The organism is Pseudomonas sp. MWU13-2517 (assembly GCF_023242545.1).
Classification (GTDB): domain Bacteria; phylum Pseudomonadota; class Gammaproteobacteria; order Pseudomonadales; family Pseudomonadaceae; genus Aquipseudomonas.
The window spans coordinates 1-114041 of sequence record NZ_JALMFA010000019.1 but is presented as its reverse complement, the minus strand read 5'-3'; the positions used below and the strand labels follow the sequence as shown (position 1 = coordinate 114041).

Here is a 114041-nt window from a genome sequence, read left to right as displayed (position 1 = left end):
ACGTCGAGGATCGCGTCCAGCTGTTCGCCCATGGCCGCCAATACAAATGCCACGCCGCCCGCCTTGGGCTTGAGCAGCCGCGTGAAGGGCGAATCCTGCTGCTTGTGTTTGGCCTCGCTGAAGCGCGTACCTTCCAGGTAGTTGACCACCGTCACCGGCTGGCGCTTGAACAGTTCGCAAGCCTGCCGGGTGATCTTCAAGTCCTGCCCCGCCAATTCAGGGTGCTTGGCCAGGAACGCCTTGGTGTAGCGTTTCATGAACGGGTAATCCAGCGCCCACCAGGCCAGCCCCAGGAAGGGTACCCAGACCAGTTCTTTTTTAAGGAAGAACTTGAAGAACGGCGTGCGTCGGTTCAACGCCTGGATCAGCGCCGGGATATCGACCCAGGATTGATGGTTGCCGATGACCAGGTAGGAGGTGTCACCGCGCAGGTCATCACCGCCGCGAATGTCCCATTGGGTCGGGATGCACAGCGAAAAGATCAGTTTGTCGATCTCGGCCCAGGTTTCGGCAATCCACATCACCGCCCATGAGGCGTAGTCGCGAAAGCGACCGGGGGCCACCAGTTTGAGCAGGGCAAACACCATCAACGGTCCGAACAGCACCAGGGTGTTGAGCAATAACAGCAGTGTGACAAAACAGCCGGTGAGCAGGCGGCGCATAAGCAACTCTTGGAATTGTCTGGGCGGGCCATGATAAGCAAGCTGAGTCTAGAGGCCAAATCGCATCTTGCCGGACGAATGTTTCACAATGTGCCGGGTATGGTTGAGCGAGCTAACTCAGCAGCACTTTTGCGGTCTAGAATCCGCCTACTTCTTTCGAGGAAATCATTCCGTGAAACTGCTCCTTGCCTCGCTCGCCCTGGTCGCCTTGCCTGTCATGGCCGCCGAACCGACCCTCTACGGTCGTTACGAATACATTCAGTTGCCGGAGATCGGCCAAACCTTCAAGGCCAAGATGGACACCGGTGCACTGACCGCGTCGCTGTCGGCGCGCAACATCGAAACCTTCCAGCGTGACGGCGACGACTGGGTACGCTTCCGCCTCGGTGGCAAGGAGGCGAGCGACAAGGTGTTTGAACACAAGGTGTCGCGTATCAGCAAGATCAAAAGTCGCGCCGATGAGGACGAGGACAAGGACGACGCCACAGTGGCCAAGCGCCCGGTCATCGACCTGGAGATGTGCCTGGGCAACGTCAAGCGCACGGTCGAGGTCAACCTCACCGACCGCAGCAGCTTCAATTACCCGCTGTTGATCGGTGCCAAGGCGTTGCGTGAATTCGGCGCAGCGGTAAACCCGGCCCGCCGTTACACTGCCGACAAACCCGACTGCTGATCGAGCCCATGCCGCACATCCTGATTGTCGAAGACGAAGCGGCGATTGCCGATACGCTGATATTCGCCTTGCAAGGCGAGGGCTTCGGCACCACGTGGCTGAGTCTTGGCCAGGAGGCGTTGGCTTATCAACGCCAGACCCCGGCGGACCTGATCATCCTCGACATCGGGCTGCCGGACATCAGTGGCTTTGAAACCTGCAAGCAACTGCGCCGCTTCACGGAAGTGCCGGTGATGTTTCTAAGTGCCCGGGATGGTGAAATCGACCGAGTGGTGGGGCTGGAGATCGGTGCCGACGATTATGTGGTCAAGCCGTTCAGCCCTCGGGAAGTGGCTGCGCGGGTCAAGGCGATTCTCAAACGGGTCGGCCCCAGCGTGGCGCCGACTTCATTCCAGGTGGACCTGGAGCGCATGCAGATTCAGTATCGCGGCCAGCCGCTAAGCCTGACTCGGCACGAGTTTCGCCTCTTGCACAGCCTTCTGGAGCAGCCCGAACGCGTCTTCAGCCGCGAGCAGTTGCTCGATGCAGTGGGTGTAGCCGCCGATGCCGGCTACGAGCGCAATATCGACAGCCATATCAAAAGCCTGCGTAGCAAGCTGCGCGGCATCGCGGCGGATGCTGAACCGATCCAGACCCATCGTGGCCTGGGCTACAGCTACAGTCCGGGCCATAGCTGATGCGCCTGGGGCTGCGGATCTTCCTGGTGTACGCCTTGTTCATCGGACTGACCGGTTATTTCGTGCTCAACACGGTGATGAAGGAAATCCGCCCCGGCGTGCGACAGTCCACCGAAGAGACCCTGGTGGACACCGCCAACCTGCTGGCCGAGATCCTGCGCGATGACGTCAGGAACGGCACTCTCGGCGAGAGCCATTGGCCGCAGTTACTCCAGGCCTACGGCAATCGCCAGCCGGGCGCGACCATCTGGGGGCTGCCGAAGAATCAGGTCAACCACCGCATTTACGTAACCGACGCCAAGGGCATCGTGCTGCTCGACTCCAGCGGCGAAGCGGTGGGCCAGGATTATTCGCAATGGAACGATGTGTACCTGACCTTGCGCGGTGAATACGGCGCCCGCTCCACCCGTAGCACGCCGGACGATCCGACGTCCTCGGTGATGCACGTCGGGGCGCCGATCCGCGACAACGGTCAGATCATCGGCGTGGTCACCGTGGCCAAGCCCAACAGCTCGTTGCAGCCCTATGTCGACCGCACCGAACGGCGCCTGCTGTGGTACGGCGCCGGGTTGGTGGTGCTGGGCCTGTTGCTCGGGGCTGTGTTGTCGTGGTGGCTAAGCGTCGCCCTGCGCCGTTTGACGGCTTACGCAGAGGCCGTCAGCGAGGGGCGGCGTGCCGAGTTGCCGCATTACCGCGGCGGTGAACTCAAGCAGCTGTCCACGGCGGTGGAGCACATGCGCACGCAGTTGGAAGGCAAGGCCTACGTCGAACATTACGTACACACCTTGACCCACGAATTGAAAAGCCCCTTGGCGGCGATACGCGGTGCGGCGGAGTTGCTGCAGGGCGATATGACCCGCGAGCAACAGCAGCGCTTCGTGGGCAATATCGACAGTGAAAGTGCACGCCTGCAGCAACTGATCGAACGGCTGCTGAACCTGGCACAAGTCGAGCAACGCCAGGGTCTGGAAGAACAGGCAAGCATCGCGCTGGCAGCGATTGTCGACGAGGTGCTCAAGGCGCAATGCGCGCGCATCGAAGGCGCGGGTTTGCGTATCGAGCAACTGATTGGCGCAGAAGTGAGGGTGTACGGCGAACCTTTCCTGTTACGCCAGGCCCTGGGCAATCTGCTGGATAACGCTTTGGACTTCACGCCACCCGGTGGCGCCCTGCGATTCAGCGCACAGACACTGCACAACGACGTGCAGGTGAGCCTGTTCAACCAGGCGGCGCCCATTCCCGAGTATGCGCTGCCACGTTTGAGCGAACGCTTTTACTCACTGCCACGCCCGGGCAGCGGGCGCAAAAGCACCGGCCTGGGGCTCAATTTTGTTGAGGAAGTGATGAAGTTGCACGGCGGCGCGTTGCAGATCGGCAATGTGCCGGGCGGTGTGCAGGTGGTGCTGCATCTCCACACAGTCTCCACATTGCCTACATAAATCTCCCACACGCGTAACGCAGTCTCTCCCCATCAAAAACAGGGAGAGCCCCATGAACCGCAGTCTGCTTTTCAAACTTGGCGCGATTGCGCTGCTGATGCTGTTGTTGCTGATTCCGCTGCTGATGATCAACGGCATTATCAGTGACCGCCAGCAGCTGCGCGACGGCGTATTGATGGACATCGCCCGCAGCTCCAGCTACAGCCAGCGCCTCACGGGGCCGGTAATGGTGGTGCCCTACCGCAAGACCGTGCGTGAGTGGAAGCTCAATGAAAAGCTCAATAAGCGCTACGAAGAAACCCGTGAGGAGCGCGGTCGTCTGTATTTCTTGCCGGATCGTTTCGAGCTCGACGGCAAGGTGCAGACCGAACTGCGTGCGCGAGGCATCTATCAGGCGCGGCTGTTCCATGCCGACAACCGTCTCAACGGGCGTTTCGAGCTGCCTGCACAACTGGGCATCACCGAGGATTTTGCCGATTACCGCTTTGAAGCGGCGTTTCTGGCGGTAGGTATCAGCGATATTCGCGGCATCGAAAACGCATTGAAGCTTGAGCTGGGTAACCAGCGCCTGGACTTCGAGCCTGGTTCACAAGTGGACTGGCTGGGGGAGGGCGTCCACGTGACGCTGCCGGCGCTGGACAGCAAAAAACCAAGCGTGGTGGATTTCGCTTTTGACCTGCGCCTGCAAGGTACCGAGCAATTGCAAGTGGTCCCGGTGGGCAAGGTCAGCCAAGTGTCCCTGGCTTCCAACTGGCCGCATCCGAGCTTTATCGGCAATTTCCTGCCGGCCCAGCGGGAGGTCACCGACAAGGGTTTCACCGCCAACTGGCAGACCTCTTTTTTTTCCACCAACCTTGAACAAGCCCTGCAAACCTGCCTGGATGGCCAGGGCTGTAACGACTTCAACAATCGCGGTTTCGGCGTGAACTTCATCGACCCGGTGGACCAGTACCTCAAGAGCGATCGCGCGATCAAATATGCACTGCTGTTTATCGCGCTGACGTTTGCCGGGTTCTTTCTGTTCGAAGTGCTCAAGAGCTTGGCCGTACACCCGGTGCAGTACGCGCTGGTGGGGTTTGCGCTGGCGTTCTTCTACCTGCTGTTGCTGTCGTTGTCCGAGCACATTGGCTTCGCCATGGCTTACCTCATCTCCGCCGGTGCCTGCGTGTCGTTGATCGGCTTCTATGTGTGCCACGTGCTGCGCAGTGTCACCCATGGCCTGGGCTTCTCGGCAGGGTTGGCGGCGTTGTATGGCTTGTTATATGGGCTGTTGAGTGCCGAGGATTACGCGTTGCTGATGGGCTCGCTGTTGCTGTTCGGGCTGTTGGGCACGGTGATGGTGCTGACGCGCAAATTGGACTGGTATGGCGTAGGCAAGCGTAAGCTCGTCGAGCCCTTGCAGTTTGACCTGGAGGCGGTGCAATGATCGGCTTGCGTGAGGATCAGCACATCAAGGCGCAGTTGGTGGCGAGGATCATGGCCTTTCTTCCCCCGCCACCTGAGCCCAGGGTCAAACCGGTGGCTGCGTCTCCAACATTGAAGGCCGCTGGCTGACTTCGGCGTACCAGGCGCCAAGCTGCGGGTTGTCGTGGCGCCATTGCAGGTCAGGGTGACGGAAGTCGAGGTAACCCAGGGCGCAGGCCACACTGATGGCGGCGATGTCGAAGTGGCTGGTCAGTTCGGCGATGGCATGCGCTTCAAGTTCGGCGAGGGTGCGGCGGATCTTGTTGCGCTGTTCGTCGAGCCACTGGTCCCAGTGCTTTTCCGCCGGCCGCATGGCGGTCTCGTAGCGCACCAGCACGGCGGCATCCATGATGCCGTCGGCCATCGAGGCCAGTGTCAGGCGGCGCCACCGGGCGGAACCGTCGCGTGGGATCAGCGGGGTGCCGACGTGCTGGTGGTCGAAGTAGTCGAGGATCACCCGGCTGTCGTGCAGTACCGTGCCATCGGCCAGGCGCAGGGCCGGGATCTTGCCCACCGGGTTATCTTGCACCAACTGCGTATCCGGGTTGACCGGTGTCGGCATGCTGCCTTGCAGCGTGACACGGTCCTGCTGGCCGGTTTCAGCCAACAGCACGCGAACCTTACGAACGAAGGGCGACGCGGGGTTGTGGAACAAAGTCATGCTGGGAGCGGACATGGGCATTCCTCAAGAAAGGGCCGGGATAATCTATCTCACCGCTTGAGCAAGGCCCAAGTGCCAATTGCAGCGGGAATGCCCAACCCGACCCAACTGAGCGAATCCCACAGCCCATTCCCGAGCAGCGCCGCAAACAACCCGGCTGCGCTGAGCAGGCCGATCCCCAGCGGAAGGCCAAACACCTTCCAGAAATTCGACTGACGCGGCTTCATGCCTTACCCGCCTTGCGCCGTACGACCCACAGGTACACCCCGCTGCCCAGCACGATGATCGTCAGCACATCCAGCACTGCCCAGAGGATCTTCATCGGCATGCCGCCGTAATCACCGAAGTGCAGCGGTTGGGACAGGCCCATGGCGTCCATGTACCACGGCCGTTCGGCAATGGCGGTGACGGCCAGGGTGCTGGCGTCGATCAGCACCGGCGTGAGCAGGTGGGACGTCAGGTGTGTGCTGCCTTTCATGAACACCGCGTAATGGTGCTCGCTGGAAAAGCGTGTGCCGGGGAAAGCGATGAAGTCCGGTTCCATGCCGGGCGCGGCCTTGGCGGCAATCGCCAGCAGCTCCGTGGCCGGCGCACGTTGGGTCAACGGCGGGGCGTTTTTGTAAGGTTCGATCATCGCGCTGAGGCTGTCCTGGCGCCAGGCGGCGATGATCAGATCGGCGCAGGCGCTGATCACACCGGTCACGCCCACCACCAGCGCCCAGGTCAGGGTGACCACGCCGATCAGGTTATGCAGGTCCAGCCAGCGCAGGCGGGTGGACTTGTCGTTGCGCACGGTGGCGAACTTCAAGCGGCGCATGAACGGCAGGTACAACACCGTGCCTGAGACAATCGCCAGCACAAACAGCACGCCCATGAATGCCAAGAGCAACTTGCCCGGCAGGCCGGCGAACATGTCCACATGCAGGCGCAGCAGGAACAACGTCAGCCCGCCGTTGGCCGCCGGGGTTTCCACGGCTTCACCGGTGCGGGCGTCGAGCATGAAGGTGTGGGACGAATTGGGCTCGGTGCCGGCGGTGGCGGCCATGATCGCAATCACGCCGTTCTTGTCGTCTTCGTCCCATGCCAGGTATTGCATGGCTTCGCCGGGGCGATGGGCCTGGGCCTTCGCCACCAGTTGCTGCAGATTCAGTTGGGGCGTATCGGCAGGCAGCTGCGCCAGTGTGGGCTCGTTGCCCAGCAGGTGGTCTATCTCATGGTGAAACACCAGCGGCAGGCCGGTGAGGGCGAGCAGCAACAGGAATACCGTGCAGATCAGGCTGGTCCAGGTGTGGATGAAGGACCAGCGGCGGATGGTTTTGCTTTTCATTTTCTAGCCTTCAGACACGCCCAAGCCGCCCCGAAGGACGGCCTGGTGGTTAACTCAGCCGATTACCATTGGTAGGTGGCACTGGCGACGACGCTGCGTTGGTCGCCGAAGTAGCAGTAGGAGGCGTCACAGGTGGAGATGTAGTCCTTGTTGAACAGGTTGGTGGCGTTCAATTTCAGCGAGGCGCCTTTGAGGCTGTTGTCCAGGCGGCCCAAGTCGTAATGCACGGTGCCGTCGAACACGGTGTAGGCGTTGGCCTTGCCCAGCCAGGTATTGGCCTGGTCGCCGTAAGTGTTGCCGGTGTAGCGGGCACCCAAGCCGACGCCGAAACCGTCGAGCACGCCGGTGTGCCAGGTGTAGTCGGTCCACAGGGAGGCTTGCTGGTTTGGCATCAGTTGCAGGCGGTTGCCTTTGAAGTTGCCCTTCTGTACTTCGGATTTGGCCAAGGTGTACGCGGCGATCACTTTGAGGTTCTCGGTGACGTCAGACACGGCTTCCAGCTCCAGGCCTTTGACTTTCACCTCGCCGGTCTGGTCTGTGACCGATTGGCCACCGGCCCCGGTGCTGGCGACCAGCACGTTTTTCTGGGTCAGGTCGTAGACTGCGGCGCTCAATAAGGTGTTGGAGCCCGGAGGCTGATACTTGATCCCCAGCTCCCATTGCTTACCTTCCGTGGGTTTGTACGACTGCAGTGGGTCGACGCTGGCGTTGCTCGCCGGTTGGAAGGATTCGGCGTATGACAGGTAAGGCACAAAGCCTGAGTCGAACACATAGCTCAGCGCCGCGTTACCGCTGAAGTTTTTGCTGCGGTCGGTATTGGTCGCATCGTTCTTGTTGAAATAGGTGGTGCCTTGGTGCACCCAATCTTCACGCCCGCCGAGGGTCAGGCGCCATTTGTCGAGGGCCATCTGGTCTTGCACGTAAAGGCCTGTCTGGACGGTTTTCTGGTTGTAGTCGTAGTACGCCGTTGAGCGCGCAGGGCGTTCCACCGGTTGGGTGTTGACCGGGTTGAAGATGTTGACGGTCCCGGCGGAGCCATAAATCGACAGATAGGACGTGTCGGTACGTTGATGGTCCAGGCCGAGCAGCAGGGTGTGGGTGACGTCGCCTGTGGCGAAATCGGCCTGGAAGTTGTTGTCGACCGCGAATTGGCCGATGTTCTCGTCAACGTTGGTTGAGGTACGGCCGATATTGCCAGCGGCATCAACCGGGAAATAGCTAAAGGCACCCACGGTCAATTGCTGGAACGCCAATTCCGACTTGGTGTAACGCAGGTTCTGCTTGAACTGCCAGGTATCGTTGAAGCGGTGCTCGAACGCATAGCCCAGCGCGTAGTAAGTGCGGTCGTAGAATTCGTAGTCCGGGTCGCCCAGGTTCTTGTGATGTGACACGTCCCCCAGCGGCGATTTGATCTTGGTGCCTACGATCGGCAGAAACTGGCTGGTGGCGCCGGTATCGTCGCGGGTGAACTGCGAGAGCAAGGTCAGCTTGGTGTCGCTGTCGATGTTCCAGGTCAGGCTTGGCGCAATGTTGTAGCGCTGGTTGTCGATATGGTCGACCTGGGTGCCGGCATCGCGCACCACGCCGCTGAGGCCATAGAGGAACTGGCCTTCATCATCGGTCTTGCCGGTGCTGGCGAAGTTGATCTGGCGGTAGTTGTCGCTGCCGTATTGCACTTGGATGGCGTTGCTCGACTCCGCACTGGGGCGGCGGCTGACCATGTCCAACAGGCCGCCCGGCGGGGTTTGGCCATACACCGATGACGCCGGACCGCGCAGCAGTGCGAGGCGGTCGAGGTTCCAGGTTTCGGCTTTCGGGTTGGCGTAGACGCCACGCGGCAATGGCAGGCCGTCGAGGAATTGGGTGGGTTCGAAACCGCGTACGCGCATCCAGTCATAACGGGTGTCGCTGCCGTAGCTGGCGGACACGATGCCGGGCATGTACTTGACGGCGTCATCCAGGTTCTGGACGTTGCGATCCTGCATCTGCTCGCGGGTAGCCACGGAGATCGAGCGCGGGGCTTCGACCAGTGCGGTATCGGTCTTGGTACCGGCGGCGGTACGCGTCGCCAGATAGCCTGTCACGGGCCCCCATGCACTTTCGGTGTCGCCTTGCGCGATGATGCTGGTCTGCGGCAACGCCACGACGCCTTCCGGAACCGGTACCAACGTAAATGTCCCCGCGCTGCTTTGCTCCAGCTGCAACCCGGTGCCACGCAACGCCTCACGCAACGCGCCCTGTGCATCGAACTGGCCTTTGACCGGCGCCGAGGTCTTGCCCGACGCCAGCGTCGGGTTGAGAGCCAGCGCCAGGCCCGCCTGGCTGGCGATCTGGTTCAGGGTCGTGGCCAACGGCGCGGCCGGCAGGTTGTAGGCGCGAACGCTGGACGTTTGCTCGGCGGCGATCAGCGTGGTGCTGGCCAGCGGGGCGCTGAGGGCGATGGCCATGGCTAACAGGCTGGGGCGCAACAAGGTGTCTAGCGTGCGGGACATAGTTCGGCTCCTGAATGGAAATATTTCTCAATTGCCTAGGTGCCGAGCGAGATTCGAAAAGTGATAGGGCAGGATGAAAATATTTTTGCATCGAGCGCTTTGAGGGGGGCTTCAGCGTTTTATCGGGAGCAAGCCCAGTCACTGCCGAACTTAAGGCTTACTTCTCACCGTCACCCACCACGGTGTGCGCTGCTCAATTCGCACCGGCAACGTGGGCAACAGCGCATTGAGCGCCAGGGTGGTGTCGTGCAGCGGGAAGCTGCCGGTGATGCGCAGGTCGGCCACGTCTTTATCCACACCCAGGTGGCCGGTGCGGTAACGGCTCAACTCGTCGACCACATCGCTCAGGCGGGCGTTTTCCACCACCAGCATGCCGCGGGTCCAGGCGTCGCTGGCAGGGGGGACGGCAAGCAGCGGGCCGAGGCCATCGCTGTGCATCAGCACTTGCTGGCCCTCTTTGAAGATCTGTTCCTGGTGCAGCGCCTCGGGCTGGGCAGCCACGGCAGACTGCAACACGCTCAGGCGCGTAGCGCGGTCTTCGCGCCTGACGATAAACCGCGTGCCCAGTGCGCGCAGGCTGCCGTCGCGGGTTTGCACGTAGAATGGCCGGCCATCGTTGTGCCCCGTCTCGATCAGGATCTCGCCTTCCTGCAACACGATCAGCCGGCGTTTTTCATCGAAACGTACGTCTATGGCACTGTGGGTGTTGAGGTTGATCTGCGTGCCGTCCGCCAATTTCAGCGTGCGCTGCTCGCCGGTGGCGGTACGTTGGTCGGCCAACCAATAGTGGATGGGCACGTAGCGCTCACCGGCCAGCAACGCCAGGCCGCACACCAGCGCGATACTGGCGAGGCCGCTGCCCAGCTTGCGCATGCGCTGGCGAATACCTTCACGCGACTGCAACAACGCCGCCCGCGCCGGGCCCGACGCCACGCTGAAACGCTGGTCGAGCATGCCCAACTGGCGCCAGGCCCGCGCATGTTCTTCATCGCTGGCCAGCCACTTGGCAAATTCCTCCTGCTCCACCGCACTGCCGTCACCGGAATCGAGGGACAGTTGCCAGGCGATCGCCGCATCCAGCACGCGGGCCGAAACCGCTCGGGAACCTGTCACAGCGGCTCGCCATACAGTGCGATGTAGCACTGGCGAATGCCCTGGGCCAAGTACTGGCGCACGCGGGGCACCGACACCCCGAGGCGCCGGGCGATTTCTGCGTGGCCCAGGCCGTCGAGGCGGCTATAGAGGAAGGCGGCGCGGGCCTTGCTCGACAGCTTGCCGAGCAGGCGGTCGATGGCTTTGAGGTCTTCGAGGATCATGTGCTGCTCTTCCGGCGAAGGGTGTTCGCTTTCCGGGATCAGCATCAGTTCGTTGAGATAGGCCTGTTCCAGCGCCGCGCGACGGAAGTAGTCGAACAGCAAACCTTTGGCGATTGCCACCAGAAACGCCCGTGGCTCACGGGGTTCGCGCAACTCGTCACGCCCCAGCAGGCGTATGAACGTGTCCTGGCTGAGGTCTTCGGCGCGGCTCGGGCAGGCCACGTTGCGTCGCAACCACGCCAACAGCCAGCCACGATGGTCGCGATACAACGCGCCAACCAGCTCACTATGTGGGTTTGGGACCGACGACAAGGCATCACCGAATAAACAAGAAGTTTAAACTAACGAGAATTATTCGCGATTGTGTCAGAGACGTCGGGCAGGTGCAATTGGCGTCCGTCGGGCGGTGCTATTAAAACGATGGCGCTTGTTTACGCCGTTTCCATTGGCTCAAGCGTTCTTGCAGCTGCTGCGGTGAGTCGATTTGTTGCTGGCGTGCGCGGCTGAACAGAATAAGCATCAGCTCCGCCGTGGCCAATGCATCGGCGCTGGCGTGATGGCGCTCGCCCACTTGCAGGTGGAAGTGGTTGATCCAGTCATCGAGCCCGGCTTCGCGAATATTTGCGTCGGGGCATAGCAGCGGGGCAATGTCGGCGACGTCGAGAAACGGATGGGCCAGGCGATAGCCCAGGCTGTCCTTGAGCGCCCGGCACAGCATGTGTTGATCGAAGGGGGCGTGGAAAGCCAGCAGGGGGCTGTCGCCGACGAACGCCATAAAGTCCAGCAACGCGTCGACGGGGTCGCTGCCGGCGGCGATCGCGCTAGGCCCCAGGCCGTGGATCAGCACGCTGGGGCTGAGTTTGGTCGCGGTGCGTTGCAGGGTGCGCTCGAACAGCTGCGAGAAGTCCACCGCGCCGTCCTCAATCACCACGGCGCCGATCGACAGTACCTGGTCACGGTTGAGGTTCAGGCCGCTGGTTTCCAGGTCCACCACCACCCAACGCTGGCTGCGCAGGGGGCCGTCGCCCAGTACCACGGCTTTGGGCAGTTGCTCCAGGCGCTGCTGTTGTGCCGCGTCGAGCCCGGGTTTTTTCGGGCGTAGCCAACCGAGCCAGTTCACAGCTGGTACCGCACGGTCAGGCTGCTTTGCAGGCGTTGAGCCTGACGCAGAGATTCACGCAGGATGCGCCGGTCCAGGTGGTTGAGGCTGTCGGGGTCGACGCGGTTGGAGTACGGCAGGTTCTCGCGGGTTTGCAACTGGTGCTGCTGCATGCGGGTTTGCTGGATAAAGTGATACGCCTCTTCATAGGCGGCGCCGTCAAGCGCTTCGATGACGTCCTTGAGCACCAGTTGGCGCAGACGCTCCAGGGTGTTATTGGCGTGAATACCATTGGCCAGGGCCAACAGGCGCGCGCCATCGACAAAGGGGGTCAGGCCTTGCACCTTGAGATCGAGCGTGGCTTTTTCGCCGCCTTTGCGCGTCAGCACAAACTCTCGGAAACGCCCGACTGGCGGACGCTGGCGCAGGGCGTTCTCGGCCAGCATGCGTTGGAACAGCCGGTTATCCGCAACCTGATCCAGAATGCCCTGGCGCAGTTGTTCGCAACCGCGCTCATCGCCCCACACCACCCGCAGGTCGAAATAGATACTCGACCCCAGCAGATTCTCCGGCGTCGCCTCGCGTATGAACGCTGCGAAGCGCCGCGCCCATTCGGCCCGTGACAGGCACAGTTCCGGGTTGCCGGCCATGATATTGCCCTTGCACAGGCTGAAGCCGCACAACGCCAGGCTCTGGTTGATCTGCTGTGCCAAGGGCAACAACCGCGCCCGGATCGATGCGGCTTCGGCGGCGTCCCTGGCCTCGAACAAAATACCGTTGTCCTGGTCGGTGAACAGTGTCTGTTCACGGCGACCTTCGCTGCCGAAACACAACCAACTGAATGGCACGCCCGGGTCGCCTTTTTCGGCAAGCGTCAGTTCGATCACCCGGCACACGGTGTGATCGTTGAGTAAGGTAATGATGTGGGTGATCTGGGTAGAAGAGGCGCCGTGGGCCAGCATGCGCTCGACCAACTGGCCGATCTCGCCGCGAAGCGCCACCAGGTTTTCCACGCGGGGCGCATTGCGGATGGTGCGCGCCAGGTGCACCAGATCGACCCGTTGCAGGGAAAACAGATCTCGCTCGGACACCACGCCACACAGGCGCTGGTCTTTGACCAGGCACACATGGGCGATGTGCCGTTCGGTCATGGCGATGGCGGCGTCAAAGGCGCTGTGGTCCGGGCTCAGGAAGAACGGCGCCTGGGTCATATGGCCTTCTATGGCCCGGTTGAAATCGCTCGTGCCGTCGGCCACCACCTGGCGCAAGTCGCGCAGGGTGAAAATCCCCAGGGGCGCTTTATGTTCATCCACGATCACGATGCTGCCCACTTGCTGCTCGTGCATCAGCGTCACCGCCTCGCGCAGCGGCGTGTACGGAGAGCAGGTGACCGGGTGGCGCATAGCCAACTCACCAAGACGGGTGTTCAGCGAATATTGAGTGCCGAGGGTTTCCACGGCTTTTTGCTGGACTTGTTGATTGACCTGATCCAGCAGGCTGCTGACCCCGCGCAGGGAAAAGTCGCGAAACGGGCTGGAAAGCGCGAACAGCTTGATAAAGGCCGGTTTGTTCAGTTGCAGGCAGAAGGTGTCTTCGGCGGCCTTGTGTTCGGTACGTGTGGCCCGTTCACCGAGCAGGGCGGCGAGGGGGAAGCACTCGCCGGTGGTGATTTCGAAGGTGGTTTCGGTGCTGTCCGGTCGCTCGCCCACGACGCGACCCTGCTTGACGATATAAAAGTGTTCAACCGGGCCGCCTGACGGTTTCAGGATGCTGTCGCCGGGGGCATAGAAGCGCAATTGGCATTGTTCAACCAAAAATGCCAGGTGGGCATTTTCCATCTGGTTGAACGGGGGAAAGCGTTGCAGGAATTGCAGGGTGCCGTGGATGTTCTGCAACACGGCGGTTTTTCCCGCCTGCGTGAAAGCATCAGCTTTACTCATAACAGTGACCGCAGTTTTTTGTCGTTATCGTCCTTCATGGTCAACTCCCGTGCCGCGGGTGCCCATTGGACGTAAGTCTAGGTAGCGGCTAAACGATTCATGACTAGGGAAAAACCTTACAAGCTATCGTGCAAAACCCGTAGAACACCCACTAGGCAAACTTTCCGACGAAGTGCACATTGTTCTCCCCTCAGCAGATGTCTGACGAGTGTGCTGGGAGATGATGAGAACTGCTGAGAGATGTATGACCGACCACGATATTCTGAGCGATGCCGAGCGTGAGGCGCTGAGCGCCGTGATGCTGGAACCTGATTTACCGCCACAACGTGTGCTGATTGTTGACGACGACAAAGACGCGCGTGAGTTGCTGGCGGAAATTCTGGGTCTGAATGGTATTCGCTGCTTGACCGCGGAGAGTGGCGAGGCAGCATGGGATTTGCTCAACACCAACAGCTCCATCGGTTTGTTGATCACCGACTTGCGCATGGCACCTAGCAATGGCCTGGAACTGATCCGTCAGGTACGCGAATCCTCCCGGGCGGCGTTGCCCATCATCATCATGTCGGGGGACGCTGAAGCCCCCGATGTGATCGATGCCATGCATTTGAGCGTGGTGGACTTCCTGCTCAAGCCGATTGATAGCGTGAAGCTGGCGAAGTTGGTGAAGCGGGAGTTGGGGATGGTGCAGTAATACCGGTTATCGGCTTGATGATCCTACTGTCATTTATGACAGTAGGCGTGCCTGCGTAACTGCTGTTTAGTGGTCTGAGGGGCGGTCATGACGGCCACCTCATTAAACCCATGAACAGGAGTTATTTTTATGAGCAAGTCTTATTTTGAAGTGGACGAAGATGCACTTCAGGCGGCTAAAGCCAGGATGGTATCGGGAGACGCCCAGATCTTGGTATTACGTGACAATACCGCGCGTTTCTTTACAACAGGAGAGACGATCGGGTACTTGTCCTGGACCGGTATCCTGGGAGAGTGGCCTGAACGCATACAAACCGATTATGGTCACGATGTGCCCGCAGGCTTGCATACCTTTCCCGTCGCCGGGTTCAGACGTATCACCTACACGGACCCCGATGGGACGCTTTTTTATGAAGCGACAGCAGGGGAAATCCTGTTGGAGGTCGAGCGTCCATTTGGAACAGAATTTACGCACAGGGGCATTCTATTGAACGTGCGCTTGGAGTCCGGGGACAAGAAAGTGGCGCTCAACGGTACGTTCAGATGTACTTCAAATTAACCTTTGCCACACAAAGAAGCCCTGTTCTTTCGAGACAGGGCTTCTTTGGTTTTCACGGGTATTTAAAGCCCGTTTTTAGCCTTGAACTCCCGACGCCGACGGTGCAATACCGGCTCGGTATATCCATTCGGCTGCTTGGTGCCTTCAATCACTAACTCCACCGCTGCCTGGAACGCGATGTTGCTGTCGAAATCCGGCGCCAGTGGGCGGTACAGCGCATCCCCGGCGTTCTGACGGTCCACCACCGGCGCCATGCGCTTGAGGCTTTCCAGCACCTGGGCTTCAGTGACGATGCCATGGCGCAACCAGTTGGCGATGTGCTGGCTGGAGATACGCAGGGTGGCGCGGTCTTCCATCAGGCCCACATCGTTGATGTCCGGCACTTTCGAACAGCCAACACCCTGGTCGATCCAGCGGACCACATAACCCAGGATGCCCTGGGCGTTGTTGTCCAGTTCGTTGCGGATCTCTTCGTCAGACCAGTCGGTGTTGGTCGCCAGAGGAATGGTCAGGATATCGTCCACCGAAGCGCGCTCGCGTTTGGCCAGTTCGGCCTGACGCGCGAACACATCAACTTTGTGGTAGTGCAGGGCGTGCAGTGCTGCCGCGGTAGGCGACGGCACCCAGGCGGTGTTGGCGCCTGCCAGTGGATGGGCGATTTTCTGTTCGAGCATTGCCGCCATCAGGTCGGGCATGGCCCACATGCCTTTACCGATCTGCGCACGACCTTGCAGGCCGGTGCTCAGGCCGATATCGACGTTCCAGTTTTCATAAGCGCCAATCCATTTTTCCGCCTTCATGGCCGCCTTGCGCACCATCGCGCCGGCTTCCATGGAGGTGTGGATTTCATCGCCGGTACGGTCTAGGAAGCCGGTGTTGATGAACACCACGCGCTCGCTGGCCGCCTTGATGCAGGCTTTGAGGTTGACCGTGGTGCGGCGCTCCTCGTCCATGATCCCGACTTTGAGGGTGTTGCGCGGCAGGTTCAGCACCTCTTCGATGCGGCCAAACAGCTCGTTGGTAAACGCGGCTTCTTCCGGGCCGTGCATCTTCGGTTTCACGATGTATACGGAACCGGTGCGGCTGTTCTTGCGACTGCTGTTGCCGTTGAGGCTGTGGATCGCCGCCAGGCTGGTGATCAGCCCGTCGAGGATGCCTTCCGGCACTTCATTGCCGGCTTTGTCGAGAATCGCGTCGATGGTCATCAGGTGGCCGACGTTGCGCACGAACAGCAGCGAACGGCCGTGCAGGGTTACGTCCTGGCCATCTACACCGGTATAAACGCGGTCAGCGTTCATGGTGCGGGTGAAGGTCTTGCCGCCCTTGGCCACTTCTTCGGCCAGGTCGCCTTTCATCAGGCCGAGCCAGTTGCGGTAGATCACCACTTTGTCATCGGCATCGACGGCGGCGACGGAGTCTTCGCAGTCCATGATGGTGGTCAGCGCCGCTTCCATCAGCACGTCTTTGACGCCGGCGGCGTCGGTCTGGCCGACTGGCGTGCTGGCGTCGATCTGGATCTCGAAGTGCAGGCCGTTATGCTTGAGCAGCACGGCAATCGGCTGGGCGCTGTCGCCCTGGAAGCCGATCAGTTGCGAGTCGTCGCGCAGGCCGCTGTTGCTGCCGCCCTTGAGGCTGACGATCAGCTTGCCATCGACGATCTTGTAGCCGGTGGAGTCGACGTGGCTGCCCGCCGAGAGCGGTGCGGCTTCGTCGAGGAAGGCGCGAGCGAAGGCAATTACCTTGTCGCCCCGTACTTTGTTGTAGCCCTGGCCCTTCTCGGCGCCATTGGCTTCGCTGATGGCGTCGGTGCCATACAGCGCGTCATACAGCGAGCCCCAACGCGCATTGGAGGCGTTGAGGGCAAAGCGGGCGTTCATCACCGGCACGACCAGCTGTGGGCCGGCCATGCGCGCGATTTCGTCATCGACGTTTTGGGTCGTGGCCTGGAAATCTGCGGCTTCTGGCAGCAGGTATCCGATGTCTTGCAGGAAGGCTTTGTAAGCCACCGGGTCGTGGGCCTGGCCGGCATGGGTCTGGTGCCAGGTATCGATCCGCGCTTGGAAATCGTCGCGTTTGGCGAGTAGGGCTTTGTTCTTCGGTGCCAGGTCATGGATAACCTTGTCGGCGCCGGCCCAGAACTGGTCGGCAGTGATGCCGGTACCGGGAATGGCTTCGTTGTTCACGAAGTCGAACAGGACTTTGGCGACCTGCAGGCCACCGACTTGAACGTGTTCAGTCATTGCTTGCCTCACTCTGCGGAGCTTATGCGCTTTTTCAGATTTTCATTATGTAGTGCACAGGTTTGCATACTACATGATGACTTGCGGTTGTGAAAATTAGACTAAATACGTCGTTTAGCGACCCACTTTGGTCGTACGGTCACAGCGGAGAATGAGATGTTCTCAAAAAACTATTGGATTGTTCCAGATAAATATAAAAATGGTACACGATTTGTTTTCGAGGGCGCCTGCGTCCACCTTGTAGGTTGAATTCCAGAGGGCTTCGCCATGGACCATCTTGTACTCACAATTATCGCCGCCGACAAACCCGGCGTCGTTGAACGCATCGCGCATAACATCGCCACCCACGGTGGCAGCTGGCAGGAAAGCCGAATGGCGCATATGGCCGGGCAATTCGCCGGCATCCTGCGGGTCAGTGTGCCTGCTGAGAATCGTCAGAACCTGGTGAATGCGCTGGACGACTTATCCACACACGGCATTCGCGTGCTGGTGGGGGAGGGCAGCAGCGGGCAGGCCTCTACATCCAAGTCGATCGTGATGACGTTGGTGGGTAATGATCGCTCGGGCATTGTGCGCGAGATCACGGCGTTGTTGAGTAAGCAGGGCGTGAACCTGGAGAGCCTGAGCACGGATGTACGCCCGGCCCCCATGAGCGGCGACCCATTGTTCACTGCCGAGGCGTTATTGCAGGTGCCGTCGACATTGTCCCTGGACACGTTGCAGGAGTCGTTGGAAACCTTGGCGGATGACTTGATGGTGGAACTGCACAACGAGGAATGATCCACCCACAAGGTTATGCATGGAAATCTTGCATGGGCCTGTGGATAACCTGTAGAGACTCGAGGCCAGGCCGCGCTGGCCGTGCTTCTCCGCTACTTGAGCAAAAAACGAGCAGTTTCAAGGGCTTGTGCACAAATGGCGGGGATCAGCTTGTGGATAACCTTGGGGTGGATGCCTGCAAGCCACGTGCACTGTGGCTTGCAGGGATTTGTACGTTATTTGATCAGCGTTTGCGCACGCTCATCCAGGCATCCAGGCTGTACACCACCAGCCCCGCCCAGATAAAGGCGAAGGCAATCAGGGTGCTGGGTGCCAGGTGTTCGCCGAACAGCAGCACGGCTTCCAGCAGCACCAGTGTGGGTGCCACGTACTGTAAAAAGCCCAGTGCGGTGTAGGGCAAATGCCTTGCGGCAGCGTTGAAACATACCAGCGGGATCAGCGTCACCGGGCCGGCGGCTACCAGCCACCAGGCTTCGGAAGTGCCCCAGAACTCAAGCTGAGCACTGTGGGCCGAAGGGTTGAACAGCAGCCATGCGATGGCGATCGGCACCAGCATCCACGTCTCCACCACCAGCCCGGGCAACGCTTTGACAGGTGCCTGTTTGCGGATCAGCCCGTAGAAGCCAAAGGTCAGCGCCAGCGCCAGCGACACCCACGGCAAACTGCCCACCTGCCATACCTGTTGCGCCACACCCGCCGCCGCCAGCCCGACGGCGACCCATTGCAGGCGGCGCAGGCGCTCGCCGAGGATCAGCATGCCCAACAGTACATTCACCAGCGGGTTGATGTAGTAACCCAGGCTCGCTTCCAGCATGCGTCCGCTGTTCACCGACCACACATAGGTCAGCCAATTGGCTGCAATCAATGAACCACTGAGTGCCAGGATGGCCAGTCGCTTGGGATTGTCACGCAGCTCGCGGAACCAGCCCGGGTGTTTCCACACCATCAACAGCAAGCCGCCGAACAGCGCCGACCACAACACGCGGTGCACGATGATTTCGGCGGCGGGTACGCTGGCGATGGCTTTGAAGTAGAGCGGAAACAGACCCCAGATGACATAGGCGCTCAGGCCCAGGATGTACCCCTTGCGGGGGTTGGCGGCTTGCATTGCAAAATCCTTGCTTAGGCAACTGACAAAGGCGTGATTGTAAGGATATTTGTCAGCTGATGGGATTGGCCTTGCTTCATGTGAGGGGCTTGCCCCTCCCATAAAGTGGTCAGAACAGCTTCAAGGGTTCTTCGTTGAGGGCGGCCAGTTGTTCGCGCAACGCCAGCACCTGATCGCCCCAATACCGTTCGTTGCCAAACCAGGGGAAGCTGCGGGGGAACGCCGGGTCATCCCAGCGTCGCGCGAGCCAGGCGCTGTAATGCATCAGGCGCAGGGCGCGCAGGGGTTCGATCAGGGCCAGTTCCCGTGGGTCGAAGTCGTGGAATTCTTGGTAGCCGTCCATCAGTTCCGACAGCTGGCCCAGGCATTCATGGCGATCACCGGCGAGCATCATCCACAGGTCTTGCACTGCTGGGCCCATGCGACAGTCATCCAGGTCGACGATGTGGAACATCTCATCGCGGCACATCATGTTGCCGGGGTGGCAATCGCCGTGCATGCGGATGTTCGTGTGCGGTGTGGCCTTGTACACCTCTTCCACACGCTTGAGCAGGTCGCGGGCCACGGACTCGTAGGCCGGCAGCAGGCTCTTGGGAATGAAATTGCCTTCAAGCAGGGTGTTGAGGGAGTCCTGGCCGAAGTTCTTCACCCCTAGCGCCTCACGGTGTTCGAACGGACGGGTGGCGCCCACCGCGTGCAAACGGCCGAGCAGTTGCCCAAGGCGATAAAGTTGGTCGAGATTGCCTGGCTCCGGCGCCCGGCCGCCACGACGAGGGAACAGCGTGAAGCGGAAGCCCTGGTGTTCGAACAGGCTTTCGCCGTTGTGGATCAGCGGGGCTACCACCGGCACTTCGCACTCGGCCAGTTCGAAGGTGAAGCGGTGTTCTTCGAGAATCGCTTCGTTGGTCCAGCGCTGTGGTCGGTAGAACTTGGCGATCAGCGGCTCGGAGCCTTCGATACCCACCTGGTAGACGCGGTTTTCGTAGCTGTTGAGTGCCATTACGCGAGCATCGCTGAGGAAACCGATGCTTTCGACGGCGTCAAGAACCAGGTCAGGGGTGAGTGTTTCAAACGGATGGGCCATGCGAACTCCTGCGCGCAGCAGGGCGCCGCGTCCGGCCGGGTATGGTAACGCACCAGGCTTGAGATAGGGGCGCCTGTGCTATCGCTATCGGGAACAAGCCCTTTCCCACAGTTGGAGGGGGCTTGTTCCGATGGCATTTTATCAGGCGCCGATGATGCCGCCGTCATCCCGTCGAATTGCCATCACCGAAGACCTTGGCTTGCCATTCGGCAGGTGTTCCGGCCAGGTCGAACCGCCGGTTTCGCCCGGATGCTGGATGCCCACAAACAGCGTCTTCTGGTCTGGCGAGAAGCTGATCCCCGTCACTTCACACGCTACCGGCCCGACCATGAAACGGCGGATTTCTCCGGTGGCCGGATCGGCACACAGCATCTGGTTATTCCCCATGCCCGCGAAGTCGCCCGCGTTGCTGTAGTCGCCATCGGTCAGGATCCACAGGCGGCCGGCCTTGTCGAAACCGAGGCCGTCAGGGCTGTTGAACATGTTTTGTGGGTTGATGTTGGAGGAGCCGCCTTTTGGCGTACCGGCGTGTACGCCTGGGTTGCCGGCGACCACAAACAGGTCCCAGGTGAATTCACTGGCGCCGTGGTTATCCTTATCGGCTTTCCAGCGCAGGATCTGGCCGTAGACGTTTTTCTCCCGTGGGTTCGGCCCGCCCACCGGCTGGCCGTCTTCACCACGCTTGGCATTGTTGGTGAGCGTGCAATAGACCTGGCCGTCGGTGGGGCTGACCACGATCCACTCCGGGCGGTCCATGCGGGTTGCTTTCACCACACTGGCGGCCAGGCGTGCATGGATCAGTACCTCGGCCTGGCTGGCGAAACCGCTGCCGGCATCAATACCGTTTTTGCCATGGGTCAGCTCGACCCATTGGCCCTTGCCCTTGGGGTGGTCGGCGTTGCCATCGCCCGCGTCGAAGATCGCCACATACAAGGTGCCGTGGTCGAGCAGGTTTTTGTTGGCCTTGGGGTTGTGGTGGTTGATCGGGTCACGGCTGACGAATTTATAAATGAACTCGCCGCGCTCATCGTCGCCCATGTACACCACCGCGCGGCCGTCGCGGGTTTCCGCCAGCGCCGCGTTCTCGTGTTTGAAACGGCCCAGGGCAGTGCGCTTGACGGGAGTGGATTGCGGGTCGAACGGGTCGATTTCCACCACCCAGCCGTGACGGTTGAGCTCATTGGGGTTCTTGGCCATGTCGAAGCGCGGGTTATGCTGATGCCAGTTGATGTCTCTGCTGGCCGCTGTCACGCCATAGCGCTTTTGCCCGGCGTCGAAGTTTTGTTGTGGGTTGCTGCTGCCGAAGCAGTCGGTGAAGTTTTCTTCGCACGTCAGGTAAGTGCCCCACGGTGTCTTGCCGTTGGCGCAGTTCTGGAAGGTGCCGAGGGCTTTTTTACCGGACTTGTCGGCACTGGTTTTCAGCCAGGCATGACCCGCCGCCGGGCCGCTCAGGCGAATGGGCGAGTTGCCGTGGATGCGCCGGTTATAGCGCGAGTCCTGGACGAACTGCCAGGTGTCGCCTTTGCGCTGCACTTCGATGACCGACACGCCTTCGCTGGCCTGGGCCTTGCGCACATCTTCGGCCGATTGCGGCGCGCCGCCATGGGCGTAGAGGTAGCGATAGTTGGTGTACTCGTTGTTGATCGCCATGAGCGCACGGTTGTTGTCGCCGGGAAAGGCGAACAGGCTCATGCCATCATTGTTGTCACCGAACTGTTGCTCCTGGGCTTTGGCTGTACCGTTGCCGGACGGATCGAAAGCCGGGGCGTTCTTGTGCAACGGCTGGCCCCAGCTGATCAGCACCGAAGCGCTGTAGCCCGGCGGCAAGGTGATGGCATCGCTGCTGGCGGCGGCGATGCCGGTAAACCCCAGCAGCGGGCTGGCCGTGGTGGCGTTGACGGCCAGGGCGCTGCGGCTGAGCAGGTTGCCGCCCAGGAACATCGCGGCACCGCAGAGGGCACCGGCACCGATGAAGCGGCGGCGGGTGAGGCCGACCATCTGTTCTAGGTCGGTGGCTTGGTTTTCTTCTAATAGGCTCATTTCAGGCTCCCTCTGCGGTTTTTGCAGACACCTTAAGGAGCCCTCGTGACGAATTTGTTGCAGTTTGAAGGCGCGGGCGAGTTATACCGGCGTGCCGAGCAGTACATTGTTCGGGGCGAATTGCACCTGGATCGGCTGGCGCTCTCCGGCGCCCAACGCTTTGAGCGCGGCAGGCTGCGCCAGGGCGCATAACACAAAGCCGTTAGACAAGGTGATGCGCACTTCGCTGGGGCCGTCATCGGCGTCGAGAATCGTGTCGATAATACCGCTCATACAATTGTGTCCAGGTGTTGCAGCTTGCCCGACAGCGAGCACTTCCAGCCAACCGGCCTTGATCAGCGCGACCACTTCCACACCTACCTCAAGTTCCAGCCGCAGCGTGCTGTCGTGAGTGATTTGCGCGTCGAGACTCAAGCCCCCGGCCAGTTGCAGGCGAATTGAGTCGTTGCGGCCATGCTGTTCAATGGCGATCACCTGGCCATGCAACTGGTTACGTGCACTGGTGCGCAACATCAAGCGCCCCAACAGGTTGAAGTCGCTGGCATCTTCATCGGAGCCGAGCACTTCGGCCTGCAGCACCTGCAAGCGTTGGTAGAGGCGCAATACGCGCTCACCTTCGGCCGTCAACCTGGCACCCCCGCCGCCTTTGCCGCCGACGTTGCGTTCCACCAGCGGCTTTTGCGCCAGGTTGTTCAGTTCATCGATGGCGTCCCAGGCGGCCTTGTAGCTCAAGCCGGCGCTCTTGGCTGCACGGGTGATTGAGCCTTGCTCGGCGATATGCGCCAGCAAGGCAATGCGCTGGGGGCGGCGGACGATGTGTTGGCTGAGCAGGGTGGGTAGGGACATGGGCACACGCTTCGATGGAATGAGCGGACGTTGCCGCCGCGGCGCTTGGGAGTCAAGTTACGTACCCGGTCTCGGCGTTCGGGCCAGGCAATACACGTCGACCTGGCGTGCACCGGCGTCCATCAACAATTGTGCGAGGCTGTCAGCGGTAGCGCCGGTCGTCAGTACGTCGTCCACCAGCGCAAAATGCCGGCCCTGCACCTGGGCGCCAGCGGCCAAGGCAAAGGCGCGAAACAGGTTGCGCTTGCGGGCCTTGGCATCAAGTGCTTGTTGCGCCACGGTTTCATGGGGGCGCAATAACAGGTGTTCGTCACAGGCAAGGTCGAGGGCGTCACTGAGCCAGCGCGCCAGCATCAACGCCTGGTTGAAGCCGCGCTCGCGCAAGCGGTTCCGTGCCAGCGGCACCGGCAGCAGGCAGTCGGGGCGGGTCAGTTCAGCGTTGTCGAAACGATGCTGCAGGTGGTGTCCCAGCAGGCGCGCGAGCATATGACCCAGTGGCCATCGTGATTGATGCTTGAAGCGACTGATCAAGGTGTCGACCGGAAAACCATAGGCCCAGGGCGCAACCACCTGTTTAAACGCGGGCGGATGTTTCTGGCACTGTCCGCAGACCAGGCCCTCCATCGGCAGTGGCAACGCGCACACGTTGCACTGCTCCATCAGCCATGGCAGCTCGATTTCGCAGACGTTGCACACACAATCCCTTGATTCGGTAGCCTCATCGCAGATTAAACAGTTGTGTATGTTTTTTGACCAGATGTAAACCTTGTGTTTGTGGTCCGGTTGACAGTGCATGATTCTTCCTTAAATATGCCGAGCATCCGTGTCGTGCCTGTGGGTATTGCCCTTCCCACAGCGCTTGCCAAAGCATAATCAAGGAATCGCCCATGAGCGCCAGCACCTCTGCCACCCTGCGTCACGATTGGTCTGTAGCCGAAGTCAAAGCACTGTTCGTGCAGCCGTTCAATGACCTGTTGTTCCAGGCGCAGACCGTGCACCGTGCGCATTTCGATGCCAACCGCGTGCAGGTGTCGACCCTGCTGTCGATCAAGACCGGCGCCTGCCCGGAAGATTGCAAATATTGTCCGCAGTCGGGCCACTACAACACTGGCCTGGAAAAAGAAAAACTGATGGAGGTGCAAAAGGTCCTCGAAGAAGCCGCCCGCGCCAAGGCCATCGGTTCGACTCGCTTCTGCATGGGGGCCGCCTGGAAGCACCCGTCGGCCAAAGACATGCCCTACGTGCTGCAGATGGTCAAAGGCGTGAAGGCCATGGGCCTGGAAACCTGCATGACCCTCGGCCGTCTCGACCAGGACCAGACCCAAGCCCTGGCCCAGGCAGGCCTCGACTACTACAACCACAACCTCGATACATCGCCTGAGTTCTACGGCTCGATCATCACCACCCGCACCTATAGCGAACGCCTGCAAACCCTGGCCTATGTGCGTGATTCCGGGATGAAGATCTGCTCGGGCGGAATCCTCGGCATGGGGGAGTCCCTTGATGACCGTGCCAACCTGTTGATCCAACTGGCCAACCTGCCGGAGCATCCGGAGTCGGTGCCGATCAACATGCTGGTAAAAGTGGCCGGTACGCCGCTGGAAAACGCCGAAGACATCGACCCGTTCGACTTCATCCGCATGCTCGCGGTGGCACGCATCCTGATGCCGCAGTCGCATGTACGGCTGTCGGCCGGTCGTGAGGCGATGAACGAGCAGATGCAGGCCCTGGCGTTTTTCGCCGGCGCCAACTCGATCTTCTACGGCGACAAGCTGCTGACCACCGCCAACCCGCAGGCCGACAAGGACATGCAACTGTTCTCGCGCCTGGGCATCCTGCCGGAAGCCCGCGAAGAGCACGCTGATGAAGTGCATCAGGCGGCGATCGAGCAGGCGTTGGTGGAGCAAAAGAGCAGCGAGCAGTTCTATAACGCCGCCGTTTGATTGAAATGCGCTGCTGATGTGGGGAGGGCGGCGCGACGATCATGGGCACGTCGAATCGTCGCGCCGGCCCTCCCACATTTTTGACCGTGTTGAACCTGCCAAGCCGAGGGCTGCATGTCTTTCGATCTCGCTGCGCGCCTCGCGGCTCGCCGTGCCGAACACCTCTACCGTCAACGCCCCCTGCTGGACAGCCCCCAAGGCCCGGACGTGGTGGTCGACGGCCAACCGCTCCTGGCGTTCTGCAATAACGATTACCTGGGCCTGGCCAACCATCCTCAGGTGATCGAAGCCTGGCGCGCCGGAGCGTCCCGTTGGGGCGTGGGCGGCGGCGCTTCGCACTTGGTGGTTGGCCACGCCACACCTCACCATGAACTGGAAGAAGCCCTGGCCGACCTCACCGGTCGCCCGCGCGCCTTGCTCTTCACCACCGGCTACATGGCCAACCTCGGTGCGGTCACGGGGCTGGTGGGACAAGGTGATACGGTATTGGAGGACCGCCTCAACCACGCTTCGCTGCTGGACGCCGGCTTGCTCAGCGGTGCGCGCTTCAACCGTTACCTGCACAACGACGCCGACAGCCTTGCCAAGCGCCTGGAGAAGGCGACCGGCAATACGCTGGTGGTCACCGACGGCGTGTTCAGCATGGACGGTGACCTGGCGGACCTGCCCGCGCTGGCTCGCGCTACCAAGGCCAAAGGTGCCTGGTTGATGGTGGATGACGCCCATGGCTTCGGCCCGTTGGGCGCGCACGGCGGCGGGATTGTCGAGCATTTTGGCCTGAGCCAGGAAGACGTGCCGGTACTGGTCGGCACCCTGGGTAAAGCATTCGGCACGGCCGGGGCATTCGTGGCGGGCAGTGACGCGTTGATCGAAAGCCTGATTCAATTCGCCCGGCCCTATATCTACACCACCAGCCAACCGCCGGCGCTGGCCTGTGCCACCCTGAAAAGCCTCGAGCTGCTGCGCACCGAACACTGGCGGCGCGAGCACCTCAATGCCTTGATCCGCCAGTTCCGCCAGGGCGCCGAGCAGATCGGCCTGGCGTTGATGGACAGCTTCACGCCGATCCAGCCGATCCTGATCGGCGACAGCGCCAAGGCCATGCGCCTGTCCCAGATGTTGCGCGAGCGCGGCTTGATGGTCACCGCGATCCGCCCACCCACTGTGCCGGCCGGCAGTGCGCGTTTACGCGTAACGTTGACGGCGGCTCACAGCGAAGCTCAGGTGCAGCTATTGTTAAATGCGTTGGAAGAGTGTTTCCGCTTGTTAGGCGCCACGGAGCCCGACCATGCGTGACCGACTGATATTGCTGCCCGGTTGGGGCCTCGGCGTGTCACCGCTGGAGCCTTTGGCTGCCGCCTTGCAAGGCCTTGACGAGCACTTGCAGGTGCAGGTCGAGCCGTTGCCGGCACTCGAATCCAGCGACCTCGATGACTGGCTCGACGAACTTGACGCCACGCTGCCGGACAACGCCTGGCTGGGCGGCTGGTCCCTGGGCGGCATGCTGGCGTCCGAGCTGGCGGCGCGGCGCGGTGAGCGCTGCTGCGGTTTGCTGACGTTGGCGAGCAACCCGTGTTTTGTTGCCCATGACGGCTGGCCAAGCGCGATGCCTGCCGAAACCTTCGATGCGTTTCTCGCCGGTTGCCATGCCGACTCCCAAGTCACCCTCAAACGCTTCGGCCTGTTATGTGCCAAGGGCGCCGAAGACCCGCGCGGGTTGTCGCGTCTGTTGCTTGGTGGTGCGCCGCATACGCAGTCCGGCGTGTTGATGCCCGGGCTTGAACTGCTCGCCCAACTCGACACCCGCGCCGCGTTGCAGGCCTATCGTGGGCCGCAGTTACATCTGTTTGCCGGCCTGGATGGGCTGGTGCCGGCCGAGGCTGCCGGCGATCTGCTGGCCCTGCTGCCCGATGTTGAAATCGGCCTGATTGAACAGGCTGGTCACGCGTTTCTTCTGGAAGACCCTCACGGTGTTGCGGGGGCCATCCAGGCTTTTTTGCATGAGTGTGTTGATGACTGATTTGTCCTTGCCTTTACTGCCGGGCGGCTTGCCGGACAAGCGCCAGGTGGCGGCGTCTTTTTCCCGTGCCGCCGCCAGTTACGACAGCGTCGCCGAGTTGCAGCGAGCGGTGGGCAACGCATTGCTGGCTCGCCTGCCGGCGGCCTTTACGCCACAACGCTGGCTGGACATGGGTTGCGGTACCGGTTTTTTCAGCCGTGTGTTGGCTGAGCGGTTGCCCGGCAGCCAGGGCGTGGCGCTGGATATCGCCGAAGGTATGCTCAATCACGCCAGGCCCTTGGGTGGCGCGAGGTATTTCATTGCCGGTGATGCCGAGCGCTTGCCGCTTAAAGCTGAGAGCCTGGAGCTGATCTATTCCAGCCTGGCGGTGCAGTGGTGTGCGAATTTCGATGGGGTGCTCAGCGAAGCCCTTCGCGTGCTGCAACCGGGTGGCGTATTGGCGTTCGCGAGCCTGTGCGTGGGCACATTGCATGAGTTGCGCGAAAGCTGGCGCGCGGCGGATGGTCTGGTGCACGTCAACCGTTTCCGTCCCTTCGAGGCGTATCAACAGCTCTGCGCCGCCAGTGGTCTGCGCGTCGTCAGCCTGGAGCGCCAACCCCATGTGCTGCATTACCCGGATGTGCGCAGTCTGACCCATGAACTCAAGGCGTTGGGCGCGCATAACCTCAATCCGGGTCGCCCGGGAGGGTTGACGGGCCGCGCGCGGATTGCTGCACTGGTGAACGCTTACGAGCAGTTCCGCCAGGCCCAGGGCCTGCCCGCCACGTATCAAGTGGTGTACGCCGTACTGGAGAAACCTTTATGAGCGCCGCTTACTTCATCACGGGTACCGACACGGATGTGGGCAAAACCACGATCGCCGCGGGCTTGTTGCATGCCGCGCGCCTCGCGGGCAAAAGCACCGCCGCCGGAAAGCCGGTGGCCTCGGGTTGCCAGATCACACCCAAGGGGCTGCGCAATAGCGACGCCTTGGCGCTGCTGGCCGAATGCTCGTTGCCTTTGACCTATGCCGAGGTCAACCCGGTGGCATTCGAACCGGCCATTGCGCCCCACCTGGCAGCGCGGGAGGCGGGGGTTGCACTGACGGTGCAGTCTCTGTTGAAACCGATGCAGCACATACTGGCGCAGCAGGCGGACTTCACCTTGATCGAAGGCGCGGGTGGCTGGCGGGTGCCCTTGGCCGATCAGGCCAACCTGTCGGACTTGGCCATGGCGCTGAAGCTGCCGGTGATCCTGGTGGTGGGTGTGCGCCTGGGCTGCATCAGCCATGCTTTACTCACCGCCGAGGCTATCGCCCGGGATGGTTTGTCGCTGGCGGGGTGGGTGGCGAATATCATCGATCCCAAGACCTCCCGTCTGGAAGAAAACCTCGCCACCCTGGCCGAACGCTTGCCGGCACCGTGCCTGGGGCGGGTGCCGAGACTCAAGCAGGCCGGGGCCGATGCGGTCGCCGCGCATCTGGAACTGGACCTGCTTGACTGATTTTGGCTATTGGCAAGGCAATAGGCCATTAGTGTTTTTGACGGGCCTTTTGCCGGAATGTCTGCTTCAATTCAAGCTCACGATTCTCTAAAGGCAGGCTTACGCCATGGAAATCTCTGGAAGCAGCGCGTTTTATTCGGGGCTGAGCACCATTCAGACCGGGCAGAACCGTGTCGACCAGGCCGCCGGCAACATTGCCAGCGCCGCGACGACCCAGCCCTCGGACGCACAGCGTGACCGTTTGCAAGCCAACGATCGTGCCCAGCCGTCCAACTCGGCGAGCAACATGGTCGAAATGGCCCAAGGCAAGTTTCAAGTGGAGCTGGGCGTGAAAGTCGCCAAGGCTTCGGATGCAATGCTCGGCACCTTGATCGATACCTACGCTTAACCCTTCTCGTTAATACCGGCTTCTTTCTGAAGCCGGTTGCGCTTGCGCAATCCTCCAATCTCTTCTGAACTGTTTGTGGCAACCCGCCGCAGGCCTTGCCGTGCATGGCATTGATTTGTGTCATGACAAATGGCGTCTGGACGATGCTTGACAACCCCAGGTCGTAAACGTATGTTTCAAACACCTGTTTGACCGCCACAACACATCCACGCGGTTGTTCATCCCAGATACATCAGCAGAGGTTTATCGCTATGCCTGACTACAAGGCCCCCTTGCGTGATATTCGCTTCGTTCGTGACGAACTGCTCGGTTATGAAGCGCACTATCAGAGCCTGCCGGCTTGCCAGGACGCTACCCCGGACATGGTTGACGCCATTCTCGAAGAAGGCGCCAAGTTCTGTGAGCAAGTACTGGCTCCGTTGAACCGTGTGGGTGACATCGAAGGGTGCACCTGGAGCGAGTCAGGCGTTAAGACCCCTACTGGTTTCAAAGAAGCCTACAAACAGTTCGTCGAAGGCGGCTGGCCGAGCCTGGCCCACGACGTGGAGCACGGTGGCCAAGGCCTGCCGGAATCCCTGGGGCTGGCAGTGAGCGAAATGGTTGGCGCGGCCAACTGGTCGTGGGGCATGTACCCAGGCCTGTCCCACGGTGCGATGAACACCATCTCCGAGCACGGCACGCCTGAGCAGCAACAGGCTTACCTGACCAAGCTGGTGTCCGGCGAGTGGACCGGCACCATGTGCCTGACCGAACCGCACTGCGGCACCGACCTGGGCATGTTGCGTACCAAGGCCGAACCTCAGGCTGACGGCTCCTACAAAGTCTCCGGCACCAAGATCTTCATCTCGGCCGGTGAACACGATATGGCCGACAACATCGTCCACATCGTACTGGCGCGCCTGCCGGATGCACCGGCCGGTACGAAAGGTATTTCGCTGTTTATCGTGCCCAAGTTCCTGCCGAATGCAGACGGCTCGATCGGTGCGCGCAATGCAGTGACCTGCGGTTCCCTCGAACACAAGATGGGCATCCATGGCAACGCCACTTGCGTGATGAACTTCGACGGGGCCACCGGTTTCCTGATCGGCCCGGCGAACAAAGGCCTGAACTGCATGTTCACCTTTATGAACACCGCTCGCCTGGGTACCGCGCTGCAAGGCTTGTCCCATGCTGAAATCGGCTTCCAGGGCGGCCTGAAATATGCGCGTGATCGCCTGCAAATGCGTTCCCTGACTGGCCCGAAAGCGCCGGACAAGGCTGCCGACCCGATCATCGTGCACCCTGACGTGCGCCGCATGCTGCTGACCATGAAAGCCTTCGCCGAAGGCAACCGTGCGATGGTGTACTTCACCGCCAAGCAAGTGGACATCGTCAAATACAGCACCGACGAAGAAGCCAGGAAACAGGCTGACGGCCTGCTTGCGTTCATGACGCCCATCGCCAAAGCCTTCATGACCGAAGTCGGTTTTGAATCGGCCAACCACGGCGTGCAGATCTACGGCGGCCACGGCTTTATCGCCGAATGGGGCATGGAGCAGAACGTTCGCGACAGCCGCATCTCGATGCTGTACGAAGGCACCACTGGCATTCAGGCCCTGGACCTGCTCGGCCGTAAAGTGCTGATGACCCAAGGCGAAGCGCTCAAGGGCTTCACCAAGATCGTGCACAAGTTCTGCCAGGCCAACGAAGGCAACGAAGCGGTCAAAGAGTTCGTCGCACCGCTGGCGGCATTGAACAAAGAGTGGGGCGAGTTGACCATGAAGGTCGGCATGGCCGCGATGAAAGACCGTGAAGAAGTCGGTGCCGCCTCGGTGGACTACCTGATGTACTCCGGTTACGCGTGCCTGGCTTACTTCTGGGCCGACATGGCACGCCTGGCTGCTGAAAAACTGGCCGCCGGCACCACCGAAGAGGCTTTCTACACCGCCAAGCTGCAGACTGCGCGCTTCTACTTCCAGCGCATCCTGCCGCGTACCCGCACTCACGTTGCAACCATGCTGTCGGGCGCCAACAACCTGATGGACATGAAAGAAGAAGACTTCGGCCTGGCTTACTAAGCCCTACCGGGTTCTGTTGAGACCGCCGCTTCGCTGGAAGCGGCGGTTTTTTATTGGGCGATAAAAAACGCAGCGGAGCACTCAGGGATTGTGGTCGGCTGCCGTTACAGTGATGGCAATGTGATACAGCTCACATTGAATGTGCTTAACTGTGCGCAGTGAAGGCACTGTGCCATCTTCTCGGCGGGTCGGAGCTTTACCCTTGTCACGCGTGTCCGCTGTACGTTTCAGCCATTTTCTCCCTTCATTGCTGCTATTGCTGGCCGGGCTCTCGGCTGCGTACGTCAAAGATCTCAACGTCTTCTTCACCTCGCTGTTCAATGTGCTGCCGACCCTGGTGCTGTTACTCGGTGGTTCGTATTGCGCGGTGTATCGGCGCCAGCGTGAACTGTTCCTGATGATCACGGTGTATATCACCTACTTCTTGCTGGACACCCAGACGGACTTCTACCGCGACAATGGCCGCGTGCGCGAAGACGCCGCCGTGGTGTTTCATCTGTGTTGCCTGTTGTTGCCGCTGTTGTTCAGCATCTACGCGTTGTGGCAGGAGAAAACCCACCTGTTCCGTGACTTCGTCGCCCGGTGTGCGGTGCTGTTCGCCGTGGGCAGCGTTGCGTTGGCGCTCGAGCAAAGTTATCCCCAGGCCTTGCTGAACTGGCTGGCGGAGATCCGCTGGCCGGCGCTGCATGGCAGTTGGATGAGCCTGATCCAGCTCTCCTACCCGATGTTCCTGATCGGCTTCGTGACCCTGGCCGCCCAGTACTGGTATCAGCCGCGTCCGTTGCACGCCGCGCAGTTGGTCGGGCTGTTGGGGATGTTCTGGATGCTGCCGCAAACCTTCATCCTGCCGTTTACCCTGAACATCATGTGCAGCCAGGTGATGCTCATGATTGCCGCCGGTGTGGCCCATGAGGCGTACCAGATGGCGTTTCGCGATGAGCTGACCGGCTTGCCCGGGCGTCGCGCGCTCAATGAACGCATGCAGCGACTGGGGCGCAACTATGTGTTGGCGATGAGCGACGTCGATCACTTCAAGCGCTTCAACGACACCCATGGCCACGATGTGGGGGACCAGGTGCTGCGGCTGGTTGCCAGCAAACTGTCCAAGGTCAATGGCGGCGGGCGTGCCTACCGTTATGGCGGCGAGGAGTTTGCCGTGGTGTTTGCCGGCAAGACCCTGGATGAATGCATGCCGCACCTGGAGGAGATCCGCGAAATCATTGCCAACTACGACATCAAACTGCGCAACCCGGACCGTCCCCATGACGATCATCAGGGCCGTCAGCGTCGGGCAGGCAGTGGGGCGTCCAGTGTGTCGGTGACCGTCAGCATTGGCGTGGCCGAGCGCCAGGCCGAGCAGCGCACGCCTGAAGAGGTGCTCAAGTCCGCCGATCAGGCACTGTATGCCGCCAAGGGCGCCGGACGTAACTGCGTGGTCGCGGCCGGGCAGACCCGGCGCGGTGCGGTGCGCATGGAGAGCGCTGCCGGTTGAGTGATGGCGGTGTATTCAGCGGTTCTACAGTGATTGTTTGAGGCGTTGGCCGGCAGTAGGTTGAAACCATCTGCTGCCGGAGACATCGCCATGCCTGACTACAAAGCACCCCTGCGCGACATGCGCTTTCTGATCGACAACGTGTTTGATTTCCACGGCCATTACGCGGCGTTGGGCGCGACGGATGCCACGCCGGACATGGTCAGTGCGATCCTCGAAGAAGGCGCAAAATTCTGCGAAAACGTACTCGCACCGCTCAACCGCAGCGGTGATGAAGAAGGCTGCCATTTCGACAATGGCGTGGTCACCACCCCCAAGGGTTTCAAGGAAGCCTTCGCCCAGTACGTAGAGGGCGGCTGGCACGGCGTGGCGGCAGACCCGGCTTACGGCGGCCAGGGCCTGCCGCAGTCCCTCGGCCTGGTGCTGAGCGAGATGATCGGCTCCAGCAACACGTCCTGGGGCATGTACCCCGGGCTGACCCACGGGGCCATGACGGCGATCCATGCCCATGGCACTGATGAGCAGAAAGCCACTTACCTGAACAAACTCACGGCCGGCGAGTGGACCGGCACCATGTGCCTCACCGAAGCCCATTGCGGCACCGACCTGGGCCTGATCAAGACTCGCGCCGTGCCACAGGCCGATGGCACTTACGCGGTCACCGGCAGCAAGATCTTCATCTCGGCCGGCGAGCACGACATGAGCGCCAACATCATCCACCTGGTACTGGCCAAGCTGCCGGATGCACCGGCGGGCACTAAAGGCATCTCCTTGTTTATCGTGCCCAAGTTCCATGCGGATTCGGGTGAGCGTAACGCGGTGCACTGTGGCTCCATCGAACACAAGATGGGCATCAAGGGCTCGGCTACCTGTGTGCTGAACTTCGACGGGGCCAAGGGCTTTTTGATCGGTGAGCCGAACAAGGGCCTCAACTGCATGTTCACCATGATGAACCACGCGCGGCTGGGTACCGGCATGCAGGGTTTGTGCAACGGTGAAGCGAGTTTCCAGGGCGCAATCAAATACGCCAACGACCGCCTGCAAATGCGCTCGCTGACCGGCGCCAAGGCCCCGGACAAAGCTGCCGACCCGATCATCGTGCACCCCGATGTGCGCCGTATGTTGCTGACCATGAAGGCCTTCAATGAAGGCAACCGCGCACTGACCTACTTCACTGCGCAATTACTCGACACTGCACACCTGAGCAGCGACGCGGGGCAGCGCCAGGAAGCCGAAGACCTGCTGGCGTTCCTCACGCCCATCTGCAAAGCCTTTATGACCGACACCGGGCTTGAGGTGACCAACCACGGCATGCAGATCTTCGGCGGCCACGGTTACATCCGCGAGTGGGGCATGGAGCAACTGGCACGTGATGCGCGGATTGCGCCGATCTATGAAGGCACCAACGGCATTCAGGCCCTCGACCTGCTGGGGCGCAAGGTTTTGGGTAGCCAGGGCAAGTTGCTGCGCGGGTTTACCAGGATTGTGCATAAATTCTGCGGCGCGAATGCCGAGCACCCGCAACTCAAGGCCTATGTGGCGCAACTCAATCAACTGAACGGGGAATGGGGCGAACTGACCACGAAGGTCGGCATGGCTGCAATGAAGAACCCCGATGAAGTTGGCGCGGCGGCCGTGGATTACTTGATGTACAGCGGCTACGTCATTCTGGCCTATCTCTGGTTGCGTATGGCTATTGCCGCGTTGGTGCACGATGACGCCGACTTTGCCAAGGCCAAGCTGACCACCTGCGAGTTCTACTTCAAGCGTCTGCTGCCGCGTACCGCTGCCCACCGCGCAGCGGTGGAGGCGGGCAGCGAATGCCTGATGAGTCTGCCCGCGGAGGCATTTGCGCTGTAGTGACTTAAAAATACCAATCAGTCACAAGTGGACCCTATGTGTCTGAAAAGTTGTTCGGGTACACTCGGGGCTCATAAAACCGATCCTATCGAATCACTTTTCACGTTCTCACGAGGTTTGCCATGGCTGATTACAAAGCGCCGCTACGTGATATGCGCTTCGTCCTCAACGAAGTGTTTGAGGTCGCCAATACGTGGGCCCAATTGCCGGGATTGGCGGACACCGTGGATGCCGAAACCGTTGAGGCCATTCTCGAAGAAGCCGGCAAGGTCACCGCCAAGTCCATCGCGCCGCTCAGCCGTGGTGGCGACGAGCAGGGTTGCCGCTGGGATAACACCGCGGTGTTTACCCCGGACGGCTTTCCACAGGCCTACAAAACCTACGCTGAAGGCGGCTGGGTGGGTGTAGGCGGCGATCCGGTCTTCGGCGGCATGGGCATGCCCAAGGCCGTGTCGGCGCAGGTCGAAGAAATGATCAACTCGTCGAGCCTGGCGTTCGGCCTGTACCCGATGTTGACCTCCGGCGCCTGCGTGTCGATCAACACCCATGCCAGCGAAGAGCTCAAGGCCACTTACCTGCCGAAGATGTATTCCGGTGAGTGGGCAGGCTCCATGTGCCTGACTGAAGCTCATGCCGGTACTGACCTGGGGATGATCCGGACCAAAGCCGAGCCACAGGCGGACGGATCCTACAAGGTCAGCGGAACCAAGATATTCATCACCGGTGGCGAGCACGATCTCACCGACAACATTATCCACCTGGTACTGGCCAAGCTGCCGGACGCACCGGCGGGTCCCAAGGGAATTTCGCTGTTCCTGGTGCCGAAGTTCATGGTGAACACCGACGGCAGCCTGGGCGCACGTAACACCGTGAGCTGTGGCTCCATCGAGCACAAGATGGGCATCCAGGCTTCTGCGACCTGCGTGATGAACTTCGATGAAGCCGTGGGTTATCTGGTCGGTGAGCCAAACCGCGGCTTGGCGGCGATGTTCACCATGATGAACTACGAACGTCTTGGCGTGGGTATCCAGGGCTTGGCGTCCGGCGAGCGCTCTTACCAGAACGCGATTGAATACGCTCGCGATCGCCTGCAAAGCCGTGCACCGACCGGCGCCCAGGCCAAAGACAAAATGGCCGACCCGATCATCGTGCATCCGGATGTGCGTCGCATGCTGCTGACCATGAAGGCCGCGAACGAAGGCGGCCGTGCATTCTCCACCTATGTGGCGACGCAATTGGATATCGCCAAATTCAGCGAAGATGCCGCCGCCCGTGAACGCGCCGATAACCTGGTCGCGCTGTTGACCCCGGTAGCGAAGGCGTTTCTCACCGACCTGGGCCTGGAAACCACCGTACTCGGCCAGCAAGTGTTCGGCGGCCACGGTTACATCCGTGAATGGGGCCAGGAACAATTGGTGCGTGATGTGCGTATCACCCAGATCTACGAAGGCACCAACGGCATTCAGGCCCTGGACTTGATGGGGCGCAAGATCGTTGGCAGCGGTGGCAAGTTCTACACCCTGTTTGCCGATGAAATCCGACAGTTCATCGCCACGGCGAATGCCGACCTGGGCGAGTTCACCCGACCACTCAGCGAAGCGGTGGATAACCTGGATGAATTGACCGCCTGGGTGCTGGACCGCGCCAAGACCAACCCGAATGAGATCGGCGCGGCTTCGGTTGAATATTTGCAAGCTTTTGGTTACATGGCCTACGCCTACATGTGGGCACGCATGGCCAAGGCCGCAATGGGCAAGGAATCTGAAGAGGACTTCTACGCCAGCAAACTCGGCACGGCACGTTTTTACTTCGCACGCCTGTTGCCACGCATCCACTCGCTGAGTGCCTCGGTAAAAGCGGGCAGTGAATCGCTGTTTTTGCTGGATGAGGCACTGTTCTGAAGGCTTTGAGGGCGTGTAAGCATTCTCTTACATGACGTGCTGCTATTCGTCCTCTATCGCCAAATTGGATCCACCGATAATCTACTTCACATGGACGTCGCGCAGGAAGCGCAAAGCAACAACACGGACACGTAGGATTCTGCCAGGACGGCGGAGTGAAATGGATGTCAGGGAAACAGTCTGCAAAGCCCCGCTTCGGCGGGGTTTTCTTTTGCCCGCGAAAAAGTCAGGCGCTTGCTTGCGGGGCATTCATCACGTCTTCCAGCAGCGTGCGCAACAAGGCCACGGTCGCCTGCTGTCGCTGTAGATCACGGCACACCAACCCCACTTTCAGCGGCACCCTGGGTTCACTCAAGGGTTTCCACAACAACGCCTTGCTGTTGTGTTCGTCCTGGGATCGCCCCGGCAGCACCGTGGCCAGTCTGGTGTGGGGCAGGCTGTCGAGAATGCTCACCATGGTGTTGAGCTCTGCCTGCACTTGCGGACGCCGCCCGAGGTTGGACAGCTGGCCCTGCCAGATCTGGCGCACTTGAAACTCTTCCCCCAACAGCAACATCGGCAACTCCGCCGCCTGCTTCAGCGAGACTTTCTTGAATTCGCGCAAGGGGTGGTCTTCGGGGATCACCACCTTCAACTCATCCTCATACAGCAGCACGCCGTGCAACCCCGGCTGGCGTGGCGGCAGGTAGCTGATGCCGATGTCCAGCGAGCCGTTGAGCAGGCGCCGTTCAATTTCAAGGCCGGTCAGTTCGTAGATCTGCACCACCAAGTGGGGCTGTGCCTTGCGCACGCGCTCCAGCATTTGCGGAACCAGGCTGGTGTGCACCGTCTGCAGCACGCCGATGGCCAAGGTACGCATCGCCTGGCCCTTGAAGTTGCCCAAGGCTTCAACGGCTTGCTGCATGCCATCGATCAGCGGCAAGGCATGGTTGTACAACGTATGAGCGGCCAGGGTGGGTAACAGACGCTTGCTGCTGCGTTCGAACAGGCTCACATCCAGGTGTTGTTCCAACTGGCGGATCTGTTGCGACAACGCCGGTTGAGAGATCGACAGCCGTTCAGCGGCACGGCCTACGTGGCCTTCCTCATACACCGCGACGAAATAACGCAGTTGCTTGAAATCCATAAGACTTACTTATCGAAAAAGCTGGAAAATCGAAATGGCCGTCGGCCTCGCAGACGCCTAGTCTAGCGCCTATTCGCAGGGCTTACAGGGCCGGATCGGGCAATGAACAGCGTTTATCTTGATAGCGTTTACATAGGCAAGGCAAAAAACCTCAAGGCCGTATGGGCACCGTGCACCGATCAAGGTCGGATTGCTATCGGAGGTGAATTGTGAACCTGTTCCGTCGCCCCGCGCCGAGCCTGGACGATCTGATTCTGGACACCGCCGGCAGTACCCCTTCCAGCGAATGCCTGATGCCAGGCGTTGCGCGGCCTGCTCAGGTGTTCGTACGCGGTCAGGGCTCCTGGCTTTGGGATTGCGATGACCGTGCCTATCTGGATTTCAACCAGGGCGGCGCCGCCAACAGCCTCGGCCATAGTCCGCAGGTGCTGATCAAGGCGCTGGCCGAACAGACCCAAACGCTGATCAACCCGGGCATTGGTCTGCACAACCGCACCCAGCTCAACCTCATTGATCGCTTGTGCCAGCGTACCGCCAGCAACCAGGGCTACCTGCTCAACAGCGGCGCGGAAGCCTGCGAAGCCGCAATCAAACTGGCGCGCAAATGGGGCCAACTGCATCGCGGCGGCGCCTATCACATCATCAGCGCCGGCAACGGTTGCCATGGTCGCAGTTTCGCGGCGATGGCGGCCTCGGCGGGCGCTGGGGGCAACCCCTTTGCGCCGTCACTGCCTGGCTTCAGCCATGTCCCCTTCAATGACCTGCCTGCCCTGCATGCGGCAGTGGATGCTCAGACGGTTGCCATCCTGCTCGAACCGATCCAGGCCGAAGCCGGCGTGATTCCGGCCACCGAGCATTACCTCAAAGGCGTCGAGCGCCTGTGCCGCGAGCTGGGCATCCTGCTGATTCTTGATGAAGTGCAAACCGGCATCGGCCGTTGCGGCACCTTGCTCGCCGAACAGCAATACGGCGTCAGTGCCGACATCATCACCCTCGGCAAAGGACTGGGCGGCGGTGTGCCGCTGGCGGCGCTGCTGGCACGCGGCAAAGCCTGCTGCTTTGAAATCGGCGAGTTGGAGGGCACCCATCATGGTAATGCGTTGATGGCGTCGGCCGGTCTGGCGGTCCTCGATACGGTGCTGGAGCCCGGCTTCCTCGAGCGTGTGCGTGAGGCTGGCCTTTACCTTGGCGAAGGCCTCGCTCGCCTGGCTTATCGTTACGATCACGGCCAATTGCGCGGCCAAGGCCTGATGTGGGGCCTGACGTTGTCGGATGATTCTGCGGATGCCGTCGTAAAGGCCGCCCTGCACGAAGGCCTGATCCTCAAGGCCCCGCAACCCAACTGTTTGCGCTTCACTCCGGCCCTGACGGTGAGCAAAAGCAACATAGACGAAATGCTCCTGCGCCTGGCCCGCGCCTTCTCCCGCGTGCGCACCGCGCAGTTGCAATGCCGCAAGGGCATCGCCGTTTAAATCCTTATTCCTGAACCGTCTCGCGGCCTACGCGGCGCCTCCAGCCTGATTCTTTTGGCTGGAGGCGTTTTTTTGTCTGCCCACTGCGCGATGGCCCAATGCCGGATCCCACTGAACCCTCGCAAACCCCCAAGGTCGATTAGCTACACGGCTCACACGAGCCGATTTTCTGGAGCTGACCCTATGGATTTCATTCGTATCATCATCGCCATTCTGTTGCCGCCACTGGGTGTATTTCTGCAAGTGGGTTTCGGCGGCGCGTTCTGGCTGAATATTCTGCTGACCCTGTGCGGCTACATCCCGGGCATCGTGCACGCGGTGTATATCATCGCCAAACGCTGAGGCTCAGCCTTTGGCGATGAGCCGTGAGTTGCGCTCATTGCGAAAGGCCAGTTGCTCAATGGTCTGGGTGGCGTGCTCGGCTTCCTCCCTCGCTTGCAGGATGATGCCATGCTGCTCGGACTTGCTGCATACCGGGTCGGCATTGCCGGCATCTCCCGTCAGCATGAAGGCCTGGCAGCGGCAGCCGCCGAAGTCCTTTTCCTTTTCATCACATGAACGGCACGGTTCAGGCATCCAGTCATAGCCGCGAAAGCGATTGAAGCCGAATGAGTCGTACCAGATGTGCTGCATGCTGTGATCGCGCACGTTGGGAAACTGCACCGGCATTTGTCGGGCGCCATGGCAGGGCAGGGCGGTGCCGTCTGGCGTCACTGTCAGAAAGATACTGCCCCAGCCGTTCATGCAGGCTTTGGGGCGCTCCTCGTAGTAGTCCGGGGTGACGAATATCAGCTTGCAGGGGTGCCCTTCGGCTTCCAGCTTGGCGCGGTATTCGTTGGTGATGCGTTCGGCGCGCACCAATTGCTCTTTAGTTGGCAACAACCCCACACGGTTGAGCTGCGCCCAGCCATAGAATTGGCAGGTGGCGAGTTCGACGAAGTCGGCTTCCAACGCGATGCACAGTTCGATGATGCGGTCGATCTTGTCGATATTGTGCCGATGGGTGACAAAGTTCAGCACCATCGGATAGCCATGGGCCTTGACCGCGCGGGCCATTTCCAGCTTTTGCGCGAAGGCTTTTTTCGAACCGGCCAGCAGGTTGTTCACCTGTTCATCGCTGGCCTGGAAGCTGATCTGGATATGGTCCAGGCCGGCTTTCTTGAAGTCGCTGATTTTCTGCTCGGTGAGACCGATGCCGGAGGTGATCAGGTTGGTGTAGAACCCCAACTGGCGCGCTTCGGCGATCAGCTCGGCGAGGTCTTGGCGCACCAGCGGTTCACCGCCGGAAAAGCCCAGTTGTGCCGCCCCCATTTCCCGCGCTTCGCGAAACACCTTGATCCACTGCGCGGTGCTCAGCTCCTTGCCTTGCTCGGCAAAGTCCAATGGGTTGGAGCAATACGGGCATTGCAGCGGGCAGCGGTAAGTCAGCTCGGCGAGCAACCACAGCGGCAGGCCGACAGCGGGTTTCTCAGGCAAGGGTGATCCAGTGCTCGGCACGGGCGACCTCCATGAATTGCTCGATGTCTTCACCGAGCTCAGGTACACCGGGGAATTGTTTATCCAGCTCGGCAATGATGGCCGCGACGTCACGCTCGCCGTCGATCAAACCACCGATCAATGCGGCGCTGTCGTTGAGCTTGATCATGCCTTCGGGATACAGCAACACATGGCCCTTTTGCGCGGGTTCGTACTGGTAGCGATAGCCCTGGCGCCAGGTCGGTTTTTTGCTGCGATCAAAGCTCATAGGGTGATCCCTTTATGCCATACCCGTTGCTCGGTCACGCTGTGATAGGGCGGGCGGTTGAGTTCATAGGCCATGCTCATGGCGTCCAGCATGCTCCACAAAATATCCAGTTTGAACTGAAGTATTTCCAGCATGCGCTCCTGGCCCTCACGGGTGGTGTAGTGCTGCAGGGTAATTGCCAGCCCATGCTCCACGTCGCGACGGGCTTGGCCCAGGCGGGTACGGAAATACTCGTAGCCGGCCGGATCGATCCACGGGTAATGCTGCGGCCAGCTGTCGAGGCGCGACTGGTGGATCTGAGGGGCGAACAGCTCGGTCAGCGAACTGCTGGCGGCTTCTTGCCAACTGGCGCGGCGGGCGAAGTTGACGTAGGCATCGACCGCAAAACGCACCCCGGGCAACACCAGTTCCTGGGAGCGCAGTTGATCGGGGTCCAGACCGACGGCCTGGCCGAGACGCAGCCAGGCTTCGATCCCGCCGTCCTCGCCGGGGGCGCCGTCGTGGTCAAGCAGGCGTTGAATCCACTCGCGACGGATCTCACGGTCCGGGCAGTTGGCCAGGATCGCCGCGTCTTTCAGCGGGATATTCACCTGATAGTAGAAGCGGTTGGCAACCCAGCCCTGGATCTGCTCGCGGGTGGCACGGCCTTCATACATCGCCACATGGTAGGGGTGATGGATATGGTAGAAGGCGCCTTTGGACCGCAGGGCCTTTTCAAACTCTGCGGTGTTCATCGGTCTTTCAGTCATAAGAGGTCTCCAGCAGGAGCGAGCTTGCTCGCGAAGGTCGTTAACGATGACGGGGGCATTCTGAATAAGCGCGGTGCCCTTGGGGTTCGTGGGCAAGCCTGCTCCTACAGTTCGATGCTCATGCCGTCGTAAGCTACTTCAACATTGCGTCGCACCAATTCCGCCCGCTCGGGGGAGTCTTCATCGAGGATCGGATTGGTGTTGTTGATGTGGATAAGTACCTTGCGCTGTTCAGGCAACTGCGCAAGCACTTCGAGCATGCCGCCGGGGCCGTTCTGGGCCAAGTGGCCCATCTCGCGGCCGGTGCGGGTGCCGACGCCACGGCGCTGCATTTCATCGTCATCCCACATCGTGCCGTCCACCAGCAGGCAATCGCTGCCGGCCATGATCTCCAGCAGCGGCGCGTCGACCTTACCCAGGCCCGGGGCGTAGAACAGTTTGCCGCCGGTGCGCAGGTCTTCGACGATCAGGCCGATGTTGTCGCCCGGGTGTGGATCGAAGCGGTGTGGCGAGTAGGGCGGCGCGGCGCTGCGCAGTGGCAGCGGGGTAAAGCGCAGGTTTGGGCAGGCCGGGACAGTGAAGCTTGTGTCCAGCTCGATGCGGTTCCAGGTAAGGCCGCCGTTCCAATGGGTGAGTATGGTGAACAGCGGGAAGCCGGTGCTCAAGTCTTCGTGGACCATGTCGGTGCACCACACCTGGTGCGGGCAACCTTCGCGCAGGCTCAGCAGGCCGGTAGTGTGGTCGATCTGGCTGTCCATCAGGATGATTGCGCTGATGCCGGTGTCGCGCAGGGCACGGCCGGGTTGCATCGGAGCGAAGCCCTGGAGTTGCGCGCGGATATCCGGCGAGGCATTGCACAGCACCCAATTCACGCCATCGTCGGAGATCGCGATGGACGACTGGGTACGCGCCTGAGCCTTGAGGCTGCCATCACGAAAACCTGCGCAGTTCACGCAGTTGCAGTTCCACTGCGGGAAGCCACCGCCGGCGGCGGAACCTAGAATCTGGACAAACATGGTCGCTCCATCAAGCAAAGCTCAAAACAAAAACGCCCCGGGCGAACCGAGGCGTTGTATTACCCAGCGGATTAACGGCTGGCGAAGTACATGGTGACTTCGAAACCGATGCGCAGATCAGTGTAAGCAGGTTTGGACCAGGTCATATTCATACTCCTACCAAAGGATGGGACGTTCACTACCAACTAATACATATAGTCCACCTCCTGTCGGAGATGTTCAGATACTGCGTATGAATATTACGCAATTCTTTTCAAGTTAGCGCTGTCTCCAAAGAAAAAGCCTGTTGCAGGCTTGGCAATGATCAGCCTGCCGTTTGCCAGCCGTCGTTGATGCTTGGGCCGTTGGCGACACAGCGCCAGCCGCCTGAGGCCGTGTTGAGTTGCTGGGCGGCGAGCAGTAAATCCTTACGCGTGCGGGTTCGGATGAGTTGTTGAAGCTGCTCCAGATAGCCTGACGGATGACCGGCCAACCGGGCGTGCCACAGCTGCTCGGCGGCTTGGGCGACAGAGAGTGCCGTGAGCTGCTGTGCCAGGTCCTCGCAACCCAGATCGGCGCTGCCCTCGATCAACGATGGCAGCTGTCTCAGGAATGTTTGCAGGTGCTCGACGATGTTGGCGAGGGAAACGCTGGGGGATTGCACGCCAAACAGCAGCCCTGTCTGCCCGTTGATCTGCCGGATGCCGCTGAATACGGCGTAGCCGACTTGCAACTCGACGCGCAGCCGTTGATAGAAAGGCGTCTGCAGCAGATGCCCGAGCAGACGCCATGCGGCTTCGTCCGCCATGAATTGGGTCGGTGCAGGGCAAAACAGCAGTAAAGCCGCTTCGCTGGACGCGGTTTTCACCGCGTGCCAGAGGTGCTGACCACCCATCGACTGGGATGGGCACTCGATGGTCGCCGGCTGCCCAGGCAGGCGGGCGGCAGCGGTTTTGATCAGGGCTTCGCACGCGGCGGGCAACCCCAGGCCCAATCCTTGCCAACGCGCGGTGTCCCACGATACCGGCATCTCGCCGGCCGGCGGGCGAGCACCGGCACAGCAAGCAGGAAGCGCCTTGAGCAGTTCTCGGATGGCAATCAGCGGCGTTGCGTTGGAGGGCGTCAAGGCTTGCGCGGGCAGACTCAGATGGTGCGCCAATGCTTCGAGCACGGTCGGCATCGGTTCGTGGAGGCCGGTCATTTTCACCAACCAGTCATTGGCGAGGGTTTCGAAGGACAATTCGACGCCCGCCTGATGGGCGTTCTCCCGTAACGATTGCAAGGCGTTTTCCAGCCCGGCAGGTACGCTTGAATCAAACCGCCAATGCAGATACAGCGCCCCTTCATCGGTGTCATCGGCCAAGGCTTTGCTGAATGTCAGCGCCGACACCTCGCGTCGTCCTCGGGAGCGATCCTGGGCAAAGGTACGCAAGCCCCGATGGGCGCTGGTCTGGCCGCGAATCAGCCCGGCGCGCTCTTCTTTGACGGGCGGGCGCAGGAAGGGGTTGTTGGGGGGCAACTGCCAAGTGTGCCGAGCGGGCTCCAGATGCAGTGAGTCAAGCAGGGCCTTCAACGCAGTGACGCTGTGCTCCGACAGCTCTTCGCTTTCGTGCCGTGCCAACTCCAGGGCGCCCTGGACCTGAAGTTGGCGCGCCGCCAGCAGGGCGAATTCTTCGCGCAGTGATGACCAGTCACTGTGTGCGAAAAAGCTCATCCAGTCGTACAGCAATGTCTCGATCAGCGCCGCCGAGTCAGCGTGAATGCCCGGAACAAAGTCGATATCCAGCAGCGCTTGCCCGGCGAAGTGATACATCACGCGAGCATGCAGTGCGCTGGCCAGCTTTCGGGTTTTCAGTTCAGCCAGCAACCCGCCGGGCGCCGAGGTGTTGAGCCAGGCACAGAGAAAATCCAGGGCCTGGCGTGGTACGTCGCAGGCAATGACGTGGTGCAGGTGACCATCGGCGGTGTGCCAATAACTCCGGGTCTGGCCAGGCATCAGTGCAGGCGCAGCGGCCTGCGGGCGCCGTTCCCCCGAGGTCAGTTGTTCGCCGAACCGACGTGCCAGGGCTTCTAGTTCTTCCAACGGCTGGGGGCCGGCAAGGCTCAGGGTCATCTGCCCGCTCTGATAGAAGTCGGCGTGGAATTGCTTCAGCGCTTGCTGAAACGACGCGCTTTCCACCGCCAGGCTGTCGCGATTACCGGCATGAAAACCACGCAGCGGATGATCATCGGCCAGGCCTTCCAGCAATGCCACCTGCCGTTGCGCCTCGGCATCCTGGGACCAGGCGACAAACTCTGCGTGCACCACTTCGCGTTCACGCAGTTGGTCTTCAATTGCCAGGCGCGGATGAGCCAGCATTTCGGCCAGCCGCTCCAGCCCATCGGCAAAGGTCGACATCGGCAACTCGAAAAAGAAGTCGGTGGTGCGCTCACGGGTGCTGGCGTTGACCTGACCACCGTGACGCTGCACGTAGGCCATCAAGCCTTCGCTCGCGGGAAAGCGCTCGTTGCCCAGGAACAACAAATGCTCAAGAAAATGCGCCAGCCCCGGCCACGCCAAGGGCACATCGTGGCTGCCGGCGGCAACCCGCACGACGGCGGCGCAACGCTTCAAGCGGGATGCATGACGCAAAGAAACCCGCAAGCCATTAGCCAGGGTCAGATGACGATGATGGGGGTAGGCCGGCGCAGGCATGGACACTTCCGAAACGTAGGATGTGGCCATGTTAACAAACCGCCGGCAAACCGGTTGGGTCAGGGCTCGTTCAGCGCGCCGTAGAGCTCCGGGCGACGGTCCTGCAAGTAGTGATTGGCCGCGCGGGCATCAAGGATCGCCTGGTGATTCAGCTCACCCACAATCAAGGCTTCATCCAGCCCGGCCTGGGCGATTCGCTGGCCATTCGGCGCGGCAATGCTGCTTTGCCCACAATACTGAATCTCGTCTTCATGCCCACAATAGTTGGCGTAGGCCACGTAGCACTGGTTTTCGAAAGCCCGCGCACGCACGGTGACGTCGGCGACAAAGTCGAACGGCACCATATTGGCGGTGGGAACCAGGATCAACTGGGCACCGGCCAAGGCCAGGCGTCGGGTATTTTCCGGGAACTCCAGGTCGTAGCAGATCAGGAAGCCCAGCTTCCATCCATTCAATTCCACCAGCGGGAAATCGTCTTCCCCGGCGCTGAACATCGAGTGGTCCAGATCACCGAACAGGTGAGTCTTGCGGTAGTTGCACAGGCGCTGACCGTTGGCGTCGATCAATTGCACGGCGTTGTAGATCTGCCCGTCGTCGGCGCGCTCCGGGTAGCCGTACAGAATCGCCAGCCCGGCGCTTCTGGCAAATGTGGCAATCGCCTGCGCCGACGCGCCGTCCTGGGCTTCTGCCAGCGCACCAACGGCTTTGGCGCCGATGTTGTAGCCGCTGAGGAACATTTCCGGCAGCACCAGCAGATCGGCACCCGCCGCCTCGTGTGCCAGTTGATGCAGGCGCTTGAGGTTGCCGGCCACATCCAGCGGTCGTGGTGGGCATTGGTACAGGGCGACGCGCATGTTGAACTCCTTAATCCGCCAGGGCGATCGGCCCGATTTCGTCAAATACATCACCCGGGCCTGGGTTTTCCGGATGAGTACTGCCGCCGAAATGGGTCATGATGCCCCACACCGCGTTCAGCGAGGTCTGAACCGCGCCTTCCACCCAGGCCGGGGTCCACGACACGTCGTCGCCGGCGATAAAGATCCCACGTTGTTCGGCGGGCATGTCCTTCTGCATGAAGTGCGCATACATCCGCTGGTTGTAGCGATAGTGCCCGGGCAACGCGCCTTTGAAGGCACCGAGGAAATGCGGGTCGGCTTCCCAGGACACGGTGATCGGGTCGCCGATGATGCGCGCCTTGATGTCGACTTTAGGGTAAATCTTCTTCAGGGCGTCGAGGGCCAGCTTCACGCGTTTATCGATGGGCTGCGGCAGCATTTTCAGCGCGTCGCTCATCCACGAATACGACAGGCAGATAACCCCCGGTTTATCGTCACCATTGTCGAACAGGTAAGTGCCACGGGTCAGGCGATCGGTCAGGGTCATGCTCATCAGGTCGCGGCCGGTTTCCGGGTCTTTGTCTTTCCAGAATGGCCGGTCGACCATCACAAAGGTCTTCGACGATTGCATGTAGCGGGTACGGTCGAGGGCCATCCACATCTTTTGCGAGAACAACGTTTCATCGCACTCGATCTGAGTGGTCAGCAACCAGCTTTGGCAGGTGGTCAGCACAGCGGCGTATTCGCGGGTGTCGCCGTAGTTGTCGGTCACTGCGAAACGGCCGTCGGCCGCGTGGGCAATACGCTTCACGCCGGCCCGCGGCGCGCCCCGGTGCAGCGAGCTGAGGCTGGTGCCTGCCGGCCAATGGGCGCAGCGTTCCGGCACATGACGCCAGATGCCCATGGGCACCTGCGCCACACCGCCAACGACCAGGTGTTGGTGATCGTCGCAGTTGGTCATGACCACGCGGAAGATCTCCAGCATGGAGTTGGGGAAGTCCGAATCCCAGCCACCGGTGCCGAAGCCCACTTGCCCGAACACTTCGCGGTGCAGGAACGACAGCTTGGCGAAGGCTTTGGAGGTGGCGACGAAGTCGTAGAAGGTGCGGTCGTCCCACAGTGGCACCAGCTTATTCCACAGCTCCTTGAGGCGTGGTACGTCGCGATCGCGAATAGCTTGTTGGATATCACCGAATTGCGAGCCGTCTTCCAACGCATCGGCCCAGGCGTCGGCCACTTCCTGGAACAGCGCAGGCAGATCGGAGAGTTTTTGCGCGTAGTGGGTCTGGCCTTCGAGGTCGATCACAGTGCTGCCGGAGGCCGGGGTCAGCGGGTTGGGGAAGGGTTTGGTTTCCAGGCCCAGCTTGTCCACATAGTGGTAGAACGCGGTGGACGACACCGGGAAACGCATGCCACCCAGCTCGGCGATGATGCCCTCGGCGCCTTCAAACGCTTGGGAGCGCAAGCGGCCGCCCATCTTCGAGGCTTCGTACACCACGGGTTTCAGGCCCAGCTTCATCAGCTCGTAAGCGGCCACCAGCCCGGCGATCCCGGCGCCGACAATGGCGACTTCAGCGCCATGATGGACGGCGGGAATACTGCCCAGCCCGGCGGGGTGTTCGATCCAGTCATCAAAGGCAAACGGAAAGTCCGGGCCGAAGACGGTGATGGGCTTTTTGCCGTCTGCAGGGTGACGATTGTTCTTGTGGAAAGTCTTCTTGTTGGATTCGTTCATGGCAAACCTGGCTGGCGACTCGGCGGGACATGTCCCGCTGAGTATAGGAAAAGATGGCAACCAGTTTAGGGAGCGCAGCGTTCGTTAATAAGACGCAAAGTGTCGTCGGATTGGAATGCTTTCAGTCAAAGTGACGAAATCGATGCTCAGATTGGCTGGCCGCGGTCCAATTTACTGCTGAGGATGATCGAGGTGGTGGTTTTCTCAACGCCGTCTACGCTGCCGATCTGGTCCAGCAATTGATCCAGTTGCTCCGGCGAATCGGTGCGCAGCCATGCCACATAATCGAATTCACCGCTGACCGCACACAACTGCTGGACCTGCGCCATGGCGCTCAGCCTGCGCAACACTTCCTTGCCCGAGCGCGCTTGCACGGTAATGCCCACATAGGCCTGCAAACCGCCGTCCACCACCCGCTGGCCCAGGCGCACACCGTATCCGGTAATCACCTGGGTCTTCTCCAGACGTGCCAGGCGCGACGTCACGGTCGTGCGTGCAATACCGAGCTGCCGGGCAAGCATGGCCACACTTTCACGAGCATTGATCTGCAAGGCGGCGATCAGTTGGCGGTCGATTTCATCGAGGACGGGCAAAGTGGGCACTCCAGTGCGGGCGGCAATGGGCTACATGTTACAGACTTCCAGACACACAAAAGCCGCGCAATGCGCGGCTTTGGAGTTGGTGGGCCCACACGGACTTGAACCGTGGGCCAAAGGATTATGAGTTGCTGGGCGAGCAGGTATGCCTAGAGAAGTCGTTCGAAGGTGAACGTAGGTTGGCATAGCTGGAGGCCCCAAAGTATATGATGTAGAGCGTAATTCTGAGAAGGTAGCTCAAGCTGGGATCGTTCCTCAATCATTATCCCCAGGCATATTTGTTTATGTCGATCAGCGAATGACGTCGCTAATTTATCCAGGGTTTGGGGTCCTAGTAGAAAATTAAATTTGTCCTCAGAGTCCGGCATTGAAGATGTTTGGTGAGTTTCAGATTGATTTGTTAGTGAACCATATTCCTTATGTGTAAAGTGAGGTTTTGAGTTTTATATATATTGCCAGATGGTCGAATCCCTTATGGAGTTCGTAGCTGCGGTGATTTTCCAATACGCGCTGCCTAAAATTGAAGTTGTCAATGGTGATCCAGTGCAGAACTATGAAAATTGGTTGAGCAAAAAGCTCTCTTCGCCGAAAAATATCGATTTAGTCAAGTTTTTAGTCAGTTTTTTGAGTTTTCTTAACTTCTTCTGAGGTTTTAAGGCAGGAGTGTAGTGATTTCACACTTTCGGTGAGCCCTTCAATATTAAGGGGGGCTAGAAAACTAGAAATGCAGCCGTTCATATTTATACGGTATGGAACCGGTTTATACATAGTTTAGAAAAATCGGTTGTTCTGTCGCTCACCTTGAAGGAGGCGTTAAGTTACTCGATCTGGTTGTGCCAGATCTATTTTATAAGTTTAAAAAAGTAGCGTTGAGCGAGCAGGGAACTTCTTAGGTCTAAGTGGCTTCCATAGGGGCGCCGAAGGGCACCCTTGGAGCTTCGGGGGATGTGTCGAAGAAGCCGGGACGGTTCAGGGTTTGCCTGATGAGATGAGCGAAATCTAGCGTAATTGAGCGAACTTGGTTAGGGTGCTGGTCAGTGACCTGATTCAGCCGTAAGGCTCCTTAGAGGCTAACCGTTTCGCATCTAGCGAATGGTGTGTTCCACGATCAGGGATGATTTGCGGTGGAATTGGCTCTGACCATAGTCCTTAGCACCGCTTCCGATGCTCATGCGGATGGAGAGTCGCATTGCCGAACCCAACTATGAAAATCCTGTACGGCCCGCCTGGTACGGGGAAAACCTGGCAGGCGGCCAGGGAGGCAGTAAGGGCAATTGAGCCCGCCCGCTATGACCTTGCGCAGAAGGGTGCTGATCCGGCCGAGGCATTGCGCAAGCTGCATGAGAGCTTAGTCGCTGAAGGTAGGATCCTGTGGGTGACCTTTCACCCTAGCTATTCATATGAAGATTTTGTCGAAGGATATCGGCCGATTATTGATGAGGCAGGGCAGCTTGCTTACCGTGTTGTTGATGGACCATTCAAGTCTCTCTGTTTGCGTGCACGGTTTGAGGCGGATTTACAGATCGGTGATCAGCTGAAGAATGGTTCGGGTGGCGATGCCGGAAAAGTAGTTGGAAAAGATGCTGGTGGTTGGGTGGTGCAGGTCAAACCTGATCGCGAAGATCAGGTTGCTATATCAACAGACAAATACGTACCGCGATTTGTTGTGGATCGTATTTTAGATTTGGGGCTTCCGCCGCAAATTTGCTCTATTCCAGGGACAGGGAGGTTTGAGCTTGAGAATTTTGGCATTAACCCTGGGGATAATGATGTTCCGGCACCTCAAGAGGATGATACTCCGACAACTCGGAAGGCAAGTGTTATACGGCGGATCATAGCTAAACGTACCGGGGTGCTTTCGACTTCTGACCTTAGTAATGCTGCTCACATCGGATCTGTAATTCGGCGACTCTATGAGTTACAGAAAGATGATTCTGGGGCGGGGGGCGCGGTTGCACTAGTGATCGACGAGATTAACCGGGCGGAACCGTCGCGAGTGTTTGGTGAGCTGTTGACATTGCTGGAGGTGGATAAGCGCGAAGGAAGGCCCGAGTCTAAACAGATCTGGCTTCCATACTCAAAGAAGCTTTTCTCGGTGCCAGCCAATGTGTCGATTATCGGAACTATGAATACCGTTGACCGCTCGCTTATCGCTTTAGATTTTGCAATGAGGCGTCGATTTGAGTTCGCGAACGTCCCCGCTCAGCCAGAGCTTGTACCTGATGATTACGGTGGTCTCAGCCCCCGGGCATTGCTGTGGCGGATCAATAACCGTGTATCCATGTTGCTTGGCAGCGGATACGAGTTTGGACATGCTTTTCTGATGCAGGAGAAGCTTGAGGCTATCCGCTCCTCTATGTCTTGGGCTGAAGAGCCAGACAGCCAGCTTCGCGTACTGGCATATGTAATGAGATCCAATATCCTGCCGACCTTAGCAGAATACTTCCATGATGATTGGAGCAAAATTCGGGCTATTGCCGGTGAGTCCCGTGATGGGGCTGATGTCATCTCCCTGTTTGAATCTCCTCCGCAGGATCCTCAGTTCATGAGTCGCTTGCCAGATGACTATGAATCTTTTGAGGCGAAGTCATTAACGTTCTCACATTGGTGGGACCCGAGCGGTGAGGACTGGGATGGGGCGCGGTTTCTTTCTTTTATTGTTGCGTTATCGGCGGGTAACTAACCCAGAGGGTAACTCTTTGCCTGAAGTCACCACTTGGGAAGGAATGCCCGTTCCGCTCCCCCTAGATATCGAGCCTCGCTGGTTTGCGGACCGCCTTATGCGGCTCACTGACTCGGCACCTTTTACGGCATTTCGCTGGAAGCGGGGAGGTCTGTATGCAGCTGAAGTTGTCGGCTGTGTTCAGCTTGGACGTATTCGAATCAACATCCTTCCCAAGCTCGATACACCTGTGATCGATCGTGATAAGTCATTTTTGTTGAACCTTCTGCGTTCTGCTGGCTATCTGAGTTATCTACATCAAGGTTCGGCAGAGGTACGCGCTGAAACGTTAGACCCGTTGGAATCCATGATTTCTGAGGTGGTGGCGGAGATGGCCAATGCTCTGCGTGAAGGTCATCCCAGGCGATATGAACAGGTATATGAAGATTCACCTGTATTGAGGGGGCGAATTGACTTTACGCGATTATCAACTCGCCTGCCTGGATCCGCAATTATTCCAATTCGCCATTCCCCGTTAGGAGTAAATAATAAGCTTGCTCAGGTTATCAAGGGGATAGCGACCTTTTTGCACCGAATCACTCGGAATGCTGTCAATCGGCATAGGCTAGTGATAGTTCTTTCTAACCTGTCAGTTGTTGAAGATAGGATAGTTAGTGTTGCTGAAGTGGATTCGATAGTGCTTTCCCGATATGAGGCGCGTTGGTCTAAGACGCTAACAGTAGGCCGTTTGTTGTTGAACGGGCAGTCTCCTGATCCGACTTTTGGAGGGCGTAATCAGGCGTTTTCTTTACTTTTTCCCATGCAGCATCTCTATGAACGTGCGTTAAGGAATATTCTTGTAGCTGCGATTGATGGCACTGGTACGGATATCAGTACCCGTAGCGAGTCATTATTTTTATTCGTAGATACGGAAGACCAATCTGGAGTTGTCCGACTGCGACCCGACTATGTTTTAACTCGTGGGGGCGTGCCCGTAGCAATTGCAGATGCCAAGTGGAAACGTGCAAGTCAGGGGGGAGTAGCACACGGAATAAAGCGGGAGGATTTTTATCAGATACATGCATACCTGACACGGTACAAAGTGTCAGATGCAGTAATCCTAGTTCCGAAAGCTCCTTGGATGCCTGGGAAGTGGACTAAAAGCTATCTCGATATTGATACAAATGCTCAAGTGCACTTAATTGGTGTCGATATAGAGGGGTTGGTGAGCCGTAGCGCTATAGCACGTGAAGCCAGCTATAAATTGCTAACAGAAATGCTCCGTAGTGTTCTACCTGCATAAAGCTTACTTCTTCGGCTTTCTGGGGCGCATTTCTTGGCGTGCCACTTGGTTAGAAATCAGGTACTCGATATACCAGCGTTCCAGCGTACCGCTTGGACATGCGGGCTCCACTTTAACTACCATCGCTCGATCCCTAAATAGAATGGCAGGATCAAGGTATGCATTTGCAACATCTGTTGCCACCTGCATGAGATCAGATTCAATTTCATGCTCCCAAAATCGTACGACGCTCCAACCGCTCTCTATCAAGGCTGCGGTTTGTTTGCGATCTCGTCGAGTGTTGGACCCCAGCTTTTCCGACCAAAACTCAGGTCTTGTTCGAGGCATAACATAGTGGTGTGGACACCCATGCCAGAAGCAGCCGTCTACGAATACTGCTAATTTACGTGAGGTGAAGACGATATCAGGTCGTACTCCTGCAACCCTGAAATTCACTCGAAATCGAAATCCTCTATGCCATAGTGCCTTGCGCAGTAGCATTTCAGGGGCGGTGTCCCGCCCTCTGATGTTTGCCATGTTGGTACTGCGAGTGCACTCTGGATCAAGAGCGCGCTTCGAACTCTTAGTTGATGGCAAGCGGCTCTGGTTTGATGGTAGACGTGACATAAGGAAGTTTTTTCGATCCAGACATCAATTCCTCTTTGGATAGAACTTGTGCAACTCGCTGTGCAAATTGCAAGCTTAGTAGGGGCGGCACTGCGTTACCAACGACCCGGAAACCGTCTACAAGACCAACACTTCCGAACCTATAGTCATCAGGAAAGGACTGTACCCGTGCAGCTTCCCTTACAGATAGGGTGCGCGGGAGGGTGGGGTGGACGAACGCATAAGTGTCTTTCGCCATATGGCTGACAATAGTCTTGGAGGGCTGCGCGGGATCCATACGAGACAACCAGTCGCCATGCGCGCCCTCGCGTTTGCGCAGGTAAGTTGCCGTCAGCAGGTGATGTTGGAGTTCGCCCGGTTGAGGTGGAATGCTTTCTAGCAGTAGGCGAAGGCTCAATGAGCCATCTGCGGACGCTACTAGATCGCTGACCTCATCATTAGAGATGCCAAGGCGAGTCCCAAGGTCAGGGGAGGCCTTGAGTTCATCGTTGAGCCTTGTCAGCAACGTCGCAATTCGCTGAAGAGTTGGTGCTTCGTCGCAACGATAGTCCATCCAGCGCTTACCGGGGCCCATCAGCGAGAAGAATGCTTCATCATCGGGCCTGGGAGGGCGTGCAAGGTGCGCATCGACCACTTTGCCGCGAAATGCCCAGGCTCTATAGATATCACTGGCTTGATCGGGCACCAACGCCTCACTACGTTGTGGACGATGGGTTTTTTCAAGGATGCTCTCTTGCTGTTCTTGGTTGCTGAAATTGGGATCAGGAAGTTCTTCCAAGGCAACTTGCAAAGGAACCGGTCTACGTCGTTGTAGTGAGAGGCACCAAGACGCGGCATCCACGCTTGAGAGGATTTTGCTCAGTTCTTTTCTTACGCCCGCCATAACAAAGCGCTCACGCGCCTGTGGGACTGCATGCTGTGAGGCGATAACGATTTTTCGCGACACGGCATAACCAAGTCCTCTCTCTGAGACCGATTCGATGGCTTCAGCCAAAATGTCGGCTGCATCGAATTCGATTCCTTCTGCTTTGACCACCGCCTGGAAGTGACGCACATTTTCAAACAGGAACACTTTGGGGGCGAGAGCAGCGACAAAAAGTACATACTGATGCATCAACTGGTTTCGACTATCAACAGAGTCCTCGTCTTCATGGACATGGACACTTTGCTCTTTGAGGCTGCGAATTTTTCCTCGGCCGATTCTGCTGAACCCCTGGCAAGGAGGACCACCCAGCAAGACAGTTACTTGCCGCCCATCTTCGTAAATTGTCTTGAGTTTTGTCTGGACAGAAGGGGTTTCGAAGAAAGACCTTCTGACAGCTTCACGTGTGGCCCGCCACTCTATCCACAAGGACTTCACGGTCCGCATCGAGGGGCCTTCTAGGAACTCCATGAATTTGTCTATGCGTTCTGCGGCAGATGCGAGCTGGCCGCGCCCGGCGCCACTGGCACGAGTCGTCAACTTTCCTGCCTCCGCGTCCCAGAGTTTCCGCATGGCTGAACGGCATGACCGTAGGAGCTTATCGTCTAGTGGCGTATCGAAAGGTTTGACTGCGTCCGAGATATCCCCATCATTGTGCCAAATAAGTGGGCCAACTTTAGGGTAGGAGCCGCCGCTCGAAGGTAATTTTGTGGCGTTGTGAAAGCCAGAGACAGAGGTTTGGCCTAGCGCAGCAGCCCCCAGTTTTTTTATTGCAGAGGCGTAGTCTGGGCGAACCCTTTGAGCGTAAAGATCTTCTAGAAAATTTTGGTCGAGTTCTCTAAGCCTCTTTCTAAGTCCCGGAATTCCTCCATTGCCTAGGGTGGAAATTTCGTTGGCCAACACAACATCACCGGTAGATCGGGCTAGGTGATCCAAGTAGTAGCCCTGGATCTCAGCTTCGCTCATAAAGTCGGTTATGTCGCTTTGCCTGGCTATAGGCAGGTCCCCAGACGGTGATGGATGATTATCATTGAAGACTCGCACCATTGGCGCCTCAATATCCAGCGCCATTGCCACGCGATATACCTGGCCACCGTCAAAGCGTTCGAAGCCTAGCGACATCCCACCGCAGCCACAGAAAAGATCAACCACATTCAAAGGCTTTTGAGGTGTTATAGATAAGGTATCCATACCCTCAATAGGAGGGGGCGGTGATAAAAAGGCTTCCTCCGCGTCGTTGCGCTGTTTTGGAGCGGGCTGCACGTTGCTTAGAGGCTGCCCCCCTTCCAGCCAGAGTCGGTACTTCGCCATAGAATCACTGCGGACATACTCGCCGGCGAGATGTCGCTCCATCGCGGAGGAACCGATACCAATGGCCGCTGCCGCGGCTTGCAGGGTCAAATTCTGTGCCTGGATTTTCTGGCGGATCTTGATGAGGGTGGGATTGATCATAGAGCTCAACATAAAAATTCAAAGGCATGGGCATGACATGCGGGATAGTGACGATGATACAGGAAGGTCTCTAAAGCTGCCCTTTACCTGTATTTATTTGGCGACGGATGACGCTGTTTGATCGTTTCCTGTCATTGCTCTTGTAGAAGCTCTAGCTGTTGCGTTCAGTCGGTTTCGATGAGTAGGCTAGGTAAAGCAAGGGTTATGTGGCGGTTCAGAGTTTTCAGAGTCTTCGCGGGGGTAAGAAATCGCTCAACGTTTGTGTTGAGCGTATTCTTTTTGCTTCACCGCGGATTTTGAACGTTAGGCAGCAGGGCTTGGGATATGTCATCAACGATGGCTTTGCCCATTTCTCCAAGGTAGTGCGAGGCAAACGCATAGTGTTCACCGCCTGCGTCCATGGCCGCTTCAAGCGAAAGAACCTTGGCGTAGTAAAGCAGGTGAGATGCGTGTTCCAGGGCCTCACGCAAGGGGACTCCAGCGTTGACGCGTAGCACTTTCATATCGTGTTTGTTTTCTCCGCAGTTTGCGAAAGTCACTACTCCGATGGTGCCCACTTCTTGTGTATTGCTCATTGGGCCGTTCTCGATTGTGGCGCATGCAAGAAGGCGCCATCGGTTAGTATTTGGTGGCAAGAGGGCCGCTGACTGAGTCTGGTGTTCTGAACAAATTCCTTGGGGAATAAATCTGACGTGCCGGTGATTACCCGCATTTTGATAAGCTCCATTAAATATTTAACCTGATAGGTGTACGTACGCGACCTTTAATTTAGGTTGCATTCGTACACCTGTCAAGAGGGGGCTATGGAGCTTTTTGAAAAATTGAGAGAAATCCGTCGTGCGGAAGGGCTGACTCAGGTTGAGCTGTGCGAAGCCACAGGGATCAACCTTTCAACGTGGAAGAGTTATGAGCTGCAGCGCCGTAAGGAAGTGAGTTCGCTGGAGTTGTTGAAAATCACCACGCACCCACAGTTCAAGAAGTACACCCTGTGGTTGATGTGCAACGAAACGGCTTTAGAGTGTGGACAGATCAGTCCGATTTAGGCTCGGGCTGCAAGGCATTTCGTGATCTGGCGATAATGCTTCCGGAATAGAGGAGAGCATAAAAAGTGCTTTGATCGTAGCTGATGAGTTCAATGAGTCCACGTGGCTCATTCCTCTGATGGCCATTTTGTTGGCGTTTTGGCTTGTCGGCAGGAGTTCAGGCGTAAAAAGAAAGGCCAGAAACGACAAAAGCCGCGCAATGCGCGGCTTTGGAGTTGGTGGGCCCACACGGACTTGAACCGTGGACCAAAGGATTATGAGTCCTCTGCTCTGACCAACTGAGCTATAGGCCCTTAACAGGTCGCGGATTATAACGATGGTTTCTCCGCTGTGCCATCCGAAAACTCTGAAACACGCAGGTGAAGGTGGCTCGCGGCGAAAAGCTCCGGCGGCTGGGGCAGGCTGACGATGTAGCCTTGCATCTGCTCGCAGCCCTCTGCGGCCAGGAAGGCTTGTTGCGCGGGGTTTTCCACGCCTTCGGCGATGATGGTGAATTGCATGCTGTGGCCCAGGGCGATGATGGCGCGCACGATGGCGGCATCGTGAGGGTCATCGGGCAGGCCGCGCACGAAGGACTGGTCGATCTTCAGGAAGTCCAGCGGCAGGCGTTTGAGGTAGCTGAGGGACGAGTAGCCGGTGCCAAAGTCATCAATTGCCAACTGTACGCCCAGGCGTTTGAGTTGATGCAGCACCTCCAGTGCTTCTTCGGCCTGACTCATGATGAAGTTCTCGGTGATCTCCAATTGCAGGCGCCCCGGCTCCAGGCGGTAATCGCGTAGCAACTGTTCGATGCGCCCCAACAGGTTGGGGTGACGCAACTGTGCGCCGGCGAGGTTTACCGAGAGCGGGCCAAAGTCTTCGAAGTTTTCTTTCCATATGTGCATCTGGCGGCAGGCTTGTTCCAGGACCCAATCGCCAATCTGCAGGATCATGCCGTTCTCTTCGGCCAGGGCAATGAAGTGTTCGGGAGGCACATCACCGAAGGTCGGGTGATGCCAGCGGATCAGGGCTTCGGCGCCGATTATTTCGTGCGTCGAGAGGCTGAGTTTTGGTTGGTAATAGAGGCTCAGTTCGTCGCGCTCCATGGCGCGGCGCAATTCGTGTTCCAGCGCTACGCGCTCGTTGGCTTGGGCGGTGAGGTCGCGGGTGTAGCTTTCGACCCGGTTGCGCCCCTTGGCCTTGGACCGGTACATCGCGGCGTCGGCATTTTTGACCAGGGTGGCGACATCGGTGCCGTCCTGGGGGTACAGGCTGGTGCCGATGCTGGCACTGATGAAGAACTCGTGTTCCCCGGCTTGGAATGGCGGGGTGAAGCAGGCAAGCAGCTTATTGGCCAGGTGCTGGGCATCGCTGGCTTGCTGCAGGCCGGGCAGCAGGATGATGAATTCGTCACCGCCCAGCCGGGCTACGGTGTCGATATCGCGCAGTTGCTCTTTGAGGCGCACGGCGATGCCTTTGAGCAGCAGGTCGCCGATGGGATGGCCGAGGCTGTCATTGATGTGCTTGAAACGGTCCAGGTCGAGGAAAAGGACCGCGCCCTGGTTGCCGGTTTCCTGTTGGTTGTTGAGCGCCGCCTGCAAGCGGTTTTCAAACAGTGTGCGGTTGGGCAGGCCGGTCAGCGGGTCATGGTGGGCCTGGTAGTCGAGGCGTGCCTGGGCGTGCTTGAGGCTGGAAATGTCAGCAAACACTGCGACGAAGTGGGTGACCAGTTGCTCGCGGTTGCGCACGGCACTGATGGTCAGCCAACTGGGGTACAGCTCGCCGTTCTTGCGGCGGTTGGATATCTCGCCCTGCCAATGCCCCTGAGCCGTCAACTGATGCCACATCGCCGCGTAGAACGCGCTGTCGTGAAGGCCGGAGGCGAGCAGGCGCGGGGTATGGCCCAAGGCTTCGGCTTCGCTGTAGCCGGTGATTTCGCTGAAGGCGCGGTTTACCGCGCTGATGTTCTGGCGGGTGTCGGTGATCAATACACCTTCGGCGGTACTTTCGAACACCGTGGCGGCCTGTTGCAGCTTTTCCTGCATGACCTGGCGTTCGGTGATGTCGCGGGCGATGGTCAACATGCAATCTTCATCGCCGATGGGTAGCGGGCGGCTGGACAATTCGCACAGGCGAATCAGGCCGTCGGCGCGGCGGATATGGCAGATGAAGTCGCGGACAAACCCGTCGCGCTGCATCAGTTCCAACATATGCTTGCGCTCGTTGAGGTCGACCCAGATGCCCAGATCCAGGACCGACTGGTCGAGTGACGTCGCGCTGGTGAAGCCGGTCAGGCGGCTGAAACCCTCGTTCACTTCAATCAACAGGCCATCGCGTTGGCGGCTCAGCAGCAAACCGTCCGGGGAGGCATGGAACGCCTTGGCGAATTTCTCTTCGGAGGTCTGCAGTCGTTGTTGGGTTTCTTTGAGTTGGCTGATGTCACGCACCACCACCACCAGCGCCGCAGTGGTGTCGAGTTGAAAGGGCTCGGCCGAGATCAGGCCGGTGAACGCCTGGCCATTGCTGCGCAAGAAAGGCATTTCCAAGTTGCGGATGCTGGTGTTCTGCAGCCGCTGCAGCAGATCGGGACCCACGCCTTGAATACCCCAGATATTCAGCTCGGTAGCGGTTTTGCCGATGACCTCATCGGCCTTCAGGCCAATCTGGTCCTCGAACGCCTTGTTGACCTCCAGCAGGCAGCCATCGGACATCCTGGCAATCACCAGGATGTCCGGGCATTGCTGAAATACTGAGGCAAACTTCTGCTCGGACAGTTGCAGCGCTTCTTCGGTGCGCTTGGCTTCGCTGATGTCGATCATCAGGCCGCGCAGCACCGGCTCATGACCGTGTTCGATCAGGCTGACAATGTCGCGCACCCACAGGCAGCGGCCGTCGGCGGTGATCACCCGATAATCCACGCTGTGGTCGCGGTTGGCGCGGGTTTCGCGGTAGCAATAGGCTTCGGTGCGCGTCAGGTCGGCGGGGTGGATAATGTTGCGCCAGAAGCCGGGAATCAGCCAGTGGGCGCGGGGATAGCCCAGCAGGTCTTCGGCATGGGGCGACACGTAGCTGTAGGTGAAATCGGTGATGCTGGCTTCCCAGGCAATGGCCGACAAGCTCTCCACCAGGCCGCGATAATGGTATTCGCTGCTACGCAATTCCTGTTCGAGGGCGACTCGGCGGGAAATCTCCGAGCTGAGCCGGCGATTGATCCGAATCACGATGGCCAGTACGGTGCTCAGCAGCAACACAGCGGGCAGGCCGTACATCAGCAGGTCGGCCCAGAATGTACGGTGATCAGTGACGCTGCCTACCCAGTGTTGCTGGATTGCGTCGGTTTCATCGGGACTCAGGTCGGCGAGCACCTTGTCCAATATACCCACCAGTATTTTTTCATCCCTTGGGACGCCCATCGCCAACTGATAGCGGTAGGGCGTTTCGCCGCTCACGTATAAGCCATCAAGCTTGAGTTGGCGCAGGCTCCAGACACTGGAAGCCAGGTCGCCGACCACGGCATCCACCTCGTCGGTGGCCAGGGCCTGCAGTGTCGAGCTGACATTGGGCATCGCCACCAGGTTGAGGTCGGGGTGGTGGGTGCGCAGCAATTCATGGGGGGCGTAGTTCTCCACCACGGCAATCTTCAGCCCGTAGAGGTCCTTGAGGTCGCGTGGTTTAGCACCACCTTCATGGGCGAGGATAACGATGGGGAAGTCTAGATAAGGGCGCGTGAAGGCCATGTAGCTTTGCCGCTCCGGGGTGGACATGATGCCGGGCAGCAGGTCGAGCTGATTGTTTTTGGCCTGCTCCAGCACGGCGGTCCAGTTTGCCGGCTCGATCAGTTTGACCCGCACGCCCAGGCGGTCCTGGATCAGGCGTACATAGTCGGCAGCCAGTCCCTGGTAGCGACCATCTTCGTCGCGATATTCGAAGGGGGGCCAAGAGGCATCCACCCCCAGGCGCAGCTCCTGATGGTCCGACAGCCAGCTACGCTCATCATCAGAAAGAGTCAACGCGCCAGCCGTTGCGGTCCAGGTCAGCAGCGACAGCAGTAACACAGTCGGCAGTCTGGGCATAACGGTCTCGTTATGGCACGGGGAATGTTTCGAGTGTAGACGGGCATTGCGGGGGAGGGGGATTGCAGGGGATTTTTCTGTAGAAAGCAAAACCCCCGGCCTGGGCCGGGGGTTCTGGTATCACTCGTCGAGGAAGGAGCGCAGATGCTCGCTTCGCGTCGGGTGGCGCAACTTGCGCAGTGCCTTGGCTTCGATCTGACGGATCCGCTCACGGGTCACGTCAAACTGCTTACCGACTTCCTCAAGGGTATGGTCGGTATTCATGTCGATGCCGAAACGCATGCGCAGTACCTTGGCTTCACGTGCCGTGAGGCCGGACAGTACGTCGCGAGTTGCTTCTTTAAGGCTCTCAACGGTGGCGACATCGATTGGCGACTGCATGGTCGAGTCTTCGATGAAGTCACCCAGATGGGAGTCTTCGTCATCACCAATCGGCGTTTCCATGGAGATCGGCTCTTTAGCGATCTTCAATACCTTGCGGATTTTATCCTCAGGCATTTCCATGCGTTCGCCCAGCTCTTCCGGGGTCGGTTCACGACCCATTTCCTGCAACATCTGCCGGGAAATACGGTTGAGCTTGTTGATGGTCTCGATCATGTGCACCGGAATACGGATGGTGCGGGCCTGGTCGGCGATCGAGCGAGTGATCGCCTGACGGATCCACCAGGTGGCATAAGTCGAGAACTTGTAGCCGCGACGGTATTCGAACTTGTCCACGGCCTTCATCAAGCCGATGTTGCCTTCCTGGATCAGATCGAGGAATTGCAGGCCGCGGTTGGTGTACTTCTTGGCGATCGAGATCACCAGGCGCAAGTTCGCTTCAACCATCTCTTTCTTCGCGCGGCGGGCCTTGGCCTCACCGATCGACATGCGACGGTTGATGTCCTTGATTTCAGCAATAGTCAGGCCGGTTTCGGTCTCAAGCGCGGTCAGCTTCTGCTGGCAGCGGATGATGTCCGGTTGCAGGCGACCAATGGCTTCGGCGTATTTCGCCTTGCCCTTGGCCAGTGCATCGGTCCAGCTTTCATCAACTTCGTTGCCCGGGAACTGGCGCAGGAAGTCGGCGCGCGGCATGCGTGCATCACGTACACACAATTGCATGATTGCGCGTTCCTGAGCACGAAGACGCTCAAGTGCACTGCGAACGCGTTCAACCAGCCCTTCGAATTGCTTCGGTACCAGCTTGATCGGCATGAACAGCTCGGCCAGGGCCAACAGTTCGGCAATTGCCTGCTTGTTGGTGCGACCGTGCTTCTTCAAGGCCTTGCGGGTGATTTCCATTTGATCGGAAACCGCACCGAAACGCTGGGCAGCAATGACCGGGTCCGGACCGCTTTCGGCTTCTTCTTCGTCGTCGCTGCTGGCTTCAGCATCGTCGTCGTCGGTGTCGTCGTCCGCTTTCGCAGCCTTGGCATCGACAGGCGGCGGTACTTCGGCAGCAGGCGGCGTAATGCCGTCGTCCGGGTCGATATAACCGCTCAGGACGTCGGACAGGCGGCCACCTTCGGTGGTGACGCGGTTGTACTCGGAGAGAATGTGGTCAACCGTGCCAGGGAAGTGCGCGATTGCGCCCATCACTTCACGGATACCCTCTTCGATACGCTTGGCGATTTCAATTTCGCCTTCGCGTGTCAGCAGCTCGACGGTACCCATTTCACGCATATACATGCGCACAGGGTCGGTGGTACGACCGATATCGGTCTCCACGGCAGCCAGCGCGGCAGCCGCTTCTTCAGCGGCAGCCTCGTCGGTATCGGCGTCCGCCAGCATAAGGGAATCCTTATCCGGCGCAGCTTCGAATACGTTGATCCCCATGTCGTTAATCATGCGGATGATGTCTTCCACCTGCTCTGGATCTGAAATATCCTCAGGCAGGTGGTCGTTGACCTCCGCGTAAGTCAGGTAACCCTGCTCACGACCAAGAACGATCAACTCTTTGATACGAGACTGCTGTTGCGCTTTTCCGGACATAACACCCTATCCACTGAAGGTCTTGGCGGGCAAAAAACAAGCCGAGGATTATACCCGAGCTATGACCTCACACGCCAGCTGAGGTCGGGTTTGATGCGGAAACATTCTGTTTTAATAGATCGCGCATCTGTTTTGCTATCTGAATTTGCTCTTCAGCCGACAATCCCGGCTGCCTTGCTTTCTTGATGAGTTCATCGAGGGTCTGCGTTTGCTGACCCGCAGATAACCTATTAATGGTGTCTAAAAATTGTTGTTCAAGGTTATCGCCGTCAATTAGCCACTCCTTTTCCGCGAGTGCTTTCAGGAGGCGCCCCTGTTCGGTGCCATGCCAGCGAGCCATCAATTGAATTGAGTTTAGCTTAGGATTTTTCTGGACCGCCTCGACCAAGGCGATCAGTACCTGAGCATAGCTGTTGGTTTCGTTGGCAAAATGGTCGGCGCTTTCAACTTTTCCCGCCAGTTGTGGGTGATGAATCAGCGTGCGCAATGCGATAAGCATCGGTGCTTCCACCGCTACGGGAGTACGTGGCGCGTAGGCTTCATCGCGATCACCGCGCTTGCCGTTCTTGCTCCAGGGTTTCTTGTTGTCCCATTTCTTGCTGCCGGCACCGGGCTTCTTCGGCGTCCACTCCTGTTGGGGCGCATAGGCCTCCTGCGGTTGGTGGAAGTCGGCATAGTCCGGCATGGCGTCGTAATCCATGCCTGGGTCGTACACCGGCGGGGCGTCCTGCGGTGCGCTGTGAACCAGCTGGCTGACAGCCTCGCCACTCAAGCCGGTGATTTCCAGCAGACGCATGCGCATCAGTGACTTCAGGTTGGCACCTGGGACCTTGTCGATCAACGGTGCGGCGAGCGTGGCCATGTGGGCCTTGCCTTCGAGGGAGCGCGGATCGGCTTCTTCGGTCAACTGCTGGAAGAAATAATCCGCCAGTGGCTGGGCGTGTTGATTGATGCGTGCGCGAAACGCATCGGTGCCTTCGGAGCGAACCAGTGTGTCCGGGTCTTCGCCTTCGGGCAGGAACAGAAAACGTGCCCGACGCCCATCCTGCAAGCTCGACAGGGTGGCTTCGAGTGCGCGCCAGGCGGCATTGCGGCCGGCCTGGTCGCCGTCGAAGCAGAACAATACGCTGGGCACCACGCGAAACAGGCGTTTCATGTGTTCTTCACTGGTGGCGGTGCCGAGTGTCGCCACGGCATTGCGCAGGCCTTGCTGGGCCAGGGCAATCACGTCCATGTAGCCCTCAACCACGATGATTTCGTCGAGGTTGCGGTTGTTCTTGCGCGCTTCGAACAGGCCGTAAAGCTCTTGGCCTTTGTGGAATACCGGCGTTTCCGGCGAGTTCAAGTACTTGGGTTTGTCGTCTCCCAGTACGCGGCCACCAAAAGCGATGATCCGGCCGCGGCTGTCGCGGATCGGAAACATCACGCGATCGCGGAAGCGGTCATAGCGCTTGCCGGTCTCGGCGTTTTCCACCAGCAGGCCGGCATCGATCATGGCTTTTTGCTGCAGCGTGTCGCTGCTCAGGTGTTTGTACAGATTGTCCCAGCCGGGCGGGGCAAACCCCAGGCCGAAGTCGCGAGCGATTTCACCGGTGAGGCCGCGGCCCTTGAGGTAATCGACGGCGGCCTTGCGCTGCGGATGGCTTTTAAGTGCCTGGCGGTAGAACTCGGCAGCGGCGGTCAGCAGCGGGTAAAGGGGCGAATCGGTGGGCTGTCGCGGTTTGTGCTGGCGACCACTCTCTTCGCGGGGGATTTCCATGCCGGCGGCTTTCGCCAGTTCCTCGACCGCCTGGGGGAAATCCAGGTTGTCGTGGTCCATGATGAAGCCGAGGGCGTTGCCGCCTGCGCCGCAGCCGAAACAGTAGTAGAACTGTTTGTCGGGGCTGACGCTGAACGACGGTGTCTTTTCTTTGTGGAATGGACAGCAGGCCGTGTAGTTTTTGCCGGCCTTTTTCATTTGCAGGCGCGAGCTGACAACATCGACGATGTCGGTGCGGTTCAGAAGGTCGTCAATAAAGCTCTGGGGAATTAGCCCGGCCATGGCGTTCTCGTCATCACTGCGTGTAAATGAGGGCCCGTCAAGTGCTCAAGCACGGGGATTCCACGGCTTGATCGACAATTGTCTGCTTGGGCTATCAGGGAGTGTATCTGCCGAGCATTCACTGACGTTAATTTCTATCAGTCTTCGGCCTTGAAATGTTGCCCGGCTTTCCGGTCCTGGCCAATGATGGGCCTCGGAAGATGGGCGCAGCCGATACGGTTGATCGTCTGTTAAAAAATAAGTGTGCTCGTCAGTAGCCTTGTTAGGCTCGTCAGAAGAGACGTGCACCGCTGGCAAAAGAGCCAGTCCTGACGTGTGAAGCAATGTATCGGTCGCGTGTGCGGCGTCAACAGTGAAGCATCAAGCGATATCCGCAAATGCCAGCAGCCCGGCTGAGAGCCGGGCTTGGCAGAAGCTTGCTACGAACGTCTGTGTATTAGTACAGACGAACGGCGCGGCGCTGTTCGCGCTGAACTTTCTTGGCGTGACGCTTAACAGCGGCTGCTGCTTTACGCTTACGCTCAGAAGTTGGCTTCTCGTAAAATTCGCGGCTACGAACTTCAGCCAGTACACCGGCTTTTTCGCAGGAGCGCTTGAAACGACGCAGAGCTACGTCGAAGGGTTCGTTCTCTTTAACTTTGACGGCTGGCATCCAGAGCTACCTTCTTTCATTACCGGGATCAACGTTCTCGTCGCAAAAAATTCGCGGCTGAGGTCGTCGGTTTTTAAGGGTTGCGGATGTTAACCCCTCATTGCCCGGAATGCAAAGCCTCTGATCGAAAACCGCTGGTCGGGAGTGGGAGTGGCGACTATTATGCGCGCCTTCGAATTCAGCCTCTACAAGGCGCAAACCCATGCTAGTACTGGGACTTGAAACCTCCTGCGACGAAACCGGTGTCGCACTTTACGACAGTGAACGCGGGCTTTTGGCCGATGCGCTGTTCAGTCAGATCGACCTGCATCGCGCATATGGTGGTGTAGTGCCGGAGCTGGCCAGCCGCGATCACGTCAAACGCATGCTGCCGTTGATTCGCCAGGTGTTGGATGAGGCCGGCTGTGTGCCGACCGAGATTGACGCAATTGCCTACACCGCCGGCCCCGGATTGGTTGGAGCCCTGCTGGTTGGGGCTTCTTGCGCTCAGGCGCTGGCCTTTGCCTGGGGCATTCCAGCCCTCGGTGTGCACCATATGGAAGGCCATTTGTTGGCTCCCATGTTGGAAAAAACTCCGCCAGAGTTCCCGTTCGTCGCTTTGTTGGTTTCCGGCGGCCATACGCAGCTGGTTCAGGTCGATGGTATCGGCCAGTACACCCTTTTGGGTGAATCCCTGGACGACGCTGCCGGTGAAGCTTTCGACAAAACCGCGAAGATGATGGGCCTCAACTATCCCGGAGGTCCTGAAATCGCGCGTCTCGCCGAAAAGGGCGTACCGGGTCGCTACACGTTCCCGCGTCCGATGTGCGATCGCCCAGGTTTGATGTTCAGCTTCAGTGGCTTGAAAACCTCGGCCCTCAATACCTGGCAGCAAAGTGTCAGCGCCGGGGACGACAGTGAGCAAGTCCGTTGCGACATTGCTCTGGCATTCCAGCAGGCCGTGGTGGAGACTTTGACCATCAAGTGCAAGCGCGCCCTGAAACAGGCGGGTATGAAGCGTCTGGTAATCGCAGGTGGCGTCAGCGCCAACAAGGCTTTGCGCGTTTCTTTGGAAAACATGCTCGGCGACATGCAGGGCGACGTGTTCTATGCGCGGCCGGAGTTCTGCACCGACAACGGCGCGATGATCGCCTATGCCGGTTGCCAGCGTCTGCAGGCTGGCCAGCATGAAAGCCTGGCAATCAGCGTGCAGGCGCGTTGGCCGATGGAGCAGCTTTCACCGTTGTAAGGGCGCAAGGTGAGCCGGGTTTGATCGACAGCATTTAAAAATGCCGTTCGCGCCCGGCAAACAGGTCGCGTAGATTGCCGCGGTGGCGCCAGACAATCAGCAGCGTCAGCATGCTCATCGGTAACAGCGCCGCAGGCTCCTGCCATGCCAGCAACGGCAGGGTGAGCGGTGTGGCGATCAGCGCCGCCAGTGAGCTGGTGCGGGTCAGGTAGAAGGTCAGCAGCCAGGCCAGTACGGCCAGCAGCGCCGCCGGCGGGTAGATCCCCAGCAGCATGCCGGCCGCCGTGGCGACGCCTTTGCCGCCGCGAAAACGAAAGTACAGCGGAAACAGATGGCCCAGGACGGCACACACGCCCACCCAGGCTTGCTGTTGCAGGGAAAGGCCGCAAAGGCTGGCGATCAGCACGGGCAACAGTCCCTTGCAAAGGTCCCCGAGCAGCGTCAATACGGCGAGTTTCTTGCCGGCCAGGCGCAACATATTGGTGGCCCCGGCATTGCCTGAGCCACTCATTCGCGGATCGGGATTTCCCGTCAGGCGGCTGAGCAAAATGGCGAAGGACAGCGAGCCGAGCAGGTAGGCGAGAATCGCCAGTGACCAAAACATGCTAACTATTCCGGGCGAGGACGCCCTGATTCTAACGGGGCATCGCGCCCTTGTCGTGCTGCGGAGAAGAGTGCTTGGACAGAGTGTTTATCGAAGGCCTGGAAGTCGACACCGTAATCGGGGCCTACGACTGGGAGCGCGGCATCAAGCAATGCCTGCGCCTGGACCTGAGCTTTGCCTGGGATAACCGCCCGGCCGCGGCCGGGGATGACCTGAGCCTGGCACTGGATTACGCCAGCGTATCCGCGCGTATCCAGGCATTTGCCGATCAAGCCCAGTTCCAACTGGTGGAAACCTTTGCCGAGCGCTTGGCCGAAGTGCTGATGAGCGAGTTCCAGATTCCCTGGTTGCACCTCAAATTGACCAAGCCGGGTGCCGTACCGGCCGCCCAGGGCGTGGGTGTGGAGATCGAGCGCGGATGTCGCTAACTCAGGTTTACCTTGGCCTTGGCAGCAATATCGAGCGCGAGGCCCACTTGTGCGCCGGCTTGGATGCGCTGGCGGGTTTCCTGGTCGATATGCGGTGTTCAGCGGTGTTCGAAAGCCAGCCGGTCGGTATCAAGAGCGGACCGTTTTTCAATCTGGTGGTGTCGGGATATACCGACCTTCCGTTGATGGAGCTGGATCGGCGCCTGAAATTCATCGAAGCCGACAATGGCCGCTATGCGCCTGACCGCAAGGGCCTGCCATTGGATATCGACGTGCTGCTGTACGGCGAGCTGGCAGGCAATTTCGACGGTTTGATTCTGCCGCGTGCCGAGATCCTGAAGAACGCCTTTGTGCTGTGGCCGTTGTCGTTGATGGCACCGGACCGTGTGCACCCTGAAGCGGGCAAGACCCTGGCCGAGCTGTGGCGGGACGCGCAGATCGACCAGGTGCTGGCGCCTGTCGGTTTCCAATGGCAAGGCCAGCAATTGACACCGAGCACGCTCCTATAGGGCGTGCCGTTCCTTGTAGGCCTTCAGTGCCTTGAGCCGTTCGTGCTTGAGGGCTTCGCCCAGCTCCGGGCCTTTCAAACCTTTCTCCAGCAATGGCGCGACCGCGACCTCGCGCGCAGCCTTTGCCGCACCCCGTAAGTAATCGGCCTGTGGATAACGTCTCTGCTCCAGGCCCTTGCGGCCCCGGGCGTCCATCTCGCAGGCAATAACGAACTCTTCAAAACGTTGTGGGCGACGATACACGTCAAAACTTTGCAGCAATTCCAGCAGCGTCGAAGCTTTGAGCTCCAAAGCGCGATGGCCATGGGTGTGATATTGGCCAACGAGTAGCGCCAATTCCTGACAGTCCTTCGGGACTTTGAAGCGCTCGTTGACTGCTTTGATCAGCTTCAGGCCGCGGTGCTCGTGAGCAATGTGCTGCGGCAACTTATCCACAGGCGTCAAACCTTTGCCCAGATCGTGCAGCAAGCACGCCCACCGCACCGTCAGCGGCTGCTGATGCAGGGCTGCCTGCTCAAGCACGCTCAACGTGTGCACGCCGGTGTCGATTTCGGGGTGATGGGCTTCGGGTTGCGGCACGCCAAATAGAGCGTTCACTTCGGGTATCAAGGTTTTCAGCGCATCACAGTCGCGCAGCACCTGGATAAATACCTGTGGCTGATCTTCCATCAGCGCTCGGGAAATTTCCTTCCAGCTGCGTTCCGCAGTGAGCGCTTCCAGTTCGCCGGATTCGCTGAGCTGGTGCATCAGTTCCAGCGTTTGGGGGGCAACGGTAAAACCCAGATGAGCATAACGCGCGGCAAAGCGTGCAACACGCAGTACACGGAGGGGATCTTCGGCGAAAGCGGGGGAAACGTGACGCAGAATGCGCATTTCAAGGTCGCGTTGGCCACCGTAGGGATCGGTCAGGTTGCCGTCATCGTCCTCTGCAATGGCATTGATGGTCAGATCGCGGCGAATCAGGTCTTCTTCCAACGTGACCTCGGGGCTGGCGTGAAACACAAAGCCGCCATAGCCTCGGCCGCTTTTACGCTCAGTGCGGGCGAGGGCGTATTCGTCACCGTTTTTCGGGTGAAGGAACACCGGAAAGTCAGCGCCTACCGGCTTATAACCCTTGGCGAGCATCTCTTCTGCGGTTGCGCCAACCACGACACGATCAATGTCGGTGACCGGAATGCCCAGCAAGCGGTCACGTACCGCACCGCCGACTTTGTAGATTTTCATGAAAAAGCCTCCATTAGCCGCACAGGATACCGCCTGTGCTGTGTCAATGGAGGCTTTGCCGTTTCAGAGGTGAACGACGGCCAGGTCCAGGCGGCCGTAATCGTTGTCGCTGTGATCGGTGCGGGGTGGCACGTGGTGAGTCTTCATCACTTGATCGCCCTGCAGGGTTTCCAGGTGGATGTCGAAGCCCCATAACCGATGCAGATGCTTGAGCACTTCTTCGGTGGACTCGCCCAAGGGTTTACGGTCGTGCTGCTGGTGGCGCAGGGTCAGCGAGCGGTCGCCGCGTACATCGATGCTGTAGATCTGCACGTTAGGTTCACGATTGCCCAGGTTGTACTGTGCCGCCAGGGTCTCGCGGATAGTGCGGTAACCCGCCTCATCGTGAATGGCCGGTACTACCAGGTCATCCTTGAGGTCGTCATCGAGAATGCTGAACAACTTGAGGTCGCGAATCACCTGGGGTGACAAGTATTGCAGGATGAAGCTCTCATCCTTGAAGCTGCTCATGGCGAATTTGATCGTCGACAACCAGTCGCTGCCGGCGATTTCCGGGAACCAGCGGCGGTCCTCCTCGGTGGGGTGCTCGCACATGCGTCGGATGTCGCGGTACATGGCAAAGCCCAGGGCATAGGGGTTGATACCACTGTAATACGGGCTGTCGAAGCCTGGCTGGAACACCACGCTGGTATGGGACGTGAGGAACTCCATCATGAAGCCGTCGGTAACCAGGCCCTCGTCGTACAGGTCGTTCATCAGTGTGTAGTGCCAGAACGTCGCCCAGCCTTCGTTCATCACCTGGGTCTGGCGCTGTGGATAAAAATATTGGGCGATCTTGCGCACGATGCGCACGATTTCGCGCTGCCAAGGCTCAAGCAGCGGAGCGTGCTTTTCCAGGAAATACAGGATGTTTTCCTGAGGTTCGGCGGGGAAGCGTGCATTGTCTTTGTCGTTGTTTTTGCCGGCGCGTTTGGGAATGGTGCGCCACAGGTCGTTGATCTGTTTCTGCAGGTGCTCCTCGCGCTCCTTCTGGCGCAGGCGTTCTTCTTCGGCAGAGATCGGATATGGGCGTTTGTAGCGGTCAACGCCGTAGTTCATCAGGGCATGGCAGGAGTCGAGTAAATCCTCTACAGCATCGATGCCGTGGCGTTCCTCGCACTGCATGATGTACTGCTTGGCGAACACGAGGTAATCGATGATCGAGCTGGCATCGGTCCAGGTGCGGAACAGGTAGTTACCCTTGAAGAAGCTGTTGTGCCCGTAGCAGGCGTGAGCCACCACCAGCGCCTGCATGCAGATGGTGTTTTCTTCCATCAGGTAGGCGATGCACGGATCGGAGTTGATGACGATCTCGTAGGCCAGCCCCATCTGACCGCGGGTGTAGGATTTCTCGGTGCTGAGGAAGTGCTTGCCGTAGGACCAATGGTGATAGCCCAAGGGCATGCCCACCGAGGCGTAGGCATCCATCATTTGTTCGGCGGTAATCACCTCGATCTGGTTGGGGTAGGTGTCCAGGGCATAACCCGCCGCGATACGGCTGATTTCCCGGTCATAGGCCTGGATCAATTCGAAGGTCCACTCGGAACCCGTGGAAATGGGTTGGCGTTTTTGCTCTTTTTTGGCGGTCATGTCACTAACCTGCGCTGGAAGAGTTCACGGAAGACCGGGTAGATATCGCCGGCCGAGACCAGTTGCTGCTGGGCGAAAGTGTCGGCAAAGGCTTCGCCGATGCGCTCGTATTCGAACCACAGGGCCTGATGCTCACGGGGGGTGATTTCAACGTAAGTGTAGTACTGCACGAACGGCATGATCTGGTTGATCAGGATGTCGCGGCAGATCGGCGAGTCGTCGTTCCAGTTGTCACCGTCGGAGGCTTGGGCGGCGTAGATGTTCCACTCGTTGGCCGGATAGCGCTCGGCCATGATCTCCTGCATCAGTTTCAAGGCGCTGGACACGATGGTGCCGCCGGTTTCCCGCGAGTAGAAGAATTCTTCTTCGTCCACTTCTCGCGCACTGGTGTGATGGCGAATGAACACTACATCGATCTTGTCGTAGTTCCGCTTGAGAAACAGGTACAGCAGGATGAAGAAGCGTTTGGCGATGTCCTTGGTGGCCTGGGTCATGGAGCCGGACACGTCCATCAGGCAGAACATCACGGCCTTGGAGCTGGGGTTGGGCTGTTTCACCAGCAGGTTGTATTTAAGGTCGAAGGTGTCGAGAAACGGCACACGGTGAATACGCGCGCTGAGCTTCTCGATTTCCGCCTCGATTTCCTGAATATCGCCGAAGTTGTCCGGTTCTTCACGCTTGAGGCGTGCCAGTTCCTCCTTGGCTTCCTTCAGTTTGGCGCGGCTGCTGCCCGACAGGGCGATACGGCGGGCGTGGGCCGAACGCAGGGTGCGAATGATATTGATGCGGGACGGATTACCTTCGTTACTGATGCCCGCGCGTACGGTCTTGAAGGTGTCGGTGCCGGTCAGGTTGCGTTTGACCAGGTTGGGCAGTTCCAGGTCTTCGAACATGAACTCGAGGAACTCTTCCTGGGTAATCTGGAACACGAACTCATCCATGCCTTCGCCGGAGTTACCGGCTTTGCCCGGCCCCTTGCCGCCGCCCCCGCCTTGGGGGCGCTGGATATGTTCGCCGGTGGTGAACTCCTTGTTGCCCGGGTGAACGACGGTCTGTTTGCCGCCACGTCCGTGGTGCAGCACTGGTTCGTCGATATCCCGTCCGGGAATGCTGATTTGCTCGCCATGCTCCATGTCGGTGATGGAGCGGCGGCTGACGGCCTCTTCAACGGCCTTTTTGATGTGGTCACGGTAACGCCGCAGGAAACGCTGGCGGTTTACCGTGCTTTTGTTCTTGCCATTGAGGCGTCGGTCGATCACATAGCTCATAGGCCCCTCCGGGGAGCTTCAAGTCGTAAGCTGCAAGCTACAAGAAAGAGCCCGTACGTGCCGGGCTCACTGGCTTTTCTCTTGCGGCTTGTAGCTAGAAGCTTGCAGCTGCTTCTCTCACTGCGATTTCCGGACCCGTAGGTACCATTCCGAAAGAAGGCGTACCTGTTTGTCGGTGTAGCCGCGCTCGACCATTCGTGTGACGAAGTCGTTGTGTTTTTGCTGATCCTCCTTGCTGGCCTTGGCATTGAAGCTGATGACGGGCAGCAGATCCTCGGTGTTGGAGAACATTTTCTTCTCGATGACCACCCGCAGCTTCTCGTAGCTGAGCCAGGTTGGGTTCTTGCCGTTGTTGTTGGCGCGGGCACGCAGCACGAAGTTGACGATTTCGTTGCGGAAATCCTTCGGATTGCTGATGCCGGCCGGTTTTTCGATCTTCTCCAGTTCTTCGTTGAGCGCCACGCGATTGAGGATTTCGCCGGTTTCCGGGTCGCGGTATTCCTGGTCCTGGATCCAGAAGTCGGCGTACAGCACGTAACGGTCGAAGATGTTCTGGCCGTATTCGCTGTAGGACTCCAGGTAGGCGGTCTGGATTTCCTTGCCGATGAACTCGATGTAGCGCGGCGCCAGGTATTCCTTGAGGAAGCGCAGGTAGCGTTCGCGGGTTTCCGCCTGGAACTGTTCCTGTTCGATCTGCTGTTCGAGTACGTAGAGCAGGTGCACCGGGTTGGCGGCGATCTCGTGAGGGTCGAAGTTGAAGACCTTGGAGAGGATCTTGAATGCAAAGCGTGTCGACAGGCCGTTCATGCCTTCGTCCACGCCCGCCGTATCGCGGTACTCCTGGATCGACTTGGCCTTGGGGTCGGTGTCCTTGAGGTTTTCGCCGTCGTACACACGCATCTTCGAATAGATATTCGAGTTTTCCGGTTCCTTGAGGCGCGACAGCACGGTGAACTGTGCAAGCATCTTCAAGGTATCGGGCGCGCAGTGAGCCTTGGCCAGCGAGCTGTTGAACAACAACTTGTCGTAAATCTTGATCTCATCGCTGACCCGCAGGCAGTACGGCACTTTGACGATGTAGATCCGGTCGATGAAGGCTTCGTTGTTCTTGTTGTTGCGGAAGGTGTGCCATTCCGATTCGTTGGAGTGGGCCAGCAGGATGCCGGTGAACGGAATCGCGCCCAGGCCCTCGGTGCTGTTGTAGTTGCCTTCCTGGGTGGCGGTGAGCAGTGGGTGCAGCACCTTGATCGGTGCCTTGAACATCTCCACGAACTCCATCAGGCCCTGGTTGGCCCGGCACAGCGCGCCTGAGTAGCTGTAGGCATCGGCGTCGTTCTGCGGGAATTCTTCGAGTTTGCGGATATCGACTTTACCCACCAGAGCCGAAATGTCCTGGTTGTTTTCATCCCCTGGCTCGGTTTTCGCTACACCGATCTGGTTGAGGATCGACGGATAGAGTTTCACCACGCGGAACTGGCTGATATCGCCGCCAAATTCGGCCAGGCGTTTGGTGGCCCAGGGCGACATGATGGTATTGAGGTAGCGCCGTGGGATACCAAAGTCTTCTTCGAGGATCGCACCATCTTCCGTGGCGTTGAACAGGCCCAAAGGCGACTCGAAGACCGGCGAGCCCTTGATGGCGTAGAAGGGCACCTTCTCGATCAGTTGTTTGAGCTTTTCCGCCAGGGACGACTTACCGCCGCCGACGGGACCGAGCAGGTAGAGGATCTGTTTCTTCTCTTCCAGGCCTTGGGCGGCATGGCGGAAGTAGGAGACGATCTGGTCAATGCATTCTTCCATGCCATGGAAGTCTTCAAAGGCCGGGTAGCGGCGGATCACCTTGTTGGAAAATATCCGCGACAGGCGCGAATTATTCGAGGTGTCTATCAGCTCCGGCTCGCCGATTGCCAATAGCAGGCGCTCGGCGGCAGATGCATAGGTGCTGCGGTCCTGTTTGCACAGCTCAAGATACTCTTGCAGCGTGAGTTCTTCCTGCTGTGTGGATGCGAAGCGTTGTTGGAAGTGGCTGAAAATACTCATGACGTCGTCACCTCGCTCGATACGTGGAGCCGGCGCCGGGTCAATCAGTCGATGCTGGCAGACATTGGCGGACGCCAATGACTGTTTTCCCCCCAAACACCCTGAAACGCTACCGATGACCCGCACGCCGGTGTACCGGCTCTCCCCTGATTCGGATGGCCTGCGCTTAAGGATAGTTCGGAATCGGGGAGGTCAAGGTGCGATGCGTAATAAGTTTGGCTGCGCCGTTCGTCAGAAACGGCGCGAGCCCAAGCGTCACGCGGGGTAGCGGGGTGCGAAAAAAATTATTGCGGATCGCCTGAGGAAATTTCTGCAGGATATGTCGTGCGCCACAGCTCAAAGCCGCCGTCCAGGCTGTAGACGTCGGAGAAGCCCTGGCTGATCAGGTAGGCGGCGGCACTCTGGCTGGAGTTGCCGTGGTAGCACGCCACGATCACCGGTGCATCAAGGTCGGCCGCACGAATGAAATCGGCGATGTTGTGGTTGTCCAGATGTTGGGCACCCTTGATATGGCCCGCGGCGTAGGCCTGGGGATCACGGATATCCACCACCACTGCGGCCTGCTCGCGCAGGGCCTGGGCTTGTTCGGGAGGGATACGTTTGAATTCGCTCATGGCGGGCTCCTATGGCTTGGCGGCGGTCGGCAGGGTGGCGGTAACGGGGGGCTGGCACTGGCAGTTCAGGCGCTCGCCGGTATCGATGTTCATCAGGGTCATGGCGCCGCCCCACACGCAACCGGTGTCAAGGGCATACACGCCTGGTTCTTCGCACTTGCCTTCCAGGGCCGCCCAGTGACCGAAGACGATCTTCATGTCGCGGGTCTTGCGCTCCTTATGGGCAAACCAAGGTTTGTATCCCGGTAGTGCCGTATCGGCGCCTTCCTTGCTTTTAAGGTCCAGCTTGCCCTCGGCGGTGCAGAAGCGCATGCGCGTGAAATAGTTGGTGATCACTCGCAGGCGGGTGACGCCGGTGAGGTCGTTGTCCCACTTCGCCGGTTCGTTGCCGTACATGCCATCGAGGAAGGCGGTATAGAGGTTGTCATCGGCCAGCGCGGCCTCCACTTCGGCGGCGCACTTGAGCGCTTTCTTCAACGACCACTGGGGCGCGATGCCGGCATGGACCAGGGCCATGTTGCGGCCTTCGTCATAATGCATGAGCTTTTGCCGGCGGAGCCAGTCGAGCAGCTCGGCGCGATCCGGCGCTTCGAGAATTTCCCGCAGGGTGTCGCCCTTTTTCAGCCGTTCGATGTTATTGCCGGCCGCCAGCAGGTGCAGGTCATGGTTGCCCAGCACGCATACCAGCGAGTCGCGCATGCGATGGAGGTAGCGCAGGGTCTCCAGTGACTGTGGGCCACGGTTGACCAGGTCGCCCACCAACCACAGGCGATCGTTCAGCGGGTCGAAGTTGACTCGCTCAAGCAAGCCCTTGAGAGGCTCCAAGCAGCCTTGCAGGTCGCCGATCGCGTAGGTCGCCATCAGTGCAGGGCTCCCGGCACCGCGAGGCGGAAGGGCGCGATGATGGCGTCGAACAGTTGGCCATCGGTGGCCTTCATTTGATACGAGCCTTGCATGGTTCCGACTTTGGAGGTCATGACCGTGCCGCTGCTGTAGGTGTGGCTGGCGCCGCTGTCGATCAACGGCTGTTGGCCGACAACGCCCGCGCCGCGCACTTCCTCTACCTGGCCGTCACCGTCGGTGATTACCCAGTGGCGCGACAGCAGCTTGGCCGGCACCAGCCCGTTGTTCTTCACCGTGACGGTATAGGCGAAGGCGAAACGGTTGTGTTCGGGTTGCGATTGGTCCGCGAGGAAGCGGGTGACGACGCTGACGTCGATCTGGTAGCGAGGATCGGACATGCGAGAGGCCTTACCTTAAAAGCAAAAGCGGAGGACAGCAGATGCGGATCAGTCTAGGCCATGAGACGGGCACTAGGCCAGACTCGCTGTCCGGCCTATGCATCGCTGGCTTCAGTCCGCGGCGGGCGGCGGTTGGATGGCAAGCTGGTCGGCCAGGCGTACGAACGCGGCCAGGTCCAGTTGCTCTGGGCGCAAGCTGCCATCGACGCCGGCGGCTTCGATTTCAGCGTTGCTCAGCAGTGCCTTGAGCGTGTTACGCAAGGTCTTGCGACGCTGGTTGAACGCTTCACGTACCACGCGTTCGAGCAGTCGATGGTCCTTGGCGGGATGCGGGAGCACGGCGTGAGGCACCAGTCGCACGATAGCCGAGTCGACCTTCGGCGGCGGATTGAATGCGCCAGGGCCGACGTTGAACAAATGTTCTACGCGGCAGTGGTACTGGACCATGATCGACAGGCGACCCCAGTCACCGCCGCCCGGGCCGGCGGCCAGACGCTCAACCACTTCCTTTTGCAGCATGAAGTGCATGTCGCGGATGATCCCGGCGTTGTTCAGCAGGTGGAAAATCAGCGGTGTGGAGATGTTGTACGGCAGGTTGCCGACGACGCGCAGGCTGTTGGGCGCCGCATTGAGGCTATTGAAGTCGAACTTCAGCGCATCACCCTGGTGCAGGTTGAAGTTGAACTTGCCGGCAAACTGCTGATTGAGGATCGGGATCAGGTCCTTGTCCAGCTCAACCACGTCCAGTTGACCGCCGCTGGCCAGCAGGCCCTGGGTCAATGCGCCTTGGCCCGGGCCGATTTCCAGCAGACGATCTTCGGGCTTGGCATGGATGGAGCGCAAAATACGGTCGATCACGCCAGCGTCGTGCAGGAAGTTCTGCCCGAAGCGCTTGCGCGCCCGGTGTTGGTAGTGCTCAGTCATATACGGGTCTCGGCCATCTGATAGGCGGTTTCCAAGGCCACGTGCAGGCTGCCGGTATCAATCTTGCCGCTGCCTGCCAGGTCCAGGGCAGTGCCATGGTCGACGGAGGTACGGATAATCGGCAGGCCCAGTGTCACGTTGACTGCGGCGCCGAAGCCTTTGTATTTCAGCACGGGCAGTCCTTGGTCATGGTACATCGCCAGCACTGCATCGCAGTGCTCCAGATATTTGGGGGTAAACAGAGTGTCCGCAGGCAGTGGGCCACGCAGGTCCATACCTTCTTGGCGCAGACGCTCTAATGTCGGTTCTATGATGTCGATTTCTTCATGGCCCAGGTGGCCGCCTTCACCGGCGTGGGGGTTGAGCCCACAGACCAGGATGCGCGGTTGGGCGATGCCGAATTTCTGTTGCAGGTCGGTGTGCAGGATGCGTGTGACACGCTCAACCCGCTCGGCGGTGATCGCGTCTGCAATTTCACGCAGCGGCAGATGCGTCGTCACTAACGCAACGCGCAGGCCGCGAGTCGCCAGCATCATCACGACTTGGGCGGTATGGGTGAGTTCGGCGAGGAATTCGGTATGGCCGGAAAAGGCGATGCCGGATTCGTTGATCACACCTTTGTGTACAGGGGCGGTGATCATGCCGGCGAAGTCGCCATCCATGCAGCCTTGCCCGGCGCGAGTCAGGGTTTCCAGCACAAAGGCCGCGTTGGCCTTGTTCAGTTGTCCGGCAACCACTTTGTCCGGCAGCGGGGTGTCCCACACATACAGGCTGTCTTTGGGGGCTGGCACATCGGGCCAGTTGCCCGGCGCCACGTCCAGCAGGTTGACGGCCACGCCCAGCTGCGCAGCCCGCTCAAGGAGCAGGTCGCGGCTGGTAATGGCAATCAGGGGGTGTGGCTGGGGTTGCGAGGCGAGCAGCAGGCAAAGGTCTGGACCAATGCCGGCCGGCTCGCCGGGGGTGACCGCAAAACGTTGGGGTTTCACTGGCTTGCCTGGTTGGTGCCTGTTTGCTCGGCGCCTGGCAGCTTGTTCTCAACGTAGGCTTCGTCGCGGATCTGACGCAGCCAGGTTTGCAGCTCTTCGTCGTATTTGCGGTTACGCAGCACGGTCAAGGCTTGTTGCTCGCGAGCCTGGGTGGTGTTGTCGGTGGCGCGACGGCCAAGGACTTCCAGCACATGCCAGCCATATTGGGTCTTGAAGGGCTTGGACAGCACGCCTTGCGGAGTCTTGGCCATCACTTCCTGGAACTCCGGCACCAGTGCTTTCGGGTCGATCCAGTTCAAGTCGCCGCCGTTAAGCGCCGAACCCGGGTCTTCCGAGAAGCTCTTGGCCAGGGTCGCGAAGTCTTCACCGCCTTCGATGCGGTCATAGATCTTCTGGGCCAGTTCCTTGGTTTGTGCCTCGGTGCGGATTTCACTTGGCTTGACCAGGATGTGACGAACATGGACTTCGTCTTTCAACGAGGTCTCGCCACCGCGTTTGCCCAACAGCTTGAGGATGATGAAGCCGCCAGGTGTACGGGCGGGCTGGGTGATACCACCCACTTCCATTGCACTGAGCTCGCGGTCGAACGGAGGTGGCAACTGAGCGGCTTTACGCCAGCCCATGTCACCACCGTCCAGGGCGTTATCGCTGCCGGATACGGCAATGGCGGTCTGAGCAAAGTCAGCGCCGGCCTTCAGGCGGTCATAAACGGCCTGGGTTTTGGCAGCGGCGGCATTGAGCTGCTCGGCGCTGGCACTGTCCGGCGTCGGAATCAGGATATTGGCCAGGTGCAGTTCTTCAGAGAGCTGCATCTTGCCGAGGTCCGAAGCCAGGAAGTTCTTCACTTCCTGCTCGGAGACCTGAACCCGCTCGGCCACACGGCGCTGACGCACACGGCTGATGATCATTTCACGCTTGATCTGGTCACGGGCGTCCTCATAGGACAACCCATCGTGAGCCAGCGCGGCGCGGAACTGATCGATGGTCATGTTGTTGCGCTGAGCAATGGTGCCTACGGCCTGGTTCAACTCTTCGTCCGAAATACGGATGCCGGAGCGTTCGCCGATCTGCAGTTGCAGGTTCTCGACGATCAGGCGCTCCAGCACCTGGGGTTCCAGGACGCTGGTCGGAGGCACACCGCCGCCACGCTTGGCGATGGTTTGCTGAACCTCCTTGACCCGCTGGTCAAGCTGGCTCTGCATGATCACGTCGTTATCGACAATGGCCGCGACTTTATCCAGCTGTTGAACGGCAGCGTGTGCCGATACGGTGCCCAGGAACAACGCGCCCAGCACGAGTGGGCGCAGACAATCAGAAAGCTTGATCTTCACGTTCACGATAACCTTGAATGCCTTTGTCGAGGAAGCTCTCTACCTTGGCGCCGGTCAGGCCGCCGAGTCCTTTGAGGACAATCTGGAAGAAGAGCCCGTGGTCACCCTTTTCATTGAGAGGGGCGATCTGACTGTATTCGTCGTTGGAAACCCAGTAACGGTTGATAACGCGCAGTTTCCAGCAGCAGTTGTCGTACTCGAAACCACCGAAGGCTTCCAGGGTACGGTTGCGTGCATAGTCATACTGCCAGCGGGTGATCAGGTTCCACTGCGGAACGATCGGCCACATCATCGAGAAGTCGTGTTGCTGGATTTTGTAGTAATCCTTCACGAAGTTGTCAGTGCCAGGTGTGCCGTAATCACCGCCGAACTGCCATTTACCGGTCAGCTGGTTGTACACCACCTGGTCGTTGCGATAGCGATAACCGACGTTGATAACCTTGTTCGGGTTGTCTTCCGGCTGGTAGTGGAACATCGCGCTACCGGAGCGAGGGCTGTGGGTGTCGGTATCCCAGTTGTAGTCGGCAGTAGCACGCCAGTCGCGGTTGAAGCGAAACTCGTAATCCAGAGCAATCGGCGATACGTTCGATTGTGCGTCGGCGCGGTCGGACGCCAGGATGCCGGGCAGTTGTACTTCTCGATCCTTGAAGTACAGCGCCTGGCCCACGGACACGCGCTGGCGTTCAAAGCCATTCTCTTCGATCCAGCGGCTGGTCACACCAAGGGACAGCTTGTTCTCATCACCGATCCGGTCGGTGCCGCTGAAGCGGTTATCGCGGAATAGCGAGGCATAGCTGAATGTGTATTCGCTGGTATCAAAGACCGGGATGTCGCTCTGGTCTTTGTTCGGTACGTAGAGGTAGTAGGCACGCGGTTCCAGAGTTTGACGATAATCCTTGCCAAACCAGTTGGTGTTGCGGTCGAAGTAGAGTCCGCTATCTACGCTAGCGACTGGCAGCGCACGATCCTGCGAGCTTTTGAATGTCTGACCAGCAGCGATCATGTCCGCCTTGCCCGTACCGTCAAGGTCCAGGTCGTACTTGGTGTATACGTACTTCAACTTCGGCGTAATAAACCCGTAGGTCCAGTTCATCGGATATTCGACTGCTGGAGCAACATTCAATCGAGTACCGTTTGCACGAGTCAGCCCACGGACGTTGGTGTCCAAGCGAGCTGACTCTGCGCCGTTCTCATCTGTAAAAATGCCATTTTCAAGGCTGCGTTCAAATCGAACTGCTTCGGTTTCGTACGTGAAGTTCAATCCGCCAGGGTGATACGGCAAAGCCCCGTTGAAAGTGATTTGTGGCAATCGATCATACGGCGTGATCTGGGAAATCGTGGCCAACTGGTACGCCTGGAGATTCAAGCGAGCCTGGTAGGAGTCGCCGCGATATGACACAGAACCTTGCTGGTTAAGGAAGTCCTGGCTCCGAATACCTTCCTGATAGGCCTTCAGATCTTGGAAGTAGTATGGATCACTGATCTTCGTGTAATCCACCTGTGTCGTCAGGCGGGAATCCAGCCCACCCTTATGCTGCCAATTGAGCATATAGCGAGTTTTTTCGTAATCGCTCTGCTGCTTCCGTTCGTCGCTATCGTCATTCAGATATGCGCCCCCAAACTGACCTTCGCTGGACTTGGTGAGGTAGCGGAATTCGCCTTCCATCAACATGCCGCGCTTGGTCATGTATTGCGGGTACAACGTGGCATCGTAGTTCGGCGCCAGGTTGAAGTAGTAAGGCGTGACCAGGGTAAAGCCGGTTTCGCTACCGGTGCTGAAGCTCGGCGGCAGGAAGCCGGATTGACGACGGTTGTCGATCGGGAAATAGATGTAAGGGGTATAGAGGATCGGGATGTTCTTGATCCGCAACGTCGCGTTGGTTGCCGTACCGAAGCCGGTGGCAGGGTTCAACGTGATGTTGTTGCCCTTGAGCTGCCAGGCGTTGCTGTCTGGCTCGCACGTGGTGTACGTACCGTCCTTGAGACGGATGATCGCGTTCTCTGCACGCTTGGCGTACAGCGCGTTACCGCGGATACGCGACTTGTGCATCACGTATTCGGCATTGTCGATCTGGGCTGCACCGGTGTCGAGCTGCACCTGGGCATGGTCACCAACGATCAGGGCCCCGTTGTCGCGCAGACGAACGTTGCCGTTCAGCTCGCCTCGGTTCTCCGCCTGATACAGACTGGCTTCCTGAGCTTCCAACTGCATGCTGCCCTGGCGCATGACGACGTCACCGGCCAAGGTCGCGATCTGTTGTTCCTGCTCGTAACGAGAGGCCTTGGCGCCGATGAACGTCGGCGCGTCGCTCTTGTTCGTCTTGTCATTCATGCCTGGACGCGTCGGCTCGATGTACGCACCACCGCAATACGGGCCGGTTTCGGCCAACTGGGCGGCGGTCAGCTTCTCGCGAGGCACCCAGTCCAGGTGGCTGTAGTCGGCGCTGCGCGAACGCAGGCCACGGCCCTTGGATTCGGTGACCAGCATGGTCTTGGGCTCGGCGTCGGCACTGCCGCCGGTTTCGCCTTGCGGCGTACCGTTGGCCGAGCTGACGGCAGAGCCATCATGCACCGGGCGTGGTGGCAGTGGGGCTGCGGCGGTTTTCGGCGCGCAATCCCAGGCACCCGAAGCAGAGACTGAGCAGTCATACTGTTCCGCGGCGACCACGAATGAGGTGGCGAAGGGTTGCAAGGCCAGCAGACTGCCGGTTACCAGCAACGGAAATTTTCTACGAAACGCGGGGGATTTCAATGCCATCTTATTAGTCCGGGCTTCCTGCGTGCCATCTGCCCGCGGTTTGGGCCGCACGCCTCTCGATGGTCTGAAAAAGATGCGTGATAATAAAGCATGCCCCGCTTGACGGCTAGCGCCGTCGGAGACCCTAGTAATGCCCGAGCAAGATCTACGTTTACAACAGTTGCAAAGCTGGCTGGATGAGCAATTACCGATCCTTTTCAACGCTCAAGGTTGGGGTGCCGTACCCCCGGCCACATTGACCGCGGCCAGCAGCGACGCGAGTTTCAGGCGTTACTTCCGGTGGGAAGGGGGGGCGCATACATTCGTTGTCATGGACGCTCCTCCACCCCAGGAAAACTGCAAACCTTTCGTCGATATTGCAGATTTGCTGGCGAAATCGGGGATAAACGTGCCAAAAATTTATGCTGAAGACCTGCCTCGTGGCTTTCTTTTGCTTAATGACCTGGGCAGAAAAACCTATCTGGACGTGATTGACGCTCAAAACGCCGATCAATTGTTCAGCGATGCCATCGACGCGTTGCTGGCCTTCCAGCAGTTGCCGATGGACGCACCGTTACCCAGCTATGACGTAGCTTTACTACGCCGTGAGCTTGAATTGTTTCCTGAGTGGTACGTTCGCCGGCACCTGGGTATCGAGTTCGATACTCGGCAGCGCGATCTTTGGCAACGCGTCAGCGAACAACTGATCGACAGCGCCCTGGCCCAGCCAAAGGTGCTGGTGCACCGCGATTACATGCCACGCAACCTGATGATCAGCTCGCCTAACCCGGGTGTGCTGGATTTCCAGGACGCGGTCTACGGCCCGGTGACCTATGACATCACCTGCCTGTTCAAGGACGCGTTCCTCAGTTGGCCCCAGGCCCGTGTGCGGGAGTGGCAGCACGGCTACTGGGAGCGTGCCGCGCAATTGGGCATCCCCGTGCACGCCGACTTCGACGCTTTCCTGCGTGCCAGCGACCTGATGGGCGTGCAGCGCCACCTCAAGGTCATCGGCATCTTTGCGCGCATTTGCCACCGCGATGGCAAGCCACGCTATCTGGCGGATGTGCCGCGCTTCTTTGCTTATATAGAGGCGGTACTTGCAGACCGGCCCGAACTGCGCGAACTGGGTGAGTTGCTTGCCAGCCTGCGTGAACCTGTCGAGGCGAGCGTATGAAGGCGATGATCCTGGCAGCGGGCAAGGGCGAGCGCATGCGCCCGCTGACCTTGCACACGCCCAAACCGCTGGTGCAGGCAGGCGGCAAGCGGTTGATCGAATATCACCTTGAGGCACTGGCGAAGGCCGGCTTCACCGAGATTGTGATCAACCATGCCTGGCTCGGTCAGCAGATCGAAAGCTACCTCGGTGACGGCGCGCAGTTTGGCCTGCGCATCCAGTACTCGGCCGAAGGTGAGCCTCTGGAAACCGGAGGCGGGATTTTCCAGGCCTTGCCGTTGCTGGGGGATGAGCCGTTCCTGGTGGTCAATGGGGATATCTGGACCGATTACGACTTCACTCGGCTACGACAGCCGCTCCAGGGCTTGGCCCACCTGGTGATGGTGGATAACCCGGCGCATCATCCCTCGGGTGGTGATTTCTACCTGGACCAGGGTTTGCTTCATGATGCCGCGCCCGGTGCCGATAACCTGACCTTCAGTGGCATTTCGGTACTCGACCCACAGTTGTTCGCGGGTTGCAGTGCCGGTGCCTTCAAATTGGCACCGCTGCTGCGGGCGGCCATGGCGAAAGGTCAGGTAACGGGGGAGCACATGGCGGGACGCTGGATTGATGTGGGGACACTGGAGCGCCTGGCGCAGGTCGACACCCTGCTGACTACGGAGCAATAAGATGTTGTGGCCAGGGACGCTGATCGGCGCCGGGGCTGGCTTTGCCATTGCCAGTATCCCGGGGGCTTTGTTGGGGGCATTGTTGGGACAGGCGTTGGATCGTCGCTTGCAGCTGCAGAGTTGGGCGCAGTTGCGCGAACGCATGGGCGGCCGACCGACGCTGCGCAATGACGAATTGCTGTTTGTGCTGCTGGGACGGCTGGCCAAAAGCAATGGTCGGGTTACGGATGGGCATATCCAGCAGGCGCGCCAGGAAATGCGCGCGCTGGACATGAACGAGCCCGCCCAGCGGCGCGCCATCACTGCATTCAATCGGGGCAAGTCCGGGAGCGATCGGGTGCGTGGCTATTTGCGTGTGCTCAAGGCGCAACCCCATGCGGCAGAGGGTGTATTGCGCGCTTGCTGGCGCATGGCATGGGCCGATGGGAGGGCGGATGACGCCGAGCGCGATTTGATTGATCAGTGGGGCAAGTGGTTGGGGTGGACGCCGCAACAACTGCAAGCACTGGCGTCCGATTACGCCCCCGAGCGCAAGCCGCTGGCGAACCGAGGAGGGGCCTATCAAGAGGCGTTGCGGATTCTGGGGGTAACAGCCACTACGGAGCCCTCAGTGATCAAACGCGCCTATCGTCGCCTGCTCAGCCGTCACCACCCGGACAAGATTGCCGGCACAGGCGCGAGCCCCGCGCAGGTGCGCGAGGCAACCGAGCGCACCCGCGAACTGCACAACGCCTATGCGTTGATTCGCGAGCGGCGCGACTTCAGGTAGGGCTCAGTCGACGGTCTGTGGGCTTAACCAGCCACGAACCCGCCGATACAACTGCTCCTGCTCGGCCGAGCTGTTGCCGGGCAGGGTCTTGAGTGACACCTGCTTATAGCCGTCATTCTTCCCACGCTTGGCGGCTTGAAGACGCGCCAGGGCATTTTTGCGTTCCTGGGCACTGTCTTGGTAGAAGACATCCGCTGTCGGCACCTTCAATGCAGGGGCCACTTGTTGCAGATCCGGCTGGCGACCCACCGGGGTCTTGCCGGCCACCATCACCAGCTTCTGAACCTGAGCCGGTTGTTTCTCGCTCAGGTAACGTGCGGCCCACCAGGCACCAGTACCATGGCCGAGCAGCACCACGCTGCGGGCGCTCTGGGTCTGGGCAAAGGCCACGGCTGCGTCGATCCTGTCGAAAATACGCTTGGCGTCGGTCTTGTCCTGTTCATCCGCTCCCGGCACTACTGCCGGATCGGTGCCTTCGGCTTCGGCGCTGGCGGCTTGTTCGACGGGCTTGACCACAGTGCTGCCGTCTTTGCTGCTGGTGTCGACGGTTGCCTTGGGTGCTTCGATCACCCGTGGCGGCAGGGTGTCCATGCTCACGTCCGGCAGCGACAGACTGAGGCTGCCCCAGTTGGCGTCCGGCAATTTGCGGCGCAATGGGCCGATTGCCTGCGGCCAGTCAGCATTTTCCCCGGCGCCGGGGACGATAATCACCACCCCTTCCGATTCGGCGCTGTTGGCGGGCTTCCACAAGGCCAGGAACGAATCGCTGCCGGCCTGCAATTGTTGTTGTTCGTGTTGTGGGATATTGCGCTCCAAGGCGCTGGCCTCTTCCTGGCTACGCTCGGGTAGAGGTTGGCGCTCTGCGGGCTTTTCGGCGGCGGGCGCGGGGGCGTCAGCGGCCTGAACGGAAAAGACGCTGGTAAATAGCAGCGACAGGCACAATGCTGGCAGTGCCGAACGGTGGTGAAAGGGCATCGTTGATTCCCGGCCAGAAGTGATTCCAGCAGCCTAATGGGTTGGTCAGTATTTGTCAGTGATGTGAGACGTGGATCATGGTTTTTCGCTGTCTGCTGGTTATCGGCGGTTTGTGCTGCGCCTTGATGGCGAATGCCGCGCCTGCGCCCGTTGCGCCGCAGGCACAGCTCAATGCGCAGCAGCGTGAGTGGCTGGGCAGGCATCCGGAGTTGCGCGTGGGGCTGGTATTGCAGGCGCCTTACGCGCAATACGATCGGCGTCTGCAGCGCTTGTCCGGGGCCAATGTGGAGTTGATGCAGTGGCTGGCCAAGGCACTGAATATTGAGGTGTTGTGGCGCAACTTCCCCGATCAGGAGCAGTTGGAGGCTGCCGTGCGCGACGGCGAAGTGGATATTGCGCCTGGCCTGCAGCAAACCCCGGCGGGTTTGCGCCTGTGGTTATTCACCGACCCTTATATGCGTGTGCCCCAGCATATTGTCGGCGTCCGCGAAGGCGGCGGCGCGGTGGAACTTGAAAAACTCGACGAGCAATCCCGCATTGCCGTGCGCATGCCCAGTGCCGTGGCCGATTACCTGCGCAGCACTTATCCCAACCTCAACGTGCAAGGGGTGCCTATGGAGCGCCAGGCCTTGCAGTTGCTGGTGAGCCAACAGGCACGGTACGCCGTGGTTGATGAAGCTCAATTGAGTCGGTTGTCCGGCGAGGCAGAGTTTGCGGGGCTGGCAGTGGTCGGCGATATCGGCCTGCCGCAGTTGCTGCGGGTGGCCACGCGTCGTGATTGGCCGGAATTGGCAACCCTGATGCAGAGCGCCCTGCGGGCGATACCCGCCCGTGACCTGGACCAGTTGCACAACCGCTGGCTGCAACCCCAATACCCGCGGTTGGCGGAGTTCCCGGGTTTCTGGAAGAACCTCAGCCTGTTGTTGGGCATACTCCTGCTCATCTGCCTCGCAATGGTGGTCTGGCAACGTCGCCAGCAACGTGGCCTGGAACACGACTTGCTGGCGGCGCGCGAAGAAAGCGCCGCCCGCGCTGCCGGTGCCGAAGCCTTGCGATTGACGCAGTTTTCCATCGATCAAAGTACGGTCGGTATTCTGTGGGTCAATTGGGACAGCCATGTGCGTTACGCCAATCGTGCGGCAGAAACCATGCTTGGCTACGGCGCGGGTGCGTTGATCGAGCGGCCGCTGATCGATGTCGATCCGACCTTGAACATGGACCGCTGGCTCAACCTGTGGAAGCGTGCGCGCGCCAGCGAGGAGGGCGGGCAAACCTTCGCCACTGACTGCGTGCGCGCCGACGGCAGTATTCTGCCCGCCGACGTGTCTTTGAGCTTCCTGCGTTTTGCGCAGGGCGAATACCTGGTGGTGTACCTCAACGATGTCACCGAGCGCCGTCGTTACGTGGCCGCCTTACTGCAAAGCGAGGCGCAGTTGCGCGAGTTGTCTGCCCACCTGGAAACCGTGCGCGAAGAAGAAAAGGCCCGTATCGCCCGCGAGGTGCATGATGAGTTGGGCCAGATGCTCACGGTGCTCAAGCTGGAAACTTCGATGTGCGAGCTGGCCTATGCGCAGCTCGACCCCGGCCTGAATGAACGGCTCAACAGCATGAAGCGCCTGATCGCCCAACTGTTCCAACTGGTGCGCGACGTGGCCACTGCGCTGCGTCCGCCGATCCTCGACGCCGGCATCGCCTCGGCCATCGAATGGCAGGCCCGTCGTTTCGAGGCTCGTACGCAAATCCCTTGTCTGGTGCAGGTGCCGGACAACCTGCCGGCCTTGAGCGATGCCAAGGCGATCGGTTTGTTCCGGGTCCTGCAGGAGGCGCTGACCAACGTGATGCGCCATGCCCAGGCGCATACCGTCGAGTTGACCTTGGTGATTGAGGGGGCAGACCTGCGGTTGACCATCAGCGATGATGGTGTCGGTTTCGTCGAGACCCTCGGCCGCCCTGTATCTTTTGGCGTGGTCGGTATGCGTGAACGGGTGCTGATGATGGGCGGGCAAATGAGCCTGCATAGCGAAGTGGGGGAAGGCACCACCCTGAGTGTCACGGTGCCGTTGGATGCATAACAACAAGAGGAAATGCCTGTGATTCGCGTACTGGTAGCCGAAGACCACACCATCGTCCGGGAGGGCATCAAGCAATTGATCGGCCTGGCCAAAGACCTGCAGGTGGTCGGTGAAGCCAGCAATGGCGAGCAGTTGCTGGACACCTTGCGCCATGTCGCGTGCGAGGTGGTGTTACTGGATATCTCGATGCCGGGCGTGAATGGCCTGGAGGCCATAGCGCGCATTCGGGCGCTGAGCAATCCGCCGGCGATTCTGGTGCTGTCGATGCATGATGAAGCGCAAATGGCCGCTCGCGCCCTGAAGGTCGGCGCGGCGGGGTATGCCACCAAGGACAGCGACCCGGCGCTGTTGCTGACCGCGATTCGCAAGGTGGCAGCCGGCGGACGCTATATCGACCCTGACCTGGCCGACCGTATGGTCTTCGAAGTCGGCCTGACCGATACGCGCCCGCTGCATTCGTTGTTGTCTGAGCGCGAGTTTTCGGTGTTCGAACGCTTGGCCCACGGCGCCAACGTCAATGACATTGCCCAGCAGTTGGCGCTGAGCAGCAAGACCATCAGCACTCACAAGGCGCGGTTGATGCAAAAGCTCAATATCACCTCGCTGGCGGAACTGGTGAAGTACGCCATGGAACACAGGCTGCTCTGACGACATGCCCATTAGCGACACCCTGTAAAACATCACCGAGCCCATTCCTGCCGCTTGCAGCTCACTCCTTGCAGCTGCACCGTCCTGTGCCCGCCATCGCTGTAGGGCAATCCCTACCCCCGTCCTTCCAACCGGCTGATGCCATTCTCTCCCGGCCCCCGATTTTCGGGGGCTTGCGCCTGGACTACGCTTGTTCCATTGCGGTCCAAAACACAAAGGTGCGGGTATGAGCGAGGTGGATACAAATGATGTGCTGGTCAGCTTTCGTGGCGTGCAGAAGAGCTACGACGGCGAGAACCTGATCGTCAAAGACCTCAACCTGGAGATTCGCAAGGGCGAGTTCCTTACCCTGCTTGGGCCGTCGGGCTCGGGCAAGACTACCAGCCTAATGATGCTCGCCGGCTTTGAAACACCGACCGCCGGCGAAATCCTCCTGGCCGGACGCGCCATCAACAATGTGCCGCCGCACAAGCGCGATATCGGCATGGTGTTCCAGAACTACGCTTTGTTCCCGCACATGACGGTCGCCGAGAACCTGGCGTTCCCGCTATCGGTGCGCTCGTTAAGCAAGACCGATATCAGTGAACGGGTCAAACGCGTGCTGAGCATGGTCCAGCTCGATGCTTTCGCCCAGCGTTACCCGGCCCAACTTTCCGGTGGTCAGCAACAGCGCGTGGCACTGGCCCGTGCGCTGGTGTTCGAACCGCAACTGGTATTGATGGACGAACCGCTCGGCGCCCTCGACAAGCAGCTGCGTGAACACATGCAGATGGAAATCAAGCACCTGCATCAACGTCTCGGCGTGACCGTGGTGTACGTGACCCACGATCAGGGCGAAGCCTTGACCATGTCCGACCGCGTGGCGGTGTTTCACCAGGGCGAGATCCAGCAGATTGCTGCGCCGCGTACCTTGTATGAAGAACCGAAAAATACCTTCGTCGCCAACTTCATCGGCGAGAACAACCGCCTCAACGGCCGCCTGCACAGCCATACCGGCGAGCGCTGCGTAGTGGAGCTGGCGCGCGGCGAAAAAGTCGAAGCGCTGGCGGTGAATGTGGGTCAGCTCGGCGGGCCGGTGACGCTGTCGGTGCGTCCGGAGCGAATCAGCCTCAATAGTTCTAGCGAAAGTTGCATCAATCGTTTTTCGGGACGGGTGGCGGAATTCATCTACCTGGGCGACCACGTGCGCGTGCGTCTGGAAGTCTGCGGCAAGAGCGATTTTTTTGTGAAACAACCGATCGCCGAGTTGGACCCGGCCATGGTGGTCGGCGACGTGGTACCGATTGGCTGGCAAGTCGAGCACGTTCGCGCACTCGACCCACTTCTAGAGGCGAATTGATCGCCCCATGGCTTCACCAACCCTGCACGTGGAGAGCACAACAATGTTGAGATCCCTTAAGTATTCAGCGCTGGCTATTGGCTTGATCGGCGCAACCCAGGCCATGGCAGGCCCGGACCTGACCGTCGTGTCCTTTGGTGGCGCGAACAAGGCCGCTCAGGTCAAAGCGTTTTACGCACCCTGGGAAAGCGCGGGCAACGGCAAGATCGTCGCCGGCGAGTACAACGGTGAAATGGCCAAGGTCAAGGCCATGGTCGACACCAAGAGCGTGTCCTGGGACCTGGTGGAGGTGGAGTCGCCGGAGCTGTCCCGTGGTTGTGACGAAGACATGTTCGAGCCGCTGGACCCGAAACTGTTCGGTAATGGCGCGGACTACGTGAAGGGCGCGATCCAGCCGTGCGGCGTAGGCTTCTTCGTATGGTCCACCGTGTTGGCCTACAACGCCGACAAGCTGGCTTCCGCGCCGACCAGTTGGGCGGATTTCTGGGACACCAAGAAATTCCCGGGCAAGCGCGGCCTGCGTAAAGGTGCCAAGTACACCCTGGAATTCGCCTTGATGGCCGACGGCGTAGCGCCGAAAGATGTGTACAAAGTGCTGGCGGGCAAAGATGGTCAGGACCGTGCGTTCAAGAAACTCGACGAACTCAAACCGTCTATCCAGTGGTGGGAAGCGGGCGCACAACCGCCGCAGTACCTGGCCTCGGGTGATGTGGTGATGAGCTCGGCCTACAACGGCCGCATCGCCGCCGTGCAGAAAGAAAGCAACCTGAAAGTGGTGTGGAACGGCGGCATCTACGACTTTGACGCATGGGCCATTCCTAAAGGCCTGGCGAAAGACCGTGCCGAAGCCGCGAAGAAGTTCATCGCCTTCTCGGTACAGCCGCAGCAGCAGAAGACCTACTCGGAAAACATCGCCTACGGCCCGGCCAACACCCAAGCCGTGCCGTTGCTGGCCAAGGACATCCTCAAGGATATGCCGACCACCCCAGAAAACATCGCGAACCAGGTGCAGATCGATGTGAGCTTCTGGGCGGATAACGGCGAGCAGTTGGAGCAGCGCTTCAATTCCTGGGCAGCCAAATAACACCGCGTAGCCCCTGTGGGAGAGGCCCTGCTCTCTCGCACAGGGGGCTGCATTTCTTCTCAAGTTCCGGAGTCAGCCATGGCGATCGCCATTCCCAGCCCCACCCTCAAGCAGCGCCTGGCGCGTGCCGAAAGGCTCAACCGCTGGAAGGCCCAGGCATTGATTGCACCGCTGGTGCTATTTTTGCTGCTGGTATTCCTGGTGCCGATCATTGCGCTGCTCTACAAAAGTATCGGTAACGAGGAAGTGGTCGGTGGTTTGCCGCGTACCGTGGTGGCGGTCAAGACCTGGGACGGCCGTGGCCTGCCCGGCGATCCGGTGTATCAGGCACTCAGCGAAGACCTGGGCGAAGCCCGCAAAAACCAGACGCTGGGCGACCTGTCCAAGCGCTTGAACATGGAGTTGGCCGGCTATCGCAGCCTGTTGACCAAAACCGCGCGGGCGCTGCCCTTTGCCGAGGCGCCCACTTCCTATAAAGAAGCGTTGGAAAGCCTCGATGAACGCTGGGGCGACCCCGCGTACTGGCAGGCGATCCGGCGCAATACCAGCAGCCTCACGCCGTTTTACCTGCTGGCGGCTGTCGACCACCGCATCAACGACCTGGGTGAAGTGGCCCCGGCCACGCCGGACCAGGCGATCTACCTGGACATCTTCGCCCGGACCTTCTGGATGGGCCTGGTGATTACCTTCATCTGCCTGTTGCTGGCCTATCCCTTGGCATACCTGCTGGCCAACCTGCCGGCGCGCAAAAGCAATCTGCTGATGATCCTGGTGCTGCTGCCGTTCTGGACTTCGATCCTGGTGCGGGTCGCCGCGTGGATCGTGCTGTTGCAATCCGGCGGCCTGATCAACAGTGCCTTGATGGGCATGGGCCTGATCGACAAACCCCTGGAACTGGTGTTCAACCGTACCGGGGTCTACATCTCTATGGTGCACATCCTGTTGCCGTTCATGATTCTGCCGATCTACAGCGTGATGAAGGGCATTTCACCCACCTATATGCGCGCGGCGATTTCCCTGGGTTGCCACCCGTTCGCCAGCTTCTGGCGAGTGTATTTCCCGCAGACCTACGCCGGCGTCGGTGCCGGTTGCCTGTTGGTGTTCATCCTGGCGATTGGTTACTACATCACCCCGGCGCTGCTCGGCAGCCCGAACGACCAGATGGTCAGCTACTTCGTGGCGTTCTACACCAACACCAGCATCAACTGGGGCATGGCCACGGCGTTGGGCGGCTTGCTGCTGCTGGCGACCGTGTTGCTGTACCTGATCTACAACCGGCTGGTGGGCGCCAGCCGCCTGCGCCTGAGCTGAGGAGACCTTGCGATGTTGAGTCCTTATATGTCGCCCGTGGAGCGCCTGTGGTTCTACAGCCTGCGGATCTTGTGCGGCTTGATCCTGCTGTTCCTGATACTGCCCGTGCTGGTGATCATCCCGCTGTCGTTCAACAGCGGCAGTTTCCTGGTGTACCCGCTGCAAGGTTTCTCCCTGCATTGGTACCAGGATTTCTTCGCCTCGGCCGAATGGATGCGCGCGTTGAAGAACAGCATCATCGTCGCTCCGGCCGCTACGGTGCTGGCCATGGTGTTCGGCACATTGGCCGCGATTGGCCTGACCCGCGGCAATTTCCCCGGCAAGGCGCTGGTAATGGCCTTGGTGATTTCGCCGATGGTGGTGCCGGTGGTGATTATCGGTGTGGCGAGTTACCTGTTTTTTGCGCCGCTGGGCCTGGGCAACAGTTTCTTTTCGCTGATCGTCGTGCATGCGGTGCTGGGCGTGCCGTTTGTGATCATTACCGTGTCGGCGACCTTGCAGGGCTTCAACCATAACCTGGTGCGGGCGGCAGCCAGTCTGGGCGCCTCGCCATTGATCGCGTTTCGCCGGGTGACCTTGCCGTTGATCGCGCCGGGGGTTATCTCCGGGGCGCTGTTTGCCTTTGCCACCTCGTTCGATGAAGTGGTGGTGACGCTGTTCCTCGCCGGCCCTGAGCAAGCGACCCTGCCGCGCCAGATGTTCAGCGGCATCCGCGAGAACCTCAGCCCGACCATCGCCGCTGCCGCTACCTTGCTGATTGCCTTTTCGGTCCTGCTGTTGCTGACCCTGGAATGGTTGCGCGGGCGTAGCGAGAAGCTGCGTACCGCGCAGGTGTGACGACCATTCAGCTGCTGAATGGCTGACAACCCTGCAGAGGGAGCTACTCTTGTGCCTGCCACCCTTCAATAAGAGGCCGCGCACATGAGTACTTCCTCATTCAAGATCGCCCACAAGCTGCTCACAGGCCCAGGCGCCATTGAACAACTGGCTGCCGAACTCACGCGCCTGGATGTGGATAACCCGCTGATCGTCACCGACGCGGCCTTGGTCAAGTCCGGCACGGTGGCGCTGGCGTTGGAGCACCTGGGCGAGCGCAGCTATGAAATCTTCGACCGTGTGCAGCCCGACCCGGAAATTGCCATCGTCGAAGACTGCATGCAGGCCTATCGCGACGGCGGACATGATGGCTTGATTGGTGTGGGTGGTGGCAGCGCCATTGATATCGCGAAATGTGTCTGCGCTTATGCTGGCTATCATGGTGAGCTGTCCGATCTGTTCGGCGTCGATCAGGTGCCACGCAAGGGGCCGCCACTGATTGCTATCCCGACTACGGCCGGTACCGGCTCGGAGGTGACCAATGTGGCGATCCTCTCCGACAAGGTCGCGCAGTTGAAAAAAGGCATCGTCAGCGATTACTTGCTGCCGGATGTTGCTTTGATGAGCCCACAGATGACCCTCACGTGCCCGCGCGGGGTGACTGCCGCCAGCGGTGTAGATGCTTTGGTGCACGCCATTGAAGCCTACCTGTCGCTGAATGCGTCGCCGATTACCGATGCACTGGCCATTGGTGCGATCAAGTTGATTGCCGGTGCGCTGCCCAAGGCTTACGCCAACCCTGGGCATCTGCAGGCACGTGACGACATGGCTACCGCCAGCCTGATGGCCGGCATGGCGTTCGGTAATGCGGGGGTGGGTGCCGTGCACGCGTTGGCGTATCCGTTGGGCGGACGTTTTCATATTGGTCACGGCGTGAGCAACGCCCTGTTGCTGCCCTATGTGATGCAGTGGAACAAGTTGGCTTGTGTCGAACGCATGCGCGACATTGCCCAGGCCATGGGCGTGAATGTCACCGGCTTGAGTATGGTTGACGCGGCCGACCAGGCCGTCGAGGCGATGACACGGCTGTGTGCTGCCGTGGAGATCCCGGCGGGCCTGCGCAGTTTCGGGGTTCCCGAAGACGCCATTCCGGCCATGGCCACGGAAGCCGCGGGCATTGAACGCCTGATGCGCAACAACCCGCGCAAGCTCAGCGTGGCGGATATCGAGAAGATCTACCGCTCGGCGTACTAGCCATTGAGCCAGGTCACGGTGCGCGGGGCAAAGCATGAGGTATACAATGCGCGCCATCGTGATTTAGCTCAAAAGGTGCGTCATGCAGCCCTTCGTCATTGCTCCATCGATTCTCTCCGCCGACTTCGCCCGCCTGGGTGAGGAAGTGGACAAGGTATTGGCCGCCGGTGCGGACTTCGTGCATTTCGATGTCATGGACAACCACTACGTACCCAACCTGACTATCGGGCCGATGGTCTGTGCGGCGTTGCGCAAGTACGGCATCACCGCGCCGATCGATGCACACCTGATGGTCAGCCCGGTGGATCGCATCATTGGCGACTTCGTCGACGCCGGTGCGACCTACATCACCTTCCATCCGGAAGCCTCGCTGCACGTCGACCGCACCCTGCAATTGATCCGCGAAGGCGGCTGCAAGGCGGGCCTGGTGTTCAATCCGGCCACCCCGCTGAGCGTGCTTGAATACGTGATGGACAAGGTCGACATGATCTTGCTGATGAGCGTCAACCCGGGTTTCGGCGGGCAGAAGTTTATCCCCGGCACGCTGAACAAGCTGCGTGAAGCCCGTGCGCTGATCGATGCGTCCGGCCGTGATATCCGCCTTGAAATCGACGGCGGGGTCAACGTCAACAACATCCGTGAAATCGCTGCCGCAGGTGCAGACACCTTCGTGGCCGGCTCGGCGATTTTCAACGCCCCGGACTACCAGGAGGTCATCGACAAGATGCGTGCCGAACTGGCGCTGGCGCGTCCATGAGCGGTTTTGAGCGGCTGTTCCCCGGCAAGCTGCCACGGCTGGTGATGTTCGATCTGGACGGTACCTTGATCGACTCGGTGCCCGACCTGGCGGCGGCGGTGGACGAGATGCTGCTCAAGCTGGGGCGCAAACCGGCGGGCATCGACTCGGTGCGCGAATGGGTGGGTAACGGCGCGCAGATGCTGGTGCGCCGGGCTTTGGCCAATCATCTGGACGCTGACGGCGTAGACGATGTCGAGGCCGAACACGCCTTGGAACTGTTTAACGCCGCTTATGAGAGCAGCCACGAACTGACCGTGGTTTACCCGGGCGTACGCGACACCCTCAAATGGCTGAGCAAACAGGGTGTGGAAATGGCGCTGATCACCAACAAGCCTGAGCGTTTCGTCGCGCCGCTGTTGGACGAGATGAAAATCGGCCGTTATTTCCGCTGGATCATCGGTGGCGACACCCTGCCGCAGAAGAAACCTGACCCGGCGGCGCTGTTCTTCGTGATGAAAATGGCCAATATCCCGGCATCCCAGTCGTTGTTTGTCGGCGATTCACGCAGTGATGTGCTGGCGGCGAAAGCGGCGGGGGTGCAGTGCGTGGCCCTGAGCTACGGCTACAACCACGGCCGGCCGATTGCCGAAGAATCCCCGGCGCTGGTGATTGACGACCTGCGCCAGTTAATCCCCGGTTGCTTGGGAGCGGGCGCTGAGATAACGTTGCCCGACGTTGATTCAAACCCTTCTGGAAATCCCATCGTGGTGGTCACTCGCAAACTCTGGATGAAAGTCATCAAGGCCCTGGCCCGCTGGCGTTGGCGCGCCTGACTGATCCTGGCCGCGCTGCGGCACGTTTGCCTACCTGACCGTTTGACCCTCAAGCCACGAGGCACCTCATGATCCGCGAAGAATTCCTGCGTTTGGCCGCTGCCGGCTATAACCGTATTCCCATGGCCTGCGAAACCCTGGCCGACTTCGATACGCCGCTGTCGATCTATCTGAAACTGGCCGACAAGCCCAACTCCTACCTGCTGGAATCGGTACAGGGCGGTGAAAAATGGGGGCGTTACTCGATCATCGGCCTGCCGTGCCGTACCGTGCTGCGGGTACATGACCATCATGTGAGTATCACCCATGATGGCGTCGAGATCGAAAGCCATGACGTAGAAGACCCGCTGGCCTTCGTCGAAACCTTCAAGGCGCGCTACAACGTACCGACCATTCCCGGCCTGCCGCGTTTCAACGGTGGCCTGGTGGGTTACTTCGGCTACGACTGCGTGCGCTACGTGGAAAAACGCCTGGGTAAATGCCCGAACCCGGATCCGTTGGGTGTGCCGGACATTCTGCTGATGGTCTCCGATGCCGTGGTGGTGTTCGACAACCTCGCCGGCAAGATGCACGCGATCGTCCTGGCAGACCCATCCCAGGCGGACGCATTCGAACAAGGCCAGGCCAGCCTCGAAGCCTTGCTGGAAAAATTGCGCCAGCCGATCACTCCACGTCGCGGGCTGGACCTCAGCCGTCCGCCTGCCGCTGACCCGGTGTTCCGCTCCAGCTTCACCCAGGATGACTACGAGCGCGCAGTCGACACCATCAAGGAATACATCCTTGCCGGTGATTGCATGCAGGTCGTGCCGTCGCAACGTATGTCCATTGACTTCAAGGCGGCACCGATCGATCTGTATCGTGCGCTGCGTTGTTTCAACCCGACGCCCTATATGTACTTCTTCAACTTTGGCGACTTCCACGTGGTGGGCAGTTCGCCGGAAGTGCTGGTGCGCGTCGAGGACAACCTGATCACTGTGCGCCCGATTGCCGGTACTCGCCCACGTGGGGCGACCGAAGAGGCGGACCTGGCGCTTGAAGAAGACTTGCTGAGCGACGACAAGGAAATCGCCGAGCACCTGATGCTGATCGACCTGGGCCGCAACGATACCGGGCGTGTCTCGGAAATCGGCTCGGTGAAACTCACCGAGAAGATGGTGATCGAGCGTTATTCCAACGTGATGCACATCGTCTCCAACGTGACCGGCGAGCTGAAGGCCGGCTTGACCGCGATGGACGCGTTGCGGGCGATCCTGCCGGCAGGCACGTTGTCGGGTGCGCCGAAGATTCGTGCGATGGAAATCATCGACGAACTGGAGCCCGTCAAACGGGGTGTCTACGGCGGAGCAGTGGGTTATTTCGCCTGGAACGGCAACATGGACACCGCCATTGCGATCCGCACCGCGGTGATCAAGGACGGCGAACTGCATGTGCAGGCCGGCGGTGGGATTGTGGCGGACTCGGTACCGGCCCTTGAGTGGGAAGAAACCCTGAACAAGCGCCGCGCGATGTTCCGTGCGGTGGCGTTGGCAGAGCAAACCCCGCAGGGTTGACTCACCTGGAGATCAAGCTGTGGAAGGGAGTAACCCCCTCCCACAGCTTGGTCTGCGCGCTATCAAAGCTTCATCAGAAGTCCAGGCTTACACCCGCGCTGACCCCTTGCTGGGTCACGTTGTCATCCTTTCTCACGTTATATGCAGCCCTCAGTGCCAGTTCCTTTGTGAGCTTATGGCTGACACCCAGGCTCAGGCGGTCCGAATTGCTGCGGGGCGTGTAGCCATCCAGTTTGAAGTCGATTCCCGGCACGCTGTTGAGTGAAATCTTCACCTTCTGGGTGTCATTTTCGAACTCGTGCTCGTGGGCTACCTCGCCAAAGACTTGGGTTTGCGGCGTCACGCGGTAGCTGCCCTGCAGGCCGACGCCGAGGCGCCTGGAGTCGCGTTGTTGATCGGCGAAGGTCAGTGCCGTGGAGCGGCTGTCTTTTTCCGAATAGCCATCCACTTCGACCCGCGAGTAATCGGCGCTGACAAAGGGTGACAGGTGCCAATCGCTGCCTGGAGCGGCGATGTCATAGCCTGCGCGACCACTCAAGGCCCACAGCCAGCCGTCGGTGTCGCCTTTCTCCGAGCCTTCGCTGACGCCCAGGGCGAACTTGCGCTTGAGGCTGTCGAAGTCCAGCTTGCCGCCGGTCAGTGCGGCATCGGCCCACCAGTGGTTTTGCTGGTACTGCGCGAAAGCACTTCCCATGTAGCTGTTGAGCTTGTAGTCCGAATCGCGGGCGCCGGCTTCGAGCGTCTGTCGATACAACCCGGCAGCAATCCCGACGCGCCAGCTGTCATTGAGCCGGTAGCTGCCGCCGACATTGACGTTGTAGCCATTGCCGTCACCGCTGGCCGAGCTGTTTTGATCATCGAAATCCAGGTGCTGGCCGCCACCCGCGACAATCGCTCGCCATTGGCCGACCGCCTGCCAGTAACCGTTGTCGGCCTGCCACTGATTGCGCAGTTCATCCTGGTGCGCACGTAGGGTGCCTTGGGCCATCTCCGGCAGAAGGCTCAGCTCCCATGGCGCCGCGAGCATTGAATAGGCGTAGTCGGCGATCAATTGTTGCCCGGCGATGGTGGGGTGCACTGAATCGTTGTAGATCAGCTTGGTCGGATCGGGGGTGGTGCCGCCAAGTCCATAGGTCGGGTTGGCACAACTGGGGTCGGTGAAGCACGTACCGGTGAGGTTTTGCCCGGTGGCCAGGCCGAAGCGGGCAGGGTCGGCGAAGGTTTCCTTCAGCAACAGCGGAATGTTCAGCGGGATAATCTCGGCGTCGATCTGCGACAGGCGCTGGACAAGCGACTGGTTGAACATGTTACTCAGGGCAGTACTCGCCCCTTGGGCCGGTGTACCGTTAATGGCCGGTGTCAGCCCCAGGTCGGGCAACATCCACACCATGATGTAGCGCGCGCCCGCTTGTTGCAGCGCTTGTGCGCTGTCGGCCAGGCGCGCGCCTGCGGCAACGGCTTGGCCGGGGCTGAGTACGCGACCTTGCAAAAAGTCATTGCCGCCACCGGAGAGGAAATACAGCACGTTGGGGTCGGCTCGTCCGCCATTGGCCGGTAGATAACCCTGACGGCTGCGCAATACGGTACCGCCACCCGCGTTGCCGGGGGGAATTGCCGCGTTGGAGACGGAGGTGATGGAGTCCAGAACATTGTCGGTACGGTAGCCGCCGACCGCCCAGTTGTTCCCGTCAGGCAGGCCCTGTGCTGCGCGAACCGGTGAGGTGGAGGCATTCAGGTCGTTAGGCGCGACACCTAGCCTGGCACCCAATAAGGTCGATGAGACCAGGCCGTAGTCGCCCTGGAAATTCGGCCCGGTGCGGTTGGTAAAGCGCAAGGTGGCTCCGGCGTTGCCATCGGGGAACTGGCCGGCGTCGGCGAGGCTGTCGCCGAAAACCACCATGGTTGAGTAGGGGGACGAGGCTGCAAACGCCTGCGCGCAGGCCAGTGACAGAAGGCAGCCGGCCAGCGGCGCGAAGAACGGTGGTCTGAGCATGAAAAATTCCATTTAGTTGTTTTTGTATCGCCGGTGAAACACTAGCAATGTTTTCAGGCTTTTCTTCAAGGAGGACAGTTTTTTCCTACAAGGACGCTGTCGTGATACCCCCGTATTCGTTGCTCCATATTGCACCGCTGGCGAGGCTACGTTACTGTGCCTGAACGTATGAATGAGACCCTCCCCGTGTTGATCATCAGCAAACTCTTGATGCGAGTAGTCAAGGCACACGCCCGTTGGCGTTGGCGCGCCTGACATTTTTCTCTGCCGGCCTGGCCGGACCTGTACCGATTTGCCTTCTGCACCCTCTGTTTGACGCCCTTGCCAGCTCATCCTGGCACCGGAACGTGCGTCTGGCAGCGGGACACTCTTTTGGAAGGCGGTCATTCGAAATCAGTGAATTCAAGAGGTTTGAACCCACATGTTGCTGATGATTGATAACTACGACTCCTTTACCTACAACGTTGTGCAGTACTTGGGCGAACTCGGTGCCGAGGTCAAGGTGGTGCGCAACGATGAACTGACCGTGGCCGAAATCGCTGCCCTGAACCCGGAGCGCATTGTGGTTTCGCCGGGGCCTTGCACGCCGACAGAAGCCGGCATCTCCCTTGAAGCGATCAAGTACTTCGCCGGCAAGTTGCCGATCCTGGGCGTGTGCCTGGGCCACCAGTCCATCGGCCAGGCGTTTGGCGGTGACGTGGTGCGCGCGCGCCAGGTGATGCACGGCAAGACCAGCCCGGTGTTCCATAAGAACCTGGGCGTGTTCCACGGTCTCAACCTGCCGGTGACCGTGACCCGGTACCACTCGCTGGTGGTCAAGCGCGAGACACTCCCGGAATGCCTGGAGCTGACCGCCTGGACCCAGTTGGAGGACGGCACGGTCGACGAGATCATGGGCCTGCGCCACAAGACACTGAATATCGAAGGGGTGCAATTTCATCCCGAATCAATCCTGACCGAGCAGGGCTACGAGCTGTTCGCCAACTTTCTCAAGCAGAGCGGCGGCACGCGCTAAGGACTTTCCATGGATATCAAGACTGCCCTGAGCCGTATCGTCGGCCATCTGGACCTGAGCACCGCTGAAATGAGCGATGTGATGCGCGAAATCATGACCGGTCAGTGCACCGATGCGCAGATCGGCGCCTTCATGATGGCGATGCGCATGAAGAGCGAGAGCATTGATGAGATCGTGGGCGCCGTGTCGGTCATGCGTGAGCTGGCGGACAAGGTCGAGCTCAATACACTCGACGGTGTGGTCGATGTGGTCGGCACCGGCGGTGACGGCGCCAATATCTTCAACGTGTCGACGGCTTCATCCTTTGTGGTGGCCGCCGCCGGTTGCACCGTGGCCAAGCACGGTAACCGCGCGGTCTCCGGCAAAAGCGGCAGCGCCGACTTGCTGGAAGCCGCCGGCATCTACCTGAACCTGACACCCGTGCAAGTGGCGCGCTGCATCGACAGCGTGGGCATTGGGTTCATGTTTGCCCAGTCCCACCACGGTGCGATGAAACACGCGGCAGGCCCGCGCAAGGATCTTGGCCTGCGTACCCTGTTCAACATGCTTGGCCCGCTTACGAATCCGGCCGGTGTGAAACATCAGGTGGTGGGGGTGTTCAGCCAGGCGCTGTGCCGGCCATTGGCCGAAGTGTTGCAGCGTCTGGGCAGCAAGCACGTGCTGGTGGTGCACTCCAAGGATGGTCTGGACGAGTTCAGCCTGGCGGCCCCGACCTTTGTAGCGGAGCTGAAGAATGACCAGGTCAGCGAATATTGGGTCGAGCCCGAAGACCTCGGTATGAAAAGTCAGAGTTTGCACGGCCTTTCGGTTGAAAGCCCGGCTGCGTCGCTGGAGCTGATTCGTGATGCCCTGGGCCGTCGCAAGACTGAAAACGGCCAGAAAGCAGCGGAAATGATTGTTCTGAATGCTGGCGCGGCACTTTACGCAGCGGACCACGCCTATAGTCTTAAGGAAGGTGTCGCTTTGGCCCACGATGCGTTGCACACCGGTCTGGCTCGCGAGAAACTCGAAGAGCTGGGAGCATTCACCGCAGTGTTCAAGATGGAGAATGAAGGATGAGTGTTCCGACCGTTCTGGAAAAAATCCTGGCCCGCAAAGCCGAAGAAGTCGCCGAGCGCCGCGCCCGCGTGAGCCTGGGAGAGCTTGAGGCCAAGGCGAAAGCCGCTGACGCCCCTCGCGGCTTTGCCAATGCCTTGATCGCCCAGGCCAAGCTAAAACAACCGGCCGTGATCGCCGAGGTCAAGAAGGCTTCTCCAAGCAAAGGCGTCATCCGCGAAAACTTTGTTCCGTCGGAAATCGCCGTCAGCTATGAGAAGGGCGGGGCGACTTGCCTGTCTGTGCTGACCGATATCGACTACTTCCAGGGTTCCGACTTGTTTCTTCAGCAGGCCCGCGCCGCGTGCAAGTTGCCGGTGATTCGCAAGGATTTCATGGTCGACCCTTACCAGATCGTCGAAGCCCGTGCCCTCGGTGCCGACTGCGTGCTATTGATCGTCTCGGCGCTGGATGACGTGAAGATGGCCGAGCTGGCGGCCGTGGCTAAAGGCGTCGGGCTGGATGTGTTGGTCGAAGTCCACGATGGCAACGAGCTGGAGCGTGCACTGAAAATCCTCGACACCCCGTTGGTGGGCGTCAACAACCGTAACCTGCACACCTTCGAAGTCAGCCTGGAAAACACCCTCGACTTGCTGCCGCGTATTCCACGGGATCGCCTGGTGATTACCGAGAGCGGTATCGTCAACCGAGCTGACGTTGAGCTGATGGAAATCAGCGGTGTGTATTCGTTCCTGGTCGGCGAGACATTCATGCGCGCCGAGAATCCGGGGGCGGAGCTGCAACGCCTGTTCTTCCCGGAACGTGGCGTGGCGATCAGCGGTTCGACCCTGGATTGATGATGACCCAACCCGCGAGAATGACCGTTGAAGCCGGTCTTGCCGCCGAGCAGGATTTGTTGGCGGCCGTTTGCGCGGGTGAGCAGGCGTTTGGGCTGTTGTTTTGGCAGCCCAGCGATCAAGCTTTGGTCATGCCGCGCCGTTTGAGTCGGCTGCCGGCATTCGAAACCGCCAGCCAGGTTTCAGCGGATGCCGGTTGGCCAGTACTGCTGCGTGAAACCGGCGGAGAACCGGTGCCGCAGTCGAGTGCGACGGTCAATATCGCCCTGGTCTATGCACCGCCGCGCAGCGAAGGCGACCAGAATCGTATCGAAACCGGTTACTTGCGCTTGTGCCAGCCGATCTGCGATCTACTCAACGAGTTGGGCGGCGATGCTTCTGTCGGTGAAATCGACGGTGCGTTTTGTGACGGTCGCTATAACGTCAACCTCAATGGCCGCAAAATGGTCGGCACCGCCCAGCGCTGGCGACAAAGTGGTGGCCGCCCGGTGGGGCTGGTGCACGGTGCATTGCTGCTGGATAACGACCGTGAGGAACTCATTGCGGCGGTCAATCGCTTCAATGAAGCCTGCGGTCTCGACCAGCGGGTGCGCGCCGGTAGCCATATTGCCCTGCACGAAGCCTTTCCCGCGCCGGATGCGATCGCCCGGTTGGACAGCGCGTACCGTCAAATGCTGACCCGCTTCGTGCCGGTTTAACGGGTACCGAACACCACCATCGTTTTACCTTTGACGTGCACCAGGTTGCGCTCCTCCAGGTCCTTGAGCACGCGGCCGACCATTTCCCGTGAACAACCGACAATACGCCCGATTTCCTGGCGCGTGACCTTGATCTGCATGCCATCGGGATGGGTCATGGCGTCGGGCTGTTTGCACAGTTCAAGCAGGCAGCGAGCCACGCGACCGGTCACATCAAAGAATGCCAGGTCGCCAACCTTGCGCGTGGTGTCGCGCAGGCGCTGGGCGATCTGGCCACTCAGGGCATACAGAATGTCGGGGTCATGCTGGGCCAGTTCGCGGAATTTTGTGTAGCTGATCTCGGCCACTTCGCATTCGACCTTGGTCCGTACCCAGGCGCTGCGTTTCTGCTCCTTACCCGCCTGTTCGAACAGCCCGAGTTCCCCAAAGAAATCCCCGGTATTGAGGTACGCGATGATCATTTCGCGGCCTTCGTCATCCTCGATCAAGATGGTGACTGAGCCCTTCACAATGAAGAACAGTGTTTCCGAGCGTTCGCCTGCGCAGATGATGTTGTGCTTGGCCGGATAGCGACGGCGCTGGCAATGCATCAACAACTTGTCGAGGTTCTTGATCTTGGGTGTGGGAGTAAGAGCAACCATGGTTGTATCCCGAAAGACTACAGGGGTGTGATTGGAGTTGTTTTTATCCAACGGTGTCGGCATTGATACACGCTGCGCAAAAGATGGCAATGCGCCATTGATTTGGCGCCAGCTTAACAGACACATTCTGATTCGATTGATGATTTTGCCTGGTAAACGCTGTCATTGATCGCTTTCATGCGCAACGCTGCTGTTGCGGGGCCCTGTGCTAAGCTGGCAACCCTTTTTTAGCAGTGGAGTCTGGGTGATGAAGGCACGCATCCAATGGGCGGGCGAAGCCATGTTCCTCGGTGAGTCGGGCAGTGGCCATGTAGTGGTCATGGACGGCCCGCCGGAAGCTGGTGGCCGTAACCTGGGGGTACGCCCGATGGAAATGCTCCTGCTGGGTGTCGGCGGTTGCAGCAATTTCGACGTGGTCAGCATCCTGAAGAAGTCCCGCCAGGCCGTTGAAAGCTGCGAAGCCTTTCTGGAGGCCGAGCGCGCTACTGAGGACCCGAAGGTATTTACCAAGATCCACATGCATTTCGTGGTGAAGGGGCGGGCGCTGAAAGAAGCCCAGGTCAAACGTGCCATCGAGCTGTCGGCTGAAAAGTATTGCTCGGCGTCGATCATGCTCGGCGCGGCCGGTGTGGCGATTACTCACGACTACGAAATCATTGAGTTGGGCTGACGCAACGGCCAAAAGGAAAAGGGCGCTTCGATAGCGCCCTTTTTTGGTCAAGTTGTTTGCACTTACAAGCGGTAGGTGCTTTTGGTCATGACCTTGGCCAACAGGCTCATGCCAAACCTCACCGGCGCGGGGAAGCGGAAGCCGCCGGCATCCAATGCGCTTTCTGCGTGGTGTTCTTCATCAATGCGCATTTGCTCAAGGATGGCCCGGGACTTTTCGTCCTCCGCCGGCAATTGCTCCAAGTGCTCATCCAGATGCTTGCATACCTGATGTTCTGTCGCCGCGACAAACCCGAGGCTGACCTTGTCGCTGATCAAGCCGGCAGCCGCGCCGATGCCGAACGACAAACCGTAGAACAATGGGTTCAGCACGCTGGGGTGGCTACCCAACTGGCGAATGCGTTGCTCGCACCAGGCCAGGTGGTCGATTTCTTCTTCGGCTGCATGTTCCATCGCTGCGCGTACCTGCGGCAGCTTGGCGGTCAGCGCCTGGCCCTGGTACAGCGCCTGGGCGCACACTTCACCGGTATGGTTGATACGCATCAGGCCGGCAACGTGGCGGGTGTCGGTCTCGCTCATCTGCGCGTCGGGCTGCACGATGGCGGGTGATGGGCGGTACGGCTGGCCACTGAATGGCAACAGCGTGCGCATGGCCATGTCGGCTTGCAGCAACAGACGGTCAATCGGCGAGTAGTGACGTTGGGTAGTCATGCTGACCTCCGGGAGGAATCTCGGCGGCCAGTTTACCGCAAGAGAGGGTGAAGCGTTTGCGCTGAGTCTAGGGCATGGGGTCGCAGCCTTGGGCCGCGACCTGCGCAGCGAGGGTGATCAGCCCGGTGGCCAGTTCATCTGACGCTGACCCAGCACGTGCATATGGATGTGATAAACCGTCTGACCGCCTTTCGGGTTGCAGTTCATCACCACCCGGAAGCCTTCCTCGCAGCCTTGTTCCAGGGCCAGGCGCTGAGCGGTGAATAGAATATGGCCGGCCAGGGCTTTGTCTTCCTCGGTCAGGTCATTGAGCGTGGGGATATGTTTCTTCGGGATAACCAGGAAATGCACGGGCGCCGCGGGATTGATGTCCTTGAAAGCCAGGACCTGATCATCTTCGTAGATGATATCCGCGGGTATTTCTCTGTTGATGATCTTGGTGAACAGAGTATCCACAGCTGTTTCTCCATTATGAAAGTGCAGGGTGAGTGTACCCAGGCCGTCAACGTGGGCAATAGGCCTTGTTGATCGCGCCGGCGATCTTGCGGGTCAGCCAACGTGGGCTGAAGCGCGGGCTGAAGGCCAACCAGCGGTTGCGTCGCCCAGGGATGATGATGGCTTTGTTCCTCTCCAGTGCACGCACAGTGTAGAGCGCCACTTCTTCCGGGCTCATCAGTTGCCCGCTGCGGTCGAGCTTGGCGGTGTCCATTTGCGCGGTGCCGAAGAATGCCGTGCGGGTAGGGCCGGGGCACAGGACTGAGACTTTGATGCCACAGGTCTTCAGCTCTTCGCGCAGACCTTCGGAAAAGTGCAGTACATAAGCCTTGCTGGCGTAGTAGCTGCTCATCCACGGGCCGGGCTGGAAGGCGGCGACTGAGGCGACGTTGAGAATCTGCCCGCCACCCTGCAGCGCCATGGCATTGCCAAGGGCGTGGCACATGCGGGTCAGGGCCAGGATGTTGACTTCGATCAGGTCTTGTTCGGTCATCCAATCCTGGGCCAGAAATGGCCCGCTGGTACCGATGCCGGCGCAGTTCACCAGCAGGTCGATCTGACGTTCGCCCTCTTCCAGTTCCAGAAGAAACCCCGACAAACGCAGGGGTTCGCCCAGGTCACAGGCACGAAACAGCACCTCGACGCCAAAGCGTTGAGTCAATTCGATTGCAATACTTTCCAACTGATCACGCTGGCGGGCCACCAGAATCAGGCTGCGGCCGCGCCGGGCCAGGGCTTCGGCCAAGGCCAGGCCGATGCCGCTGGAGGCGCCGGTGATCAGAGCGTAACGGGTCATGCCTTTCTCCATCGCAACGCCGCCGAGCCTGTGACAGAGGCATCACAGGCGGGCGGGCGTTTCTTCACTGTTCTGGAGAGTCTACAGGTTCGGCTGCTTCATCAGCACTTTGCGCGTCTTCTTCATCAACGATAACGCTTTGATCGGTGGCGTCATCGGAGGTGATCGAGCTGTTTTCGTAGCCACCGTCCATGTTGGCTTCGAGTTGATTCAGGTAGCCGTTCATACCCAGCGTGACCACGATAGCCAGCATCACTGGAATAAACGCCAGCCACAGGGTAGCCAGGACTTTTACCGCGGTGGAGTTGCGCGGTGGTGGCGCACCGTACTGGTTGGCGCCTGCGTTCCCCGGCAATACCAGCAGCAGGATCGGGAAGACGCTGTTGACCAACGGGACCAGGTTCAGGAACCACAACCAGCCGGACCAACCCAGGTCATGCAGCCGCTGCACTGCGATTTGCACGCTGACCCAGAGAATGGCCACGAACAACGCAAAGCCCAGCAGCGAGCCCAGGATGATACCCGCCGTCGGCGAGGCGGTTGCGACGGCAAAGCCCGCCGTGGCGATGATGCCGGAGGCGACGAGCATCGCTACGGTCAACACCAGCGTCCAGGCCAGGTACCGCAGACGCCCGATACGTCCGTGGATGGTGAACACATTGAGGGTGGCGTATTCCGGCAAATCATCACCCACGGCAGCGCGTGGTGGCGCATAGGGCGAGGCGGCAGGCTGCGAGAAGTCGGCGCTGCCGGACGTCGTCTCGTGTGTTTCTGCAAGGCTGAAGGCCACGGGTTGTTCGGCTTCGATACGTGCGTCGACCCCGGCGTTTTTCAGTGCGTTGAGATAGGTCTCGGCGTCCGGGCGGGACAGGTCGCGTTTCAGTGCAACGGGGCGGCCGGTAAAGAGCTTTTCGATGGCTTCGACTTCACTCTTGAACAGCTCGGCGAGGTTCAGCTTGGCAGTGGTGCTTTCGACACCCGGGAGCAATGCTCCATCAAACACAATCTTAAAACGGTTGTCGCTCATGCGGGCATCCTTGTCATTTGTGAGAGAAGAGTGGCAGGCCGGCTGCAGTCAGCCGGTGCTGCAAGTGTATCAGCGTGGCCAGCGTAACTGTGCCGCCTGCTCGCGGGCCTTGCGGTATTCGGCATCCAGACGGGCGACGAGTTCGTCCACGCTGGGTAAATCATCAATTTCCCCGACTCCCTGGCCGGCAGACCATACGGTCTTCCAGGCTTTGGCCTCGTCACTCAGCGGCTTGAGCTTGGAACCGAAGTTGACTTCACCTTTGCCTTGAAGAGCTGCGAGGTCGAAACCGGCGTTTTCCAGGCTCTGGCGCATGAAGCTGGCGGGTACGCCGGAGACTGCTGGAGTGTGCACGATGTCGGCGGCCCGCGATGTGAGCAGCATCTCTTTATAGGCATCCGGGGCGTGACTTTCGGTGGTGCCGATAAAGCGCGTGCCGAAATACGCAAGGTCGGCTCCCAACAGCTGGGCGGCGAGGATCTCGTGCCCATGATTCAGGCAGCCGGCCAGCAGCAGCGTTTTATCGAAGAATTGGCGTATCTCGGCGATCAGCGCGAAAGGGCTCCAGGTGCCTGCATGGCCTCCGGCGCCTGCCGCTACCGCGATCAGGCCGTCGACGCCCGCTTCTGCGGCTTTCTCGGCATGGCGCCGTGTGGTGACGTCGTGAAACACCAGGCCGCCGTAGCTGTGCACGGCATCTACCAGTTCCTTCACCGCGCCGAGGCTGGTGATGACGATGGGAACCTTGTGTTCAACGCAGATCGCAAGGTCAGCTTCCAGGCGTGGGTTGCTGTTGTGCACGATCAGGTTGACGGCGTATGGCGCGGGGTTGTCCAACTGCGCCAGGCCCGCTTCGATTTCCTCCAGCCAGGCCTTGAAACCGCTGCTTTCGCGCTGGTTGAGCGCCGGGAAACTCCCGACCACCCCGTTGCGGCAGCATGCCAGGACCAGTTGCGGGTTGGAAATCAGGAACATCGGCGCAGCCACTACCGGAAGGCGCAGACGTTGTTCAAGCAAAGCGGGCAGCGACATTGGAGGTACCCCGTATGATGTGAAGTTAGAACGGTTTGACCACGACCAAAATTACGATAGCCAGCAATATCAGAACCGGCACTTCATTGAACCAGCGATAAAAGACATGGCTGCGGGTGTTTTCGCCACGGGCAAAACGTTTTACCTGAGCGCCGCACATGTGGTGGTAGCCGATCAGCAGTACGACGAGAGTGAGCTTGGCGTGGATCCATGCACCTGATTGAAAGATGCCCGGGTTAAGCGCAAGCATCCAGATGCCGAATACCAGCGTGGCAAGCATCGCCGGCCCCATGATGCCGCGGTAAAGCTTGCGTTCCATCACGCTGAAGCGTTCTTTGCTGACGGTGTCCTCACTTTGAGCGTGGTAGACGAACAGGCGCGGCAGGTAGAACAGCCCGGCAAACCAGCAGACGATGCTGACGATATGGAAGGCTTTGACCCATAGATAGAGCATTTTTGGTTATTCCCAAGGTTCACGGTAGCCAAGATAGTAGTGGCTCATGCGTCCGTACGTCACGTTGGCGGTTGTCGCAGGACGATGCGGCCCCTATTATCGACGGCTTTCCAGTGGGTTCGTTGAGGGCAGGTTTATGGTCAAGGTCGGTATCGTCGGCGGCACGGGTTACACCGGTGTCGAATTGCTGCGTCTGTTGGCTCAGCATCCGCAGGCAGAGGTGGTCGTCATCACTTCCCGATCCGAGGCCGGGCTGGCCGTGGCCGATATGTACCCGAACCTGCGAGGCCATTATGACGGCCTGGCATTCAGTGTTCCGGACATCAAGACCCTGGGGGCTTGTGATGTGGTGTTTTTCGCCACGCCTCACGGTGTGGCCCATGCATTGGCTGGCGAACTGCTGGCGGCCGGCACCAGGGTGATCGACCTGTCCGCAGACTTCCGCCTGCAGGATGCCGATGAGTGGGCCAAGTGGTATGGCCAGCCCCATGGCGCACCGCAATTGCTGGAGGAAGCGGTGTATGGCCTGCCTGAAGTCAATCGTGAGCAGATCAAACAAGCGCGTCTGATTGCCGTGCCGGGTTGCTATCCGACTGCAACTCAGCTGGGTTTCCTGCCCTTGCTGGAAGCCGGGCTGGCAGATACCTCGCGTTTGATTGCAGACTGCAAGTCTGGGGTGAGCGGCGCCGGCCGTGGCGCGGCAGTAGGTTCCCTGTACTCCGAGACGTCGGAAAGTATGAAAGCCTATGCAGTAAAAGGGCATCGCCACCTGCCGGAAATTCGCCAGGGGCTGCGCCGTGCTGCCGGTAAGGATGTAGGGCTGACCTTTGTGCCGCACCTGACGCCGATGATCCGTGGCATTCACTCCACGCTCTACGCCACTGTGGTCGATCGCTCGGTTGATCTGCAGGCGCTGTTTGAAAAGCGTTATGCCAACGAGCCGTTCGTCGACGTGATGCCTGTCGGCAGCCACCCGGAAACCCGCAGCGTACGCGGTGCCAACGTATGCCGTATTGCCGTGCACCGTCCGCAGGATGGCGACCTGGTGGTAGTGCTGTCGGTGATCGACAACTTGGTCAAAGGTGCGTCGGGCCAGGCGGTGCAGAATATGAACATCCTGTTCGGCTTGGATGAGAAGCTGGGACTGTCTCACGCGGGCATGTTGCCTTAAGAAGGTTTCATGACTGTGCAAAAGGCCCGTTTATCGGGCCTTTTGCGTTTTTAATGGCGTGAGAACAGATTGATATACCGTAACAATAGTTGACCGCTTTTCTAGGAGAAGCGGATAATGCCGCCCATTACGCATATGGCGGCGCTACGCCGGGAGATTATCAGCATGAGCGTTGAATCCTTCACCCCCACGGCTTTGCAATTCACCCACGGTGCTGCGCACAAGGTGAAGAGCCTGGTCGATGAAGAGGGTAATGATCGCTTGAAGCTGCGCGTGTTTGTTACGGGCGGCGGTTGTTCAGGGTTTCAGTACGGTTTTACCTTCGATGAAGACGTGGCCGAGGACGACACTATAGTCGAGCGCGAGGGCGTCAGCCTGGTCGTTGACCCGATGAGTTTCCAATACCTGGCAGGTGCCGAGGTGGATTATCAGGAAGGTCTGGAAGGTTCGCGTTTCGTGATCAAGAACCCGAATGCCACTACGACCTGTGGTTGCGGATCTTCGTTCTCGATTTGATCGATGGCCTGATCGACAACCAATAAAAACGCCGCTTGGCTTTGATCGGCCAAGCGGCGTTTTGCTGTCTGCGATTGCGGGTGACGTCAGGCGGGGTAGATCGCGCCCAGAACCCTAAGCCCCCGCGCACCCGTGACGCTTGGACGGTTGGCGGCGATGCCTTCGAGGCAGCAATGGGCCAGCCAGGCAAAGGCCATGGCTTCAACCCAGTCGGGACTTACACCGTAGGAAGCGGTGCTGTCGACCTGAGTGTTGGGCAGCAGTGCGGCCAGTCGCTTCATCAGCGTGGCGTTATGGGCGCCGCCGCCACAGATCAGCAGGGTCTGCGTCTCGGATTGTGCAGCTTGCAGAGAGTCGACGACGGTCAGGGCGGTTAACTCAAGCAGGGTTGCCTGTACATCCTGAGGTTGGAACGCAGGTAATTTGCCGAGGTGTTGTTGCAGCCATTTCAGGTTGAACACTTCGCGCCCAGTACTCTTCGGGCCTTTGGTCTGGAAGAAGGGGTCGCTGAGCAGCGCGTTGAGCAACTGGGGCTCGACCTTGCCACCGGCCGCCCATTGGCCGTCGCGGTCAAAGTGCTCGCCGCGTTGGTGGTGAATCCAGGCGTCCAGCAACACGTTGCCCGGGCCGCAGTCGAAGCCCGCTACAGGCTTGCCGGTTTCAATCAGGCTGAGGTTGCTGAACCCGCCGACGTTCAATACGGCACGGTTACCGGTTTGTTCACCGAACAACGCCTCATGAAAGGCGGGTACCAAGGGGGCTCCCTGACCGCCGGCGGCTACGTCACGGCTGCGAAAGTCACTGACCACAGTGATGCCGGTCAACTCGGTGAGCAGGGCAGGGTTGCCGATCTGAACGGTGAAGCCCCGCGCGGGTTCGTGGCGGATGGTCTGGCCATGGCTGCCAATCGCGCGGATGTCCTGGGGCTTCAGGTTTTGCTGGGCCAGCAAGGCTTGGATGCCGCGAGCGGCCAGTGTTACCCAGTGCTGCTGGGCGATGGCCGATCGGGCTATCTCGTCCGGGCCGCTGGCGCACAGGTCCAGAAGCGCGGTGCGCAGGCTGTCCGGCATGGGAATGTAGTGGGTGGCGATCAAGTTGATCGCCGGGTCTTGTTCAATCAAGGCGATATCCAGGCCATCGAGGCTGGTCCCGGACATCACGCCTATATAGAGCGCCATACCTTAACGCTTCGCCGAAGCCAGCAAGGTGGAGCGTTCCTGATCCATGCGCGCCATCAGCGGCTGGCTTTGTTGCAGGAAGCGTGCACGCTCGGCCTTGGCGATTGGATCGGCCATTGGCAGCTTCTGGCCCAGCGGGTCAACGTGGACACCGTTGACCTGGAACTCATAGTGCAAGTGCGGGCCGGTAGACAAGCCTGTGGTGCCGATATAGCCAATCACTTGGCCTTGTTTCACGGTGCCGCCTGTTTTTACGCCTTTGGCAAACCCCTGCATGTGTCCGTACAGCGTACGGTAGGTGTTGCCGTGCTGGATGATCACTGTGTTGCCGTAACCGCCACGACGACCGGCCAGCAGGACTTTACCGTCACCGGCCGCCTTGATTGGCGTGCCGCGAGGGGCTGCGTAGTCGACGCCTTTGTGGGCGCGGATTTTGTTCAGAATTGGATGCTTGCGACCCATGGAGAAACGCGAGCTAATACGAGCGAAGTCCACCGGAGTGCGGATGAATGCTTTGCGCATGCTGTTGCCATCGGCGGTGTAGTAGCTGGTATTGCCTTGTTTGTTGGTATAGCGAACCGCCGTGTAGGTCTTGCCGCGGTTGGTGAATCGTGCGGAAAGAATGGCGCCGGTGCCGACGACCTTGCCGTTGGCGACTTTCTGCTCGTAGATCACATCGAATTCATCACCCTGGCGGATGTCTTGGGCGAAGTCGATGTCGTAGCCGAACACACTGGCCATGTCCATGGTCATGCTGTGGGACAGGCCGGCGCGGGCAGCTGACTGAGACAGGGAGCTGTTGATGACGCCGTGTACGTAGGCAGAGCGCATGACGGGCTTGGCGGTAATGCGGTTGAAGGCGAAACCTTTGGCGCCCTTGGTCAGGGTAATGCTTTCCAGGTCGCTGATACTGCTGTGCAGGTTGTTCAGTTGGCCGTCTGGCGTCATTTCAAACTCAAGCTTCTGGCCGCGCTTGAGCTGGGTGAACTGCTTGGCTTGTTTATCGCTGGCCAATACCTCATTAACAGTGGCGGCGGGCAAGCCTGCTTTCTCAAACAGGGTTGACAGCGTGTCGCCTTTCGCCACGACTACTTCGCGATGCAACGGGTTCTTGGCGGGGGCTGCAGCAGGCGGCTCCTGAGCGGCCTGTTGAGTCTCCTCAGGCGCACTTTCTATCTGTGCAAAGGGTGATTCAACGGGGGCATTTGTGGCTTGTTGGGCGTCGGAGGCGTCTTGATCTTGTGTCAGTTGTTCAACCGGGCTTTCCAGGTCAAGGCTCAGGGATGTTCGTTTGGCTTCTACGTCACTGGAAGGGAATACCAGAAGTGCCAGGCTGAGAAGAGCGGCGATCCCACTTGCGGCGAGCAGGTGGGTCTTCGGGTAAAGCGGCGGCGCTTTAGACGGTTCTGTGGTCATAAGTAATTTGACTTTGAAGATGAAATGGAAAAGATGAATGACATGATGAAGATGAAATAACTGTATAAAATATAACCAAATCATCTGTGGCGCAAGCTCGCGAACGCTGGGCTTGCTGAGTAGTGTCCGTACGTAGGGCAAAACTTGTAATTAGTCCCTGATCTTGTATGGTTGGTTCCCTTTTGAATTCGAGCCTTGCGGGTCTGTTATGAAGTCGGTTGAAGAGCAGCTAGCGCTGATAAAACGTGGTGCGGAAGAACTGTTGGTCGAGGCCGAGCTGATCGAAAAGCTCAAGCGTGGCCAGCCTCTGCGTATCAAGGCTGGCTTTGATCCGACAGCGCCGGATCTGCATTTGGGGCATACCGTGCTTATCAATAAGTTGCGCCAGTTCCAGGAGCTGGGACATCAGGTCATTTTTCTGATCGGTGATTTCACCGGGATGATCGGTGATCCGAGCGGCAAGAGCGCGACGCGTCCTCCGTTGACTCGTGAGCAGGTTCTCGACAATGCCGAGACCTATAAGACGCAAGTATTCAAGATCCTCGATCCCGCCAAGACCGAGGTGGCGTTCAACTCCACCTGGATGGATCAGATGGGGCCGGCGGACTTCATTCGCCTGACCTCTCAGTACACAGTCGCACGCATGCTTGAGCGTGATGACTTCGATAAGCGCTACTCCACCAATCAGCCGATTGCTATTCACGAGTTCTTGTATCCGCTGGTTCAGGGGTATGACTCGGTGGCATTGCGTGCGGACGTCGAGTTGGGCGGCACCGATCAGAAGTTCAACCTACTGATGGGGCGTGAGCTGCAGCGTGCGTATGGGCAAGAGGCTCAATGCATTCTGACCATGCCTTTGCTGGAGGGGTTGGATGGCGTCAAGAAGATGTCCAAATCCTTGGGTAACTATGTGGGTATCCAGGAAGCCCCAGGGGTGATGTACGGCAAGCTGGTTTCTATTCCGGATGCGTTGATGTGGCGTTACTTCGAACTGTTGAGCTTTCGCTCGATGGATGAGATCAACGCATTGCGTGCCGATGTCGAGGCGGGTGCGAATCCGCGGGACGTCAAGATCAAGTTGGCGGAAGAGATCGTTGCGCGTTTCCATGGCGAAGAGGCTGCGGCCAATGCTCACCGTGCTGCGGGTAATCGCATGAAGGATGGCGAGCTGCCGGACGATCTGCCTGAGGTCGAGTTGACTGCTGCAGAGGCTATGCCGATCGCGGCCGTCCTTAATAAGGCGGGCCTTGTGAAGAACTCGGCGGTGGCGCGTGATCTGCTGGGTTCTGGTGGTGTGCGTGTGGATGGTGAGGTGGTTGATCGCACCTTTATATACCAGCTCGGCGCCACCCATGTTTGCCAGGCCGGGAAGAAGGCATTTGCGCGTATTTCGCTCAAGGCTGAATGAAGCTGAAATTAAGTGTTGACGGCGAATTATATCTGT

101 protein-coding genes and 1 tRNA gene (1 of these 102 running past the window's edge) are annotated in these 114041 nt (G+C 59.4%); 46 read left to right on the top strand and 56 right to left on the bottom strand.

Going from position 1 to position 114041, the window contains the following annotated elements; translation table 11 throughout:
• Positions 1-662, bottom strand: the 5' portion of a protein-coding gene (locus tag M5B97_RS24400; protein ID WP_248732924.1) for an acyltransferase. 220 nt of this gene lie to the left of the window's left edge; 662 of the gene's 882 nt are visible here — the first part of the coding sequence; its start codon is at positions 660-662; the stop codon falls past the left edge of the window.
• A gap of 172 nt (positions 663-834) precedes the next feature.
• Between M5B97_RS24400 and M5B97_RS24395 the strand changes: the two genes are divergently transcribed.
• Genes M5B97_RS24395 through creD form a run of 4 tightly spaced genes read left to right on the top strand, consistent with a single transcriptional unit; the run spans position 835 to position 4877 of the window.
• Positions 835-1335 carry an ATP-dependent zinc protease gene (locus M5B97_RS24395; protein WP_123717268.1) on the top strand — a complete coding sequence of 167 codons (501 nt, stop codon included), beginning with the start codon at positions 835-837 and terminating at the stop codon, positions 1333-1335.
• Positions 1336-1343: 8 nt separating this feature from the next.
• A complete protein-coding gene (creB, locus tag M5B97_RS24390; protein ID WP_248732923.1) occupies positions 1344-2012 on the top strand; it encodes a two-component system response regulator CreB in 669 nt (222 codons plus the stop codon).
• On the top strand, positions 2012-3451 hold the full coding sequence (gene creC / locus M5B97_RS24385; protein ID WP_248732922.1) for a two-component system sensor histidine kinase CreC: 1440 nt from the start codon (positions 2012-2014) through the stop codon (positions 3449-3451). The genes creB and creC overlap by 1 nt, the downstream gene beginning before the upstream one ends.
• A 52-nt stretch (positions 3452-3503) precedes the next feature.
• Positions 3504-4877 carry a cell envelope integrity protein CreD gene (creD, locus tag M5B97_RS24380; RefSeq protein ID WP_248732921.1) on the top strand — a complete coding sequence of 458 codons (1374 nt, stop codon included), beginning with the start codon at positions 3504-3506 and terminating at the stop codon, positions 4875-4877.
• A gap of 84 nt (positions 4878-4961) precedes the next feature.
• On the opposite strand, the gene M5B97_RS24375 is transcribed toward creD, so the two are convergent.
• The 8 genes from M5B97_RS24375 to M5B97_RS24340 all read right to left on the bottom strand — a co-directional run bounded on the left by M5B97_RS24375 (position 4962) and on the right by M5B97_RS24340 (position 13750).
• On the bottom strand, positions 4962-5591 hold the full coding sequence (locus M5B97_RS24375; protein WP_248732920.1) for a glutathione S-transferase: 630 nt from the start codon (positions 5589-5591) through the stop codon (positions 4962-4964).
• A gap of 35 nt (positions 5592-5626) precedes the next feature.
• On the bottom strand, positions 5627-5803 hold the full coding sequence (locus M5B97_RS24370) for a DUF4175 domain-containing protein (RefSeq protein ID WP_148046912.1): 177 nt from the start codon (positions 5801-5803) through the stop codon (positions 5627-5629).
• Positions 5800-6903, bottom strand: coding sequence for a PepSY-associated TM helix domain-containing protein (locus M5B97_RS24365; RefSeq protein WP_248732919.1), 1104 nt, complete (start codon positions 6901-6903; stop codon positions 5800-5802). Before M5B97_RS24365 ends, M5B97_RS24370 begins: the two co-directional genes overlap by 4 nt.
• A gap of 62 nt (positions 6904-6965) precedes the next feature.
• Complete coding sequence (locus M5B97_RS24360) at positions 6966-9395, bottom strand: TonB-dependent siderophore receptor (protein ID WP_248732918.1); 2430 nt, start codon at positions 9393-9395, stop codon at positions 6966-6968.
• A gap of 150 nt (positions 9396-9545) precedes the next feature.
• A complete protein-coding gene (locus tag M5B97_RS24355; protein ID WP_248732917.1) occupies positions 9546-10508 on the bottom strand; it encodes a FecR family protein in 963 nt (320 codons plus the stop codon).
• Complete coding sequence (locus tag M5B97_RS24350; protein ID WP_123717276.1) at positions 10505-11023, bottom strand: RNA polymerase sigma factor; 519 nt, start codon at positions 11021-11023, stop codon at positions 10505-10507. Before M5B97_RS24350 ends, M5B97_RS24355 begins: the two co-directional genes overlap by 4 nt.
• Before the next feature lie 100 nt (positions 11024-11123).
• A complete protein-coding gene (locus M5B97_RS24345; RefSeq protein WP_248732916.1) occupies positions 11124-11831 on the bottom strand; it encodes a 3'-5' exonuclease in 708 nt (235 codons plus the stop codon).
• Positions 11828-13750: a putative nucleotidyltransferase substrate binding domain-containing protein gene (locus tag M5B97_RS24340; RefSeq protein ID WP_248732915.1), complete on the bottom strand. Its 1923-nt coding sequence runs from the start codon at positions 13748-13750 to the stop codon at positions 11828-11830. Before M5B97_RS24340 ends, M5B97_RS24345 begins: the two co-directional genes overlap by 4 nt.
• A gap of 244 nt (positions 13751-13994) precedes the next feature.
• On the opposite strand from M5B97_RS24340, the gene M5B97_RS24335 reads away from it, so the two are divergent.
• Both M5B97_RS24335 and M5B97_RS24330 read left to right on the top strand, forming a co-directional pair.
• On the top strand, positions 13995-14441 hold the full coding sequence (locus M5B97_RS24335) for a response regulator (protein WP_123717279.1): 447 nt from the start codon (positions 13995-13997) through the stop codon (positions 14439-14441).
• 129 nt (positions 14442-14570) lie between these two features.
• On the top strand, positions 14571-14999 hold the full coding sequence (locus tag M5B97_RS24330; RefSeq protein ID WP_248732914.1) for a hypothetical protein: 429 nt from the start codon (positions 14571-14573) through the stop codon (positions 14997-14999).
• Between the two features lie 62 nt (positions 15000-15061).
• Here M5B97_RS24330 and M5B97_RS24325 read toward each other — a convergent pair whose 3' ends face one another.
• Complete coding sequence (locus M5B97_RS24325) at positions 15062-17239, bottom strand: malate synthase G (RefSeq protein ID WP_248732913.1); 2178 nt, start codon at positions 17237-17239, stop codon at positions 15062-15064.
• Between the two features lie 267 nt (positions 17240-17506).
• On the opposite strand from M5B97_RS24325, the gene M5B97_RS24320 reads away from it, so the two are divergent.
• Positions 17507-18019 carry an ACT domain-containing protein gene (locus tag M5B97_RS24320; protein ID WP_248732912.1) on the top strand — a complete coding sequence of 171 codons (513 nt, stop codon included), beginning with the start codon at positions 17507-17509 and terminating at the stop codon, positions 18017-18019.
• 223 nt (positions 18020-18242) lie between these two features.
• Here the strand turns inward: M5B97_RS24320 and rarD are convergent, their stop codons facing one another.
• From rarD to M5B97_RS24295, 5 genes are all read right to left on the bottom strand, one after another.
• Complete coding sequence (rarD, locus tag M5B97_RS24315; RefSeq protein WP_134659035.1) at positions 18243-19127, bottom strand: EamA family transporter RarD; 885 nt, start codon at positions 19125-19127, stop codon at positions 18243-18245.
• 109 nt (positions 19128-19236) lie between these two features.
• Complete coding sequence (locus M5B97_RS24310; RefSeq protein ID WP_123717284.1) at positions 19237-20211, bottom strand: serine/threonine protein kinase; 975 nt, start codon at positions 20209-20211, stop codon at positions 19237-19239.
• Positions 20212-20352: 141 nt separating this feature from the next.
• Entirely contained in the window at positions 20353-22251 is a 1899-nt protein-coding gene (locus M5B97_RS24305; protein WP_248732911.1) for a PhoX family phosphatase, read from the bottom strand.
• Between the two features lie 81 nt (positions 22252-22332).
• Positions 22333-23097: a TOBE domain-containing protein gene (locus M5B97_RS24300; protein ID WP_248732910.1), complete on the bottom strand. Its 765-nt coding sequence runs from the start codon at positions 23095-23097 to the stop codon at positions 22333-22335.
• Positions 23098-23154: 57 nt separating this feature from the next.
• Positions 23155-23892: a ComF family protein gene (locus tag M5B97_RS24295; RefSeq protein ID WP_248732909.1), complete on the bottom strand. Its 738-nt coding sequence runs from the start codon at positions 23890-23892 to the stop codon at positions 23155-23157.
• 92 nt (positions 23893-23984) lie between these two features.
• Between M5B97_RS24295 and bioB the strand changes: the two genes are divergently transcribed.
• The 10 genes from bioB (at position 23985) to M5B97_RS24245 (ending at position 36240) form a co-directional block, all read left to right on the top strand.
• Positions 23985-25040, top strand: a complete 1056-nt coding sequence (gene bioB, locus M5B97_RS24290; RefSeq protein WP_248732908.1) for a biotin synthase BioB — start codon at positions 23985-23987, stop codon at positions 25038-25040.
• Between the two features lie 114 nt (positions 25041-25154).
• A complete protein-coding gene (gene bioF, locus M5B97_RS24285; protein WP_123717289.1) occupies positions 25155-26336 on the top strand; it encodes an 8-amino-7-oxononanoate synthase in 1182 nt (393 codons plus the stop codon).
• Positions 26329-27060 (top strand): alpha/beta fold hydrolase, encoded by a 732-nt coding sequence (locus M5B97_RS24280; protein ID WP_248732907.1) that lies wholly within the window; start codon positions 26329-26331, stop codon positions 27058-27060. The genes bioF and M5B97_RS24280 overlap by 8 nt, the downstream gene beginning before the upstream one ends.
• On the top strand, positions 27053-27865 hold the full coding sequence (gene bioC, locus M5B97_RS24275) for a malonyl-ACP O-methyltransferase BioC (protein WP_248732906.1): 813 nt from the start codon (positions 27053-27055) through the stop codon (positions 27863-27865). The genes M5B97_RS24280 and bioC overlap by 8 nt, the downstream gene beginning before the upstream one ends.
• Positions 27862-28542, top strand: a complete 681-nt coding sequence (gene bioD / locus M5B97_RS24270; RefSeq protein WP_134659023.1) for a dethiobiotin synthase — start codon at positions 27862-27864, stop codon at positions 28540-28542. The genes bioC and bioD overlap by 4 nt, the downstream gene beginning before the upstream one ends.
• A 106-nt stretch (positions 28543-28648) precedes the next feature.
• Complete coding sequence (locus M5B97_RS24265; RefSeq protein ID WP_123717293.1) at positions 28649-28930, top strand: pyrroloquinoline quinone biosynthesis protein PqqE; 282 nt, start codon at positions 28649-28651, stop codon at positions 28928-28930.
• A gap of 251 nt (positions 28931-29181) precedes the next feature.
• The gene (locus M5B97_RS24260; RefSeq protein ID WP_248732905.1) at positions 29182-30987 is read left to right on the top strand and encodes a phenylacyl-CoA dehydrogenase; all 1806 of its coding nucleotides are present in this window, start codon (positions 29182-29184) and stop codon (positions 30985-30987) included.
• Positions 30988-31189: 202 nt separating this feature from the next.
• On the top strand, positions 31190-32479 hold the full coding sequence (locus M5B97_RS24255) for a GGDEF domain-containing protein (RefSeq protein ID WP_123717295.1): 1290 nt from the start codon (positions 31190-31192) through the stop codon (positions 32477-32479).
• A gap of 90 nt (positions 32480-32569) precedes the next feature.
• A complete protein-coding gene (locus tag M5B97_RS24250; protein WP_248732904.1) occupies positions 32570-34339 on the top strand; it encodes an acyl-CoA dehydrogenase C-terminal domain-containing protein in 1770 nt (589 codons plus the stop codon).
• A 122-nt stretch (positions 34340-34461) separates the two neighbouring features.
• Positions 34462-36240 (top strand): acyl-CoA dehydrogenase C-terminal domain-containing protein, encoded by a 1779-nt coding sequence (locus M5B97_RS24245; protein WP_123717297.1) that lies wholly within the window; start codon positions 34462-34464, stop codon positions 36238-36240.
• A gap of 226 nt (positions 36241-36466) precedes the next feature.
• Here M5B97_RS24245 and M5B97_RS24240 read toward each other — a convergent pair whose 3' ends face one another.
• On the bottom strand, positions 36467-37366 hold the full coding sequence (locus tag M5B97_RS24240) for a LysR family transcriptional regulator (RefSeq protein ID WP_123717298.1): 900 nt from the start codon (positions 37364-37366) through the stop codon (positions 36467-36469).
• 209 nt (positions 37367-37575) lie between these two features.
• On the opposite strand from M5B97_RS24240, the gene M5B97_RS24235 reads away from it, so the two are divergent.
• Together M5B97_RS24235 and M5B97_RS24230 are read left to right on the top strand one after the other, a co-directional pair.
• On the top strand, positions 37576-38838 hold the full coding sequence (locus M5B97_RS24235) for an aminotransferase class III-fold pyridoxal phosphate-dependent enzyme (protein ID WP_248732903.1): 1263 nt from the start codon (positions 37576-37578) through the stop codon (positions 38836-38838).
• Positions 38839-39021: 183 nt separating this feature from the next.
• The gene (locus M5B97_RS24230; RefSeq protein WP_003228885.1) at positions 39022-39180 is read left to right on the top strand and encodes a YqaE/Pmp3 family membrane protein; all 159 of its coding nucleotides are present in this window, start codon (positions 39022-39024) and stop codon (positions 39178-39180) included.
• 3 nt (positions 39181-39183) lie between these two features.
• Here the strand turns inward: M5B97_RS24230 and pqqE are convergent, their stop codons facing one another.
• From pqqE to M5B97_RS24185, 9 genes are all read right to left on the bottom strand, one after another.
• Entirely contained in the window at positions 39184-40335 is a 1152-nt protein-coding gene (gene pqqE, locus M5B97_RS24225) for a pyrroloquinoline quinone biosynthesis protein PqqE (RefSeq protein WP_248732902.1), read from the bottom strand.
• Positions 40307-40582: a pyrroloquinoline quinone biosynthesis peptide chaperone PqqD gene (pqqD, locus tag M5B97_RS24220; RefSeq protein ID WP_046069808.1), complete on the bottom strand. Its 276-nt coding sequence runs from the start codon at positions 40580-40582 to the stop codon at positions 40307-40309. The genes pqqE and pqqD overlap by 29 nt, the downstream gene beginning before the upstream one ends.
• Positions 40579-41331, bottom strand: coding sequence for a pyrroloquinoline-quinone synthase PqqC (pqqC, locus tag M5B97_RS24215; RefSeq protein WP_248732901.1), 753 nt, complete (start codon positions 41329-41331; stop codon positions 40579-40581). The genes pqqD and pqqC overlap by 4 nt, the downstream gene beginning before the upstream one ends.
• Positions 41332-41435: 104 nt before the next feature.
• Positions 41436-42347, bottom strand: a complete 912-nt coding sequence (pqqB, locus tag M5B97_RS24210; protein ID WP_248732900.1) for a pyrroloquinoline quinone biosynthesis protein PqqB — start codon at positions 42345-42347, stop codon at positions 41436-41438.
• 71 nt (positions 42348-42418) lie between these two features.
• On the bottom strand, positions 42419-42493 hold the full coding sequence (gene pqqA / locus M5B97_RS24205; RefSeq protein WP_003194766.1) for a pyrroloquinoline quinone precursor peptide PqqA: 75 nt from the start codon (positions 42491-42493) through the stop codon (positions 42419-42421).
• 158 nt (positions 42494-42651) lie between these two features.
• Positions 42652-45021: a pyrroloquinoline quinone biosynthesis protein PqqF gene (gene pqqF, locus M5B97_RS24200; protein WP_248732932.1), complete on the bottom strand. Its 2370-nt coding sequence runs from the start codon at positions 45019-45021 to the stop codon at positions 42652-42654.
• 59 nt (positions 45022-45080) lie between these two features.
• Entirely contained in the window at positions 45081-45875 is a 795-nt protein-coding gene (locus M5B97_RS24195) for a carbon-nitrogen hydrolase family protein (RefSeq protein ID WP_123717304.1), read from the bottom strand.
• A 10-nt stretch (positions 45876-45885) separates the two neighbouring features.
• Positions 45886-47592, bottom strand: coding sequence for an NAD(P)/FAD-dependent oxidoreductase (locus M5B97_RS24190; protein ID WP_248732899.1), 1707 nt, complete (start codon positions 47590-47592; stop codon positions 45886-45888).
• Positions 47593-47738: 146 nt separating this feature from the next.
• Positions 47739-48185 (bottom strand): Lrp/AsnC family transcriptional regulator, encoded by a 447-nt coding sequence (locus M5B97_RS24185; RefSeq protein ID WP_123717306.1) that lies wholly within the window; start codon positions 48183-48185, stop codon positions 47739-47741.
• 1207 nt (positions 48186-49392) lie between these two features.
• Between M5B97_RS24185 and M5B97_RS24180 the strand changes: the two genes are divergently transcribed.
• Positions 49393-50871, top strand: coding sequence for an AAA family ATPase (locus tag M5B97_RS24180; RefSeq protein WP_248732898.1), 1479 nt, complete (start codon positions 49393-49395; stop codon positions 50869-50871).
• Between the two features lie 97 nt (positions 50872-50968).
• Positions 50969-52153, top strand: coding sequence for an McrC family protein (locus tag M5B97_RS24175; protein WP_248732897.1), 1185 nt, complete (start codon positions 50969-50971; stop codon positions 52151-52153).
• 3 nt (positions 52154-52156) lie between these two features.
• On the opposite strand, the gene M5B97_RS27745 is transcribed toward M5B97_RS24175, so the two are convergent.
• The 3 genes from M5B97_RS27745 to M5B97_RS24165 all read right to left on the bottom strand — a co-directional run bounded on the left by M5B97_RS27745 (position 52157) and on the right by M5B97_RS24165 (position 55708).
• Positions 52157-52759 carry a very short patch repair endonuclease gene (locus M5B97_RS27745; protein ID WP_349292535.1) on the bottom strand — a complete coding sequence of 201 codons (603 nt, stop codon included), beginning with the start codon at positions 52757-52759 and terminating at the stop codon, positions 52157-52159.
• Positions 52716-55133, bottom strand: a complete 2418-nt coding sequence (locus M5B97_RS24170) for a DNA cytosine methyltransferase (RefSeq protein WP_248732896.1) — start codon at positions 55131-55133, stop codon at positions 52716-52718. Before M5B97_RS24170 ends, M5B97_RS27745 begins: the two co-directional genes overlap by 44 nt.
• 284 nt (positions 55134-55417) lie before the next feature.
• Positions 55418-55708: a DUF3077 domain-containing protein gene (locus M5B97_RS24165; RefSeq protein WP_248732895.1), complete on the bottom strand. Its 291-nt coding sequence runs from the start codon at positions 55706-55708 to the stop codon at positions 55418-55420.
• A 228-nt stretch (positions 55709-55936) separates the two neighbouring features.
• On the opposite strand from M5B97_RS24165, the gene M5B97_RS24160 reads away from it, so the two are divergent.
• On the top strand, positions 55937-56176 hold the full coding sequence (locus M5B97_RS24160; RefSeq protein ID WP_248732894.1) for a helix-turn-helix transcriptional regulator: 240 nt from the start codon (positions 55937-55939) through the stop codon (positions 56174-56176).
• A 216-nt stretch (positions 56177-56392) separates the two neighbouring features.
• Here M5B97_RS24160 and M5B97_RS24155 read toward each other — a convergent pair.
• The 5 genes from M5B97_RS24155 to rpsU all read right to left on the bottom strand — a co-directional run bounded on the left by M5B97_RS24155 (position 56393) and on the right by rpsU (position 64892).
• Positions 56393-56469: transfer RNA gene (locus tag M5B97_RS24155), tRNA-Ile, on the bottom strand.
• A gap of 15 nt (positions 56470-56484) precedes the next feature.
• Positions 56485-60228, bottom strand: coding sequence for a bifunctional diguanylate cyclase/phosphodiesterase (locus M5B97_RS24150; protein ID WP_248732893.1), 3744 nt, complete (start codon positions 60226-60228; stop codon positions 56485-56487).
• A gap of 120 nt (positions 60229-60348) precedes the next feature.
• A complete protein-coding gene (gene rpoD, locus M5B97_RS24145; protein ID WP_134659007.1) occupies positions 60349-62199 on the bottom strand; it encodes an RNA polymerase sigma factor RpoD in 1851 nt (616 codons plus the stop codon).
• Positions 62200-62266: 67 nt separating this feature from the next.
• Entirely contained in the window at positions 62267-64240 is a 1974-nt protein-coding gene (gene dnaG, locus M5B97_RS24140) for a DNA primase (RefSeq protein WP_248732892.1), read from the bottom strand.
• A gap of 436 nt (positions 64241-64676) precedes the next feature.
• Positions 64677-64892, bottom strand: a complete 216-nt coding sequence (gene rpsU, locus M5B97_RS24135; protein WP_002551877.1) for a 30S ribosomal protein S21 — start codon at positions 64890-64892, stop codon at positions 64677-64679.
• Between the two features lie 202 nt (positions 64893-65094).
• Here rpsU and tsaD point away from each other — a divergent pair, with 202 nt between their 5' ends.
• Entirely contained in the window at positions 65095-66120 is a 1026-nt protein-coding gene (gene tsaD, locus M5B97_RS24130; RefSeq protein ID WP_123717311.1) for a tRNA (adenosine(37)-N6)-threonylcarbamoyltransferase complex transferase subunit TsaD, read from the top strand.
• Positions 66121-66154: 34 nt separating this feature from the next.
• Here the strand turns inward: tsaD and plsY are convergent, their stop codons facing one another.
• Complete coding sequence (gene plsY, locus M5B97_RS24125) at positions 66155-66724, bottom strand: glycerol-3-phosphate 1-O-acyltransferase PlsY (RefSeq protein WP_248732891.1); 570 nt, start codon at positions 66722-66724, stop codon at positions 66155-66157.
• A gap of 74 nt (positions 66725-66798) precedes the next feature.
• On the opposite strand from plsY, the gene folB reads away from it, so the two are divergent.
• Together folB and folK are read left to right on the top strand one after the other, a co-directional pair.
• On the top strand, positions 66799-67152 hold the full coding sequence (folB, locus tag M5B97_RS24120) for a dihydroneopterin aldolase (protein ID WP_123717313.1): 354 nt from the start codon (positions 66799-66801) through the stop codon (positions 67150-67152).
• Positions 67143-67661 carry a 2-amino-4-hydroxy-6-hydroxymethyldihydropteridine diphosphokinase gene (gene folK / locus M5B97_RS24115; protein ID WP_248732890.1) on the top strand — a complete coding sequence of 173 codons (519 nt, stop codon included), beginning with the start codon at positions 67143-67145 and terminating at the stop codon, positions 67659-67661. The genes folB and folK overlap by 10 nt, the downstream gene beginning before the upstream one ends.
• Here the strand turns inward: folK and M5B97_RS24110 are convergent.
• The 11 genes from M5B97_RS24110 to M5B97_RS24060 form a co-directional block, all read right to left on the bottom strand.
• On the bottom strand, positions 67656-68885 hold the full coding sequence (locus tag M5B97_RS24110; RefSeq protein ID WP_248732889.1) for a multifunctional CCA addition/repair protein: 1230 nt from the start codon (positions 68883-68885) through the stop codon (positions 67656-67658). The genes folK and M5B97_RS24110 overlap by 6 nt on opposite strands.
• Positions 68886-68948: 63 nt before the next feature.
• On the bottom strand, positions 68949-70514 hold the full coding sequence (locus tag M5B97_RS24105; RefSeq protein ID WP_248732888.1) for a SpoVR family protein: 1566 nt from the start codon (positions 70512-70514) through the stop codon (positions 68949-68951).
• Complete coding sequence (locus M5B97_RS24100; protein WP_016977872.1) at positions 70511-71782, bottom strand: YeaH/YhbH family protein; 1272 nt, start codon at positions 71780-71782, stop codon at positions 70511-70513. The genes M5B97_RS24105 and M5B97_RS24100 overlap by 4 nt, the downstream gene beginning before the upstream one ends.
• Before the next feature lie 117 nt (positions 71783-71899).
• Positions 71900-73822, bottom strand: a complete 1923-nt coding sequence (locus M5B97_RS24095; protein WP_016977873.1) for a PrkA family serine protein kinase — start codon at positions 73820-73822, stop codon at positions 71900-71902.
• 284 nt (positions 73823-74106) lie between these two features.
• Positions 74107-74436, bottom strand: a complete 330-nt coding sequence (glpE, locus tag M5B97_RS24090; protein WP_123717316.1) for a thiosulfate sulfurtransferase GlpE — start codon at positions 74434-74436, stop codon at positions 74107-74109.
• Between the two features lie 9 nt (positions 74437-74445).
• The gene (locus M5B97_RS24085) at positions 74446-75297 is read right to left on the bottom strand and encodes a symmetrical bis(5'-nucleosyl)-tetraphosphatase (RefSeq protein ID WP_248732887.1); all 852 of its coding nucleotides are present in this window, start codon (positions 75295-75297) and stop codon (positions 74446-74448) included.
• Positions 75297-75677 (bottom strand): Co2+/Mg2+ efflux protein ApaG, encoded by a 381-nt coding sequence (gene apaG / locus M5B97_RS24080; RefSeq protein WP_123717318.1) that lies wholly within the window; start codon positions 75675-75677, stop codon positions 75297-75299. Before apaG ends, M5B97_RS24085 begins: the two co-directional genes overlap by 1 nt.
• A 111-nt stretch (positions 75678-75788) precedes the next feature.
• Positions 75789-76601 (bottom strand): 16S rRNA (adenine(1518)-N(6)/adenine(1519)-N(6))-dimethyltransferase RsmA, encoded by an 813-nt coding sequence (gene rsmA, locus M5B97_RS24075; RefSeq protein ID WP_248732886.1) that lies wholly within the window; start codon positions 76599-76601, stop codon positions 75789-75791.
• Positions 76598-77587, bottom strand: coding sequence for a 4-hydroxythreonine-4-phosphate dehydrogenase PdxA (gene pdxA, locus M5B97_RS24070; RefSeq protein WP_248732885.1), 990 nt, complete (start codon positions 77585-77587; stop codon positions 76598-76600). The genes rsmA and pdxA overlap by 4 nt, the downstream gene beginning before the upstream one ends.
• Positions 77584-78924, bottom strand: coding sequence for a peptidylprolyl isomerase (locus tag M5B97_RS24065; RefSeq protein ID WP_148046913.1), 1341 nt, complete (start codon positions 78922-78924; stop codon positions 77584-77586). The genes pdxA and M5B97_RS24065 overlap by 4 nt, the downstream gene beginning before the upstream one ends.
• Positions 78899-81676 carry an LPS-assembly protein LptD gene (locus tag M5B97_RS24060; RefSeq protein WP_248732884.1) on the bottom strand — a complete coding sequence of 926 codons (2778 nt, stop codon included), beginning with the start codon at positions 81674-81676 and terminating at the stop codon, positions 78899-78901. The genes M5B97_RS24065 and M5B97_RS24060 overlap by 26 nt, the downstream gene beginning before the upstream one ends.
• Positions 81677-81806: 130 nt before the next feature.
• Between M5B97_RS24060 and M5B97_RS24055 the strand changes: the two genes are divergently transcribed.
• Genes M5B97_RS24055 through M5B97_RS24045 form a run of 3 tightly spaced genes read left to right on the top strand, consistent with a single transcriptional unit; the run spans position 81807 to position 84272 of the window.
• Positions 81807-82832 (top strand): phosphotransferase, encoded by a 1026-nt coding sequence (locus tag M5B97_RS24055; RefSeq protein WP_248732883.1) that lies wholly within the window; start codon positions 81807-81809, stop codon positions 82830-82832.
• Positions 82829-83503 (top strand): N-acetylmuramate alpha-1-phosphate uridylyltransferase MurU, encoded by a 675-nt coding sequence (gene murU / locus M5B97_RS24050; protein ID WP_248732882.1) that lies wholly within the window; start codon positions 82829-82831, stop codon positions 83501-83503. The genes M5B97_RS24055 and murU overlap by 4 nt, the downstream gene beginning before the upstream one ends.
• A gap of 1 nt (position 83504) precedes the next feature.
• A complete protein-coding gene (locus tag M5B97_RS24045; RefSeq protein WP_248732881.1) occupies positions 83505-84272 on the top strand; it encodes a TerB family tellurite resistance protein in 768 nt (255 codons plus the stop codon).
• A 3-nt stretch (positions 84273-84275) separates the two neighbouring features.
• On the opposite strand, the gene M5B97_RS24040 is transcribed toward M5B97_RS24045, so the two are convergent.
• Positions 84276-85247, bottom strand: coding sequence for an alpha/beta hydrolase family protein (locus M5B97_RS24040; protein WP_248732880.1), 972 nt, complete (start codon positions 85245-85247; stop codon positions 84276-84278).
• A gap of 77 nt (positions 85248-85324) precedes the next feature.
• On the opposite strand from M5B97_RS24040, the gene M5B97_RS24035 reads away from it, so the two are divergent.
• The 10 genes from M5B97_RS24035 to trpE all read left to right on the top strand — a co-directional run bounded on the left by M5B97_RS24035 (position 85325) and on the right by trpE (position 96893).
• On the top strand, positions 85325-87319 hold the full coding sequence (locus M5B97_RS24035; protein WP_248732879.1) for a transporter substrate-binding domain-containing protein: 1995 nt from the start codon (positions 85325-85327) through the stop codon (positions 87317-87319).
• 12 nt (positions 87320-87331) lie between these two features.
• Positions 87332-87967, top strand: coding sequence for a response regulator transcription factor (locus tag M5B97_RS24030; protein WP_177421593.1), 636 nt, complete (start codon positions 87332-87334; stop codon positions 87965-87967).
• A 226-nt stretch (positions 87968-88193) separates the two neighbouring features.
• Positions 88194-89306, top strand: a complete 1113-nt coding sequence (locus tag M5B97_RS24025) for an ABC transporter ATP-binding protein (RefSeq protein WP_248732878.1) — start codon at positions 88194-88196, stop codon at positions 89304-89306.
• A 43-nt stretch (positions 89307-89349) separates the two neighbouring features.
• Positions 89350-90390, top strand: a complete 1041-nt coding sequence (locus tag M5B97_RS24020) for an ABC transporter substrate-binding protein (protein ID WP_248732877.1) — start codon at positions 89350-89352, stop codon at positions 90388-90390.
• Positions 90391-90468: 78 nt separating this feature from the next.
• Positions 90469-91701 (top strand): ABC transporter permease, encoded by a 1233-nt coding sequence (locus M5B97_RS24015; protein WP_134658979.1) that lies wholly within the window; start codon positions 90469-90471, stop codon positions 91699-91701.
• Between the two features lie 12 nt (positions 91702-91713).
• Positions 91714-92538: an ABC transporter permease gene (locus M5B97_RS24010; RefSeq protein WP_060757293.1), complete on the top strand. Its 825-nt coding sequence runs from the start codon at positions 91714-91716 to the stop codon at positions 92536-92538.
• 84 nt (positions 92539-92622) lie between these two features.
• Complete coding sequence (locus M5B97_RS24005; protein WP_248732876.1) at positions 92623-93771, top strand: iron-containing alcohol dehydrogenase; 1149 nt, start codon at positions 92623-92625, stop codon at positions 93769-93771.
• An 82-nt stretch (positions 93772-93853) separates the two neighbouring features.
• Positions 93854-94528: a ribulose-phosphate 3-epimerase gene (gene rpe / locus M5B97_RS24000; RefSeq protein WP_046035020.1), complete on the top strand. Its 675-nt coding sequence runs from the start codon at positions 93854-93856 to the stop codon at positions 94526-94528.
• The gene (locus tag M5B97_RS23995; protein ID WP_060757295.1) at positions 94525-95343 is read left to right on the top strand and encodes a phosphoglycolate phosphatase; all 819 of its coding nucleotides are present in this window, start codon (positions 94525-94527) and stop codon (positions 95341-95343) included. Before rpe ends, M5B97_RS23995 begins: the two co-directional genes overlap by 4 nt.
• 68 nt (positions 95344-95411) lie before the next feature.
• Complete coding sequence (gene trpE, locus M5B97_RS23990; protein ID WP_248732875.1) at positions 95412-96893, top strand: anthranilate synthase component I; 1482 nt, start codon at positions 95412-95414, stop codon at positions 96891-96893.
• A 73-nt stretch (positions 96894-96966) separates the two neighbouring features.
• Here trpE and estP read toward each other — a convergent pair whose 3' ends face one another.
• Complete coding sequence (gene estP, locus M5B97_RS23985; protein ID WP_248732874.1) at positions 96967-98886, bottom strand: esterase EstP; 1920 nt, start codon at positions 98884-98886, stop codon at positions 96967-96969.
• Between the two features lie 421 nt (positions 98887-99307).
• Between estP and M5B97_RS23980 the strand changes: the two genes are divergently transcribed.
• From M5B97_RS23980 to M5B97_RS23965, 4 genes are read left to right on the top strand one after another with little or no spacing between them, the layout of a single operon-like run.
• Positions 99308-99901 (top strand): aminodeoxychorismate/anthranilate synthase component II, encoded by a 594-nt coding sequence (locus M5B97_RS23980; protein ID WP_134658970.1) that lies wholly within the window; start codon positions 99308-99310, stop codon positions 99899-99901.
• Positions 99902-99910: 9 nt separating this feature from the next.
• The gene (trpD, locus tag M5B97_RS23975) at positions 99911-100960 is read left to right on the top strand and encodes an anthranilate phosphoribosyltransferase (RefSeq protein ID WP_060757299.1); all 1050 of its coding nucleotides are present in this window, start codon (positions 99911-99913) and stop codon (positions 100958-100960) included.
• Positions 100957-101793 (top strand): indole-3-glycerol phosphate synthase TrpC, encoded by an 837-nt coding sequence (gene trpC / locus M5B97_RS23970; RefSeq protein WP_134658968.1) that lies wholly within the window; start codon positions 100957-100959, stop codon positions 101791-101793. Before trpD ends, trpC begins: the two co-directional genes overlap by 4 nt.
• A gap of 2 nt (positions 101794-101795) precedes the next feature.
• Positions 101796-102491: a lipoate--protein ligase family protein gene (locus M5B97_RS23965; RefSeq protein ID WP_134658966.1), complete on the top strand. Its 696-nt coding sequence runs from the start codon at positions 101796-101798 to the stop codon at positions 102489-102491.
• Here M5B97_RS23965 and crp read toward each other — a convergent pair.
• Positions 102488-103132, bottom strand: a complete 645-nt coding sequence (crp, locus tag M5B97_RS23960) for a cAMP-activated global transcriptional regulator CRP (protein WP_134658964.1) — start codon at positions 103130-103132, stop codon at positions 102488-102490. The two genes, M5B97_RS23965 and crp, sit on opposite strands and share 4 nt — an antisense overlap.
• A gap of 247 nt (positions 103133-103379) precedes the next feature.
• Between crp and M5B97_RS23955 the strand changes: the two genes are divergently transcribed.
• Positions 103380-103802: an OsmC family protein gene (locus M5B97_RS23955; protein ID WP_005792019.1), complete on the top strand. Its 423-nt coding sequence runs from the start codon at positions 103380-103382 to the stop codon at positions 103800-103802.
• Positions 103803-103864: 62 nt separating this feature from the next.
• On the opposite strand, the gene coq7 is transcribed toward M5B97_RS23955, so the two are convergent.
• The 6 genes from coq7 to hemJ all read right to left on the bottom strand — a co-directional run bounded on the left by coq7 (position 103865) and on the right by hemJ (position 108316).
• Positions 103865-104512 carry a 2-polyprenyl-3-methyl-6-methoxy-1,4-benzoquinone monooxygenase gene (gene coq7, locus M5B97_RS23950; RefSeq protein ID WP_123717337.1) on the bottom strand — a complete coding sequence of 216 codons (648 nt, stop codon included), beginning with the start codon at positions 104510-104512 and terminating at the stop codon, positions 103865-103867.
• A gap of 117 nt (positions 104513-104629) precedes the next feature.
• Entirely contained in the window at positions 104630-104968 is a 339-nt protein-coding gene (locus M5B97_RS23945) for a histidine triad nucleotide-binding protein (RefSeq protein WP_122487311.1), read from the bottom strand.
• A 46-nt stretch (positions 104969-105014) separates the two neighbouring features.
• Positions 105015-105803, bottom strand: a complete 789-nt coding sequence (locus M5B97_RS23940) for an SDR family oxidoreductase (protein ID WP_248732873.1) — start codon at positions 105801-105803, stop codon at positions 105015-105017.
• 64 nt (positions 105804-105867) lie between these two features.
• On the bottom strand, positions 105868-106830 hold the full coding sequence (locus tag M5B97_RS23935; protein WP_134658960.1) for a DUF805 domain-containing protein: 963 nt from the start codon (positions 106828-106830) through the stop codon (positions 105868-105870).
• 69 nt (positions 106831-106899) lie between these two features.
• A complete protein-coding gene (locus M5B97_RS23930) occupies positions 106900-107862 on the bottom strand; it encodes a nitronate monooxygenase family protein (RefSeq protein WP_065904588.1) in 963 nt (320 codons plus the stop codon).
• Between the two features lie 25 nt (positions 107863-107887).
• Positions 107888-108316: a protoporphyrinogen oxidase HemJ gene (gene hemJ / locus M5B97_RS23925; protein WP_123717341.1), complete on the bottom strand. Its 429-nt coding sequence runs from the start codon at positions 108314-108316 to the stop codon at positions 107888-107890.
• Between the two features lie 136 nt (positions 108317-108452).
• Between hemJ and argC the strand changes: the two genes are divergently transcribed.
• Entirely contained in the window at positions 108453-109487 is a 1035-nt protein-coding gene (gene argC, locus M5B97_RS23920; RefSeq protein ID WP_123717342.1) for an N-acetyl-gamma-glutamyl-phosphate reductase, read from the top strand.
• 165 nt (positions 109488-109652) lie between these two features.
• On the top strand, positions 109653-110003 hold the full coding sequence (erpA, locus tag M5B97_RS23915; RefSeq protein WP_008077999.1) for an iron-sulfur cluster insertion protein ErpA: 351 nt from the start codon (positions 109653-109655) through the stop codon (positions 110001-110003).
• 86 nt (positions 110004-110089) lie between these two features.
• On the opposite strand, the gene M5B97_RS23910 is transcribed toward erpA, so the two are convergent.
• Complete coding sequence (locus M5B97_RS23910; RefSeq protein ID WP_248732872.1) at positions 110090-111181, bottom strand: anhydro-N-acetylmuramic acid kinase; 1092 nt, start codon at positions 111179-111181, stop codon at positions 110090-110092.
• Positions 111182-111184: 3 nt separating this feature from the next.
• Positions 111185-112597 carry a peptidoglycan DD-metalloendopeptidase family protein gene (locus M5B97_RS23905; RefSeq protein WP_134658954.1) on the bottom strand — a complete coding sequence of 471 codons (1413 nt, stop codon included), beginning with the start codon at positions 112595-112597 and terminating at the stop codon, positions 111185-111187.
• 208 nt (positions 112598-112805) lie between these two features.
• Here M5B97_RS23905 and tyrS point away from each other — a divergent pair, with 208 nt between their 5' ends.
• Positions 112806-114005: a tyrosine--tRNA ligase gene (tyrS, locus tag M5B97_RS23900; protein WP_248732871.1), complete on the top strand. Its 1200-nt coding sequence runs from the start codon at positions 112806-112808 to the stop codon at positions 114003-114005.
• Positions 114006-114041: the final 36 nt, after the last annotated feature.

What these genes read in the sequence shown, in the direction of transcription:
- M5B97_RS24265 (WP_123717293.1), top strand. Translation starts at nt 28,649, where the DNA reads ATGGAAATCTCTGGAAGCAGCGCGTTTTATTCGGGGCTGAGCACCATT.
- M5B97_RS24180 (WP_248732898.1), top strand. Translation starts at nt 49,393, where the DNA reads ATGAAAATCCTGTACGGCCCGCCTGGTACGGGGAAAACCTGGCAGGCG.
- M5B97_RS24250 (WP_248732904.1), top strand. Translation starts at nt 32,570, where the DNA reads ATGCCTGACTACAAAGCACCCCTGCGCGACATGCGCTTTCTGATCGAC.
- M5B97_RS24160 (WP_248732894.1), top strand. Translation starts at nt 55,937, where the DNA reads ATGGAGCTTTTTGAAAAATTGAGAGAAATCCGTCGTGCGGAAGGGCTG.
- pqqB (WP_248732900.1), bottom strand. Translation starts at nt 42,347, where the DNA reads ATGTTTGTCCAGATTCTAGGTTCCGCCGCCGGCGGTGGCTTCCCGCAG.
- M5B97_RS24105 (WP_248732888.1), bottom strand. Translation starts at nt 70,514, where the DNA reads ATGACCGCCAAAAAAGAGCAAAAACGCCAACCCATTTCCACGGGTTCC.
- pqqD (WP_046069808.1), bottom strand. Translation starts at nt 40,582, where the DNA reads ATGAGCTTTGATCGCAGCAAAAAACCGACCTGGCGCCAGGGCTATCGC.
- M5B97_RS24375 (WP_248732920.1), bottom strand. Translation starts at nt 5,591, where the DNA reads ATGTCCGCTCCCAGCATGACTTTGTTCCACAACCCCGCGTCGCCCTTC.
- rarD (WP_134659035.1), bottom strand. Translation starts at nt 19,127, where the DNA reads ATGCAAGCCGCCAACCCCCGCAAGGGGTACATCCTGGGCCTGAGCGCC.
- M5B97_RS24005 (WP_248732876.1), top strand. Translation starts at nt 92,623, where the DNA reads ATGAGTACTTCCTCATTCAAGATCGCCCACAAGCTGCTCACAGGCCCA.
- M5B97_RS24040 (WP_248732880.1), bottom strand. Translation starts at nt 85,247, where the DNA reads ATGCCCTTTCACCACCGTTCGGCACTGCCAGCATTGTGCCTGTCGCTG.
- M5B97_RS23905 (WP_134658954.1), bottom strand. Translation starts at nt 112,597, where the DNA reads ATGACCACAGAACCGTCTAAAGCGCCGCCGCTTTACCCGAAGACCCAC.
- pqqF (WP_248732932.1), bottom strand. Translation starts at nt 45,021, where the DNA reads ATGCCTGCGCCGGCCTACCCCCATCATCGTCATCTGACCCTGGCTAAT.
- M5B97_RS24150 (WP_248732893.1), bottom strand. Translation starts at nt 60,228, where the DNA reads ATGCCCAGACTGCCGACTGTGTTACTGCTGTCGCTGCTGACCTGGACC.
- M5B97_RS23965 (WP_134658966.1), top strand. Translation starts at nt 101,796, where the DNA reads ATGACCCAACCCGCGAGAATGACCGTTGAAGCCGGTCTTGCCGCCGAG.
- M5B97_RS24335 (WP_123717279.1), top strand. Translation starts at nt 13,995, where the DNA reads ATGACCGACCACGATATTCTGAGCGATGCCGAGCGTGAGGCGCTGAGC.
- M5B97_RS24060 (WP_248732884.1), bottom strand. Translation starts at nt 81,676, where the DNA reads ATGGCATTGAAATCCCCCGCGTTTCGTAGAAAATTTCCGTTGCTGGTA.
- tyrS (WP_248732871.1), top strand. Translation starts at nt 112,806, where the DNA reads ATGAAGTCGGTTGAAGAGCAGCTAGCGCTGATAAAACGTGGTGCGGAA.
- dnaG (WP_248732892.1), bottom strand. Translation starts at nt 64,240, where the DNA reads ATGGCCGGGCTAATTCCCCAGAGCTTTATTGACGACCTTCTGAACCGC.
- M5B97_RS24025 (WP_248732878.1), top strand. Translation starts at nt 88,194, where the DNA reads ATGAGCGAGGTGGATACAAATGATGTGCTGGTCAGCTTTCGTGGCGTG.
- M5B97_RS24045 (WP_248732881.1), top strand. Translation starts at nt 83,505, where the DNA reads ATGTTGTGGCCAGGGACGCTGATCGGCGCCGGGGCTGGCTTTGCCATT.
- rpe (WP_046035020.1), top strand. Translation starts at nt 93,854, where the DNA reads ATGCAGCCCTTCGTCATTGCTCCATCGATTCTCTCCGCCGACTTCGCC.
- bioB (WP_248732908.1), top strand. Translation starts at nt 23,985, where the DNA reads ATGAGCGCCAGCACCTCTGCCACCCTGCGTCACGATTGGTCTGTAGCC.
- M5B97_RS23980 (WP_134658970.1), top strand. Translation starts at nt 99,308, where the DNA reads ATGTTGCTGATGATTGATAACTACGACTCCTTTACCTACAACGTTGTG.
- bioF (WP_123717289.1), top strand. Translation starts at nt 25,155, where the DNA reads ATGTCTTTCGATCTCGCTGCGCGCCTCGCGGCTCGCCGTGCCGAACAC.
- M5B97_RS24295 (WP_248732909.1), bottom strand. Translation starts at nt 23,892, where the DNA reads ATGCACTGTCAACCGGACCACAAACACAAGGTTTACATCTGGTCAAAA.
- M5B97_RS24330 (WP_248732914.1), top strand. Translation starts at nt 14,571, where the DNA reads ATGAGCAAGTCTTATTTTGAAGTGGACGAAGATGCACTTCAGGCGGCT.
- M5B97_RS24195 (WP_123717304.1), bottom strand. Translation starts at nt 45,875, where the DNA reads ATGCGCGTCGCCCTGTACCAATGCCCACCACGACCGCTGGATGTGGCC.
- rpoD (WP_134659007.1), bottom strand. Translation starts at nt 62,199, where the DNA reads ATGTCCGGAAAAGCGCAACAGCAGTCTCGTATCAAAGAGTTGATCGTT.
- M5B97_RS24010 (WP_060757293.1), top strand. Translation starts at nt 91,714, where the DNA reads ATGTTGAGTCCTTATATGTCGCCCGTGGAGCGCCTGTGGTTCTACAGC.
- M5B97_RS24320 (WP_248732912.1), top strand. Translation starts at nt 17,507, where the DNA reads ATGGACCATCTTGTACTCACAATTATCGCCGCCGACAAACCCGGCGTC.
- M5B97_RS23955 (WP_005792019.1), top strand. Translation starts at nt 103,380, where the DNA reads ATGAAGGCACGCATCCAATGGGCGGGCGAAGCCATGTTCCTCGGTGAG.
- M5B97_RS24085 (WP_248732887.1), bottom strand. Translation starts at nt 75,297, where the DNA reads ATGGCGACCTACGCGATCGGCGACCTGCAAGGCTGCTTGGAGCCTCTC.
- murU (WP_248732882.1), top strand. Translation starts at nt 82,829, where the DNA reads ATGAAGGCGATGATCCTGGCAGCGGGCAAGGGCGAGCGCATGCGCCCG.
- M5B97_RS24280 (WP_248732907.1), top strand. Translation starts at nt 26,329, where the DNA reads ATGCGTGACCGACTGATATTGCTGCCCGGTTGGGGCCTCGGCGTGTCA.
- M5B97_RS24240 (WP_123717298.1), bottom strand. Translation starts at nt 37,366, where the DNA reads ATGGATTTCAAGCAACTGCGTTATTTCGTCGCGGTGTATGAGGAAGGC.
- bioC (WP_248732906.1), top strand. Translation starts at nt 27,053, where the DNA reads ATGACTGATTTGTCCTTGCCTTTACTGCCGGGCGGCTTGCCGGACAAG.
- M5B97_RS24305 (WP_248732911.1), bottom strand. Translation starts at nt 22,251, where the DNA reads ATGAGCCTATTAGAAGAAAACCAAGCCACCGACCTAGAACAGATGGTC.
- creD (WP_248732921.1), top strand. Translation starts at nt 3,504, where the DNA reads ATGAACCGCAGTCTGCTTTTCAAACTTGGCGCGATTGCGCTGCTGATG.
- M5B97_RS24365 (WP_248732919.1), bottom strand. Translation starts at nt 6,903, where the DNA reads ATGAAAAGCAAAACCATCCGCCGCTGGTCCTTCATCCACACCTGGACC.
- erpA (WP_008077999.1), top strand. Translation starts at nt 109,653, where the DNA reads ATGAGCGTTGAATCCTTCACCCCCACGGCTTTGCAATTCACCCACGGT.
- rpsU (WP_002551877.1), bottom strand. Translation starts at nt 64,892, where the DNA reads ATGCCAGCCGTCAAAGTTAAAGAGAACGAACCCTTCGACGTAGCTCTG.
- M5B97_RS24310 (WP_123717284.1), bottom strand. Translation starts at nt 20,211, where the DNA reads ATGGCCCATCCGTTTGAAACACTCACCCCTGACCTGGTTCTTGACGCC.
- folK (WP_248732890.1), top strand. Translation starts at nt 67,143, where the DNA reads ATGTCGCTAACTCAGGTTTACCTTGGCCTTGGCAGCAATATCGAGCGC.
- M5B97_RS24370 (WP_148046912.1), bottom strand. Translation starts at nt 5,803, where the DNA reads ATGAAGCCGCGTCAGTCGAATTTCTGGAAGGTGTTTGGCCTTCCGCTG.
- M5B97_RS24230 (WP_003228885.1), top strand. Translation starts at nt 39,022, where the DNA reads ATGGATTTCATTCGTATCATCATCGCCATTCTGTTGCCGCCACTGGGT.
- pqqC (WP_248732901.1), bottom strand. Translation starts at nt 41,331, where the DNA reads ATGACTGAAAGACCGATGAACACCGCAGAGTTTGAAAAGGCCCTGCGG.
- M5B97_RS24175 (WP_248732897.1), top strand. Translation starts at nt 50,969, where the DNA reads ATGCGGCTCACTGACTCGGCACCTTTTACGGCATTTCGCTGGAAGCGG.
- M5B97_RS24260 (WP_248732905.1), top strand. Translation starts at nt 29,182, where the DNA reads ATGCCTGACTACAAGGCCCCCTTGCGTGATATTCGCTTCGTTCGTGAC.
- M5B97_RS24110 (WP_248732889.1), bottom strand. Translation starts at nt 68,885, where the DNA reads ATGAAAATCTACAAAGTCGGCGGTGCGGTACGTGACCGCTTGCTGGGC.
- M5B97_RS24055 (WP_248732883.1), top strand. Translation starts at nt 81,807, where the DNA reads ATGCCCGAGCAAGATCTACGTTTACAACAGTTGCAAAGCTGGCTGGAT.
- M5B97_RS24360 (WP_248732918.1), bottom strand. Translation starts at nt 9,395, where the DNA reads ATGTCCCGCACGCTAGACACCTTGTTGCGCCCCAGCCTGTTAGCCATG.
- M5B97_RS24300 (WP_248732910.1), bottom strand. Translation starts at nt 23,097, where the DNA reads ATGTCCCTACCCACCCTGCTCAGCCAACACATCGTCCGCCGCCCCCAG.
- M5B97_RS24035 (WP_248732879.1), top strand. Translation starts at nt 85,325, where the DNA reads ATGGTTTTTCGCTGTCTGCTGGTTATCGGCGGTTTGTGCTGCGCCTTG.
- rsmA (WP_248732886.1), bottom strand. Translation starts at nt 76,601, where the DNA reads ATGACTGAGCACTACCAACACCGGGCGCGCAAGCGCTTCGGGCAGAAC.
- estP (WP_248732874.1), bottom strand. Translation starts at nt 98,886, where the DNA reads ATGCTCAGACCACCGTTCTTCGCGCCGCTGGCCGGCTGCCTTCTGTCA.
- M5B97_RS24100 (WP_016977872.1), bottom strand. Translation starts at nt 71,782, where the DNA reads ATGAGCTATGTGATCGACCGACGCCTCAATGGCAAGAACAAAAGCACG.
- crp (WP_134658964.1), bottom strand. Translation starts at nt 103,132, where the DNA reads ATGGTTGCTCTTACTCCCACACCCAAGATCAAGAACCTCGACAAGTTG.
- creC (WP_248732922.1), top strand. Translation starts at nt 2,012, where the DNA reads ATGCGCCTGGGGCTGCGGATCTTCCTGGTGTACGCCTTGTTCATCGGA.
- trpE (WP_248732875.1), top strand. Translation starts at nt 95,412, where the DNA reads ATGATCCGCGAAGAATTCCTGCGTTTGGCCGCTGCCGGCTATAACCGT.
- M5B97_RS24340 (WP_248732915.1), bottom strand. Translation starts at nt 13,750, where the DNA reads ATGAGTAAAGCTGATGCTTTCACGCAGGCGGGAAAAACCGCCGTGTTG.
- coq7 (WP_123717337.1), bottom strand. Translation starts at nt 104,512, where the DNA reads ATGACTACCCAACGTCACTACTCGCCGATTGACCGTCTGTTGCTGCAA.
- M5B97_RS23930 (WP_065904588.1), bottom strand. Translation starts at nt 107,862, where the DNA reads ATGTCGCTGCCCGCTTTGCTTGAACAACGTCTGCGCCTTCCGGTAGTG.
- M5B97_RS24170 (WP_248732896.1), bottom strand. Translation starts at nt 55,133, where the DNA reads ATGATCAATCCCACCCTCATCAAGATCCGCCAGAAAATCCAGGCACAG.
- plsY (WP_248732891.1), bottom strand. Translation starts at nt 66,724, where the DNA reads ATGTTTTGGTCACTGGCGATTCTCGCCTACCTGCTCGGCTCGCTGTCC.
- M5B97_RS24095 (WP_016977873.1), bottom strand. Translation starts at nt 73,822, where the DNA reads ATGAGTATTTTCAGCCACTTCCAACAACGCTTCGCATCCACACAGCAG.
- M5B97_RS24325 (WP_248732913.1), bottom strand. Translation starts at nt 17,239, where the DNA reads ATGACTGAACACGTTCAAGTCGGTGGCCTGCAGGTCGCCAAAGTCCTG.
- glpE (WP_123717316.1), bottom strand. Translation starts at nt 74,436, where the DNA reads ATGAGCGAATTCAAACGTATCCCTCCCGAACAAGCCCAGGCCCTGCGC.
- M5B97_RS27745 (WP_349292535.1), bottom strand. Translation starts at nt 52,759, where the DNA reads ATGTCACGTCTACCATCAAACCAGAGCCGCTTGCCATCAACTAAGAGT.
- creB (WP_248732923.1), top strand. Translation starts at nt 1,344, where the DNA reads ATGCCGCACATCCTGATTGTCGAAGACGAAGCGGCGATTGCCGATACG.
- M5B97_RS23910 (WP_248732872.1), bottom strand. Translation starts at nt 111,181, where the DNA reads ATGGCGCTCTATATAGGCGTGATGTCCGGGACCAGCCTCGATGGCCTG.
- argC (WP_123717342.1), top strand. Translation starts at nt 108,453, where the DNA reads ATGGTCAAGGTCGGTATCGTCGGCGGCACGGGTTACACCGGTGTCGAA.
- M5B97_RS23940 (WP_248732873.1), bottom strand. Translation starts at nt 105,803, where the DNA reads ATGACCCGTTACGCTCTGATCACCGGCGCCTCCAGCGGCATCGGCCTG.
- M5B97_RS24015 (WP_134658979.1), top strand. Translation starts at nt 90,469, where the DNA reads ATGGCGATCGCCATTCCCAGCCCCACCCTCAAGCAGCGCCTGGCGCGT.
- M5B97_RS24190 (WP_248732899.1), bottom strand. Translation starts at nt 47,592, where the DNA reads ATGAACGAATCCAACAAGAAGACTTTCCACAAGAACAATCGTCACCCT.
- M5B97_RS24165 (WP_248732895.1), bottom strand. Translation starts at nt 55,708, where the DNA reads ATGAGCAATACACAAGAAGTGGGCACCATCGGAGTAGTGACTTTCGCA.
- M5B97_RS23935 (WP_134658960.1), bottom strand. Translation starts at nt 106,830, where the DNA reads ATGAGCGACAACCGTTTTAAGATTGTGTTTGATGGAGCATTGCTCCCG.
- bioD (WP_134659023.1), top strand. Translation starts at nt 27,862, where the DNA reads ATGAGCGCCGCTTACTTCATCACGGGTACCGACACGGATGTGGGCAAA.
- trpC (WP_134658968.1), top strand. Translation starts at nt 100,957, where the DNA reads ATGAGTGTTCCGACCGTTCTGGAAAAAATCCTGGCCCGCAAAGCCGAA.
- tsaD (WP_123717311.1), top strand. Translation starts at nt 65,095, where the DNA reads ATGCTAGTACTGGGACTTGAAACCTCCTGCGACGAAACCGGTGTCGCA.
- M5B97_RS24245 (WP_123717297.1), top strand. Translation starts at nt 34,462, where the DNA reads ATGGCTGATTACAAAGCGCCGCTACGTGATATGCGCTTCGTCCTCAAC.
- M5B97_RS24020 (WP_248732877.1), top strand. Translation starts at nt 89,350, where the DNA reads ATGTTGAGATCCCTTAAGTATTCAGCGCTGGCTATTGGCTTGATCGGC.
- hemJ (WP_123717341.1), bottom strand. Translation starts at nt 108,316, where the DNA reads ATGCTCTATCTATGGGTCAAAGCCTTCCATATCGTCAGCATCGTCTGC.
- M5B97_RS24030 (WP_177421593.1), top strand. Translation starts at nt 87,332, where the DNA reads ATGCCTGTGATTCGCGTACTGGTAGCCGAAGACCACACCATCGTCCGG.
- trpD (WP_060757299.1), top strand. Translation starts at nt 99,911, where the DNA reads ATGGATATCAAGACTGCCCTGAGCCGTATCGTCGGCCATCTGGACCTG.
- apaG (WP_123717318.1), bottom strand. Translation starts at nt 75,677, where the DNA reads ATGTCCGATCCTCGCTACCAGATCGACGTCAGCGTCGTCACCCGCTTC.
- M5B97_RS23995 (WP_060757295.1), top strand. Translation starts at nt 94,525, where the DNA reads ATGAGCGGTTTTGAGCGGCTGTTCCCCGGCAAGCTGCCACGGCTGGTG.